Annotated in this window: 108 protein-coding genes, 1 tRNA gene and 2 pseudogenes; 70 read left to right on the top strand and 41 right to left on the bottom strand. The window is 61.2% G+C overall.

Annotated elements, in window-relative coordinates; all coding sequences use genetic code 11:
* Positions 1–287: pseudogene (locus JMY24_RS38475) on the top strand (hypothetical protein); the annotation flags it as partial.
* 47 nt (positions 288–334) lie between these two features.
* Here the strand turns inward: JMY24_RS38475 and JMY24_RS24485 are convergent.
* Complete coding sequence (locus tag JMY24_RS24485; protein ID WP_128596807.1) at positions 335–709, bottom strand: winged helix-turn-helix transcriptional regulator; 375 nt, start codon at positions 707–709, stop codon at positions 335–337.
* 85 nt (positions 710–794) lie between these two features.
* On the opposite strand from JMY24_RS24485, the gene JMY24_RS24480 reads away from it, so the two are divergent.
* Complete coding sequence (locus JMY24_RS24480) at positions 795–1,529, top strand: SDR family NAD(P)-dependent oxidoreductase (RefSeq protein ID WP_128596806.1); 735 nt, start codon at positions 795–797, stop codon at positions 1,527–1,529.
* Between the two features lie 80 nt (positions 1,530–1,609).
* Here the strand turns inward: JMY24_RS24480 and JMY24_RS24475 are convergent, their stop codons facing one another.
* Positions 1,610–2,992, bottom strand: coding sequence for an FAD-dependent oxidoreductase (locus JMY24_RS24475; RefSeq protein ID WP_128596805.1), 1,383 nt, complete (start codon positions 2,990–2,992; stop codon positions 1,610–1,612).
* A gap of 118 nt (positions 2,993–3,110) precedes the next feature.
* On the opposite strand from JMY24_RS24475, the gene JMY24_RS24470 reads away from it, so the two are divergent.
* Positions 3,111–4,661 (top strand): bifunctional AfsR/SARP family transcriptional regulator/alpha/beta hydrolase, encoded by a 1,551-nt coding sequence (locus JMY24_RS24470; protein WP_201703074.1) that lies wholly within the window; start codon positions 3,111–3,113, stop codon positions 4,659–4,661.
* A gap of 351 nt (positions 4,662–5,012) precedes the next feature.
* On the top strand, positions 5,013–5,804 hold the full coding sequence (locus tag JMY24_RS24465; RefSeq protein ID WP_201703062.1) for a hypothetical protein: 792 nt from the start codon (positions 5,013–5,015) through the stop codon (positions 5,802–5,804).
* 306 nt (positions 5,805–6,110) lie between these two features.
* Here the strand turns inward: JMY24_RS24465 and JMY24_RS24460 are convergent, their stop codons facing one another.
* The 3 genes from JMY24_RS24460 to JMY24_RS24450 all read right to left on the bottom strand — a co-directional run bounded on the left by JMY24_RS24460 (position 6,111) and on the right by JMY24_RS24450 (position 10,011).
* Positions 6,111–7,430, bottom strand: a complete 1,320-nt coding sequence (locus tag JMY24_RS24460) for an MFS transporter (protein WP_128585652.1) — start codon at positions 7,428–7,430, stop codon at positions 6,111–6,113.
* 331 nt (positions 7,431–7,761) lie between these two features.
* Positions 7,762–8,520 carry an SDR family oxidoreductase gene (locus JMY24_RS24455; RefSeq protein ID WP_128594537.1) on the bottom strand — a complete coding sequence of 253 codons (759 nt, stop codon included), beginning with the start codon at positions 8,518–8,520 and terminating at the stop codon, positions 7,762–7,764.
* A 51-nt stretch (positions 8,521–8,571) separates the two neighbouring features.
* The gene (locus JMY24_RS24450) at positions 8,572–10,011 is read right to left on the bottom strand and encodes an aldehyde dehydrogenase family protein (RefSeq protein ID WP_201703060.1); all 1,440 of its coding nucleotides are present in this window, start codon (positions 10,009–10,011) and stop codon (positions 8,572–8,574) included.
* 312 nt (positions 10,012–10,323) lie between these two features.
* Here JMY24_RS24450 and ppa point away from each other — a divergent pair, with 312 nt between their 5' ends.
* Both ppa and JMY24_RS24440 read left to right on the top strand, forming a co-directional pair.
* Positions 10,324–10,851 (top strand): inorganic diphosphatase, encoded by a 528-nt coding sequence (ppa, locus tag JMY24_RS24445; protein WP_128590658.1) that lies wholly within the window; start codon positions 10,324–10,326, stop codon positions 10,849–10,851.
* Positions 10,852–11,152: 301 nt separating this feature from the next.
* Positions 11,153–13,261 carry an FUSC family protein gene (locus JMY24_RS24440; protein ID WP_201703059.1) on the top strand — a complete coding sequence of 703 codons (2,109 nt, stop codon included), beginning with the start codon at positions 11,153–11,155 and terminating at the stop codon, positions 13,259–13,261.
* Positions 13,262–13,273: 12 nt separating this feature from the next.
* Here JMY24_RS24440 and JMY24_RS24435 read toward each other — a convergent pair whose 3' ends face one another.
* Both JMY24_RS24435 and JMY24_RS24430 read right to left on the bottom strand, forming a co-directional pair.
* The gene (locus JMY24_RS24435) at positions 13,274–13,600 is read right to left on the bottom strand and encodes a GIY-YIG nuclease family protein (protein WP_128594540.1); all 327 of its coding nucleotides are present in this window, start codon (positions 13,598–13,600) and stop codon (positions 13,274–13,276) included.
* A 9-nt stretch (positions 13,601–13,609) separates the two neighbouring features.
* Positions 13,610–14,779, bottom strand: coding sequence for a GNAT family N-acetyltransferase (locus JMY24_RS24430; protein WP_128590663.1), 1,170 nt, complete (start codon positions 14,777–14,779; stop codon positions 13,610–13,612).
* Between the two features lie 155 nt (positions 14,780–14,934).
* Here JMY24_RS24430 and JMY24_RS24425 point away from each other — a divergent pair, with 155 nt between their 5' ends.
* Positions 14,935–16,656, top strand: a complete 1,722-nt coding sequence (locus JMY24_RS24425; RefSeq protein WP_128594542.1) for an NAD+ synthase — start codon at positions 14,935–14,937, stop codon at positions 16,654–16,656.
* 147 nt (positions 16,657–16,803) lie between these two features.
* Positions 16,804–17,142: a P-II family nitrogen regulator gene (gene glnK / locus JMY24_RS24420; protein WP_006048444.1), complete on the top strand. Its 339-nt coding sequence runs from the start codon at positions 16,804–16,806 to the stop codon at positions 17,140–17,142.
* A gap of 221 nt (positions 17,143–17,363) precedes the next feature.
* On the opposite strand, the gene JMY24_RS24415 is transcribed toward glnK, so the two are convergent.
* From JMY24_RS24415 to JMY24_RS24395, 5 genes are all read right to left on the bottom strand, one after another.
* Positions 17,364–18,485 (bottom strand): porin, encoded by a 1,122-nt coding sequence (locus tag JMY24_RS24415; RefSeq protein WP_027775623.1) that lies wholly within the window; start codon positions 18,483–18,485, stop codon positions 17,364–17,366.
* Positions 18,486–19,101: 616 nt separating this feature from the next.
* Positions 19,102–19,881: an ABC transporter ATP-binding protein gene (locus tag JMY24_RS24410; protein ID WP_201703057.1), complete on the bottom strand. Its 780-nt coding sequence runs from the start codon at positions 19,879–19,881 to the stop codon at positions 19,102–19,104.
* A gap of 42 nt (positions 19,882–19,923) precedes the next feature.
* The gene (locus tag JMY24_RS24405; RefSeq protein ID WP_128594544.1) at positions 19,924–20,637 is read right to left on the bottom strand and encodes an ABC transporter permease; all 714 of its coding nucleotides are present in this window, start codon (positions 20,635–20,637) and stop codon (positions 19,924–19,926) included.
* Positions 20,634–21,323, bottom strand: coding sequence for an ABC transporter permease (locus JMY24_RS24400; RefSeq protein ID WP_128594546.1), 690 nt, complete (start codon positions 21,321–21,323; stop codon positions 20,634–20,636). The genes JMY24_RS24405 and JMY24_RS24400 overlap by 4 nt, the downstream gene beginning before the upstream one ends.
* Positions 21,324–21,640: 317 nt before the next feature.
* Positions 21,641–22,417 (bottom strand): ABC transporter substrate-binding protein, encoded by a 777-nt coding sequence (locus JMY24_RS24395; protein ID WP_128594548.1) that lies wholly within the window; start codon positions 22,415–22,417, stop codon positions 21,641–21,643.
* A 426-nt stretch (positions 22,418–22,843) separates the two neighbouring features.
* On the opposite strand from JMY24_RS24395, the gene JMY24_RS24390 reads away from it, so the two are divergent.
* Positions 22,844–23,554, top strand: coding sequence for a pirin family protein (locus tag JMY24_RS24390; RefSeq protein WP_128594550.1), 711 nt, complete (start codon positions 22,844–22,846; stop codon positions 23,552–23,554).
* Between the two features lie 216 nt (positions 23,555–23,770).
* On the opposite strand, the gene JMY24_RS24385 is transcribed toward JMY24_RS24390, so the two are convergent.
* Entirely contained in the window at positions 23,771–24,307 is a 537-nt protein-coding gene (locus JMY24_RS24385; protein ID WP_128594551.1) for a periplasmic heavy metal sensor, read from the bottom strand.
* Positions 24,308–24,526: 219 nt separating this feature from the next.
* On the opposite strand from JMY24_RS24385, the gene JMY24_RS24380 reads away from it, so the two are divergent.
* Positions 24,527–25,252 (top strand): response regulator, encoded by a 726-nt coding sequence (locus JMY24_RS24380; RefSeq protein WP_013338547.1) that lies wholly within the window; start codon positions 24,527–24,529, stop codon positions 25,250–25,252.
* Positions 25,236–26,552, top strand: coding sequence for an ATP-binding protein (locus JMY24_RS24375; protein WP_201703055.1), 1,317 nt, complete (start codon positions 25,236–25,238; stop codon positions 26,550–26,552). Before JMY24_RS24380 ends, JMY24_RS24375 begins: the two co-directional genes overlap by 17 nt.
* A 153-nt stretch (positions 26,553–26,705) precedes the next feature.
* Here the strand turns inward: JMY24_RS24375 and JMY24_RS24370 are convergent, their stop codons facing one another.
* Both JMY24_RS24370 and JMY24_RS24365 read right to left on the bottom strand, forming a co-directional pair.
* Positions 26,706–26,972 (bottom strand): hypothetical protein, encoded by a 267-nt coding sequence (locus JMY24_RS24370; protein WP_128588674.1) that lies wholly within the window; start codon positions 26,970–26,972, stop codon positions 26,706–26,708.
* Positions 26,973–27,086: 114 nt separating this feature from the next.
* Positions 27,087–28,778: a sensor domain-containing diguanylate cyclase gene (locus JMY24_RS24365; protein WP_128594554.1), complete on the bottom strand. Its 1,692-nt coding sequence runs from the start codon at positions 28,776–28,778 to the stop codon at positions 27,087–27,089.
* 751 nt (positions 28,779–29,529) lie between these two features.
* Between JMY24_RS24365 and JMY24_RS24360 the strand changes: the two genes are divergently transcribed.
* On the top strand, positions 29,530–31,281 hold the full coding sequence (locus JMY24_RS24360) for an ABC transporter permease (protein ID WP_128588676.1): 1,752 nt from the start codon (positions 29,530–29,532) through the stop codon (positions 31,279–31,281).
* Between the two features lie 95 nt (positions 31,282–31,376).
* Positions 31,377–32,723, top strand: a complete 1,347-nt coding sequence (locus JMY24_RS24355; protein WP_013338552.1) for an ABC transporter ATP-binding protein — start codon at positions 31,377–31,379, stop codon at positions 32,721–32,723.
* A 112-nt stretch (positions 32,724–32,835) separates the two neighbouring features.
* On the opposite strand, the gene JMY24_RS24350 is transcribed toward JMY24_RS24355, so the two are convergent.
* The 3 genes from JMY24_RS24350 to JMY24_RS24340 form a co-directional block, all read right to left on the bottom strand.
* On the bottom strand, positions 32,836–33,378 hold the full coding sequence (locus tag JMY24_RS24350; RefSeq protein WP_128588678.1) for a hypothetical protein: 543 nt from the start codon (positions 33,376–33,378) through the stop codon (positions 32,836–32,838).
* The gene (locus JMY24_RS24345; RefSeq protein ID WP_193425003.1) at positions 33,375–34,013 is read right to left on the bottom strand and encodes a hypothetical protein; all 639 of its coding nucleotides are present in this window, start codon (positions 34,011–34,013) and stop codon (positions 33,375–33,377) included. The genes JMY24_RS24350 and JMY24_RS24345 overlap by 4 nt, the downstream gene beginning before the upstream one ends.
* Before the next feature lie 247 nt (positions 34,014–34,260).
* Complete coding sequence (locus tag JMY24_RS24340; RefSeq protein WP_128588680.1) at positions 34,261–35,319, bottom strand: sigma-54 interaction domain-containing protein; 1,059 nt, start codon at positions 35,317–35,319, stop codon at positions 34,261–34,263.
* 307 nt (positions 35,320–35,626) lie between these two features.
* Between JMY24_RS24340 and JMY24_RS24335 the strand changes: the two genes are divergently transcribed.
* From JMY24_RS24335 to otsA, 6 genes are all read left to right on the top strand, one after another.
* The gene (locus tag JMY24_RS24335; RefSeq protein ID WP_020065268.1) at positions 35,627–35,944 is read left to right on the top strand and encodes an ElaB/YgaM/YqjD family protein; all 318 of its coding nucleotides are present in this window, start codon (positions 35,627–35,629) and stop codon (positions 35,942–35,944) included.
* A gap of 222 nt (positions 35,945–36,166) precedes the next feature.
* Positions 36,167–36,430: a hypothetical protein gene (locus JMY24_RS24330; RefSeq protein WP_201703053.1), complete on the top strand. Its 264-nt coding sequence runs from the start codon at positions 36,167–36,169 to the stop codon at positions 36,428–36,430.
* A 297-nt stretch (positions 36,431–36,727) separates the two neighbouring features.
* On the top strand, positions 36,728–38,128 hold the full coding sequence (locus JMY24_RS24325) for a sigma-54-dependent transcriptional regulator (protein ID WP_128591778.1): 1,401 nt from the start codon (positions 36,728–36,730) through the stop codon (positions 38,126–38,128).
* 90 nt (positions 38,129–38,218) lie between these two features.
* Complete coding sequence (locus tag JMY24_RS38470; protein WP_128591775.1) at positions 38,219–38,434, top strand: hypothetical protein; 216 nt, start codon at positions 38,219–38,221, stop codon at positions 38,432–38,434.
* A gap of 153 nt (positions 38,435–38,587) precedes the next feature.
* Positions 38,588–38,863 (top strand): hypothetical protein, encoded by a 276-nt coding sequence (locus JMY24_RS24320; RefSeq protein ID WP_201703051.1) that lies wholly within the window; start codon positions 38,588–38,590, stop codon positions 38,861–38,863.
* A 224-nt stretch (positions 38,864–39,087) separates the two neighbouring features.
* Positions 39,088–40,515: an alpha,alpha-trehalose-phosphate synthase (UDP-forming) gene (gene otsA / locus JMY24_RS24315; RefSeq protein ID WP_128594555.1), complete on the top strand. Its 1,428-nt coding sequence runs from the start codon at positions 39,088–39,090 to the stop codon at positions 40,513–40,515.
* A gap of 137 nt (positions 40,516–40,652) precedes the next feature.
* On the opposite strand, the gene JMY24_RS24310 is transcribed toward otsA, so the two are convergent.
* From JMY24_RS24310 to JMY24_RS24290, 5 genes are all read right to left on the bottom strand, one after another.
* Positions 40,653–42,101: an MFS transporter gene (locus tag JMY24_RS24310; RefSeq protein ID WP_201703050.1), complete on the bottom strand. Its 1,449-nt coding sequence runs from the start codon at positions 42,099–42,101 to the stop codon at positions 40,653–40,655.
* A 189-nt stretch (positions 42,102–42,290) separates the two neighbouring features.
* Positions 42,291–42,794, bottom strand: coding sequence for a YbhB/YbcL family Raf kinase inhibitor-like protein (locus JMY24_RS24305; RefSeq protein WP_128585128.1), 504 nt, complete (start codon positions 42,792–42,794; stop codon positions 42,291–42,293).
* Positions 42,795–42,957: 163 nt separating this feature from the next.
* Positions 42,958–43,404 (bottom strand): very short patch repair endonuclease, encoded by a 447-nt coding sequence (locus tag JMY24_RS24300; protein WP_128594558.1) that lies wholly within the window; start codon positions 43,402–43,404, stop codon positions 42,958–42,960.
* Between the two features lie 195 nt (positions 43,405–43,599).
* Positions 43,600–44,874, bottom strand: coding sequence for a DNA (cytosine-5-)-methyltransferase (gene dcm, locus JMY24_RS24295; RefSeq protein ID WP_128594560.1), 1,275 nt, complete (start codon positions 44,872–44,874; stop codon positions 43,600–43,602).
* A 302-nt stretch (positions 44,875–45,176) separates the two neighbouring features.
* Positions 45,177–45,503 (bottom strand): hypothetical protein, encoded by a 327-nt coding sequence (locus tag JMY24_RS24290; RefSeq protein WP_201703049.1) that lies wholly within the window; start codon positions 45,501–45,503, stop codon positions 45,177–45,179.
* A gap of 201 nt (positions 45,504–45,704) precedes the next feature.
* Here JMY24_RS24290 and JMY24_RS24285 point away from each other — a divergent pair, with 201 nt between their 5' ends.
* From JMY24_RS24285 to JMY24_RS24255, 8 genes and pseudogenes are all read left to right on the top strand, one after another.
* Entirely contained in the window at positions 45,705–45,896 is a 192-nt protein-coding gene (locus JMY24_RS24285) for a CsbD family protein (protein WP_128585125.1), read from the top strand.
* 226 nt (positions 45,897–46,122) lie between these two features.
* Positions 46,123–46,344: a hypothetical protein gene (locus JMY24_RS24280; protein WP_128594563.1), complete on the top strand. Its 222-nt coding sequence runs from the start codon at positions 46,123–46,125 to the stop codon at positions 46,342–46,344.
* 160 nt (positions 46,345–46,504) lie between these two features.
* Positions 46,505–47,209, top strand: a complete 705-nt coding sequence (locus tag JMY24_RS24275) for a glutathione binding-like protein (RefSeq protein ID WP_128585123.1) — start codon at positions 46,505–46,507, stop codon at positions 47,207–47,209.
* 637 nt (positions 47,210–47,846) lie between these two features.
* Positions 47,847–47,921 (top strand): annotated as a pseudogene (locus JMY24_RS39615) (zinc-ribbon domain-containing protein); the annotation flags it as partial.
* A 45-nt stretch (positions 47,922–47,966) separates the two neighbouring features.
* Positions 47,967–48,389, top strand: coding sequence for a zinc ribbon domain-containing protein (locus tag JMY24_RS24270; protein WP_236597489.1), 423 nt, complete (start codon positions 47,967–47,969; stop codon positions 48,387–48,389).
* 161 nt (positions 48,390–48,550) lie between these two features.
* On the top strand, positions 48,551–48,808 hold the full coding sequence (locus JMY24_RS24265) for a type II toxin-antitoxin system HicB family antitoxin (RefSeq protein WP_128594564.1): 258 nt from the start codon (positions 48,551–48,553) through the stop codon (positions 48,806–48,808).
* A complete protein-coding gene (locus JMY24_RS39610; protein ID WP_128594566.1) occupies positions 48,805–49,062 on the top strand; it encodes a type II toxin-antitoxin system HicA family toxin in 258 nt (85 codons plus the stop codon). Before JMY24_RS24265 ends, JMY24_RS39610 begins: the two co-directional genes overlap by 4 nt.
* A gap of 378 nt (positions 49,063–49,440) precedes the next feature.
* Entirely contained in the window at positions 49,441–49,695 is a 255-nt protein-coding gene (locus JMY24_RS24255; protein WP_128594567.1) for a hypothetical protein, read from the top strand.
* 44 nt (positions 49,696–49,739) lie between these two features.
* Here JMY24_RS24255 and JMY24_RS24250 read toward each other — a convergent pair whose 3' ends face one another.
* The 3 genes from JMY24_RS24250 to JMY24_RS24240 all read right to left on the bottom strand — a co-directional run bounded on the left by JMY24_RS24250 (position 49,740) and on the right by JMY24_RS24240 (position 50,566).
* Positions 49,740–50,018 carry a hypothetical protein gene (locus JMY24_RS24250; RefSeq protein ID WP_128594569.1) on the bottom strand — a complete coding sequence of 93 codons (279 nt, stop codon included), beginning with the start codon at positions 50,016–50,018 and terminating at the stop codon, positions 49,740–49,742.
* Between the two features lie 139 nt (positions 50,019–50,157).
* Positions 50,158–50,376 (bottom strand): excisionase, encoded by a 219-nt coding sequence (locus JMY24_RS24245; protein ID WP_128594571.1) that lies wholly within the window; start codon positions 50,374–50,376, stop codon positions 50,158–50,160.
* Entirely contained in the window at positions 50,366–50,566 is a 201-nt protein-coding gene (locus JMY24_RS24240) for a helix-turn-helix transcriptional regulator (RefSeq protein WP_128594573.1), read from the bottom strand. The genes JMY24_RS24245 and JMY24_RS24240 overlap by 11 nt, the downstream gene beginning before the upstream one ends.
* 73 nt (positions 50,567–50,639) lie before the next feature.
* Between JMY24_RS24240 and JMY24_RS24235 the strand changes: the two genes are divergently transcribed.
* Both JMY24_RS24235 and JMY24_RS24230 read left to right on the top strand, forming a co-directional pair.
* Positions 50,640–50,837 carry an excisionase gene (locus JMY24_RS24235; protein WP_128594575.1) on the top strand — a complete coding sequence of 66 codons (198 nt, stop codon included), beginning with the start codon at positions 50,640–50,642 and terminating at the stop codon, positions 50,835–50,837.
* Between the two features lie 776 nt (positions 50,838–51,613).
* Positions 51,614–52,093, top strand: coding sequence for a hypothetical protein (locus JMY24_RS24230; protein ID WP_201703048.1), 480 nt, complete (start codon positions 51,614–51,616; stop codon positions 52,091–52,093).
* Positions 52,094–52,187: 94 nt separating this feature from the next.
* Here JMY24_RS24230 and JMY24_RS24225 read toward each other — a convergent pair whose 3' ends face one another.
* On the bottom strand, positions 52,188–52,409 hold the full coding sequence (locus tag JMY24_RS24225; protein WP_128594578.1) for a DUF4224 domain-containing protein: 222 nt from the start codon (positions 52,407–52,409) through the stop codon (positions 52,188–52,190).
* A gap of 310 nt (positions 52,410–52,719) precedes the next feature.
* On the opposite strand from JMY24_RS24225, the gene JMY24_RS24220 reads away from it, so the two are divergent.
* The 9 genes from JMY24_RS24220 (at position 52,720) to JMY24_RS24180 (ending at position 58,074) form a co-directional block, all read left to right on the top strand.
* Entirely contained in the window at positions 52,720–52,938 is a 219-nt protein-coding gene (locus JMY24_RS24220; RefSeq protein ID WP_128594579.1) for a hypothetical protein, read from the top strand.
* A gap of 22 nt (positions 52,939–52,960) precedes the next feature.
* Positions 52,961–53,638, top strand: a complete 678-nt coding sequence (locus JMY24_RS24215; RefSeq protein ID WP_201703047.1) for a hypothetical protein — start codon at positions 52,961–52,963, stop codon at positions 53,636–53,638.
* Between the two features lie 410 nt (positions 53,639–54,048).
* Positions 54,049–54,618, top strand: a complete 570-nt coding sequence (locus JMY24_RS24210) for a hypothetical protein (protein WP_128594585.1) — start codon at positions 54,049–54,051, stop codon at positions 54,616–54,618.
* Complete coding sequence (locus JMY24_RS24205; RefSeq protein WP_128594587.1) at positions 54,611–54,928, top strand: hypothetical protein; 318 nt, start codon at positions 54,611–54,613, stop codon at positions 54,926–54,928. The genes JMY24_RS24210 and JMY24_RS24205 overlap by 8 nt, the downstream gene beginning before the upstream one ends.
* 5 nt (positions 54,929–54,933) lie before the next feature.
* Complete coding sequence (locus JMY24_RS24200) at positions 54,934–55,248, top strand: hypothetical protein (protein WP_128594588.1); 315 nt, start codon at positions 54,934–54,936, stop codon at positions 55,246–55,248.
* Complete coding sequence (locus JMY24_RS24195) at positions 55,245–55,454, top strand: hypothetical protein (protein WP_128594590.1); 210 nt, start codon at positions 55,245–55,247, stop codon at positions 55,452–55,454. The genes JMY24_RS24200 and JMY24_RS24195 overlap by 4 nt, the downstream gene beginning before the upstream one ends.
* 1,112 nt (positions 55,455–56,566) lie before the next feature.
* Complete coding sequence (locus JMY24_RS24190; protein ID WP_128594592.1) at positions 56,567–57,334, top strand: BRO-N domain-containing protein; 768 nt, start codon at positions 56,567–56,569, stop codon at positions 57,332–57,334.
* Positions 57,335–57,430: 96 nt separating this feature from the next.
* Positions 57,431–57,655, top strand: coding sequence for an Acb2/Tad1 domain-containing protein (locus tag JMY24_RS24185; protein ID WP_128594594.1), 225 nt, complete (start codon positions 57,431–57,433; stop codon positions 57,653–57,655).
* A 41-nt stretch (positions 57,656–57,696) separates the two neighbouring features.
* Entirely contained in the window at positions 57,697–58,074 is a 378-nt protein-coding gene (locus JMY24_RS24180) for a beta-sandwich lipoprotein (RefSeq protein ID WP_128594596.1), read from the top strand.
* Positions 58,075–58,345: 271 nt separating this feature from the next.
* Here JMY24_RS24180 and JMY24_RS24175 read toward each other — a convergent pair whose 3' ends face one another.
* A complete protein-coding gene (locus JMY24_RS24175) occupies positions 58,346–58,540 on the bottom strand; it encodes a hypothetical protein (protein WP_236597487.1) in 195 nt (64 codons plus the stop codon).
* Positions 58,541–58,597: 57 nt separating this feature from the next.
* Here JMY24_RS24175 and JMY24_RS24170 point away from each other — a divergent pair, with 57 nt between their 5' ends.
* From JMY24_RS24170 to JMY24_RS24070, 21 genes are all read left to right on the top strand, one after another.
* Entirely contained in the window at positions 58,598–59,023 is a 426-nt protein-coding gene (locus JMY24_RS24170) for a hypothetical protein (protein ID WP_128594600.1), read from the top strand.
* Positions 59,024–59,372: 349 nt separating this feature from the next.
* Positions 59,373–59,525 (top strand): hypothetical protein, encoded by a 153-nt coding sequence (locus JMY24_RS24165; RefSeq protein WP_164853423.1) that lies wholly within the window; start codon positions 59,373–59,375, stop codon positions 59,523–59,525.
* 171 nt (positions 59,526–59,696) lie between these two features.
* The gene (locus JMY24_RS24160; RefSeq protein ID WP_128594603.1) at positions 59,697–60,047 is read left to right on the top strand and encodes a hypothetical protein; all 351 of its coding nucleotides are present in this window, start codon (positions 59,697–59,699) and stop codon (positions 60,045–60,047) included.
* Between the two features lie 185 nt (positions 60,048–60,232).
* Positions 60,233–60,640: a hypothetical protein gene (locus JMY24_RS24155; protein ID WP_128594605.1), complete on the top strand. Its 408-nt coding sequence runs from the start codon at positions 60,233–60,235 to the stop codon at positions 60,638–60,640.
* Positions 60,641–60,931: 291 nt separating this feature from the next.
* Entirely contained in the window at positions 60,932–61,252 is a 321-nt protein-coding gene (locus tag JMY24_RS24150; protein ID WP_201703046.1) for a hypothetical protein, read from the top strand.
* Positions 61,233–62,561 (top strand): phage terminase large subunit, encoded by a 1,329-nt coding sequence (locus tag JMY24_RS24145; protein WP_128594609.1) that lies wholly within the window; start codon positions 61,233–61,235, stop codon positions 62,559–62,561. The genes JMY24_RS24150 and JMY24_RS24145 overlap by 20 nt, the downstream gene beginning before the upstream one ends.
* A 209-nt stretch (positions 62,562–62,770) precedes the next feature.
* Positions 62,771–64,957 (top strand): portal protein, encoded by a 2,187-nt coding sequence (locus tag JMY24_RS24140; RefSeq protein WP_128594611.1) that lies wholly within the window; start codon positions 62,771–62,773, stop codon positions 64,955–64,957.
* Complete coding sequence (locus tag JMY24_RS24135) at positions 64,958–65,266, top strand: hypothetical protein (RefSeq protein ID WP_128594612.1); 309 nt, start codon at positions 64,958–64,960, stop codon at positions 65,264–65,266.
* Positions 65,267–65,558: 292 nt separating this feature from the next.
* A complete protein-coding gene (locus JMY24_RS24130) occupies positions 65,559–66,299 on the top strand; it encodes a hypothetical protein (RefSeq protein ID WP_128594615.1) in 741 nt (246 codons plus the stop codon).
* Positions 66,300–66,308: 9 nt separating this feature from the next.
* On the top strand, positions 66,309–67,511 hold the full coding sequence (locus tag JMY24_RS24125; RefSeq protein ID WP_128594617.1) for a P22 phage major capsid protein family protein: 1,203 nt from the start codon (positions 66,309–66,311) through the stop codon (positions 67,509–67,511).
* Positions 67,512–67,563: 52 nt separating this feature from the next.
* On the top strand, positions 67,564–68,166 hold the full coding sequence (locus JMY24_RS24120) for an HNH endonuclease (RefSeq protein WP_236597495.1): 603 nt from the start codon (positions 67,564–67,566) through the stop codon (positions 68,164–68,166).
* Between the two features lie 103 nt (positions 68,167–68,269).
* Positions 68,270–68,617, top strand: a complete 348-nt coding sequence (locus JMY24_RS24115; RefSeq protein ID WP_128594621.1) for a hypothetical protein — start codon at positions 68,270–68,272, stop codon at positions 68,615–68,617.
* Entirely contained in the window at positions 68,614–69,333 is a 720-nt protein-coding gene (locus tag JMY24_RS24110) for a hypothetical protein (RefSeq protein ID WP_128594622.1), read from the top strand. The genes JMY24_RS24115 and JMY24_RS24110 overlap by 4 nt, the downstream gene beginning before the upstream one ends.
* Positions 69,333–70,757, top strand: a complete 1,425-nt coding sequence (locus tag JMY24_RS24105) for a packaged DNA stabilization protein (RefSeq protein WP_128594624.1) — start codon at positions 69,333–69,335, stop codon at positions 70,755–70,757. The genes JMY24_RS24110 and JMY24_RS24105 overlap by 1 nt, the downstream gene beginning before the upstream one ends.
* Positions 70,754–71,257, top strand: coding sequence for a hypothetical protein (locus JMY24_RS24100; RefSeq protein ID WP_128594626.1), 504 nt, complete (start codon positions 70,754–70,756; stop codon positions 71,255–71,257). Before JMY24_RS24105 ends, JMY24_RS24100 begins: the two co-directional genes overlap by 4 nt.
* A 3-nt stretch (positions 71,258–71,260) precedes the next feature.
* Positions 71,261–71,593, top strand: a complete 333-nt coding sequence (locus tag JMY24_RS24095; protein ID WP_128594627.1) for a hypothetical protein — start codon at positions 71,261–71,263, stop codon at positions 71,591–71,593.
* Complete coding sequence (locus tag JMY24_RS24090; protein WP_128594629.1) at positions 71,593–72,162, top strand: aspartyl/asparaginyl beta-hydroxylase domain-containing protein; 570 nt, start codon at positions 71,593–71,595, stop codon at positions 72,160–72,162. Before JMY24_RS24095 ends, JMY24_RS24090 begins: the two co-directional genes overlap by 1 nt.
* On the top strand, positions 72,159–72,464 hold the full coding sequence (locus JMY24_RS24085; RefSeq protein ID WP_128594631.1) for a hypothetical protein: 306 nt from the start codon (positions 72,159–72,161) through the stop codon (positions 72,462–72,464). The genes JMY24_RS24090 and JMY24_RS24085 overlap by 4 nt, the downstream gene beginning before the upstream one ends.
* 4 nt (positions 72,465–72,468) lie before the next feature.
* On the top strand, positions 72,469–73,236 hold the full coding sequence (locus tag JMY24_RS24080) for a DNA transfer protein p32 (protein ID WP_128594632.1): 768 nt from the start codon (positions 72,469–72,471) through the stop codon (positions 73,234–73,236).
* Positions 73,237–73,238: 2 nt separating this feature from the next.
* A complete protein-coding gene (locus tag JMY24_RS24075) occupies positions 73,239–74,759 on the top strand; it encodes a hypothetical protein (RefSeq protein WP_128594634.1) in 1,521 nt (506 codons plus the stop codon).
* Positions 74,760–75,628: 869 nt separating this feature from the next.
* A complete protein-coding gene (locus JMY24_RS24070; RefSeq protein WP_201703043.1) occupies positions 75,629–77,050 on the top strand; it encodes a hypothetical protein in 1,422 nt (473 codons plus the stop codon).
* On the opposite strand, the gene JMY24_RS24065 is transcribed toward JMY24_RS24070, so the two are convergent.
* Positions 77,019–77,234, bottom strand: coding sequence for a hypothetical protein (locus JMY24_RS24065; RefSeq protein ID WP_201703041.1), 216 nt, complete (start codon positions 77,232–77,234; stop codon positions 77,019–77,021). The genes JMY24_RS24070 and JMY24_RS24065 overlap by 32 nt on opposite strands.
* Before the next feature lie 45 nt (positions 77,235–77,279).
* Here JMY24_RS24065 and JMY24_RS24060 point away from each other — a divergent pair, with 45 nt between their 5' ends.
* The 5 genes from JMY24_RS24060 (at position 77,280) to JMY24_RS24040 (ending at position 81,721) form a co-directional block, all read left to right on the top strand.
* Entirely contained in the window at positions 77,280–79,448 is a 2,169-nt protein-coding gene (locus JMY24_RS24060) for a pectate lyase family protein (protein WP_128594639.1), read from the top strand.
* Positions 79,449–79,472: 24 nt separating this feature from the next.
* On the top strand, positions 79,473–79,652 hold the full coding sequence (locus JMY24_RS24055) for a hypothetical protein (RefSeq protein WP_128594641.1): 180 nt from the start codon (positions 79,473–79,475) through the stop codon (positions 79,650–79,652).
* Entirely contained in the window at positions 79,649–80,131 is a 483-nt protein-coding gene (locus tag JMY24_RS24050) for a glycoside hydrolase family 108 protein (RefSeq protein WP_128594643.1), read from the top strand. The genes JMY24_RS24055 and JMY24_RS24050 overlap by 4 nt, the downstream gene beginning before the upstream one ends.
* Complete coding sequence (locus JMY24_RS24045; protein WP_128594645.1) at positions 80,128–80,694, top strand: hypothetical protein; 567 nt, start codon at positions 80,128–80,130, stop codon at positions 80,692–80,694. Before JMY24_RS24050 ends, JMY24_RS24045 begins: the two co-directional genes overlap by 4 nt.
* A 76-nt stretch (positions 80,695–80,770) precedes the next feature.
* The gene (locus tag JMY24_RS24040; protein WP_201703039.1) at positions 80,771–81,721 is read left to right on the top strand and encodes a hypothetical protein; all 951 of its coding nucleotides are present in this window, start codon (positions 80,771–80,773) and stop codon (positions 81,719–81,721) included.
* Here JMY24_RS24040 and JMY24_RS24035 read toward each other — a convergent pair whose 3' ends face one another.
* Together JMY24_RS24035 and JMY24_RS24030 are read right to left on the bottom strand one after the other, a co-directional pair.
* The gene (locus tag JMY24_RS24035) at positions 81,722–82,870 is read right to left on the bottom strand and encodes an acyltransferase family protein (RefSeq protein WP_164853425.1); all 1,149 of its coding nucleotides are present in this window, start codon (positions 82,868–82,870) and stop codon (positions 81,722–81,724) included.
* A gap of 13 nt (positions 82,871–82,883) precedes the next feature.
* A complete protein-coding gene (locus JMY24_RS24030; RefSeq protein WP_164853426.1) occupies positions 82,884–83,099 on the bottom strand; it encodes a hypothetical protein in 216 nt (71 codons plus the stop codon).
* An 82-nt stretch (positions 83,100–83,181) separates the two neighbouring features.
* Here JMY24_RS24030 and JMY24_RS24025 point away from each other — a divergent pair, with 82 nt between their 5' ends.
* Positions 83,182–83,406, top strand: coding sequence for a hypothetical protein (locus JMY24_RS24025; RefSeq protein ID WP_128594648.1), 225 nt, complete (start codon positions 83,182–83,184; stop codon positions 83,404–83,406).
* A 21-nt stretch (positions 83,407–83,427) separates the two neighbouring features.
* On the opposite strand, the gene JMY24_RS24020 is transcribed toward JMY24_RS24025, so the two are convergent.
* From JMY24_RS24020 to JMY24_RS24010, 3 genes are all read right to left on the bottom strand, one after another.
* Positions 83,428–84,630, bottom strand: a complete 1,203-nt coding sequence (locus tag JMY24_RS24020; RefSeq protein WP_128594649.1) for a tyrosine-type recombinase/integrase — start codon at positions 84,628–84,630, stop codon at positions 83,428–83,430.
* A gap of 172 nt (positions 84,631–84,802) precedes the next feature.
* Positions 84,803–84,877: transfer RNA gene (locus JMY24_RS24015), tRNA-Arg, on the bottom strand.
* A gap of 366 nt (positions 84,878–85,243) precedes the next feature.
* Positions 85,244–85,435: a rubredoxin gene (locus JMY24_RS24010; RefSeq protein ID WP_128585509.1), complete on the bottom strand. Its 192-nt coding sequence runs from the start codon at positions 85,433–85,435 to the stop codon at positions 85,244–85,246.
* A 220-nt stretch (positions 85,436–85,655) separates the two neighbouring features.
* On the opposite strand from JMY24_RS24010, the gene JMY24_RS24005 reads away from it, so the two are divergent.
* Both JMY24_RS24005 and JMY24_RS24000 read left to right on the top strand, forming a co-directional pair.
* A complete protein-coding gene (locus tag JMY24_RS24005; RefSeq protein WP_128585508.1) occupies positions 85,656–86,057 on the top strand; it encodes a DUF4399 domain-containing protein in 402 nt (133 codons plus the stop codon).
* Positions 86,058–86,222: 165 nt separating this feature from the next.
* Positions 86,223–88,184 (top strand): ATP-binding cassette domain-containing protein, encoded by a 1,962-nt coding sequence (locus JMY24_RS24000; protein ID WP_128594650.1) that lies wholly within the window; start codon positions 86,223–86,225, stop codon positions 88,182–88,184.
* A 79-nt stretch (positions 88,185–88,263) separates the two neighbouring features.
* Here the strand turns inward: JMY24_RS24000 and JMY24_RS23995 are convergent, their stop codons facing one another.
* Positions 88,264–88,536: a hypothetical protein gene (locus JMY24_RS23995; protein ID WP_201703037.1), complete on the bottom strand. Its 273-nt coding sequence runs from the start codon at positions 88,534–88,536 to the stop codon at positions 88,264–88,266.
* 54 nt (positions 88,537–88,590) lie between these two features.
* On the opposite strand from JMY24_RS23995, the gene JMY24_RS23990 reads away from it, so the two are divergent.
* From JMY24_RS23990 to JMY24_RS23980, 3 genes are all read left to right on the top strand, one after another.
* Positions 88,591–90,576 carry a DNA topoisomerase IV subunit B gene (locus JMY24_RS23990; RefSeq protein ID WP_128594651.1) on the top strand — a complete coding sequence of 662 codons (1,986 nt, stop codon included), beginning with the start codon at positions 88,591–88,593 and terminating at the stop codon, positions 90,574–90,576.
* A gap of 68 nt (positions 90,577–90,644) precedes the next feature.
* Positions 90,645–92,969 (top strand): DNA topoisomerase IV subunit A, encoded by a 2,325-nt coding sequence (gene parC, locus JMY24_RS23985; protein WP_128594652.1) that lies wholly within the window; start codon positions 90,645–90,647, stop codon positions 92,967–92,969.
* A 319-nt stretch (positions 92,970–93,288) separates the two neighbouring features.
* Positions 93,289–93,747, top strand: a complete 459-nt coding sequence (locus JMY24_RS23980) for a CopD family protein (RefSeq protein ID WP_128585506.1) — start codon at positions 93,289–93,291, stop codon at positions 93,745–93,747.
* 60 nt (positions 93,748–93,807) lie between these two features.
* Here the strand turns inward: JMY24_RS23980 and JMY24_RS23975 are convergent, their stop codons facing one another.
* From JMY24_RS23975 to JMY24_RS23950, 6 genes are all read right to left on the bottom strand, one after another.
* Entirely contained in the window at positions 93,808–95,016 is a 1,209-nt protein-coding gene (locus tag JMY24_RS23975) for a chromate transporter (RefSeq protein WP_201703035.1), read from the bottom strand.
* Between the two features lie 200 nt (positions 95,017–95,216).
* Positions 95,217–97,568, bottom strand: a complete 2,352-nt coding sequence (locus tag JMY24_RS23970; RefSeq protein ID WP_128585504.1) for a bifunctional diguanylate cyclase/phosphodiesterase — start codon at positions 97,566–97,568, stop codon at positions 95,217–95,219.
* A 591-nt stretch (positions 97,569–98,159) separates the two neighbouring features.
* A complete protein-coding gene (locus JMY24_RS23965; protein ID WP_201703033.1) occupies positions 98,160–99,062 on the bottom strand; it encodes a PhzF family phenazine biosynthesis protein in 903 nt (300 codons plus the stop codon).
* Between the two features lie 168 nt (positions 99,063–99,230).
* On the bottom strand, positions 99,231–99,695 hold the full coding sequence (locus JMY24_RS23960) for a RidA family protein (RefSeq protein WP_128594655.1): 465 nt from the start codon (positions 99,693–99,695) through the stop codon (positions 99,231–99,233).
* Positions 99,696–99,749: 54 nt separating this feature from the next.
* Positions 99,750–100,946: an aminotransferase-like domain-containing protein gene (locus JMY24_RS23955; protein WP_201703031.1), complete on the bottom strand. Its 1,197-nt coding sequence runs from the start codon at positions 100,944–100,946 to the stop codon at positions 99,750–99,752.
* Between the two features lie 75 nt (positions 100,947–101,021).
* Positions 101,022–101,729: a VOC family protein gene (locus tag JMY24_RS23950; protein ID WP_201703029.1), complete on the bottom strand. Its 708-nt coding sequence runs from the start codon at positions 101,727–101,729 to the stop codon at positions 101,022–101,024.
* Between the last annotated feature and the right edge of the window lie 103 nt (positions 101,730–101,832).

Below are 101,832 nucleotides of genomic sequence, written 5' to 3'. Positions count from 1 at the left end.
CAAACGACAAAAAGAGGAGGAAATCGACGCACCAGAATGATGTTTCTGAGCATCAGGGGTGGGTCAATTCTAGATGCAAAAAGTGGGTCAGTTCGCGGTGCAAATCAACAGACTGGACGCGCAGGCGATGGTCAACGCCGCTCAACGCAACTGTCTCGAAGCTCATCAAGGTCGGGGGGCAGCCGATCAATATTGGCGGTGGCATCCGCTATTGGGCCGCTAGCCCCAATTCGGGTCCACACGATTGGGGCGCCCGTCTCATCGTGACCTTCCTCTTCCCGAAATAAATTGGCGAGCGCACCAAACCAACCCAACGCGCACGGTCAATATGCAATTACGGCGATGGTTGTCCCGAGGCGTCGCGCTTCGCGAAGATGCTTGCCATTTCCGCCGCATTTTCGGTTCCCCATGTGCACAGCGGGACGATCGCGTTGGCCAGGCTGCGGCCGAGCGGGGTCAGCGAGTAATCGACACGCGGGGGCACCTCCTTGTAGTCGGTTCGCGCTAGCACCTGATCGGCCTCCAGATCCTTCAACTGCTGGATCAGCACCTTGTCGCTGACGCCTTGTGTCAAGCGCTTGAGCTCGCCGTAGCGCTTCGGGCCGTCGCGCAGAAAAAACAGGATCAGCGGTTTCCACTTGCCGGAGATGACGCGCAGCGTAGCGTTGAGCCCACAGCCGGTGTCGCAGATTTGAGAGGGAGTCGTCATGTCTTGGTACTTACCAAAAAGTGCATACTTGTCCTAAGGTAATCAGGTCTGGATACTTGTGCAACGCCAACAAAGGATCCATGACATGACCAGACTGAATGGAAAGACCGCCGTGATCACCGGCGGCGCTACCGGCATCGGCCGCGCCGCGGCACAGCGTTTCATCGAAGAGGGCGCCTTCGTCTTCATCTTCGGCCGCCGACAGGAAGCGCTCGACGCCGCTGTCGCCGACCTCGGGCCCAATGCCCGCGCGGTGAAGGGCTCGGTCTCCGACGAGGCCGACCTCGACCGGCTCTACGCGGCTGTGAAGGCCGAGCGCGGAACCCTCGATATCGTTTTCGCCAATGCCGGGGCCGGAAGCCCGCTTCCGCTCGGCGAGATTACCGCCGAGCACATTGACGATATCTTCAATACCAACGTGAAAGGCTCGATCTTCACTATCCAGAAGGCGTTGCCGCTGATGGGCCGAGGCGGTTCGATCATCCTGACCGGATCGAGCGCCGGCACCACGGGCGCCCCGGCATTCAGTGCCTATAGCGCGAGCAAGGCCGCAGTGCGCAACCTCGCGCGGACCTGGGCGGAGGACCTGAAGGGCACTGGCATCCGGGTGAACGTACTGTCACCTGGGCCGACGGCGACCGAACTGGCGAAAGAAGCGCTGGGCGAGGAGGGCATGAAGGTCTTCGCCTCGATGAACCCGCTCCAGCGCATGGCCGATCCGGCGGAGATCGGGGCGGTGGCTGCGTTTCTCGCGTCACAGGACAGCAGCTTCATGACCGCCAGCGAGGTCGCCGTCGACGGCGGCCTGGCGCAAATCTGAGATCGCCTTTCACGTGTCGGCCCGCGGCCGGTGGCGAGCGCAGGGTAGACGCCCGCGCCGGCCAACACCGTGATGCCCGGTCATGACGATGCGCGATTCCGCCTCGCTGCCTCGATTGCAGGCGAGGCAACCAGTAGCACAGGCCTGCGGTTGCCCTGCCAGACCCGCCAGGCGACCGCGGGGCTCAGCAGCGACGACGGCGGCATCATGAGGTTGACGACCTCCAGAAACGCTGTCGCCAGCGTGCTGTCGCGTGTCGCGGCGAGGTGAAGCTTGCCGATGTACCAGTTGATGAAACGCTGCATCAGCGGGCGGGCGCCCTTGACTCGTGGATGGCGGAGGTCGTTGCCGACCGCAATGTCCCACGGAATATCGACGATCTTCGCGGCTGCCCCGAAGAATCGACGCGCGAGATCGTTCGACCCCGCCCGCAGGCACCGCTGTAACGCGAGCGCTTCCTCTGCCGCGACCGTCATGCCCTGCCCATAGACAGGATTGAAGCTGCAGATGGCATCACCGAAAACCAGGAAATTTTCGGGGAAACGTGCGAGCTTCTCGTACCGCCGACACAGGTTGGAGACGTAGCGGTAGCGCCTGTAATCGGTTAGAGGCTCCGCCCTTGCGACAACGTCGTGAATCTCCATGGTCGGCAACGTCGCAAGATACGCGAGAAAGCCTTCGTCGTTGTCGGGCGCATCGTCGCCAAGAAAACCGCCGGCACTGACGATCCAGCTGTCGCTTTCCTGCGCGAGCATCACGCCGTTGCGCCAGTTCGGCGCGCTACCGGCGACGACGATACCGTGCTTGCCATCGAGATCAGTAGATCGGCGTCGATAAGTACGAGTCATGTAGCTTATGCCGATCTCGACCTTCTCCTCGGCGGGAGGTTGGTAGCCCAACTCTTCCAGCCACGCCGCACTGGAAGAGCCGCGGCCAGTCGCATCGACGACAAGGTCCGCGTTGATGGTCTCTTCCGCCTTGCCCTCGGCATACGTGCGCACACCGGTCACGCTCCTGCGAGCGGGATCGGTAGCAAGACCCCGCACCGCGCAATTTTCGATGGCGCGCACGTTCGGCAAACTCATGAGCCGTCGGCGTAGATGGCCTTCGAGCACGGGACGGCTTGCAAGCAGACCGATCAGGTCGCTCGCGCTGTTAGCGAGCCTCACGTTGTGGCCTATCCAGATCACATCGTTGGCTACATCACCAATCAAGCCGCCGCTTTGCGCCACAACCTCGCTGTTATATCCGGGGAAGAATTTCTCGAGTATCGCGCTCCCGCGCGCAAGGAGCCCATGGGTATGACGGCCTTGTGGGACACCCTTGCGCGGCGCGTCTGCGTCCGGAAACGCGTCGCGTTCGAGCACGGTGACGATGGTATAGAAATCCGACAGTACGCGGGCAGCGAGCAGCCCGCTCATGCTGGCGCCGATCACGATCGCATGTTCACCAAGTTTCTTCATGGCAATCCTCCAGTTCGATCCGTCGCAGTGAGTCCCGCGACCCTCATTTGCAGCGAATGGTAGGATTGGTTCGTCCCCTGAGCGTCCCTTGGACGCCGTCATTGAGGGTCGCCTCGCCATGGCTCTGTTCAGCGCGCGGACGCTTGGATTTCCGGAGATCCGTCGGGATCACCTGCTGTGCCGGCTGCCCTTGCGCAAGGGCCTGGCTCTGTTGGTCTACCTGGCCGAAGCGGAGGGCTCTGTCGGGCGCGACGTCCTTGCCACCATGTTGTGGCCGGAAGGCTATGAAGAGGTTGTACGGGCGCGGCTACGGCGTCTGTTGCATCGCCTCCAGCACGCACTCGGCGACGACGCTCTTACTATAGATCGCTCTACGGTCAGATGGTCGGCAGCGATCACTCTGCAGGTGGATTCCCAACTGTTTGAGCGAGCCTGCGACCGCGGCGAGTTCGAGCGGGCGTGCCGCGATTATCCCGGCGACTTTCTCGAGGGTTTTTCGCCGGGCGACTGCCCGCAGTTTGACGAGTGGGCTTTTTTTCGCCGGGAGGCCTTGCGCGGCCGGGTGATTCAAGCGCTCGAGCGAGTGGTGCACGACAAGAATGCGGCCGGCGACTACGCGGCCGCGGCCTTGCACGCCGGCCGTCTTATCGAGCTCGATCCGTTCAGCGAAGTGTACGGCCGGCACCTCATCCGTAACCTCCTGCTCGCGGGAGACCGGGCCACGGCCCAGCGGCACCTTGAGGCTTTGACGCAGCGTCTTCGCGACGAGCTGAATGCGGCCCCCGAATCCGAGACCCGCGCGCTGCTTGATGCCGGTGCAACGTTGCCCATCGAGGACCCGCCGTCGACGCGCTACGCCAGCAGTGGCGGCGTCCATCTCGCATTTCAGACTTACGGCGCCGGCAGCGTTGATGTTCTGGTGCTGCCCGGTTTCGTGTCTCACGTCGAACGGGTGTGGGAGGAGCCCCGGTGCCGGGCGTTCCTGTCTTCTCTCGCCGGGATGGGCCGTCTCATCCTGCTCGATCGTCGCGGCGTCGGGCTTTCCGACCGGGTGGGGTTCAATCCTAACGTCGACGCGACCGCGCAGGACATCGGCACCGTGCTGGACGCCGCGGGCAGCGAAAGGGTCGTGTTGTTCGGCGCGTCGGAGGGTGGGCCAGCATGCATCAAGTTTGCCGTGGATCACCCCAACCGCGTTGCCGGTCTCATTCTGTTCGCCTCGTTGGCGAAGGGAACAGCAACGCACGGCTATCCTCACGCACTTCAAGCGAGCCAGTATGACGTGTGGCTGCAGCAGCTCGTCGTGGGCTGGGGCGGCCCTGCAGGCATTGAGACATTCGCGCCGAGCCTGTCCGGCGATCCTCAGGCGAGAGCCTGGTGGGCGGGCCTGCTTCGCGCCGCGTCGAGCCCGGGAGCCATCAAGGGAGTGCTCGAGGCGTTGCGCGACATGGATGTGCGGCATCTGTTGGGCCGGATTTCAGTGCCGACCTTGGTGCTGCATCGTCACGACGACCGCGCCGTTCGCATCGGCGCCGCCCGGCATCTCGCGAGCCACATCGCGCAGGCGCGATTCGTCGAGCTCGACGGCGCCGATCACTGGCCCTTCGCGGGCGATCAGCAATCCGTTCTGGAGGAGATCGAGCAATTTGTCGGCAGTCTGGCGGGGTGACTGTGACTGAGAGGTGCTGCGCGACTCGGCTTGGGCAGAGTGGGATTGTGAGGGAATCCGCCGCATCGGCGCGGGGGTATGGGGTAATGGTCCGATATTCTTGGCGGAGCGGCCACTCAGGTGCCAATCGCAATTCGCATGGTCGATGAGAGCTGTTGGCCGATCAGTGTCTGATGAGGTCGCATACGGAGTCGCCGCCCGCGAGCGAAGGTAGTTGGCCGCGCGGGACCCTGAGGCGTGACACGCCAAACTCCGAAGCCGTCATCCGCCGCTCAGCAGCGCCGCGATCTGCGAGCAAGTGCGTGACGGGAACCCCGACACCTGCTTTGCCACAAAATAGATGAACCCTACTTGCCAATTCTGATTAAAAATACCCGATTCGAAAAAACGGGGATTGAAAAGATGGCAACCAAAACATGTTTTGTGGTCATGGCGATAGGCGACCAAGAGTTCAACGGCAAAAAAATCAGCTATTCGGATCTGCGCAAGAAATATGACGGGCTGATTAAGGAGGCGATCTTACGAGCCCGACCGGACCTGGAAATTTCCCGCGCAGACGACATTGCAGCCACCGGAACAATGACCACAGATATCATTACGCGAATTATGCATTCGGACTACGTGATAGCTGACGTTACATATCCGAATCCCAACGTCTTCTATGAATTGGGTCTACGTCATGCTTGCAGGCCTGGCACCGTGATTCTAAAGGAACGAACTGGTCCTAACGTTCCTTTCGACATCGCCCATCTGCGATACATCGACTATGAAGACACCGGTGCAGGGCTGAAGAGCTTGGCGACCACTTTGTCGCAGACGTTTGATCTCCTTGATCGTGATCCGCTGCGGCCCGACAGCCATCTGCTGGAACTAGCGAAATTGACGGGCTACGAGTTTCCTGTCTACAAGAAGGAAGAGAAAAGCGCCCCAGAAGTTCGTGCAATGATGGGACTTCTCAGCAACCCGGAGGTCATGAAAATGTTTATGGCGTCTACGCGGGGGGAGGAAGCCGACCCGGGGGAATTGCTCCAAGCGCTGGCCAAGACCCCCGACGCAATGCAAAGTGTATTTGAGGCATTGGTTAAAACCGGCAATCTGAATTTTGGCTCGTCCAATTCCGCGAAGCTGATCGAAGAAGCGTGACCGTTGCCACGAGAGCTACACTGCAATCTCATAGCGCTCCATTGGTGAAAACCAGCCACTGGAGCGCGAGAGTGAGTATTTTACGAACAGACTCAACCTGATTGTCAACGACTTGGGTGAAAGTATCGAACGTCGCTTTATGGCCGACTACCGCCGCCCCCCACCGACATACCTCGCCTTCTCCACCCCTGACGCCACCCCACCCAACCGACCAATCTCTCTCTCCAGCCCGCGACTCCCGCCAAAAACACAAAGCCCCGGCAGCAAATCACCGCCAGGGCTTCACCATCAGCATCCCACTTCAACTCATCTATTAACCATCTTCGCCGGCACACTAATCGCCAGCAACCCGCCAAGCACCATAAACGCCGCGAGCATATACATCCCTGAATCATTAGCAGCAGTCGCCTGCTTCAACCACCCGACAGCATACGGACTCAAAAAGCCCGCAAGATTCCCAATCGAATTGATCATCGCGATCCCGGCCGCCGCGCCCGTCCCCGCGAGAATCGCCGTAGGCAAACTCCAGAACAAAGGCAACGTAGTGAGAATGCCCATAGTCGCAAGCGTAAGAGAAGCCATCGCAAGCAGCGTGTTCTGCGCCCAAACAACCGACAGCACCAAACCAATCGCCCCAGCAAAAGCAGGCAACGCAATATGCCAGCGCCGTTCACGCGTACGGTCCGCACTTCGCGCAACGAACACCATCGCGACCACCGCCGCCGCGAACGGAATTGCGGACAACAAACCAATCGCGAATGCGTCGGTCACACCGGTCGCCTTGATGATAGTCGGCAGCCAGAAGCTCACGCCATACAGACCCATCACGAACGAGAAGTAAGTGAAGCTCAACATCAGCACGCGGCCACTCGTCAGCACCTGACGGATCGGCATGTCGTGCTTGGTGGCTTCCTCTGCGGAAACGTGGCGCTCGAGGAGTTCCTTTTCCTCTTTCGTGAGCCACTTCGCTTTCGCAATGCGGTCGTCGAGCGCGACGAACACCAGAATGCCGACGAGCACCGACGGTATCCCTTCCAGCAAGAAAAGCCACTGCCAGCCGTGCCAGCCGTTCATGCCGTTGAACGTCTTGAGGATATAGCCCGACACCGGCCCGCCGATCACGCCCGACAGCGCGATAGCCGTCATGAACCACGTCGTCATCCGCCCGCGCCGGTGCGACGGATACCAGTAGGTGAGATACAGAATGATGCCGGGAAAGAAGCCCGCTTCCGCGACGCCGAGCAGAAAGCGCATCACGTAGAACATGGTCGGCGTGGTGACGAACATGGTCAGCATCGAGATCACGCCCCACGACACCATGATCCGCGCGATCCACACTCGTGCGCCCACCTTGTGCAGGATCACATTGCTTGGGATCTCGAAGAAAAAATAGCCGACGAAGAAAATGCCCGCCCCAAAGCCATAAACCGCATCGCTCAAGCCGAGGTCGCTCGTCATTTGCAGCTTCGCAAAGCCGACGTTCACGCGGTCCAGATACGCGACCACATAGCAGAGCATCAGGAGCGGCGCGAGCCGCCAGTTGACCTTGCGATAGGTCGCCTCTTCGAAAGTGGAAGGCGGCGCACCCGCGCCGGGATGGTGGAGCGGATTTGCGGGACTAGCCATGGTGTCTCCTCTCTTCTTGTGGAATTGAAGTGCCGCGTCGATCGATTCTAGCCGTGCGGCGCGGCTCGCACGGCAAATAGATACCGGGGGAAAACACTGAGCCCGTCAAGCGCCGCGCGTGAACGGCGCTTGCTCAAGGGGCGTCTGCGAACGCCGTCAGCGGCGCTGCTACGACAAAAGCCGAAGCCGAATGCAGCGCCAACGCTAACGCCGGCGCGAATGCCAACGCCAACGCCAACGCGAACGCCAACGCGAACGCCAACGCCAACGCCAACGCCAACGCCAACGCCAACGCCAACGCCAACGCCAACGCCAACGCCAAACACAAGCTCTACACGCAGCGCCCACCATCCACTTCAAGACACACGCCGGTGATGAACTCCGCTTCGTCCGAAGCCAGATAGAGCGCGGCATTGGCAATGTCTTGCGGCGTCGAGAAGCGCCCGAGCGGAATACCGGCGAGAAAGCGCTGACGGTTCTCCGGTGTGTCTTCAACGCCCATGAACTCAGACAGCAGCGCTGTTTCGCCGATCACCGGATTCACGCAGTTCACGCGAATTCTGTCCGGGCCCAACTCCACGGCAAGCGACTTGCTCGCGATAATCACCGCGCCCTTGCTGCCGTTGTACCAGACGAGTCCAGGGCGCGGCCGCACGCCCGCCGTCGACGCAATGTTGATGAAGCTGCCGCCGCCTTGCTCGCGGAAATACGGCACGAACTCCTGCACGCTCCAGTAGATGCTTTTGACGTTCACCACGTACACGCGGTCGAACTCTGCTTCGGTGACTTCGAGCACAGGCTTGTTGCGATGCGTGGTGCCCGCATTGTTGACGACGATCTGCACGCTGCCGAAGTCTTCGAGCGCCGCTTCACGCAGCTTCTGCCAGTCCTCGCGTTGCGCGACGTTGCCCGCGACGGCGATTGCCTTGCCGCCGGCCAGTGCAATTTCGCTCGCGACGCGCTCGGCGGCGGGGCCGTTCAGATCGTTGACCACGACGTTCGCGCCTTCGCGCGCGTAGGTCTTCGCGATGCCTTCGCCGAAACCCGAGCCGCCACCCGTGACGATGGCCGTTTTACCTGTCAACCGCATAATGTCTCCGCTGTTTGTTGTGAGTGGTGATGGATAAGCCCAGTCTGCGAGCTAGCCGTGCCGGATCGCAATAGTCTTTAGCGCCGTGAAGCCATACAGCGCCTCGAAACCCTTTTCACGCCCGTGGCCCGAATGCTTGACGCCGCCGAACGGCAGTTCAACGCCGCCGCCCGCGCCGTAGTTGTTGATGAACACCTGGCCCGAGCGCAGACGCCGCGCGAGGCGCATTTGCCGCGCGCCGTCGCGCGTCCAGATGCCGGCGACCAGGCCGTATTGCGTGCCGTTCGCGAGCGCGAGTGCTTCGTCTTCGTCGCTGAAGGGCATTGCGGCGAGCACGGGTCCGAACACTTCGTCGCGTGCGAGACGGTGGCTCGCGGGCACATCGCGCAACAGCGTGGGTGCCTGATAGAAGCCGCTTTCCGGCGCTTCGGGAATCACTTCGCCCTGCGCGGCCATCGCGATGCCGTCGTGTTGCGCGTCGGAGAGAAAGTCCCACACGCGCCGCTGCTGCTTTGCGTTGATAAGCGGCCCGCAGTCGAGATCCGCATGCGAGGGGCCCACTCGCAGCGAGTTGAACGCGCCGCTCAACCGATCGAGCAACGGCTCGTAAATCGCGCGGTCGATCAGCACACGGCTGCCCGCCGAACACGTCTGCCCGGCGTTCTGCACGATTGCCGACACGAGTACCGGCAGCGCGGCGTCGAGGTCCGCATCGGCAAAGACGAGTTGCGGGGACTTACCGCCGAGTTCGAGCGTGACCGGCACGTGGTTTTCGGCGGCCATTTGCGTGACCAGCTTGCCGGTTTCGGGCGAGCCGGTGAACGAAATGTGATCGATGCCCGGATGACGTGCGAGCGCCGCTCCCGCTTCGTGTCCATAACCGGTGACGATATTCAGCGCGCCTGCGGGCAGGCCCGCTTCGGCCGCGAGTTCGGCAACGCGCAGTACCGAGAGACACGCGTCTTCAGCCGGCTTGACGACGCATGCGTTGCCCACGGCAAGCGCCGCACCCACGCTGCGGCCGAAAATCTGCATTGGGTAATTCCACGGCACGATGTGGCCGGTCACGCCGTGCGGCTCGCGGATGGTCATCACCGTATAGCCGGCCTGGTAGGGCAGTGTTTCGCCATGCAGCTTGTCGGCCGCCCCGGCGTAAAACTCGAAGTAGCGCACGAGCGCGGCGGAATCGGCGCGTGCCTGTTTGAGCGGCTTGCCGGTGTCGCGGGCTTCGAGTTGCGCCAGTTCTTCCTGGCGCGCGGCGACGAGCATCGAGAGCCGGTAGAGCACGCGTCCGCGTTCCGCCGCGCTTGCCGCGCCCCATGCGCCTTCGAACGCGCGGCGGGCGGCGTGGACGGCGGCGTCGATATCCGCCGCGGTGCCGCGTGCAAGCTGCGTGAACGGCTGGCCGTCCGAGGGATCGAGCACGGCGATCGTCTCGCCGCCTGAAGCAGCGGACCATTCGCCGCCAATGAAGTGTCGGGCTTCTTCCATGCAGACTCCTTGAGATGTCGCGCAGCAGGCGTACGCTAGCCAGACGCTTAGCCAGACGCTTAGCCAGACGCTTAGCCAGACGCTGAACCGGACGCCGTTACGCGGTGTTCACAAACCAGAGGCACAATCGAGAGACGCGAGACGATTATCGCGCCGATCCGGCGGCGGATGCCATCGGCCGATTGGCTATAATGGCGCATTCCGCACTGTCCGGCCGCAGCGCTCCTGCTCGAGGCAAGTTTTACGATGCATGCCCTTGAGCCCACGCGCCGCATGCCGTGCTCCGAATTCCATCCTGACCAGAGAGCGCTCATGAGCTTCAATCACGTCCCCGCAGGCAAAGATCTTCCGCAAGATTTCAACGTCATCATCGAAATCCCGGCGCAAAGCGATCCGGTGAAGTACGAAGCCGACAAGGATCTGGGCCTTCTCGTCGTCGACCGCTTCATCGGCACCGGCATGCGCTATCCGGCCAATTACGGCTTCATTCCGCAAACGCTGTCGGGCGACGGCGACCCGGTCGACGTGCTGGTGATCACGCCGTTCCCGCTGCTGGCTGGCTCGGTGGTTCGCGCACGCGCGCTCGGCATGCTGCAAATGACCGACGAATCGGGCGTGGACGCAAAGCTGATCGCCGTCCCGCACGACAAGATCTGCCCGATGACCGCCGACCTGAAGTCGATCGACGACGTCCCGGCGTACCTGAAAGACCAGATCAAGCACTTCTTCGAGCAGTACAAGGCGCTCGAGAAGGGCAAGTGGGTGAAGGTCGAAGGCTGGGCGGGTATCGAAGCCGCGCACAAGGAAATCAGCGAAGGCGTGGCGAACCACAAGAAGTAAGCGGCTTGACGCGCTGATCGAACGAAATCATCGTTTCGCCGATCCAGTCGCCTCATGCAAAAAACCGCGCGAGCCCAAAGGGGCCGCGCGGTTTTTTTATTTGGCCTTGAGACTGCGACCTGGGGCCTCGAAATGCCGGTATAGCCGCAGTGCATCCCGAAGATGAACCGAAGCCATTTTCATATCTCCGTGTAAACCCTTATGATTTGTGGCCCGCGGTGGATTGCGCTCACTGCCGGGACGACTGCAAAAACGCAGCAACAGCCCAGCAACAAGCCCGCTTTGGGAGCACACCGTTCGGATGATGAACCGCAAGTCCAACCTGCCATCTTCTTCGCCCCGCTGGTCGAATCGGCTGTATGCGATCGTGACGGCGATCTATCGCAAGCGGCCGGTTTGGATGGTGTCGTTTTCCGCCAGCGAGGCGAGTCTCTCCGAAGGCTTGCGCGCCGCATGCGCGTCCACGGCGATGCTCGCGCTCGGCAACCTGCTGCACGATCCAGTCTTCGCGTGGGCCGCTATCGGCGCGTTCTGGACCTGTCTCGCCGATGCCGCCGGTTCGAACCGCACCCGCTTCGCTTCGATGATGGGCTTCGCGCTTCTCTCCACACTATGCGGCGGACTCACCGCTTTTGCGTCGGCCGAGGGAACGGCGTTCGCCGCGCTCGCGTTGCTCGTTTTCACAAGCCTCGGCGCATTCGGACGCATCTGGGGCGCTGCAACGTCGCAAGTGACGATTCTCGCCGCGACCGCTTGCGTCGTGATGGTCGACCGGCCCATGCGCGATGTGCGCGAAGGGCTTGCATTTCTCGGCGTCTATCTGATCGGCTGTCTGTTCGCGGTCGCGTTGAGCCTGACCGTATGGCGCATTCATCCATTCGGCGCGAGCCGTGCTTCGCTGCGCATGGTGTATCTGCGGCTCGCGGACATTGCGTTCGACAGCGCGCGTCTGCTTCAGCAGCGCAGCACCCCGCGCGAGTGGGCGACGCACGCCGCAAAATTCCGCGCGGATGCGCGCGTGGCGCTCGAACGTTCGCGCAAGGCACTGGCAAGCGTTCCGGCGACGCGAACCGGCGCGCGCGAGGCCTATGACACGCTGCTCGCGTTGCTGACCGAAGGCGAGGCGTTGTTTGCGTATCTGATCGCCGTCTCCGGGGCATGCGAAAAAATGCCCGGCGATGAATGGCGCGCGACGCGCGCGGCTCGTCTGCTGACGGGCATGGGCGAGACGCTGCGCAGCATCGGCGCACAGGCGAACGAAGGGCGCTGGGAGCATCTGGCGGATTTGCAACTACGCGTGCGGCGGCTCGCGCGGCGGCTGGAAAACGCGCTGATGGAGCCGGTGAAGCTCACATCGGACTTCGAACTCGTCGATTTCACGCCGGTACAAGCGCCGCCGCCGCGCTTCGCGGACAGCGTCGCTGCAACGCTTGCGCGCGTCTGGGCGACGCTGAAGGCGAATCTGTCGCTCGAGTCCGTCGGTTTGCGTCACGCGGCGCGCGTGGGCGTGACGACGACCGCGGGCTTTCTCGTGATTCGCGCGCTCGGCTTGCCGTTCGGCTATTGGGCGACCATGGCGACGCTGCTGATCCTGCAGCCTTCGATCGCGGCGACGTGGCCGCGCAGTATCGAGCGTGCGGCGGGCAGCATCGTCGGCGGCGTGCTGGCAGCGGGTATCGGCTATGCCATTCATTCGCCGCTCGGCATTTCGCTCGCGGTTTTTCCGCTCGTCATGGCGACGATGGCATTGCGCCCCGTCAGCTACAGCCTGTTCGTGCTGTTCCTCACGCCGACGTTCGTGCTCGTGGCCGACTTCGCGACACCGGGCGCGAGTGAATTCGCATACGCGCTCACGCGTCTCGGCAACAATGTGCTCGGCTGCGTGCTGGCGCTTTTAGCCACGTTTTATCTGTGGCCGACGCGCGAAAAGAGCGACTACCGTACGTATCTGAGGGACGCGGTCCGCGCGAATCTCGCGTATCTGATCGCGGCGCTGGAATCGCCTCGTCAAAGCGAAAAAGACATGGAGCGTTTGCGCCGCGCGGCCGGCCTCGGCAGCAACAACGCCGAGGAAGCCATCGCACGGATTCGCCTCGAAAAACTGGAGGACTCTCTAGTCGACACGGTGACGCTGACGGTGTTGAGTCTGCTGCGCAAGATGGCGGGCACGGCTACGCAGCTTCGGCTGAGTGCGAACCGGCGCGAGATGCAGGATAGGCACGACGAGCTTCGCGTGTGGCTCGCGGCTGTGAACGCCGATATCGAGGCCGCGCTAAATCGAACGATTTTGCCGCTGCGGCACGACCTTCCGGCGCGCGAGCGTTTGACGTCGCTCGAAGCCGATGCCGTGGGTGAGCTTGCGCTGATGCAGCGCTTACTCACCGAACGTATGCGCGAGGCACGAGGCTAAACGAGCGCGCCGTCAGGAAGCGCCGTTTTGCTCGGTGGTCTCCTCGGCGCTAGTCAAAGCCGGTTCCACGAGCGGCACCACCGACTCGAGCGTCCGTCCGCCCGCCGCGAGCGTGCGCTTTTCCGAAGGCGCAAGACGCTTCACCCAATACTCGGCGCGCGAAGCACTGGAGCGGTCCGCGAGTTCGAACGACGCCAGCACGCGCACCGGCTTGCGCGAACGGGTGTAACGCGCGCCTGCGCCGCTCACGTGTTTGTCGAAGCGTGCTTGCACGTCGGTGGCGATGCCGGTATAGACGCTGCCGTCCGAGCATTCGAGCAGATAAAGAAACCACGCCATGGATGCGCGTCAGCCTTTGAACGGATTGTGTTCGCGCAGCTCGTCCACATACGCGTGGATGCTGTTCTTTTCGTTATCGAGGAAGTGGCCGACGGCATCGGCGAAAGCGGGATGCGCGAGCCAGTGCGCCGAGCGCGTGACCGTGGGCAGAAAGCCTCGGGCCATCTTGTGTTCGCCCTGGGCGCCGCCTTCAAACGCGCCGAGCTTTTCTTCGATGCAAAATTCGAGCGGTTGATAGTACGCGGTCTCGAAGTGCAGGCACGGCACGTGTTCGAGCGCGCCCCAGTAACGGCCGTACAGGGTGCCGCCGGTTTTCGCGTCGCGCTGATAAACGACGAGCGAGCTCGCGATCGGCTTGCCTTCGTATTCGGCGATCACGAGCAGCAGATTCTCCGGCATCGACGCGCCGATCATGCGGAAAAAGTCGAGGTTCAGATACGGCGTCGAAAAGTGCTCGCGGTAAGTTTGCCGATAGCACTTGCTGAAGAAGCGCCAGTCGGCGTCCTGAATGTCTTCGCCGCGAATTCTGCGCATCGTGACGCCTGCCTCGTGGACTTTGCGGCGTTCCGCGCGGATGTTCTTGCGCTTCTTCTGTTCGAGCGTCGAGAGGAAATCGTCGAAGTCGCGGTAGCCGTCGTTCAGCCAGTGAAACTGCACGCCTTCGCGTTGCATCATGCCCATTTCGGTGAGCGCATTCGCTTCCGCTTCGGTGGGAAACAGCACATGCAGCGACGACACATCGGCCTGCTCGGCGAACGCCATCAATGTGGCCGCGAGATGGCGCAGCGCGTGCGCGTCGGCGGACAGCAGCCGATTGCCTTGCACGGGCGTAAACGGCACGGCGCACAGGAGCTTCGGGTAATAGGGCAAGCCGTTGCGCTTGTATGCGTCGGCCCAGGCCCAGTCAAAGACGTACTCGCCATACGAGTGACCCTTCAGATAAACCGGCGCGGCCGCCGCAAGCTTGCCGGTCAGCGGGTCAGTGAGCGTGACGAATTGCGGCGCCCAGCCCGTGTCCGCAACCGCGCAGCGGGTGGCGTGGAGGGCGCTCAGAAACTCATGCCGCAGAAAAGGCGTGGGCTGCGGCTGCTGAGCGAGAAGGGCGTTCCATTCGGCCGCGTCCACCTCGGAGGGCGACGCCAGAATGCCCGTGCGATAATCAAAGCGTTCCTGATTCAACTTATGTGATTGTCCCAATGAGCGACGCGGCGCGCGTTATACACCGTCAAGCACTGCGTCGTTCGTTTATCCGAGTTGCCCGTCCGCCGAGCCCATAACAAGCCGCTTTCTTTGCAAGCCCTTCGCAAGCCCTTCGCTTGCCCGTCGATCCTGCCATGAAGACACGAATCGCTCTCGCTCAATTCAATGTCACCGTCGGCGATTTCGCCGGCAACGTCGCGAAAATCGTCGCTGCCGCGCGTGACGCGCACAACGCCGGCGCGAAGCTGCTGGTCGCGCCGGAACTCGCGTTATCCGGCTATCCGCCCGAAGATCTGCTGCTGCGCCCCGCGTTCTATACCGCGAGCGCTGCCGCGTTGGCGGATCTCGCCGCTCAACTGAAGCAGTTTGCCGGCCTCCATGTGATCGTCGGCCATCCGTTACGCGAGGCGGGCAACAGCTCGGCCCAGGGTCATGGTAATGCAAACGCGCCAATCCAGCGCGGCGTGCCGCCAGTCGATACGTTCAACGCGGCTTCGCTGCTTGTCGACGGCAAGGTGGCGGGCACCTATCGCAAGCAGGATCTGCCCAACACCGAGGTGTTCGACGAGAAGCGCTATTTCGCGTCAGACGCGCAGCCGTTCGTGTTCGAGCTCGACGGCGTGAAGTACGGCGTGGTGATCTGTGAAGACGCGTGGCATGCGTCGGCCGCGCAAATGGCGAAGGCGGCGGGCGCGCAAGTGCTGCTGATTCCGAACGGATCGCCGTTCCACCTGAACAAGGAAGCGGTGCGTTTCGACATTCTGCGGGCGCGCATTCGCGAGACCGGGCTGCCCATGGTCTACGTCAACATGGTCGGCGCGCAGGACGAACTCGTGTTCGACGGCGGCTCGTTCGTGCTCGACGCGCAGGGCGAGCTAGTCGCGAAGATGCCGCAGTTCGAGGAGGCGACCGCGATCGTCGAATTCGAAGCGGGTGTCCCTGTGCGCGGCGAAACAAATGGCGGGAACAGCGGCATCGCGCCGGAGCTTTCGCTCGAAGCGCAGGTTTATGCGGCGCTCGTGATGGGCGTGCGCGACTACGTGAACAAGAACGGCTTTCCGGGCGCGCTCATTGGTCTGTCGGGCGGCGTGGATTCGGCATTGGTGCTGGCGGTGGCGTGCGACGCACTGGGCGCAGAGCGCGTGCGCGCAGTGATGATGCCGTCGCGCTACACGGCTGACATTTCGACCACGGACGCCGCGGAAATGGCGCGCCGCGTCGGCGTGCGCTACGACGAAATTGCGATCGCGCCGATGTTCGACGCGTTCCGCGGCTCGCTCGCGCAAGAATTCGAGGGCCAGCCGGAAGATGCCACCGAGGAAAACATACAGGCCCGTATTCGCGGCACCTTGTTGATGGCGCTGTCGAACAAGTTCGGCTCGATAGTGCTGACGACCGGCAACAAGAGCGAAATGGCGGTGGGTTACTGCACGCTTTACGGCGACATGGCAGGGGGCTTCGCGGTGATCAAGGACATCGCCAAGACGCTCGTCTATCGCCTGTGCCATTACCGCAACGAGGCCACGGCTTTCGGCAAGCAGAACGTGATACCCGAGCGGATTCTGACGCGCGCGCCATCCGCGGAATTGCGCGAGAACCAGACCGACCAGGACAGCTTGCCGCCCTATGAGGTGCTCGACGCGATCATGCGCATGTATATGGAAGAGGACCGCTCGCTCGCGGAAATCATCGCCGCGGGTTACGCGGCCGAAGACGTGAAGCGCGTCACGCGGCTCATCAAGATCAACGAATACAAACGCCGTCAGGCGCCGATCGGCATTCGCGTCACGCATCGCGCGTTCGGTCGCGACTGGCGTTATCCGATCACGTCGCGCTACACCGAACCGGTGGAGTGAAGAGGCGCGGCGCTCGCGCCGGATCGCCGCAAGGGGCGCCGGGTCGCAGCGGCGCGCGTCGCTGGACTGCCGCAACGCACCCGGCGCGGCGTAGAATAAAAATCATCCATTTCCTTTCACTCTTCCAGTCACGAGACGAGGTTCGCCATGAAGCGCATCACCGCAGTCATCAAACCGTTCAAACTCGACGAAGTGCGCGAGGCGCTCGCTGAAGTCGGCCTCACGGGCCTGACCGTCACCGAAGTCAAAGGGTTCGGCCGGCAGAAAGGCCATACCGAGCTCTATCGTGGTGCAGAGTATGTGGTCGACTTCCTGCCGAAAGTGAAGATCGAGGTGGTCGTGGCGGACAACCAGTGCGATCAGGTGATCGACGCGATCATCGGCGCGGCCCGCACCGGCAAGATTGGAGACGGCAAGATTTTCGTCGCGGACGTCGAGCGCGTGATTCGCATCCGTACCGGCGAAGAAAACGAAGCGGCAGTCTGAAGCCGCTCGCGCACCGAAGCGGTGCGCCGGCGCCGAAACAAGGTCCGCGCAAGCACTGAGCAAGCTTCGCGCAACATCGCAAAACGCCGCGCGCCAATAAAAAACGGTGCGATACCCTTTCGGACATCGCACCGATACGCGCCTCTCGCAGCAGCGTGAAAAAGATTCTCTTGAAGAACTTCTAAGCCCCGAAGGCAGTGCCTTCGGGGAACACCGTTCGATTAGAACGAGTGTTGAATACCTGCGTACACACCGGTCTGGCTGTGGCCAGGCAGCGGGTTCTCGTTGTACGTAGTCGTACCGCCCGAAGTGATGTTGCCGCCAGGGCCTGCAGCGTTCGCGTCGAGACCGAAGTTAGCGGTCTTGCTGTTACGCGCGGTCGCAACCTGGATGTCCAGCAGCGTGCGCTTGGACAGGTTGTACGAACCGCCGATCGTGTAGATCGTTGCGTTGCCGCCGTTCTTATTGGCGTTGACGTGATACACCGCCGCGATCAGTGCTGCGGCCGGCGTGGCTTGCCACGTCACACCACCCCATTCGTGATCGAGCGACGTCGGCGAAGTGCCTGCAGCGCTAGCTGCAGCGGACGTACGGACTGCCTGGTATGCGCCCTGGATCTTGAACTGACCGAGGAACACGTTAAAGGCTGCCGTATATTCGCGCGATGCGGTGAACGGGTCGGTGAAGTTACCGTTCGCGGCATTGCGGATTTCGTCATAGATACCGCGAACCTGGAACAGCGACGACGTGTACGTCAGCTGGAGACCTGCTTCACGGCCTTGCGGCGTCGTGCCGTTACCGTTCCAGTTCGTTGCGTTCGACAGTGCGTACTGACCGTACATGTCAAAGCCGTAGAACTTCGGCGACTGGTAAGCAAGGTTGTTGCTCGATTGCGGCCAGTTGCGGCCACGCACCAGCGATGCCGACGACCAGTTCGATTGACCGAACGGGTCGAAGTCCCACACGCCGTTCGAGATGAAGAGCATGCGACCCATCGTGAACGTACCGTAGGTATTGTTCGACAGGCCGACCGTTGCCCAACGATTGAAGAGACCGCCGCCGCCAGGACCCGCGCCCGTCATCGTGTTGAACGAGCCTTCCAACTGGAACAGGACCTTGTTGCCGCCGCCGATGTCTTCGACGCCCTTCATGCCCCACAGGCTCGTGCCCCAGTCACCGCTTTCCGCGCGCCAGCGCGAGGTTGAGCCGGTGTAGTTGGCGTTCGGCAGACCGCTTATGTATTCGATACCCGCGTCCAGGCGACCATACAGTGTCACGCTGCTTTGGGCATGCGCAACAACGCCGGCCGACATCAGCGCAGCGGCGAGCAAAGCTTTCTTCATCTTCTCCTCCATACCCTGTCAAAAAGTGAAACCCAGTACTGCGAATGGTGTTCGGACGCAAGCGAGCCGAACAGAAATCGGTACCAGGGAGATTAGCGGGCGGATAGGTCTCCTGTCCTGACGTGCAGCCTTGGGACTGTCTCGTCGTCACGCCGATCCCTCGCCGACCGGTTCTCCTCTGTGCTTTGAAGTAAAACTACTTTTAATGAACTTTGTTTTGCTACTTTGGTTACTAATTTATCAAAAATACACTTGTGTGGGAGAAGAAATTAGTACCGGCGTTGACCTGTGTCTCCAAATTGCAATACGGATGTGTGCAAAGGCGCTTTCGAGGACGTTGAAAAATAGCGCAATCCCTTACGTGACAAGGGAATCACGGATCGGCGGGAGCAAGATTAAGGATTGCCACTATTGACGCTTCCAATACGGCAAGGTAATGCGGAAACGAGGGGCTGGAAGGGCGGTGCGGCGGGGTTTTCGCGGTCGAAATACGTGGATTACGCAGGTGACCGAAACAAAAAAGGCGCTCGTAAGCGCCCTGTAACACTACTTTCACTACAAGCGGTATTTGAGACAAGTGACTATGTCTCAAATACCAGGTTCTCCGATATACCCGCTATTTGAGAGTGCCGGAAAGAAACTGCTTCAGCCGCTCGCTACGAGTATTTTTGAACACTTCGTCCGGATGGCCTTCTTCTTCGACGCGGCCCTGGTGCAGGAACATCACGTGGTTCGACACGTTGCGCGCAAACGCCATCTCATGCGTGACGACGATCATCGTGCGGCCTTCTTCGGCGAGCGTCTGCATGACCTTGAGGACTTCGCCGACCAGTTCGGGATCGAGTGCGGAGGTCGGTTCGTCGAACAGCATCACGTCGGGATGCATTGCCAAAGCGCGCGCGATCGCGACGCGCTGCTGCTGGCCGCCGGACAGATGCGACGGATACTGCTTCTCCAGGCGCGGCGCGAGACCGACCTTTTCCAGATACTCGCGAGCGCGATCTTCGGCTTCGTTGCGCTTGAGGCCCAGCACGTTGACGGGCGCTTCGACGATGTTCTCGAGCACGTTCATGTGCGACCATAAATTGAAGTGCTGGAACACCATGGACAGCTTGGTGCGCACGCGTTGCAACTGCTTCGGGTCGGACACACGCAACGCACCGTTTTTGGCGATCTGCGTGCGGACTTCTTCGCCGTCCACGAAAATGCGCCCGGCGTTCGGCTGTTCGAGAAAGTTGATGCAGCGGAGCATCGTGCTCTTGCCCGAACCGGAAGAGCCGATCACGCTGATCACGTCGCCGGCGTTGGCCTTCAGCGTGACGCCCTTGAGAACTTCGTTATCGCCGTACTGTTTGTGAAGCTCGTCGACGAAAAGCTTTTGCTTCGTTGTGTTCATCGGAATCCTTGGGCGTGCTTACGTGCTGGCGCAATGCGCCGGTTACTTGCCTTGCGGCCGCAGGTAAGCGAGCCAGCGGCGCTCGGCGCGGCGGAACAGCCACACCAGCGCGAAAGAAATGCACAAATAGAGCAGGGCGGCGATGCCGAACGCATTGAACGACTGATACGTCGCGGAGTTCACGTCACGCGCAATCTTGAGAATGTCCGGCACGGTCGCGGTGAATGCAACGGTCGTGGCGTGCAGCATCAGAATGACTTCGTTGCTGTAGTACGGCAGCGCGCGGCGCAGCGCCGACGGCAGGATCACGCGCCGGTACAGCGTGAACGACGACATGCCGTAAGCGCGTGCCGCTTCGATTTCGCCATAAGGCGTGGCCTTGATGGCGCCGGCGAAAATCTCGGTGGTGTAGGCGCAGGTGTTCAGCGTGAACGCGAGCAGCGTGCAGTTCATGCCTTCGCGGAAAAATGCGTTGGTCAGCTCGTGATTGCGGATGATCTCGAGGCTATACAAACCCGTGTAGCAAAGCAGCAGCTGCACGTAGAGCGGCGTGCCGCGAAAGATGTACGTGTAAAGCCACACGAGACTGGAGAGCCATTTCTTCTTCGACACCCGTGCCACGGCGAGCGGAATCGACAGACAGAAACCGAGGCCGATCGACACCACGAGCAGCCACAGCGTGATCGCGAGGCCGGTGAAGCGGTAGCCGTCGGTATAAAGATAGTTGCGCCAGTATTCCTGAATGATCTCGATCATAGATCCGCCTTTCGCACGCCGGTCGAGTAACGCTTTTCGAGGTACATCAGCACGAAGTTGGACACTGTGGTGATGACGAGATAGATCGCCCCCGCAAGCAGGGTGAAGAAGAAAAACCGCAAGGTGCCTTTGCCCGCGTCTTGCGAAGCCTTGACCACATCCGCCAGGCCGATGATCGACACGAGCGCGGTGGCTTTGACCATCACCTGCCAGTTGTTGCCGATGCCGGGCAGCGCGAAGCGCATCATCTGCGGGAACATGATGCGCGAGAACACCTGCCAGCTCGTCATGCCGTAGGCCGCGCCCGCTTCGAGCTGGCCGCGCGGCACGGCGAGAAACGCGCCGCGGAACGTCTCGGTGAAGTACGCGCCGTAAATGAAGCCGAGAACCGCGACGCCGGCCACGAACGGGTCGATGTCGATCTGATCCCAGCCGAGCAGGTCGGTCAGATTGTTTAGCCAGATCTGGATGCTGTAGAAGAGCAGCAGCATCAGCACGAGGTCGGGCACGCCGCGCACGAGCGTGGTGTAGACCGTGCCGGCGCCGTGCGAAAAGCGGTTCTTCGACAGTTTCGCCGCCGCGCCGACGAGGCCCAGCAGGAAAGCAAGCGCCAGGGACAACACCGCCAGTTTGACGGTTTGCCAGGTGCCGTTGAGAAGCAGCGGGCCGTAGCCTTGAAGGAACATATCGGGTCCTTGACGATGCGTTTGCGACACACCGCGAAAGACGCGGCCGGCTCTGCACCGCATGTATCGCGAGCTTCGCTCGCTGTGATACGCGGTGCACAGCGCACCGCTGTGCAAATCATGACTGCATGACCGTTGGCGGTCTTGCAGCGCGCTTTTCGACTCTCTTTGAAACTAGACCGACTGTATTACGAAGCCCGGGGGAAGCCCATGCGGGCGAGCCCCGAGTTCCATGGTGCCGCGCTTGACGCGAGCGGGCGGGGTGCCTGAAGCGGCGGCCCGCTTTGGACCGTGCTCAGTGCCCGCTCAGTGCGCGCTCAGCGCCCAGGATAAATCTCGAAGTCGAAGTACTGCCTTTCGAGCTTCGTGAACGTGCCGTCCTGATGAACCTGTGCGAGCGCCCGATTGAACATTGTCCGCAGTTCGGCGTCTTCCTTGCGCAGACCGATGGCCGTGCCTTCGCCGATGGTCTTCGGATCCTTGACTTCCGGACCGGCCCACGCGAAGCCTTTACCGCGCGGCGTCTTCAGGAAACCGGCGTCGGCCTGGATCTCGTCCTGCAGCGCGGCGTCGAGCCGGCCGGAGGTGAGATCGGCGTAGACCTGGTCCTGGTTCTGATACGGCACGACGGTCACGCCTTTCGGCTCCCAATAAGCCTTTGCATAGGCTTCCTGGGTCGTGCCCTGCTCGACGCCGATGCGCTTGCCCTTCAGCGATTCAGCGGTGGGCAGGAGCGGCGAGCCAGCTTTGGCGATCATGCGCGCGGGCGCGTCGAACAGCTTGTCGGAGAAATCGATCTGCTCGCGACGCTTGTCCGTGACGGTCAGCGACGACACGATTGCGTCGAACTTCTTGCCCTTCAGTGCCGGGATGATGCCGTCGAAATCCTGTTCGACCCACACGCACTTCACGTTCATTCTTGCGCACAGCGCTTTGGTCAGATCGACGTCGAACCCGACAACCTGGCCGCTGGCCGCCTTCGATTCGAACGGCGGATAGCTGGCGTCAACCCCGATGCGTACGGTTTTCCATTCTTTTGCCATGGCGCCGGTGGCCATGACGGCGAACGCTACGCACAGTGCGAGCTTCTTCATGTTTCTCCTGGGTCAAACTGATCGTCGTGGTGTCCGATCTCGACGAACGCTGGCTTGTGGCCGGCCGTCGCTATTCTAGGCGGTCAAAATTGTCGCGCCGCTGCGGGTCTCCTGCGCGCTGTCCGCTGAGGGACGCCCCGCTGTCCCGCCGTGCGGGCGCCCTTTCGGCCACCATGTACGTTGAAAAGCGCGGTATTTTACCCGAACAGGGGCCCGGCGCCAGTGCGCAATGGCGCTCGGACGTGCGCGGCGGCGGGCGCGTTGCGTATGCGCGACGCGTAGGCGAGTTCAGCCGGAGGTTCGATCAGCTGCGGCCTCGTGCGATTACGCGGATTTGCGAAACGATCCGGTGCATTCGCGCCGATTGTGCGCAGAGCGGGCAGCCCATACATTCTGGCCATCGCCAGATTTCACAGGGAGTACCTCATGATCGAAATTCGCCGCTCCGACGAACGCGGCCACGCCAACCACGGCTGGCTCGACTCGTACCACAGCTTCTCGTTTGCCGACTATCGCGACCCGGAGCATGTCCATTTCGGCCCGCTGCGCGTGATCAACGAAGACCGCATAGCGGGCGGCCAGGGCTTCGGCACGCACGGGCACCGCGATATGGAGATCGTTACCTATGTGCTCGAGGGGGCGCTTGCGCATCGCGACAGCATGGGCAACGGCTCGACGATCCGTCCGGGGGACGTGCAGCGCATGAGCGCCGGCACTGGCGTGATGCACAGCGAGTTCAACGCGTCGCAGGACGAAGAGGCGCATCTGCTGCAGATCTGGGTGATTCCGCGACGGGCGGGCGATCAGCCGGGTTACGAAGAGAAGCGCTTCGAGGCCGCCGATAAGCGTGGCCGGCTGCGGGTTGTCGCGTCGCCCGACGGCCGCGACGGCTCGGTGACGATCCACGCGGACGCGTCGATTTACGCCGCGCTGATCGACGGCACCGAGCAGGCCACCTTGACGCTGCCCGAAGGACGGCTCGCCTATGTGCACGTGGCGCGCGGCTCGCTGACGGTGAACGGCGAGGCGCTTCAAGCCGGCGACGCGGCCAAGCTCAGCGAAACAGATACGGTGACGCTGGAAAAAGGCGATAACGCCGAAGTGCTGCTGTTCGATCTCGGCCGGCTCGAAGGCTGAAGCGGGCTGGCTGCGGGCCGTCCAGACGCAGTTGGTTGAGCGCGCAACGACCTCGCAAGCGCGAGCGCTCACCGGGACCGCGCTATATATATAGAAGCTGGAAAGACCGCGAAGAAACGCCACGGAAAATATCCGTGGCGTTTCTGTTTTGCGAAGACGGCTACTCGAGCGGCCTTCGTGTATCGAGCCGCGCACGGTTGCGCGGCTCTCCGTGGCTTACTGATTTGCAGCAGGCGCAGATGCCGCGCCCTGCTGGTGATGCTGCCAGCGTTCGCGCATCTTCTCGTGACGCGATTCCATCTTCGCAAAGCGCTGCTTCAGCGCGGTGCTGACCGTGGTCTTCTGCTGGTCGTTCAGGCCGTTATAGAACTTGAGCCAGGCGTCGGTGGTTTGCTGGCGCAACTGTGCGTCTTTCTGCTCGATCTGCTGATGAGCGGTGGCCATTGCGTTCAGATCGAGAATCGGCTGCTGCTGCGCGGACTTGAACTGGTCCTTCATCTGCTCGTGATTCGCGCGCATCGCCTCGTGGTTCTGCTTCATGGTGTCGAGCGCGGCTTGCCACTGCTTTTCCTGATCCGCGTTCAGCTTCAACTGGTCGTGAAGTTGCGTGAGCTCCTTCATGAAGTGCCCGTGCCATCCGCCGGGGCCGCCGTGGGCCTCATGAGCGGGTTGAGCCGCATAGGCTGCGCCCGCGCCGATGGCGAGAGCGGTGGCGGCAACGGCGAGGGCGCGCGAGATTTTTCTGGTGGACATGTAATGCTCCTTGTAATGGAATAGCCGACGATGCATCCGATCACGTTGACGGCCTGCATTCGGTAAGACACAGCGTAGAGAACTGCGTCGGCCTCTGTGTTACGCGCCCTGGTGCCGCTGTTACGGGCCATTACGTGGAGCTTTCACGGTAACACCCGGTAACCCTTGAGGCCTGCTTGAAATCGAAAACCGTTCCTGCCGCGCGTTAAACTTCATTCCATGGCTACTCAAATACTTGTTGTCGACGACGACGTCGAATTGCGCGATCTACTGCGCGACTATCTGGCCCGCCAGGGTATCGAAGTCTCGGTGCTGCACGACGCGGGCTCGCTCGAACGCAGGCTCGAGCGCGAGCGTCCCGATCTGATCGTGCTCGACCTGATGATGCCGGGTGTCGACGGGCTCACTGCCTTGCGCAAGCTGCGCGCATCGGGCGACGACATTCCCGTCATCATGCTGACCGCGCGCGCGGACGACGTCGACCGGATCGTCGGGTTGGAACTCGGCGCGGACGACTATCTCGGCAAGCCGTTCAATCCCCGTGAGCTGCTTGCGCGCGTGCAGGCGGTGTTGCGCCGGCGCCGCACGCTGCCGTCGGCGGCTGCGCCCGAGCAGCGCGAGCCGTTCAGCTTCGGCCGTTTCACGCTCGACTTCCAGTCGCGCACGCTGCATCTGGAAGACAAGCCGCTCACGCTGTCCGGCAGCGAGTTCGCGCTGCTGAAAATCTTCGTGAACCACCCCATGCGCACGCTGACGCGCGAGCGTCTGCTGGAGTTGCTGCACGGTCCCGAATACGACGGCACCGACCGCGGCATCGACGTGCAGGTGTGGCGTCTGCGGCGCATCCTCGAAACGGATCCGTCCACGCCGCGCTTCATCCAGACAGTGCGCGGACGGGGCTACGTGTTCGTGCCCGACGGCGAACAGCATGCGCCGGCCCATTGATTCGCTGTTCGGACGGCTGGCATTGCTGGTCGTCGCGGTGTTGCTGCTGTCGCATTTCGCGTGGTACGCGCTCATGCGCCTCGAGCGCAACCAGCTGCAAGCGCGTTACGCCGTCGAAGAAGCCACTTTCCTCGTCGACGCGGTGCGTCAGCACGTGGTCCGCAACCCGGACCAGCCGTTGCCCTCGCGCGTGAAACTCGTCGATCCGGCGAGCCCCGAGGTGCCACCGGAATCGCCGAACATGCCGCCGCCGCTGGAACGCTTTCTCGAAGACGTGCGCGACCGCATGCCGTCCGGCACGCAGGTTCGCGCCGGCTTCCCGGGCGGCCCGCCCACGCTGTGGGTGCGCGGAACTGCCGACCGCAGCTGGATCGTCGTGCCGGTCCAGCCTCTGCGACCGCCGCGTTCGCTCGACCGCACCGTGTTGTGGCTCGTCATGATCTTTTCGTTCGCGGTCATGGCGGCGCTCTTCGCCGCGTGGGCGCTGCAGCAGCCTCTGCGCTCGCTCGCCCAGGCGGTTGCGCGGTTCGGCCGCGGCTTGCCGGTGCCTCCGGTGCCCGAGCGCGGACCGCGCGAACTGAGGCAATTGACGCACGGCTTTAACCAGATGGTTCAGGAAGTCGCGCGTACCGAGAACGACCGCGCGGTGATGCTCGCGGGCGTCGCGCACGATCTGAAAACGCCGCTCGCGCGCTTGCGGCTGCGCGCCGAAATGATGGACGAAGCCAAGATGCGCGACGGCGTCGTGCGCGACGTCGATTCCATGACGCACATCGTCGAGCAGTTCCTCGTGTTCGCGCACGACGGCGCGGACCGCAGCGAACCGGTCGAAGTCGACGCGCAATGCGAGCGGGTCGTGCGCAGTTATCGCGCAGTGGCCTCCGGCGCGCCGACCGTGGAAACCGACTTGCGGGCGGGTCCCGGGTTCTGCCTTCCCGCCGCCACGCTCGACCGGATTCTGTCGAACCTGCTCGACAATGCGCACGCCTATGGCGCGCCGCCGATCGTCGTTGCCACCGCGCGCACGGCGGAAGGCTTCACGCTGTCCGTGAGCGACAATGGCAAGGGCATTGCCGCCCAGGATCTCGTCAACGCAAGCCGGCCTTTCGTGCGGCTCGATCCGGCGCGCGGCGGTAATGGTCACAGCGGTTTGGGGCTCGCCATCGTCGAGCGGCTGGTTCGGCGCGCAGGCGGAGAGTGGGAGATAGGTAACCACGGTGGCCGTGGCTTGCGGGTCTTGATGAGCTTTCCGTTTTCCGCCGTACCTCAGGTGAAGGCGGCCTCGGAAAGCGTCTGGTGATCGTGGTCACAGGCGCGGCCGCGTTGCGCCGCGTCTGTCGCTGCTGTTGCGCGCCCTTGGCATGATGCCCGCTGCTCGCGCCTCCTTCAAAGCCGTCGCCAGGCACGTAGGTGCCTAGCCAGATCGTCGCAGCGAGTTGGGCAGAGCGCCGGCCTAGTCGGAGAACAGCGTGTTCAGCGCATTCGCCGCTTCGCTATCCACCGTATTCCACGTCACGGTTTCCGCCTCGAATATATAGTGCGTCGTGTACTTGCCGAGGCGCGCGAGTATCTCGTCCTGAATGACCTCTGGCGCAACATCCAGCTTCAGATACCAGGCGGTGGACGACAGGCGCGTTTGAAACGCGCCGTATTCGGCCAGCAGATGGTCGAACGCGTCAGCATCCTGATCGCGGCAAACGATGACCAGATTTCCCTTCATGCGAATCTCCCGTTAAAGCGGTAGCGACAACCCAAGGTCAGTGTCGATCATACCTGCTTGCTTGCGGGAGGCCCGGCGCTTCGGCTTGCGTTGCGTCAGATAGCGGCAACTCGGTTACCAGATGCTGGCTACCGTGCGCGCGGACGGCGCGGTATCGTCAGGCGGCAGTGCTTCGGTGCGGTCGCGGCCGCCGGTCTTTGCGGCATAGAGCGCCATGTCGGCGCGGCTCATGATCCGTTCGGGGAGGTCGTCCACCGAAAGTTCGGTGATGCCGATGCTCACGCTGAGCGTGACCGAGGCGGGCAGCTTCGCCGACGGCACGGCCTTCAGGCGCAGGCGCAAGCGTTCGACCACTTCGCGGCCGCCGGCAAGATCGGTGGCCGGCAACAGCACCCCGAACTCCTCGCCGCCGAGCCGGCCGATGGCATCGGCGCCGCGCAGCTCCGCGCGGCAGGTGTCGACGAAATGTTCAAGTGCGCGGTCGCCGGCAGCATGGCCGAAGCGGTCGTTGATCTGCTTGAAGTGATCGAGGTCCGCGATCGCCATGCACAGTGGCTCGTTGCCCAGATGCGCGCGGTCGATTTCGTGGCGCAGCAAGTCGAGGAAATAGCGGCGCGACAGCGCACCGGTCAATGCGTCGTGACGCGCCTCCGCCGAAAGCAGCGTATTGGCCGATTGCAGCTGTTCGGCAAGATCGCGCGTGGCACGATGGTGACGCCGCTCGCGCACGTATGAGACGGTGATCACCCATGCGAGCGCCACGGTGCCGGCCAGCGTCAGGAACACCAGCAAATGATCGCGCTTATGGTTGCGCAGCAGTTCGGGCCAAGCGGGAAGCGGCTCGACGAGATGCGCTGACAGTCCCGAGTTCAGACCGCCGCGAGTCTGATACAGCGACGGACCCAGCTGTCCGGCCGAAGCGAACAAATGTTCCGCGACAGCGGCGGACACCCATGGCGCCGCCTCGCGCACCTGGGTGTCGACGTGTATCTGGATATCCGGGAACGCATCGCGGCGGTAGGTCAGCTTGCGGTCCGCTGCGCTCATCTTCGTCACTCGGGAGTCCGGCAGCGCGTGGCCTTCGAGCCTGCTGTCGTGCGCCATGATGATGACGCCGTTACTGTCGGCGACGAATGTTCCGGCATGGGCGACCCAGTGGCGCAGCCGCGCGATCCCCACCTTGGCGACGACTGCCCCTGTGAGTTCTCCGTCCGCATAGACCGGCACGGCGATAAAGATGCCGGGCTCGCCGCTCGTGCGGCCCACGCCATACGCTTCAGAGAACGCGCCCAGCAGGGCGCTGGTGAGATAAGCCCGCACGCGCATGTCGACGCCGACAAAGGAGGTGCGTGGCGCCTGCGTGTCGGAGAGGACATCGCTCGCGGCCACGCAGATGCCATTGGCATTCACGAGCCACACCTGATCGAGCCCGGAGAAGCCCTGCGCGCGGTGCAGGAAGGTGCTCACAGTGGTCATTCGCGGGTCTTTTAGCAACGCGGCGCGCAGGGCGGGTTCCGTCGTCTGGCCGTTCGCGGCATAATTCCGGGATTGCACCAATGCGTTCTGGACCACGTCCATTTCGGCCATGGTTGCGGGGATGGCCCGCGACATCGCAAGGTCGCTTGCGATCACCTCCGCCATGTTGTCGACGATCGAGGCCGACATCTGGCGCTGCGCGTGCAAGGTCGCGGCGAGTTCTTGCTGTACCATCCGGTCCGCGACCATGCCGGCCACGAACCAGCAAGCCAGTAAGATCAGCACGAAGCCGATCGGGCCGGTTGCCTGGCGCAAGGTTGTCCTGTTCATCGACCCTCTGATCCGTCTGGCTTAGACATGCAACTCGCTATTCGTGGCAGCGCCGCGGCGCTGTTTCGCCCCGCGTTTCGCGGTTGTGGGAACGGCCGGTCATGCGCCGCAACTGTGGCCCGGGATAAACCACCAACACAGTGCATCTTTATGGATTCTAACCGTCATGGGGCCAGACGCCACCCTTATTGAGGCATGAGTTCTTATGGGCTACACCCATCAGGCTCTTAACGGCAGCCTCGCCGGTTTCTTGATGCCTCGCAACAGCGCGAAGTGCAATCACACGAATGCGGCATCAGTGAGCATCACCGGCCTTGTCGATCAATGGCAATGAGAGTGCTCATAAAATAGGCACGCGGCACGGCTGCTTGCCCTTGGCGGAAGGTCACTGTCAGGTCATTGCCGGGCTGTTGTCAGGCGGTCGTTGCAAGTTGCCGCGATTTGTCTTCAAAGGTTGTGCCTGAAACATAGGATGGTGTAGTGTCGTGCCGTCCAAAACAAAGGAAAGCTCGCCAGCCTACGGGCGGCGCCTGCGACGACAGGATTTTGGCTTGACGGTTGGGGTTGCGGGGCGGCTTACCCGTGGGCACTTCCGTCGCTGGTCCACGTGTCACCAACGCTAACGATTTACCGCGCACACGCGTTTTGCCATGCCTGATTTCCGCTTTCCGGACCGATCGTCAGACCGCCGCGCCGAAGTCGCGGCCTCGTTCCCGCGTTTGTTCGCCTGTATGAATGAGGAGTGGGTCTGATGGATTTCAGCTTCAACCTGAAGCGCACCGCCAACGCGTCGGCTTGGCGGGTGCTGCCCAACCGCTGGGACTTCGTGGCCTTTCCGCTGATCATCTGCATCATCGCAATGGCGGCGATCGGCTTTCACGAGACGCTCGCGCCGATGTCCACGCTGAAGACCCAGGCGATCTCGCTCGATCCCGCGAACCTGCCCGAGTATGCGATGCGCACGACATTGCGCATGCTCGCGGCGATGGTCGCGTCGCTGATCTTCACGCTGATCTACGGCACGCTCGCTGCGAAAAGCCGCCGGGCGGGTCTGGTGCTGGTGCCGATTCTCGACATCCTGCAGTCGGTGCCGGTGCTCGGCTATATATCGTTCACGGTTACGTTCTTTCTAGCGCTGTTTCCGGGCCGCGTGCTGGGCGCCGAACTCGCGGCGATCTTCGCGATCTTCACGAGCCAGGCGTGGAACATGACGTTCAGCTTCTATCAGTCGCTGCGCACGGTGCCGCGCGATCTCGACGAAGTCTCGCGCGGCTTTCACCTCACTTCATGGCAGCGCTTCTGGAAGCTCGAAGTGCCGTTCTCGATGCCGGGCCTCATCTGGAACATGATGATGTCGATGTCCGGCGGCTGGTTCTTCGTGGTCGCCTCCGAGGCCATCACCGTCGGCAACAACACGATCACGCTACCAGGCATCGGCGCCTATCTGGCGCAGGCGATCGTCGTCAAGAACCTGCACGCGATCGGCTGGGTGATTCTCGCGATGACCGTCGTGATTCTCGCGTATGACCAGTTGCTGTTCCGTCCGCTCGTCGCATGGGCGGATAAATTCCGTATGGAAACCACGAGTTCGGGCGACGCTCCGGAATCGTGGCTGCTCGATCTGATCCGCCGCACGCGCCTGATTCACCGCTTGCTGGTGCCGCTCGGCTGGATGTTCGCCAAGGCCGCGCGCGTGCCGTTCCGGCTGCCCGCTTTGCACAGGCCGCGTTTCCAGATCCCGCAGATGCAGAAGAGCTCGCGCCTTGGCGACATCGTGTGGGGCGCGCTGGTCCTGATCGGCACCGTCTATGTCGTGTATCGCGTGTTTATCTACGTGCGCACCGGCGTTTCGCTCGACGAAGTCGGCCACGTTCTCATGCTCGGCCTGATCACACTTTTGCGGGTGGTGGTGCTGATCGCGATTGCGTCGGTGATCTGGGTGCCGGTCGGCGTGCTGATCGGCTTGCGGCCGGCGCTCGCCGAGAAGATTCAGCCGCTCGCGCAGTTTCTTGCCGCGTTTCCGGCCAATCTGCTGTTTCCGGTATTCGTGATCGCGATCGTTCGCTTCAAGCTGAACCCGGACATCTGGCTGTCGCCGCTGATCGTGCTCGGCACCCAGTGGTATATCCTGTTCAACGTGATTGCCGGCGCGACCTCGTATCCGAACGACTATCGCGAAGCGGCCAAGAATTTCCACATTCGTGGCTGGCAATGGTGGCGTCAGGCCATGTTGCCGGGCATTTTCCCGTACTACGTGACGGGCGCGATCACCGCGTCGGGCGGCGCGTGGAACGCGAGCATCGTCGCGGAATTCGTGCAGTGGGGCGACACGAAGGTTGCGGCGCATGGGCTCGGCGCCTATATCGCGCAGTCCACAGCCGCGGGCGACTATCCGAAGATCATTGTGGGCATTGCGGTGATGTCCCTGTTCGTGACGCTCTTCAACCGCCTGCTGTGGCGTCCGATGTACGCGTACGCCGAAGCCAAGCTTCGGCTGGACTAAGCGCCCCCGACCTTGCCGCTCGCGCGAGGCCCCCAACGGGGGGCATGAAAAGCTCGGGCGGCCCGGCGTTTCTTGAGAATTGAAGGCATAACGCGATGCAAAATCCTAAAGCTGCTATGACCGCCGCGCCGATCCAGACGCCGCCGAAGCCGCCGCGCCTCGGCGAAGAGATCCTGCGCGTCAAGGACGTGTGCCGCGGTTTCAACAAGTCGCAGGGCGAACTGCTCGTTCTCGACGACGCGAATCTGTCGTTGCGTGAAGGCGAGATCGTCGGTCTTCTCGGGCGTTCGGGCTCGGGCAAGTCGACGTTGCTGCGCATCATTGCCGGTCTGATCGAGCCGACCGACGGCGAAGTCACTTATATGGGCAAGCCGCTCGACGGTCCCGCGAAGGGCGTCGCCATGGTGTTCCAGACCTTCGCGCTGTTCCCGTGGCTGACCGTGCTGCAAAACGTGGAAGCCGGACTCGAGGCGCAAGGCGTGGCCGCGCGCGAGCGGCGCGAACGCGCGCTCGCCGCGATCGACCTGATCGGTCTCGACGGTTTCGAGAACGCGTATCCGCGCGAGTTGTCGGGCGGCATGCGCCAGCGCGTCGGCTTCGCGCGGGCGCTGGTGGTCGATCCCACGCTGCTGCTGATGGACGAACCGTTCTCCGCGCTCGACGTGCTGACCGCCGAAACGCTGCGTACCGATCTGCTCGACTTGTGGACGCAGGGCCGCATGCCCATCAAGGCGGTGCTGATCGTTACGCACAACATCGAGGAAGCCGTGTTCATGTGCGACCGGATTCTGGTGTTGTCGTCGAATCCGGGCCGCGTGATTGCCGAGATCAAGGTGCCGTTCAAGCATCCGCGCAATCGTCTGGACCCTGCGTTCCGCCGTCTGGTCGACGAGATCTACGCGAAGATGACCGCGCGTCAAACGGACGAGAAAACCCGGAAGGGTCTCGAACTGCACAGCTGGTTGCCGCACGTGTCTACCAACCTGATGGCCGGTCTGATCGAGACGTTGGCTGCCGCGCCGTATCACGGCCGCGCGGACATGCCGGAAATCGCACGTTCGCTGCATCTGGAGGTGGACGATCTGTTCCCGGTGGCTGAAGTGCTTCAGCACCTCGGTTTCGCCGACGTGCGCGAAGGCGATATTTTCCTGACCCCGCCCGCGCGCGTGTTCGCGGAGTTCGGCACCCAGGAACGCAAGATGATGTTCGCCGAGCACCTGTTGCGGCACGTGCCGCTCGCCGCGCGAATCAAGAAGGTGCTGAACGAGCGGCCGGGACACCGCGCGCCACGGGTGCGCTTCGAGCAGGAGCTCGAGGATTTTCTGTCCGACAGCGCCGCCGAGGAAACGCTCGACGCGGTCATCAACTGGGGCCGTTACGGCGAGATTTTCTCGTACAACGATCAGACCGAAATCTTCAGTCTGGAAGACGTGGAGTCGTGAGCGCGACGGCGCGTCTGCGCGTCGCTCATGAAAAACGGCAGGGGAGACCCCGCCGTTTTTTCATTCTGCCGTGTTAGTAGCGCAGTGATTGCCGCCGCGTTCGCTCTATGCTCTATTGCAAGTTGCCCCAACGTTCGACAGCCGGTTCCGCCGAAGCCCATTTCCAGCCTTTGTCCTGCTGACACGCGCTTGCGGTGTACCAGTCTTCGTGTGCGCCCGGACCGTCACCGTCCCGCACCGAGAATACGAATTCCTTGCAGAGCGCGAGCGCTGACCCGAACGCGCGCGTGACGCGCACCTCACCGTGGCCGTTTTCGATGGGCAGCGTGTGTTTGACCGACCAGGGCCGCGTTTCACCGACGGGCATTGCCCCCGCCAGCGCCGCGATCAGATTCTGCTGGTCGGTGTGCATGTTGCGCATGTAGCGGCCCACGGCCGCGTCCGTTGCAGCCTGCACGGCAATACCCACTCCAAACCCGACCGCCGGGTTCGATGTGACGAGACCCGACGCGACACCCGCGGCCGCGCCGCTTGCCGCGCCGATCGACGAGCAACCGCTCGTCAGCAAAGTCGCGCTGACACACAGCGCGCCGGCAAGGGCCGTCAGGCTCAGGCGACGCAGCGGCTTTCCAGTCGCAAGCGCATGCGCCGTCATTGCAGTGCACCCCAGCGTTCGGTAGCGGGCTCGGCCGAAGCCCATTTCCAGTTGTCGCCGTCGCGGCAGATGGACGCGACGTAAAACGCGCTGCTAGCAGGCACATTTTTAGTGGCGATGTGGTCGACCGAAAAGACGATTTCCTTGCAGTCCAAGGTACCCGCGCTGATCGTGCGGCTGACCGTCACGCGGCCGTGCTCGTCGTCTTCGATCGGGAAGGAGTGCGTGACGCTCCACGGTGCCACGGCGCCGACTTCTAGCGGTCCGGCGATCCTGGCAATGCCGTCCTGCGTGTTTCTGTGGACCACGCGCTCCGAGTACTGCACGCCGGCTTTCGCTGCTGCCACTGCGCCAAGACCGATGCCGGTGGCAACGGCGGCATTATTGGTAACTTGCGCCGCAATCGCGGCGCCGGCGATACCCGCGCCGGCCGTGGCGCCTTCGGTATAGAGCGAGCTGCAGCCGCTCAGCGCGGACGAGACCGCGACAGCCAATACAGCAAGGACAGCGGCATCAGGACGTCCGCGCCCGGCCGATCGTTTCAAGCGGGTTTTCAAGCACGGCTTCAAGCGCGGCTGCAAGCGCGGTTTCAAGCGCGGTTTCAACCACTCGGCCCACACCATTTTCTTTTGCATTCCCTGTCTCTACTCTTCTTGCAAGTGCTTTCGTTCGCGTGCAAAGGCAGCCGCCGAACGTGCAGCGCCTCGTCCCATCGTCGAAAAATGGGCTGCTGCATTTTGCAGGATGCGTTTTGTAAATGGCAGCGGAAAAGTGCAAGAAATTGCAAAAGATGGTGCACGTCAAACCGGATTCTGTTCGACGAGAGGCCGGTTTGATTGGTGGTGCGAACTGATTGCGGGAGGAAGTTCTGCGCCGACGCGCCTAGTGCTCGGTATCCTCTTCCGCGCCTTCGTCCCCGTACGCGCTCAAGCGGTTGTACAGCGTCTTCAGGCTCACGCCGAGTGCTTTCGCCGCGCGCCGTTTGTCGCCGCCGCAGTACTTCAGCGTGCCGAGAATGATCTGCTTCTGGGCGTCGGCGAGCGGCGTGCCGATCCATACGCTCATCGCGTCGCCTTGCGTGATTGGCCGCTTCACCTTCGACGCAAGATGCGGATGCGGCAACTCGACCGTTTTCTCAGCGAGGATGAACGCGCGGTACACCGCGTTCTTCAGCTCGCGCACGTTGCCCGGCCACGACCATGTGCGCAGCGTTTCGATTGACCGTTTGCTGAAGCTCTTGCTGGTGCCTTCCTGCTGGTTGAGCTGCGCGAGAAAGTGCTGGGCGAGCAGTTCGCGATCGTTTTCGCGTTCGCGCAGCGGCGGCGCGCGCAATGGGAAAACCGCGAGCCGGTACATCAGGTCTTCGCGCAAGCCGTTTTCCTTGACCGCCACCGCCGGGTCGCGATTGGTGGCGGCGATCACGCGTACGTTGCCGCTGATCAGCTCGTTGCCGCCCACGCGATAGAACGTGCCGGTCTCGAGCGCGCGCAAAAGTTTCACCTGACGCACGGGCGCCATTTCGGTGACTTCGTCGAGGAACAGCGTGCCGCCGTTCGCATGTTCGAAGTAGCCGATGCGCCCTTGAACGGCGCCGGTGAAACTCCCTTTTTCATGGCCGAACAGCTCGGCCTCGATCAGTTCGTCGGGAATCGCACCGCAATTGACGGCGACGAAGGGCGCCTCCTTGCGGCTGCTTTGATCGTGAATCGTGCGGGCGATCAGCTCCTTGCCGGTGCCCGATTCGCCGATGATCAGCGCGGTTGCATCGGTGCTCGCGACGCGCTCGATCTGCTCGTACAAGTCGAGCATCACCGGCGACGAGCCGTACAGCAGGCCGTACGATTTCAGTCCCGCGATGCCGTCCGTGACGCGCTGCTTCGCCTGAGCGGAAGCGCTGCCGCCGGCGGACACAGTGGGCGAGTCCACATCGATTGACGCCATAAACGGGGAAGTCCTGTGCAAATGAGGTTCGTTGTTGCGGCGCGCAGGCCTGGAACGAGACAGCTCTTGAAGTCGTATCTCACAAAAGCCGATTTAACCACTTCGACGGCGCTTCCTGCAATCGATGTGTCAGCTATCGACGAACTGTGATCGCGAGTCGGTCGAAAGTGCTCGTGGCGGATGTTGGGTGGCGTGGCGTACGTTAAAGTTACCGGGCACATGGTTTGCGCCTTCCTCCCGACACGCGTGCGCTTTGCCACTACCGCTTCGGCGCACGAATGCTGACCCTAGACGAGGAGTGAAAACGATGACTGACACGACGCAACAGCTTGCACTCGGCGGCCAGAAGATCGTCGAGGATCTGCGGGTGCTGCTCAAGGACTCAGAGGAAATGCTGCGACTCGCCGCCAATGTGCCGGGCGAGGGCGTAGGCGCATTGCGCCAGAAACTGGGCACCCATGTGGAAACGCTGCAATCCGCACTCGGCGATGCGCAGGATAACGCCCAGCGGCGCTATCGCTCGGCGACCGTCAACACGGAACGCTATGTGCGACAAAACCCCTGGAGCTCGGTCGCCATTGCTGCGGGCGTGGGCTTTGTGCTGGGCGTGCTGACGGCGCGCTAACCACTGGCTCATTGCGCGAGGCATCGCCCGGGTACCGGCTGATTATCGGCTTGGCACTGCTGGTCCTGGCTGGGTCCCGGCCGAGCCTCCGCTGACGCCGGGGCAGAAGACAACTGCCGCGCTTTCGGTTTCCGGCAAACGCCTGCCGACTTATCGACGGTGACCGGCGGCACGATGCGCCACTTCCACCTTTCTCCGTTCAACGACCACAAGGAGTTCACGATGGCTCGACCCAAAATTGGTATCTTCAGTGCGCTGATGGCGCTCGGCGGCTTTCTCGCGGTGCGCTATGTCCAGCGCAACCGTGCCGCGCAGGGAGCGACAGGGCGTGAGTTGCACCGCTGGGAAGGCGAGGGCGGCGCGGTCACCGCACCTGCGGCATCCACGGCGTCCGGCGCGGCTTTGGCGGCGACCACGGGCCCTGGCGCCCATGGAGCAAATGGCTCGGCACATCCCGACGCCTGGCCGTTCCCGCACAGCAGTTAAGCTCGCTTTTCGCCAGGGCGCCGCATGCAATCCCTGGGATGCGGCGCCTTGGCGGGACTGTTAATTTGTCTCAGTAAAGCCTTATAATAGGTAAATACAGAACAATAGTGCCGATCACGTCCTGCTTTCTGTGTGTATTGTTGCAATATTGAATGGAATCGGCGATCCCGCGCTTGACGCAGGTTGGGTGCGCTCACATCGAGATGCATTTTCCGACCGCGCGCGCGAGGTCGTCGCCCTTTTTAGCATGCACCGCCGCATGCTGTTCCTCCCACGCTTGCAGGCTTACGAGACGCGATGCCACATGTACTGATTGTCGATGACGACGCAGGTACCCGCGAGGCGCTTTCCGCCATCATCGGGGAAGACGGATTGACCACCGCCACCGCGGGCGATTTGCGCGAAGCGCGCATTCAACTCGTCCGGCAAATGCCGGACGTTGTCTTTACTGACCTGAAGCTGCCGGACGGCAGCGGGGTCGAACTGTTCGAAGATCTCGATCCGCGCTCCGGCGTGGAAGTGATCGTGATCACGGGCCACGCCACGGTGGAGTCGGCGGTGAACGCGCTGAAGATGGGCGCCACCGACTACCTGGTCAAGCCGATCAACATGCAGCGCGTGAAGGCGATCCTTTCGCGCCTGCCGCGCGCCGGCGACCTGAAGGCGGAAATCGGCACGTTGCGCGGCGAATTGCGCCGCATGGGCCGCTTCGGTTTGATGCTCGGCAATTCGCCGGCCATGCAGGAGGTCTACGACCAGATCGGCCGCGTTGCACCCACGGCGGCCTCGGTCATGCTGGTCGGCGAATCGGGCACCGGCAAGGAAGTTGCCGCGCAGACGCTGCACGAGCTGAGTTTGCGTCGCAAGCATGCGTTTCTCGCCGTGAACTGCGGCGCGATCTCGCCGAACCTCATCGAATCGGAAATGTTCGGTCACGAGCGCGGGTCGTTCACCGGCGCGGACCGTCAGCACAAGGGTTATTTCGAGCGCGCGAACGGCGGCACGCTGTTCCTCGACGAAATCACGGAGATGCCGATCGAGCTGCAGGTCAAGCTCTTGCGCGTGCTCGAAACGGGCATGTTCATGCGCGTGGGCACGACGAAGGAAATCGAAACGGACGTGCGCCTGATCGCCGCGACCAACCGCGATCCGGAGCAGGCGGTGCTGGAAGGCAAGCTGCGGCTCGACCTTTACCATCGGCTGAACGTATTCCCGATCAGCTTGCCGCCGCTGCGCGACCGGGGCAAGGACGTGGAGCTGCTGGCCCAGGCGTTTCTCGACGAACTCAACGAGCGTCACGGCACGCGCAAGCATTTCCCGCCCGCAGTGAAGGAAATGCTGTTGTCGTACCCGTGGCCGGGCAACGTGCGCGAACTGAAGAACTACGTGCAGCGCGCGCACATCATGTCGGGCTCGGATTCGGACAGCACGGCCACCGTGCCGCTGCAGATCACGCTGTCGAAGCCAGCGGCCGGTACGGCGATCACCATCCCGTTCGGCACGTCGCTCGCAGAAGCGGACCGTCAACTGATTCTGGCCACGCTCGAGCAGTGCGGCGGCGTTAAGACGCGCGCCGCCGAGATTCTCGGCATCAGCCTGAAGACGCTGTACAACCGCCTAGTGGAATACGGCAACGACGCGCGTGAAGAGAACGATTCCGCCGACGAATCGCGCGCGTTGGGCGGCGCGGACGCGTAGCGTCCACCGCCTGCGCTTTGGCTGGGAGCGCTTCTGTAACGGCACGACCCTTGCTGCGTTTGGATAGAACGCATAACGAGGATCACTGACATGCCGGAACACGTTGCCGCTCCCACGTCGCCGCTTCAAAAGCATGCACATCGTCCGGAGCCGATCGAGCCGCCTTCGCCGGGCGAGCCCGACACCGTGCCCGACCCAAGTCCTCAGCCGATCGAACCGGTAGAGCCGCCGATCGGCGACCCGCCGCCGCAGCCCACGCAAACTCCGCAGGCCAGTTGGCGCCCGCCAATCTCTCTGCGACTCTGACATCGCCTGCCGGGTGCGCCCTAGCCACGCGCCGCAAACTTGTGTACATGTTACAAATGCGGCGCATGTTTTACCGGCAGTTACGGCGCCGCCCCCCGATTTGTTGATGCCGCCGTTGCCTGGGCGGCGCGGCTTTGCCCGGAGGCATCGATCATGAGACATCCAGCACTGCGGCGGTCGGCGCGCCACGCGAAGCGCGACGGCCGTCCCGCTCCGACCAAAAACGCTCCGCCGCCTTCTTCCGAGTCGTCCCCCGCGCCGGCGCCCGATTCATCGGCCGCACCGACCCCTCAGGCGACCCACCACGATCCGTCCGCGCAGAATCGCGTCGCTCCCGACGCTCCGCCTGACGGGGAATACAACCAGGGCGGCGTGCGCCACGAAGGCCTCGACTATCAGCGCGATTTAGGCTCCGAGCAGGACGCGTGAGGCTCGCTTCGCAAAAAAGAATCACGCGAGAAAGGCGTTTGCCGTTTGGTCGTAGGAAACGGAAGGAAGTTCTTCGCGGCGTTTCCGCGCTGCGGGTTTCTGCTCGCCCGTCACATTTGCATACATTTTTTATCCTCAGCTTTCGATAAAACGGCACGCGACTTGCATGCACCTTTTTGGCACATGTCCGTATGCAACGAAACAACTGACTAGGTGGAGCGCCAATGAGCAGACTGATCGTGGTATCGAATCGTGTTGCGCCGACCCAGGAAGGGCGGCCCGCAGCGGGCGGCCTGGCGATCGGCGTGCTGGATGCGTTGAAGGAAACCGGCGGAGTCTGGTTCGGCTGGAGCGGCGAGACGGTGAGCGAACCGTCGGCGCCGGTGATCGAGAAGCAAGGCAACGTGACCTACGCGACCGTTGGCCTGACCAAGCGCGACTACGACCAGTACTACCGCGGCTTTTCGAATGCGACGCTGTGGCCTACGTTTCACTATCGCAATGACCTGTCGCGTTACGATCGGCAGGAATATGCGGGCTATCAGCGCGTCAATGCGACGCTCGCCAAGCAGCTCAAGGAGCTACTGAGGCCCGACGACATTATCTGGGTTCACGACTACCACTTGCTGCCGTTCGCGCGCTGCCTGCGCGATCTCGGCGTAAAGAATCCGATTGGCTTCTTCCTGCACATTCCGTTTCCGGTCCCCGAGGTGTTGCGCACGATCCCGCCGCACGAGGAACTCGTGAAGGCAATGTGCAGCTACGACGTGATCGGCTTCCAGACGGAGGCGGATCGCCAGTCGTTCGTCGATTTCATCGAGCGCGGCCATCACGGCACGTCGAGTGAAGACGGCATGGTTCAGGCCTACAACCGTTTTCTCAAGGTGGGTGCGTATCCGATCGGCATCTATCCCGACGCGATCGCCAAGGCCGCCGAGCAGTTCACCGACCGCAAGCCGGTGCGCAGCCTGCGTGACGGCATGCGGGGCCGCAAGCTGATCATGAGCGTCGATCGCCTCGATTATTCGAAGGGTCTCGTCGAACGCTTCCAGGCGTTCGAGCGCCTGCTGCTGAACGCGCCGGGATGGCACGGGCGTGTGTCGCTCGTGCAGATCGCACCGCCGACGCGCGCGGACGTTCAGACCTATCAGCGGATTCGTCAGACGCTGGAAGGCGAGGCGGGGCGTATCAATGGCCGCTTCGCGCAGCTCGACTGGACCCCGATCCAGTACCTGAACCGCAAGTACGAGCGCAATCTGCTGATGGCGCTTTTCCGTCAATCGCAGGTCGGCTACGTGACGCCGTTGCGCGACGGCATGAATCTGGTCGCGAAGGAATATGTCGCGTCGCAAGATCCGGCCGATCCGGGCGTGTTGGTGCTCTCGCAATTCGCCGGCGCGGCCGAGCAGTTGCCGGGCGCGCTGGTCGTCAATCCGTTCGATCTCTCGCAGATGGCCGAGGCGCTCGAACGTGCGCTTTCGATGCCGCTCGCCGAGCGCCAGGCCCGGCATGCCGACATGATGGCGCCGATGCGCGAGAACAACTTGTCCGTGTGGCGCGATACCTTCCTCGGCGATTTGCGCAACGTCGCTACGGCGTCTTCCGTGACGGCCAAAGCGGTAAAGCTCGCTGACGTGACGGCGTCGTCATAGGAGTTTTGCGGCAGCGCGGCTCTCGCGGAGCCGCGTGCGCTCGTCACGTCTGAGCGAGGTTGTCGAAGAAAAGAGAAGGGCGCGGATCGTTCGAAGCGATCCGCGCCCTTTTGCCGTTGGCCTTGCAGAAATGGAGATCAGGCCGGGCGCGGGTTGGCCCGTTGCGTCACGCGCATGGTGCTGACCACCGCTGCCACCGCGGAAAAACCTGCGGCCACATACAGCGAGACAACTGGCCCGTTGTGCGGCGCCACTCCGAAAATCAATGCGACCAGCGCCGCGCCGAGCGTCTGCCCGGTCAGGCGAGCGGTGCCCAGCATGCCGCTCGCGCCGCCGCTGCGCTCGCGCGGTGCGGACGACAGCATGGTGCGGTTGTTCGGCGACTGGAAGATGCCGAAACCGGCGCCGCACAACGCCATGCGCCATGCGATCTGCACGGGATCGGGATGCGCGCCGAGCGTGGCGAGCAGCAGCAGTCCAACTGTCATGGCGGCCAGTCCGACGCCGCCCAGCCAGCCTGACGACACCTTGTCCGACAGCACGCCGGCGATCGGCGCAGCGATGATGATGACCGCGGGCCATGGCGTCATCAGGAGGCCGGTGTCGACCTGCGAGAAACCGAGCGTGTCCTGCAACATGAAAGGCAGCGACACGAAAGCGAGCATCTGCGCGCAAAACGAACAGACCGAGGTGCCGATCGACAGCGCGAAGATTGGAATCCTCAGCAAGTCGATCGGCAGCAGCGGCGCCGGCCGGCTCAATTGACGACGCACGAAGAAGTAGCCGATCACCACCGCGCCGATCAATTCGACGGCGACGTAGCCGAGCCGTTCGCCGTGCCCGAGACCGTCGACTGCGAAAATCAGCAGGCCGAATACGAACGCGTTCATTACCGCGCTCAACAGGTCGTATGGCGAATCGTGGCCGCGGTTCATGGGCAGAGCCTTGAAGCCGCCCACAATCGCCGCGATGCCGATCGGCACATTGATCGCGAAGAGCCACGGCCACGAGGCCACGGCGAGCACGCCCGAGGCCACCGTGGGTCCCACCGCCGAGGACACCGCGACCACCATCGCATTGATTGCGACGCCGCGCCCGAGTTGCGTCGGCGGATAAATCATGCGGACAAGCGCCGTGTTCACGCTCATGACACCCGCCGCGCCGAAGCCCTGCACGACGCGAGCGATCGCGAGCGTTGCCAGCGACGAGGAGAGCGCGCAGCCGAAAGACGCCACCGTGAACAGGATCAGGCCGCCGAGATAGATGCGCCGATAGCCGATGCGGTCGCCAAGCGACGCAAGCGGCAGCAGTGAAATGGTGATGGCGAGCTGATACGCGTTGATGACCCAGATGGAGCCGGCCGCGCTCGCCTGGAGGTTTCGTGCGATGGTGGGCAGCGCGACATTGGCAATGGCGCTGTCGAGTACCGCCAGTGTGAGGGCGAGCGCAATGACCAGCATCGCCCAATAGCGTTGCGGCGTCGGCAGGCCGTGTTCGGGGCTGGACGCAGCGGCGCTGTCGGGAGCGACTGTCTGCTCTGCGTCGGGCGGTACGGCGCCGCCATTGCGCGATGGTTGTGCGTGCATCGGTTGTTGGTTGTGCCTTGGACAAACCGCCGGTCGGACGGCGAGCCGTGGGTATTGCGTGCTGTTGCCAAACGGTTCGCGCGAGCCGCGGCGATGCCGGCTCGCAACGGGTGAGCGCGCCCGGCATCGCCCATGTCATGTGTGCGCCGCGCTTGGGCGGCGCGGCATCGCAAGCTCGCCGTTACGCCGTTACTTGAGTTCGTAGAGGCCGGTGTGCGTCGTCGAGTCGATCTCGTTCATATGCGTCATGAAACGGGCGACCGCATTGGTAGTCTCGGCATTGATCGGCAGATGCGGCACGCTCAGCGCATGCAGGCGGAAGATGTAGCGATGCGTCTTGTCGCCGCGCGGGGGCGCCGCACCGCCGAAGCCGACCGTGCCGTAATCGTTGCGCACCTGCAGCGCGCCTTGCGGCAGCAGCGAGCCGTCGGCCTTGCCGGCGTTGCGCGGCAGCGAACGCACGTCGGCGGGGATGTTCACCACGACCCAGTGCCAGAATCCGCTGCCAGTCGGGGCGTCGGGATCGTGCACGGTGAGCGCGAAGCTCTGCGCGTCAGCCGGCGCGCCTTCCCACTGCAGCGCGGGCGAGATGTTTTCTCCATCGACGCCGAAGGCTTTGTCGTTGTGTTCGTGCGCCTTCGGCATGAAGCCGTTGTTGGGGAAATCGTCGGACCAGAGACGGAAATCAGCCATTGTGTGCCTCCCTTCTTGTGGGTCTTCGATGGCCGAAGCGAGCGGTTGCAGCGCGGCGCAAGCATGGCGCTCGACGCGCTAACGACGCGCTTCGGGGTAGCCAATCGAGTGTATCACCGCGGGCTTTCGGTTCGCTCGCAGAGCGCGTGGCTTGGGGCGGGATTTATGCGCGCTCTTCGAAGCTCGGCGCGTCGCTTCTTAACCATTCGACGAGCCGCGTCAGGACTCCCTCGATATCGCGATTCGCGCCTCGCAACGCGCATTCCCATACGACACCGACGCGCCAGCCGTCGGCAAGCAAAGCGGCGCGGACCTTGTCGTCGTTGCTGCGATTACGGCCGATCTTCTCGCGCCAGAATTCGGGGCGCGTCTGCGGCCATTTGAAAAGATGACAGTCGTGGCCATGCCAGAAGCAGCCGTGCACGAGCACGACGGCGCGGTAGCGGGGCAGCACGATATCCGGGCGTCCCGGCAGATCGCGCGCATCCAGACGAAAACGAAAGCCCTGCCGATGCAGCAGGCTGCGAATCAGCATTTCGGGCTTGGTGTTGCGGCCGCGAATGCCGGACATCATCCGGCTGCGCGTTGCGCTGTCGACGATATCGACCATTGCTAGCGTCTCATGGCGCGTCGCAGGCCTGGCTGTCGGGAACTCGCATGGGCTAACGCCATTGGCTCTGCGGGACGGGACTCGTGTCGACTCATGCGGTGGCTCCTCGATAAGCAGCGATTGATTCGAGTAACTGATCGTTGTGGGCGCTCCAATCCACAGCCTCTGCGCGACGAAACCTCGCTGCCCGAATGACTACGCGCGCAGGAGCATTTCCGTTGACGCCGGTTCGCGATCTTCCTCAAGCAGCGCTTTGACATGAGGCGTCATGATGCGCGCCACTTCGTGCATGACTGGAACGACCACGCTGTTGCCGAACTGACGGTACGCTTGCGTATCGCTCACGGGGATCACGAAGTCGTCGGGAAAACCCATCAGACGCGCGCATTCACGCGGCGTCAAGCGGCGGGGGCGCTCGCCTTCGCCTTGCGCGAGAAGTATCTCCGAGCCGTCCTTGTGATAGCGCGCTGAGAGTGTGCGCGTAACACTGGCCGGCGTGACCAGTCCGAAGCCGAAGCCGTTTCCGGCGGCGCGGTGTTTGTCGGCGTATGCCTGCAGGTACGCCCACAGTTTCGGCGTGAGCGTGTACTTCGGCTGAACCTTGCGGCGGACGGAGTCGAAGAAACGCTCGCCGTCGTGCGGGAGCACAGGCTCGCTGCCGTCTGTCCTGTGCAAAATCGACGCAAGGCGTGGCCCGTTAGCCGGTAAGCGCAGATCGTCGAACGAAAACTCGGTCTCCTCGCGGAAACCGACGATGACGATTCGTTCCCGGTGCTGCGGCGTGAAGTGCTGCCCGTCGATCACCTTGTAGTGAACGTCGTAGTTCAGCTCGTCGCGCAGCACTTCGAGAATCGTTCTGAAGGTGTTGCCTTTATCGTGCGACAGCAGGTTCTTCACGTTTTCGAGCAGGAACGCGACCGGGCGCTTTGCATCGATGATGCGCGCAACGTCGTAAAAGAGCGTGCCTTGCGTCGTGCACTCGAAGCCATGCGGACGGCCGAGCGAATTTTTCTTGCTCACACCCGCGATGCTGAAGGGCTGACACGGGAAGCCCGCGAGTAGCACGTCGTGCGGCGGAACCGCGTCTTCCGCAAAGGAGACGATGTCGCCGATGAATTCGTGCACGTGGTCGGCGTCCGGATGATTTTGCCGGTACGTCTTCTTCGAGAACTCGTTCCATTCGCTCGTGAACACGCATTGACCGCCGTGCGCTTCGAAGCCGCGGCGAATCCCGCCGATGCCTGCAAAAAGGTCGATGAACTGGAAATCCGCCCGGCTTTCTGCGAGCGCCTTGCGCGCACTCGTATGCAGCATCTCACGCAAAGCCGCTTCGGCAATGCGGGGACAACTTTGGTCCGTTTTCCAGCGGCGAATGGTTCTGACGTCTTTTCCGCAGCGCGCCGCGATTTCTCCCTGACTGTAGACCTGCAACGCTTGTAAGAGCAGGTCGTGCCGTGTGGCCATTGTCATGTCGCTTGTTCTCGCTGGGAATTTTGGCGGACATTTTGACCGTTCGATAACCGCCTGTCCAGGAATTTTGGGGCGCGATATGCCGCGCCGGAGCGGCGAGCGGCGAAATGCGCTTGTCACAGTTGGATGTGTACGCTTGCAGCGTGACGCGAAGTCCCTGCGTTGCGACGTGTTAAGGCCGCGGCATGGTTCGCGGCCGTTTTTTTATAGCGTGAACAACGATGACGCGCCGGCTCGCCGCTTTTCTTCCGGCTCGCGGAGCCGGAAGTCCGGGAAAGCCGCGAAAGCTGGTGAGCGCTGCGCTAGGCGGGATGTCCGGCGCCGGCTTCGTGCGTCGGTGGAAACATTGCAGCTGTGGCGGGCGTGAGTTCGTCCCATGGAAGAGGCGGCTGCGCCTCGAACTGGTCGAGCTGCAACAGAAGACTGTCCACCGAGCACAGCTGGGGGTGAGTCAGGCTGCCCGTGTCGAGCAGTTTGTAAAGACGCTCGCGCCAGTAGGTGGGGGGCAGAATAGGGCCAGCCAGGTCGCCTTGCAACGACAGCCGCATCGCGCGAGCAATATGGGTAATGTCGCCGTCGATCAAACCGGCTTTCGATGATGCCGACAGGGTGATGGGTTTGCGATCCATGGCTCCTCCATGGCACCTATTACGGCAGCCTGGAGGGAAACTTTAGCCCTTTGATGAAAAAAATTCCGGGGCTTCATGGGGGGCATGCCGCGCGGCGCCGGTTTTTGCCGTAGCGTTCAGCGCCGCCTCCTGGGCATGGGCGTTGCTCGACAAGGTTACTGGCGCAATTTCGCGTCGGCATTCAAGTAAGTGGAGCCGAACATGAACAAGGACCAGGTAAAAGGTGTGGGCGAACAGGTTAAGGGAAAGATCAACGAAGCCGTGGGTAAGGTGACGGATAATCCCGCCAAGGAACTGAAGGGCGATCTCCAGCAGGGCGCGGGCAAGGTGCAGAAGAGCTACGGCGACGCAAAGGAAGACGCGAAGGACGAAGCCAAGCGCAACACCCCGTAAATCTGGCTCGATGCGGGCGTAAGGAAAAGGCGCTTCGGCGCCTTTTCTCATTTGCGGCGTCATGTGAAGTCTCTGGCACCGGACGCGCCCGGTCTCCGGTCGGCGTGCCCGGTTCCTGGCTGCGATCTTTGGCCGGCCTGGGAGTAACCCGGGTTCGGCGCGTCCAACGTGCCGTGCGCGGCGCGGGGCCTTTAGACTGACTGCATCCAACAAGGAGGCCGCGCCAATGACACCGGAAAAAGTGCTTTCGATGTTTGAACGGCAGTATCTGGAGGGCAAAGCGCCCGTCGATCTCGACGAGACTTGCGCCAGCTTTGCAGGCTGGCTCGCGTCGACTTGGGAGCAACTCGACGTCGAACACAGGGCGCTGCTGTTGACGGTGGGAGCCGCGCTGTGGCGTGAAGGCTATGACGTGCGCGCGGGCGGCGCGACAAAGGACTTGTGGTGAGCGCTGACTAAAGCGCGGACATGCCGGCGTCCCGCACGCGTTGGGCCGACTCGGTTTATATTTGGCGCTCCGCATTGGCACAGCCGAGGCTGGTCGCCCGGTCAATCTCTGTCGCCCAATGCGATTTTTTCCGCCATTCCGCACAGGGCTACACCATCACATGACAGATCTGTCCGCTTTCCCGATCACGAAGAAATGGCCCGCTGAGCATCCTGACCGGCTTCAGCTTTATTCGCTGCCCACGCCGAATGGCGTCAAAGTGTCGATCATGCTCGAAGAAACCGGCTTGCCTTACGAGCCGCATCTGGTGCGCTTCGACACGAACGATCAGATGACGCCGGAATTTCTGTCGCTCAATCCAAACAACAAGATTCCCGCGATCATCGACCCGAACGGACCTGACGGCAAACCGCTGCAGCTCTTCGAGTCCGGCGCGATCCTGATTTATCTCGCGGACAAGACTGGCCAGTTGATTCCACAGAACGCCGCCGGCCGTTACGAGGCGATCCAGTGGGTCATGTTTCAGATGGGCGGCATCGGCCCGATGTTCGGCCAGCTTGGCTTCTTCCATAGATTCGCGGGCAAGGAATACGAAGACAAGCGTCCGCGCGATCGCTATGTCGCCGAATCTAAACGGCTGCTCGGTGTGCTGGAGCAACGTCTCGAAGGGCGCGAGTGGATTCTCGGCGATCAGTATTCGATCGCGGACATCGCGACGTTCCCGTGGGTGCGCAATCTGATCGGTTTCTACGAAGCGGGCGAGCTCGTCGGCATACAGGATTTTCCGAACGTTAGGCGCGTGCTGGCAGCGTTCGTCGCGCGTCCGGCTGTTGTTCGGGGACTGGACAGTCCGAAGCGGGTGTAGGCGGTCGTCGGTATGACGGCGGTCCGGGCCGGAGTGCGGGTCGTTTTGGTCTGGCTGGTGGTGAGGACTCTGCTGCGGCGGAGTCGATCCTGCTCGCACGCCATTGCGGACCCGTCTCGTAGCGTGTCCCGACCGGCAACATCGTATGCCTGGCGATATGGTCTGTGGGGTCGTGGTGCTGGCGTCGTACCAATGGCTCGAAGGGCCAGTGAACAGAATTGGCAAGCGCCTCATTGTGAGGACGCGTGGGACGGCAGAGCCTGTGCGCAACTGAGGCGTTGCTTGTGAGGCGCTGCGAAATACCGTGAGAGGCATTGAAGCGGGTTGGTCCCCTGGCAGAATCCATACCGCAAGTGTGGACGGGACTTCAGGCCATTTTAACCAATTTTGTACCCCCAACCGTACCCCATAAAACCGTCTCCTGAGGATGTACGGGTTGTGATTCTGCTGTTGCGGGCACGCGTCACCGCTAGGGCACGCTGGCTAAAGTGCTCGGATGTCAGTCCGGCACAAGATGATGCAATAGTAGCGTGATGATTTGAAAAACCAAAAGGATCATAATCCAGCGCTGCGATGCTTGGATCCGGCCAGGCTCACGGCAACTGGAAACCGGAAAAACCACAAAAACGGGGTAGTGATGGCTCTTATAAAGTGTCGAGAATGCGGCACAGAGGTCAGTGACAAGGCGGCCGCTTGCGTCAAATGTGGCGCGCCCATCAAGTCAACCAAACCAAAATCAAAGACTGGATGCCTCCCGGTGATCGCGGGCGTGGCTATCGTATTTGCAGCGATCTGGGCGATTGGCGGAAGTGGCTCGGGGTCGTCTCCGGGCGGTAGCGCTGAGAAGCCAACCCCGAAGCCTGCCGAGGAGCAGTGCAAGCAAGACGATCTGTCGTGCCTCGGGAACAAGGGAATCGTCGGAGCATCTGTATATTGCCCGCGGCAAATCGAGCAGATGGCAAAGCACAGCGTCAAGTGGACAGACGGCACCTTTGAGATGAAATTCAGCCGCTTCCGGTGGGCCAATCAAAAAAACGGCGAGATAACCTACATTGGCGACAAGGCGGAGTTCCAGAATGGCTTTGGAGCTTTTACTCCGGTCATCTACCAATGCGACATGGCTGCCGACAACAAGACCGTGTTAGACGTCCGGGTGGTAGAAGGGCGACTGCCGAACTAGCGGTCGCCGACTGCGCCTGCGGGCGGATGGCCAATCGTAAATGGGGATGGAATGCTGGTTGCTTTGTGGTAAACCGATCACGCCCAAGAACGATATTAACGTTCCACGCGGATTTGCCGTAAACTGGGCTATTCGCGGGAGCCGTTCACTGGAGAGCCATCATGAGATTCAAGGTCAAGGTCCGGATCGAGGTTGAGCAGGACGGCGACGCTTTCTATGCATACTGCCCCGATTTGAAAGGGGTGCATGTTGATGGAGAAACCGCGGACGAGGCGCGCAAGAATGCCATGCTTGCGGTGAGCGCGTACGTTCAATCGCTTGTGCGCCATGACGAACCGATCCCGGTAGGAATCATGGGCACCCGAGTCGTCCAGCCTGAAGCAGCAGAGTCCATCGAAGAAGTACTCGTTGAAGCGTGAGTTTCCCTAGTCATGTGTGGGATCAGCTGCGCAGCATAACGGCTGACGAACTCATTGAGGCGCTCGAGAAGGACGGATTCAGGGTGGAGCCTGGTCCTGGTTCCATTCGCATTTATAGGCATCCTGTCTCGAAGACTCGAGTTTCCGTCCACTATCATCCCAAGAAAACCTATGGCCCCAAGATGCTCAAGGGCTTGCTGGACGATGCGGGATGGTCGATCGACGACCTTAGGCGTCTGAGACTGATCAAATGAGCCCGCCGCGAGCGGGCTTTTTCATGTCTAACCATCCTTAACAGTTCGCCATTTTGGTCCACCGTATTCTTGCCGGCTGAGAAACCGGGGGATCGCATGAAATATCCGTACGACTTAGTCGCAGGCATCTTGTGTCTCACCATGTCGTTTGTATGCCTGGGTGCGCTACTGCTTGGCTGCGGCTAAGCGTCGAACGTTTTAGCCGTCCGCAAAAATCCTCCGTCAGAGCCAGCGTCGGCCGACGTGAAGCGCACTATGTCCTCGAGAGGTCGATCACGTCCGCGGGGATGACTGAATTTTCGGGCCCACGAGCGGAGCCCTCAAGTTTGGCACGCTGAAGCCGTTAACCCAGTCGATGTCCCTAACTCGGAGCGTGACATGTGGAAGGCGATTGGCGGTGCGGTTGCTGCAACTTATATGGTGTATCAGATGGCCACGCTCTTTTACGCCGGGACCATGTTCGGCGTGATACTGCCAGCAGAACAACGGTGCGAAAGCGAGACCATGAAGGCCGCGCTAGATATGCAGCAAAACCCATATTCTGATGGCTCCAGCTTTGACCGAGTAATGAAGACCTGTCAGGGAGCTGCAGCGATCGCTAGCGCTTTCGTGCCCGGGGGAACCAAGCCTTGACATTAAAAGCCTCTGCTGCAAGGCGGTTTGGCGGCAGCCTGACCTCAGGAATTAACGCAGGAAAATACTAATTCCGCTTCCTGCGGCGTCCACCCGCGAACGCCATGCGTCTGCATGTCTACCTGATGCATCTGCTTGCCCTGTTGCCGGCAGTAGTCGTCAGCGCGCTTCAAGCTCGACGCTTTCACTTCGCCCCATGCGGTCATTCCCCCGCGGACTTGAGCGGTGACGGTGTAGCGGCCGTCGCCAGCCGGCGTGACGTCGGATATGGTGGTGCATGCGGCGAGCATGGTCAGTGCTGCCAAAACTGTTTTCGTTTTCATTATGGTCCCCTTTGCCTGCCGGATTGTGCAGCGATGGGTCGTCTATCGCAAGCACAGCAAGCGTAACCGATTCAGTTCCCTTGGGGAGTTTGCTCTTCTGCCCACACGCTCAACGGTACGAGCTTTGGTCGTTTTGTTGTCATCGATCTTGACCTAATCTGCGGGCCATCTCGCCGTACTGATCGGCATACACAGCAGTGGGCTCGACGAAATAGCGCCTGCCAATCTTGATGGGCGCTGGCACGATCCAGCCGCCCTGGCGCCAGTTATACAGGGTGTTACGGTGCGGCGCATGTTCACCGAAAACCAGTTTCGCCCATGCATCCAGTGGAATGAGTTTCGGTTGGTCAGTTGCCATTGCTCGCCTGTCCAGTATGAGGAGCTAGTAACGCGTCAACGCTTTCCGCAGTGATCCTGCTAGTGCGGTATCCGAGGCTGATCTTCGTCAGCCTGCCGGCGTCGACCAGCCTATACACCGTCGCTCGAGACACGTTCAGCAGCGTCATAACGTCGGTTATGCGATATAGCCGAGGTGTAGCATTGCTCATAGATCCCCCTTCGGTTGGCTCAGGTGATCCATGCTACAACGGACGGAGCGAACACCAAAGACGGAGGCAAGTCGTGAAGTTGCGACTCGATGAGTGGCTGAAGCGCGAGTTCTATCCACCGCCGGCGATCCGCACGGCCCGTGCTTGGATCAAGCAGGGCAAGATATACCCGCCACCAGTTAAGGTCGGCCGCGCCTACTACGTCGAAGAAAACGCCGTCTTCGCCGACGGGAGGACTCGACCTCGCTTGGTGGATCGCATTCCGAAATAGCCACCAACAACGCCCAATGTTTACAAATTTGATCTTGACGAGTGCGTGACGGCCAATTAGCCTAGAAGCGTGTCCTAGACAACAGACACCGGGTTTGGCGACCTGTAGAAAGTGGGCGGACAACCGCCGCCATGAGCGGTTTTTTTACGTCCGTCGTATCATTGCGCATCCTTTCAATGGGTGGGCCTTGATGGGGATACCTTCGGGTATGCCGGTTCCTACTTTCCGGTTCGCCAACCTCGTCTTGTGCCCGCCCACCCCGTTTGGCGACGGGATGCGGGCTTCTATTGAAAGTAGGAGTCCACGCCATGACCTCATCCACCCCGCCTGCCTCCATCTCTTCACTGATCGAAGCTTTCAAACTGTCGACTTAAACCGTCGTTCTGATGGCATCTTTGGCTTCTGATCGCGCATTTGATGATCGAGCTGAAGAAGAAAAATAGTTAAATCTAGCTAGCTGTGCCATGAGATCGCTCGATGGCACGGAGCACTGAGGATTGGGGGGTTTATATGAATGATGTTGTACGTACTGCTAACGGATCGTCGCTGTTTTGGGTGTTAGCTCCCTGCGGACTCTGCTATGGGCCGCCGATGACATACGAGCAAGCATTACAGTGCATCAAGGGACACAGTCTTTATCCCGACGAGCCGAATTGGACGATTGCAAGGGAGGCCGATTTGCAGGCCGCCATCCAGGCGATTGACGCCCGGATGGAAGCGGAGAGTCGAGCACGACTCGCCCAGTTTGAGAGCGAATTCTGTGGGAGGGATCTGTGATGGCTAAACGCAAACATTCGTTCCCAGCCGGCTATGACCGCCACGAGGGGAAATACCTGCTCGTGGTGGGTAAGGACATCATTGCTGGTCCCTTCACATCCTTCGATGAAGCGCATCACGCAAAAACCGAACGTTTCCCCTCTGGCAGGCAACCCGAAAGCGGTCAGCGTGTCGAAGTCAGCTATTCACCGACCACCCGAGATACTCGGCGCTGGGATCGGTTGGACCGCACTCTGCGCGCGCTCGACGTCCAGTATTGGTGTGTTGTCGAGGATCGAAAGACTGAACGAGGCCGGTGTATTGGCTATCCGCTCTCACGGAAGTACTCGACTCGCCAGGAATGTCGCGCAGCGCTGGCGCGAATTAAGGGAAGCAATCCGCGGGCGTACATCGGTGGTGGGACTTGCTTTTTTCACTGGGCCCGGCCGGAAGATATGCAGACGCGTAGGGTATTGCTGGCCGAAATACGCTGTCCATAAACGCGGTCAAGTTAGAGCGTACAGGGTTTCGCGGGGCGGATTCGAGACGATCGGCCTTCAGTTAGCGAGCATCGGCGAGGGCATGAGCCGGCCGTTACTTGCGCTTGCTCCAGTCGGGTTCCCACGTCGGCTCTTCGGGCTTGGATGGCTTCTCGCCGAAAAGACGTTCGACGTGGGCTCGTAGAACGACGATCGAACCGTCTGGCCGGATCTTGTGCTGTACGCCCATGCTGTTCAGCGCATGGATTCGCAGGGAGTTCCGACGCTTGCTGGTCAATTCGGTGAGGTCGTCGTCGGTCAGGAACATGGATGGCATAAGCGTTTGTTGGGTAGTCAGCGGGTTCTGGCGTGGCTCGCCTGATTGCAAAGTACGTCCTGATCGTAACTTGGAAACGTCTTGACAGATATTCTTTAAGATACGCTGTCGATATTCTCAAAGAGGGCACGAAGTGTTACCACCTGAGACATTGTTCGTTATACCGCGTGGATCTTCGAATGCGGCGGATCGCGACGCGGAGTTCAAGGAGTCGGTCTTCAGTCGACGTCTGTTTGTATATGTCGATGAATGGCACAACAAGCGGACGTTGGAGGCGCGAGCATATGGGGTGGCGCCTGGAGATCGACGCGTGCTCATAGGATTCCAGATTGATGCAGACCGCGGCATTGCACCGGAGCAGCTATGGAAGATGATCGACGACCTGGATCGGGTGGTGATCATGAGGGACATGTACGAACCTAGCGAACGCACCGTACCGTCTCAGTATGCAGGTCAGGTCACCCGTTTTGATGCGGTCTCGCCTGACACTGCGCTGGATCTGACGAAGCACGCTGCGGAAGGATATTGAGAAATCAAAATAGAGGTAGACCATGAAAAAAGACGCTGATGCCACTCACCCGATGCGTGAGAGTTTTGGAAAAATGATGGAGATACTTGAATCGGTTATCTCGACCGACGTGGAAGCCGTCGAGTCTACGGTTTCCCAGTGGAACGCTGAGATGGAATCTGCCAAGGCAGATTTGAAGAAGAAGTTTCCGACATATCCGGAGCTTTTGGAGGCGGCCGCCAGGGTTAAAGTTATGAGTTTGCAAGCGTTAGCTCCGTTGCAAATGGCCGTGGGACAGCATTTCGAGAACCTCATAAAGGCTTCCGAAATGCTTCCTTATGTCAACACGCAAAACAATGTAACTACAGCGGAAATCGAAGAATATATGGAGATATTGCGTGGTTCCGTAGAGACAATGTCGACCGTTCATTTAAACAAGGTAAGGCGAGAGCATAAACTTACCAATAGCTCTAACGGGTCGAAAGGTCAGGCAAAGCGGGACGAGAAGTACGATCCGCTACGGCAGAAGGCCATCGAGATGGCTCGAGCCGGCAGCTATGACAGTAGAAATCATGCCGCTTATCAAATCTCGCTGAAGATCATCGACCTGCCCGAATTCAAGAACGCCGGCATGTCTGCCCAGAGTGCAAAGGATACGGTGGCGAGGTGGTTGAAGAAAGAGAATATTGGATTTGGCAAGCATCCGAAGATGAAAAATTAGTATTTGTGTTTGGCGGCCAAACACAAACCACCAGCGGCCAAAAGCACATTATCAGCGCCTATACGCAATACTTTGGTAGCTAGACGTAATATTCAAAAAGTACGCGTTTTCATACAGTCGCCATACCAACCTTCACCAAGGAAAAGAGTATGGCACCGAAGACTACCGAAGTTACCCGCCCGCAGGCGCTTCCGCTCAACGGGTGCTCGCGCTGGGCGGATCTTGAGCCCTTCATCCCCGTGGGCCGTGAGACGTGGCGAAAGCTATGCCTCAGCGGACGCGCCCCCAAGCCCGTAAAGCTGAGCCTCCGCTGCACCGTCTGGAATAACGCGGAGGTCCACATTTGGCTTTCCGCGCCAGCTGCCTATTCGGCCGAGTCCGCAGACAAGCAAGCGGTCTGAGGCGGCTCCATGAAAGACCGCAAGCACAAGAAATCCAGTGAGCGATTCATCCGTATCCCGTTCTGGGTGATGGATATGCCAGCCTGGTTGAAGTTGTCGTTCTCGTCTCGCGCACTCATTCAAGACGTTCTCATGCAATACAACGGCAAGAACAATGGAAAGCTAGTTCTCTGCGAGAAGGCCCTGAAGCCGCGCGGCTGGACAAGCACGACGACCGTTACCAAGTGCAAGAAGGAATTGATCGAACATGGGTTCATGGTCGAAACGCGCAAGGGGGCGAAGCCGAATAAGGCTTCTTGGTATGCCTTGACGTGGCTAGGTCTCGACATTCGGGAGGGGATCGATATAAACCCATCGAAGTACAGAACTTTAGCTCAGCGGCAATTCGAAGTCAGACCGTCAGAAACTGCCATAGAGAGGCGAATGACAGTGCCATTTTCTGACGTAGGGCCCCCTCTTGCTACACCAGAAACTGCCACTATGCGACCAGAAAACGGGGGTTCTCCTATGCCATTTTCTGGGGACTATATAGAGGTTGCCATACCTACTGCTTTTGAAGGGGAGTGCGCGCATGTCTGAAGCGAGCGAACTGACTCAACGCATCCGGGAACTGGAGGCACGACGAGACATTCTCTGGTCTGTGATGGGCGGCTCGAAATCCGGCGCGAACGTGTATGCAGCGTTTCTTGAAGGGCGCCGTAAGCCATCTGCTGCGACGGTGACATTGGCAAGAGCAGAAGGGCGGGATCTGATGGGGGAATATCGGGAACTGCTGGCCGGCAAACTCGCGGCACACGCAATTGCGAAAGCTCAAGCCACGGCGATCGGAGATGAACTGCGGGCGCTTCGTGCGATGGATCAATCGGCCATGTGCCGCACCGGGGAGTAACTGCTATGTGGCTGAAGAAAGGCGAAATCCCGATTCAGGTGGCACAGAAATTCGACCTGTGCTGGGACAAACGGCGCAAGCAATGGTTTGCTGAAGACTCGAACCTTGCGATTCGCGACTGGCTGGCTGGTCAGCAATACCGAGAGAAGGCGCCCAGAGCCGCGCTGCCGGCTTGGAACGGTGCGTCCGACGTGATTCCACTGACCGTGCCGAAGAAGGACCAGGCGGCCGCTAGAGCGCTCGGCGCCGAGAAGGTAGGTGGACGGTGGGTGGTTCGCAAGGGACTCGGCATCGGCCGTTTTGAGAGGTGGCTCCCATGATCGATATACAGCCTGCGAAGTTGCGGCCCGGCGTCATGAAGGTGCGCCCTGCGATGCCCGACAAGGAGCGTTGGAATAGACTCACGCAGCGTGATTATCTGCTGTGGGCGATCGGCGCCATTGAGCGAGTGACCTACAAGGCGACGCGCATTGAAGACGCTCGAGGCGCTCTGTACGAGCTGAATGGGATGGCGGGAGCATGGTGACCGTTCAAATCCGATCCCACGCCGACGCATCTGTAATCGGATTACACGCGGTGCGCGCCGAGTACCGGGTTGCCAAGAGAGCAACTGGGGTTGCTGAAACGGCAATTGCTGAAACAGCAACCCCAGTTGTCAGAACGACAACCGTTGTCGATTCAACAACAGTTGTCATTTCAACAACCCCGTGGGTGGGCCTTGGAAGCCCCGTCTAAGGGTGTGCGCCGTTGGCGCGCCCCCCCTTTCGACCTTGGTAGCAAGTCAGGTCGACAAAAGTGCAACGTTGCCCCTTTAGGCGAGACGCGGGTATAGATGCGGCACCGTCTACACGGGCGTCTCAGTACAGACCTGCACAGGGGGTTACCGAATTCGTAACCGTTACTGAATCAGTAACTGGTTCTGTGACAGAGCGCAGGCGTGCATAAAGCGTCGGATGTCACAGAGACGGGGAAGACGTGTCCGCCGGACAGGAGCGTGACGTCCGAGGGACATCCGAGCGTGTCCCGCGGGACAACCTTGGGACAGACGCGGGACGGACGCGTGACAGATGTCACGGTGGCAGCGTGACAGATGCCCGGAGCAATGCTCCAAGCATTTCCTGCAGCACGCTGCGGTCGTCACCTTCGACCGCACCGAAGGTAGGCTTTGGTAAAGGGTTAGGGGAAGGCTTAAGGATAACCTTCGGCCAACCTTTGGGGAAACCTTCTGGGAAGCCTTTGATGTCGGCTTGATATCAGGCTGATATCGCGGCGGTAACGATTCGGTAACGGTTATGGCTTCAGTAGTCCTAAATCGGGACTAGTCCCACGATGGGACAGGTGTCCCGAATTGGGACTGGCAGGCGTTAGCAGATGCTAAGCACTTGCTAGGCGGGTGCTAGCACTGTGCTAGCAGGGCGATTGCAGACGAGTGCAACGCGATGCAACGCGATGCAACGCGCGGTGACGCGCGGTGACGCAGTGAAACGCTGTGTGACGTACGAGGGTTCGCGAACGTTCGCGAGGATTCGAGAACCCGCGGGTAACCCATGGGATAACTCAGCGGAAACCCATGGGTTTTGATTGGATAACCCACTGAGTCTTCATTTAACTGTTCAACATATCTTGACAGGAGTCTTAATGAATAGCATCATCACACGTAGCTTCGAAAACAAAGAAATTCGCATCATCGCGGATAAGCAAGGGGATACATGGTTCAACGCCGCGGATGTGTGCGAGGCGCTGGAACTGGGTAACCCGTCACAAGCGATCAAATCGCACGTCGACGAAGATGACCTCCAGAAAATGGAGAGCATCGACAACCTCGGTCGCGTTCAACGGATCAACCATATCAACGAATCAGGCCTCTACGCGCTGATTCTCGGCAGCACCAAGGAAGAGGCCAAGCGGTTCAAGCGGTGGGTTACGCACGATGTGCTGCCGACCATCCGCAAAACTGGCTCTTTCGGATCATCGAAAACGTCTGCAGTAAGCCAGACCATCGACGCCACGAAACTCTTCCAGCCGTGCTTCCGAATTGCGCGCCTAATTGGGTGCGACAAGCAAGCCGCGGCGATCAGCGCCAACCAGGCGGTGCAATCCCTTACCGGAACGAATGTGCTGGGATTGCTCGGGCAAACCCATCTCGTAGCCGAGAATCAGGAATCGCTCTATTTCACGCCTACCGAGCTTGGAAAGCGAGTTGGCACATCTGCCCGCAGCATGAATCTGCGTCTGGCGGCGGCAGGCTTCCAGGTGAAGGGCGGTGCGTGCTGGGAATTAACTGAAACTGGCCGGCGCTTTGCGCGAATCTTCGACGCGGGAAAGAAGCAGGGCAGCGGCGTCCCGATCCAGCAAATCAAATGGTCGGCTGAAGTTACCTCAATGATTGGGCGCGACGCAGCTTAAACACGGTGGCGCGGACTACATGTCTCAAAATATATTAATTAGTACAACGTACAGCAAACTTTAACCAAGTTTCCCAAGCGCGGAAAAGGAGAGCAGATGGAAAACCAGCATCAACACATCAAGGGCTACCGGGATCTCACGCCGGAAGAGATCTCGTCGATGAACACGATCAAGGACATGGCAGAAGACATCCGCGTCGAACTGGAAGCGCTCGAGTCGCTTCCAGAGGTCGACAAGCGCTGGCTGGCAATCGGCAAGACGAACCTGCAGCAGGGCTTCATGGCGGTGATCCGGTCGATCGCCAAACCGACGACGTTTTAACTGCGGAGAATCCCGCATTTTCGCTACGGACAAAAATCGCGATGAAAAAGGTCATTTTGGCGCTCGCGGGTTTAACTGTGCTAGCCGCATGCAGCAACGATGCCGACGTAGCGTCGCATAACCTGTCCCAGGCGGCGGACAACTTTCAGATCGAGCGCCGGATCATATTCATCAATGGGATCACGGATCGCTATCTGATGCAGATCGAAGGGCTGTGCTCGCTCGGCAATGCGGACAAGAGCCGGGAGCTTTCGGTCACATGCAAGACGGGCCCCAACAGCTACAAGAAGCACTTCCTTGGCCTGTCAGACAACGTGACGTACTTTGTCGAGCAGATTGAACCGGCCAGCGTCAGCGTGTACCACTACGCAGTAACGTTCAAGCCTGAAGCGATCGTTCCTGATGTATCGATCAAATGATGGCGGATACACCGTGCCCATACAGCGAGAGCTTCACCGCGAGAACTCGACATAGCGTTTGATCTGCGAAGTCCTGTCGAGACCCATGACGCAGCCGGAGATATCGAGCCGGGTCGACGTCACCATTGGTTGCGCGTGCAAATACTGAAGCCGCTGCCCGAGGTGGGGCCGCGTCTGACTGTCGCAGGCGCCGAGCGAAGGAACTGTGCGAAATCATGAATCAGATCATTCGCAGGAAGTTGTTATTTGCGTAAGCCCTATCGCCTGTATGTCACCCGACGATGCTTAGAAGTTCCGGGAGTGTCATGTCGCCGAAATGTTCTTCCAGCACGACGAACAGCGCTGCGTCATACGCGGTGCAGTGCCTCGGTTTGAAGATGTCGAACTCTCCGAACTGCGCGACCACGCTCGCTTCAGCGGCAGCGCTCGCGGATTCGAAGATTGCTTTGGCTTGGGGGATGGTCATGTTCAGGTTCATGAAAGGTCTAACGGCAGCGTCAACAAAATCTTGAGAGAAACTTGGATGACAGAACAGCAAATCGATGCATACTGCGACCGTTGGCTGTGGTGGAGTCAGACACGCCGTCTGTACGTGCCGGCAGGTAAGCTGAATATTCTGGCAAGGCTGCAGCCTCGACGATCGGCGGTGCGCGAAACGGATGCGCGGCTCGATGCTGAGATGCCATTCTTCAACTCGGCGTTGCATGGCCTGTTCGACGAAGAGGGACGATCGGAAGAGGCCGCATGCTTCCTTGGCGTTTACTGGTACGACGCGAAGATCAAGCAGGTCGCCGCTGAACTGAAGTGCGCCCGCGGCACCGTCTATAACCGGGCTCGAAGATTTGCCCAGGACGCAATCAGGATGAGCAAAGCGCTAAAGAAAGCACAAGAGACTATGAGTGCGCAGTGTTCAAGAAATGTTGAGCAAAATAGTTCGTGCGTTGATTGAACAGTCTGCATTAAAATCTGTAGCTTATAGGCAGTCTCGAAAACTGTCTCTGAAGCCCGCCGAGCGAAAGCAAAGCGGGCTTTGTGCTTTTACCCGCGCCGTCTCATCATCTCGTCGGCATATAGATATGCGACGCGCACGTTACTTGCGTCGAAGTTTCCACCCTGATCGCCAGACAGAATGCCCTGCAAAGCGGCTGCTGCGAAGTAGTCGCGGATAGTTATGCCCGCAGCCTGTACGGGTCTTGACGGTCCATTGGCTGAGATTTCTGGGACTGGGAAAGCGGGTCCACCGTTCGACATCTCGATTCTCCTTTTGTGTGCCGGCCTATCCGGCTCTGGAATATTACATGGATAGCCCGCCGGACGGTCAGCGGATTGTCGATTCGCTGGAACGGGACATCACGCACGTGCGCGCTATGGACGCCGCGCTTAAGGCATCGCTGATAAATCGACTCGATGAGTTGCGAGAGATTTTGGGTCAGCCGAAGTCCGCAGCATAAATGGCGGTTTCACGATGGGCTATCTCGATCGGGAGGAGTAGGTCGGCATCCTTATGAGGCCGTTACGGCCGCTCTTCACGATGGCAATCCAACCATTGAGAGCGGTTTCTGTGATAATTCCGGCGCTGGATTCGATCTGGCGTTGATAACAGAAACCTTTCGAGGAGCCTCATGGATATTGCAACAGCAGAAGCACATATTAAAGATTCGTTTACGCGAAATAACGCAGTGATTGCCCAGTACGCATCTGACGCAATCGCCCGCATTGAACGACAGTCTGCGGTTCTTACGGACATCGTTTCGTTGAAGTCGGACCTTACCCTTGATCAGGTATCTGTCGCAAAAAACGCGGCTCTCGACATGCTCGCAGTCTGGGATGAGTTCACGCGTCTCGCTACGGAATTGGCGAATGATCCGGACGGCGGCATTGGCCTGCAGAATCGTCAATCGACAGTGGCTGGGAAGTATCAGGCGGGTATGACTGCGTATCAAAAGATTAAGGGTTGGGCGTCGGCGATCTGATTCGGAGACGACGTTCTCACTAACACAAAACCGCCTTAGGGCGGTTTTTTCGTTTAAACGCCGTCTTCGCAAGCCGTGAGTGCGCTAACCGCGGCAGCTACGAATGTTCTGGAAGCCCGACCTCCGCCGGCTTGCCGGAACTCGTAGGGCGCATGTCGTAGCACCTTCAACCCTTGGAGCAGATCATGAGCGATCCGATTGCAGAAGCAGCAAGCCTGAACGATGCAGCGCCGAGCAGCACCGAGCCGCAGCAGATCGCACCCGATGTGCCTGCGGAGCCTGCTGTTTCGCAGACACCGGCTGTTCTACAGGTCGCGGTTGAAGCGGGAAACGCCGATGCGGGCACGTCGCCCGCTGGTGCTGCTAAGCCTGCCGTTACGGGCAACGTGCTGTTGAACGCGTCGCCGGTCATTGATGCGCCGGTGCTGGCCGAGCCCGTCGCCGAGGCTGAGTCCGAACCGCTGCCGCGCGAATCGCACCTGATGCTGCTCGCGCACAAGCTCGCAGCGATGCACTCCAAGCTCAAGAACGGCGAGCGGATCGTGATCGATGAGTTCGAGCAGATCCTCGGGCATATCCAGGCTGTTCTCTAAACGGCCACTTGAAAGATGGGTCGCAAGTCTTCGCTCACGCCAGAACAATGGGTAGAGATCGAACGGCGCCATCTCGTCGATGGTGAATCCGTCCGATCTCTTGCCAAGGAGTTCAGCGTTGACGAGGCTGCGATTCGCCGCAAGATAAATCCGCAAAAGTCCGCAGACGAAAAGTCCGCGAAAAGCTTACGGGAACTGGCGGATGCGAAACTCAACGCTGATAAGGCCGTGCGTGAAATATCCGCGGAAATATCCGCGCTGCCGATTTCGCGACAGCAGATCGTGAGCGACTTGGCGCAGAAGCTGATGAACATTAGTGGCCATCTGGCGTCTGCTGCGGAATACGGTGCTGCGACTGCTCACCGGCTGTCGGGCATCGCGCACATGAAGGTCTCTGAGATCGATGACGCTAAGCCCCTCGACCAAGCCGGCATTGAAACGCTGAAGGGTATTGCGGTGCTCACGAAGATGGCGAACGAGTCGAGCGAGATTGCAGTCAATCTGCTGAACGCGAATAAAGAAACCGTGAAGGAACTGAACAAGCCGCGCGATCCGTCGACGGACGTCAGGCGCGTGGAACTGGTGCCAATGGATGACAACGGCGCAAATTGATCTTCCGCGCAAGCTGATTCCGGTATTTGCTGGAGAAGCGGACGTACGCGGGGCATACGGCGGTCGTGGTTCGGCCAAGACGCGCAGCTTCGCAAAGATGGCTGCGGTGCGTGGGTACATCTACGGTACCGCAGGAATCACAGGAATTTTGCTTTGCGCCCGGCAGTTCATGAACTCGCTTGAAGACTCCTCGCTCGAGGAAGTGAAGCGGGCGATTGAAGAGGAGCCGTTTCTGGCCGCGTATTACGAGATTGGTGAAAAGTACATCAAGAGTCGTGACGGACGGATTTCGTTCGCGTTCTCTGGTCTTGATCGGAACATCGCGTCGGTCAAGTCGAAAGGTCGGATCTTGCTGTGTTGGGTCGATGAGGCCGAGCCGGTAACCGATGAAGCGTTCACCACGCTGATACCGACGCTCCGGGAAGAGGGCGACGACTGGAACGCTGAGCTGTGGGTGACGTGGAACCCGAAGCGGAAGACGGCGGCGGTCGAAAAGCGCTTCAGGTACACCGAGAGCCCTCGCGTGAAGGTGGTCGAGCTTAATTGGCGCGACAACCCAAAGTTTCCGCGAAAGCTGCAGCGCGACCGTCAGACTGATCTCGACGAGCGGCCGGAACAGTGCGATCACATATGGGAAGGCGGGTATGTGACCGCGCTCGAAGGAGCGTACTTCACGAAGCACCTGGCCGCGGCGAAAGAGCAGGGCCGAATCGGCTTTTTCCCGGCCGACCCACTGATGACGATTCGCCTTATCTGCGACATCGGCGGGACAGGCGCACGTGCTGATGCGTTCGTGATCTGGGCGATGCAGTTCATCGGGCGCGAGATCCGGATCGTGAATTACTACGAGGTAGTCGGTCAGCCAGTCGATGCGCACGTAGCGTGGTGTCGGGCCGAGGGTTACACGCCTGATCGCGCGCAGTTCTGGTTGCCGCATGATGGATCGACGCAGGACAAGGTTTATGACGTCTCGTATCAGTCCGCGTTGAAGGCCGCTGGATACAAGGTGACGGTGGTACCCAATCAGGGCAAAGGCGCAGCGATGCAGCGTATCGAGCGTGCGCGCGTGCTTTTCCCGCAGATCCGCTTTAACGCAGAGACGACTGAAAAAGGCCGTGACGCGCTCGGCTGGTATCACGAAAAGCGCGATCAGGCGCGCGGCATTGGGCTTGGTCCAGAGCACGATTGGGCCAGCCATGGCGCCGATGGATTTGGCCTCGGTTGCGTCATATGGGAAGAGCCGACCCCTCCGAAACCTAAACCCGTTGTCCGTAGCCCATCAGGTGGCGCTGGCGGATGGATGAGCTAATCATGAGTCAATACGCACAAGGCGAGACGTTATATGTCGTCCGATCGGGAATGCCTGACCTCATCAATCGACAGGTGTTGGTAGTCGGAAACGGTCGTGATGACCGGATGACGGAGGTTGAGTGCATTGGCGACTGGTCGTTTCCTCACGGCGAAAAGCGCGCACAGGTTGCAGAGGCGAATTTGTCGCGCATCCGGAAGGCAGGCTAAATGGCACGTAAACGCAAATCCGACGACGCTGAGGCGAGCGGGCTGGACCCGATCGTCAAGGAAGCTAAGGATAGGTTCGACCGTTGCCAGGACGCCGAGGAAAACTTCCGCAAGCTGTTCGTCGAGGACATGAAGTTTGCGAACGGCGACCCGGATAACAACTGGCAATGGCCAGACCGGATTCGCCAGTCTCGCGACGGCGACGCGCGCCCGTGCCTCACGATCAACAAGGTGCGACAGCACAACCTCCAGATCATCAACGACGCGAAGCAGAACAAGCCGAGCATCAAGACGCTGCCGATCGACGGACAGGCGGATATCCAGATCGCGAAGATTCTGGACGGCATCATGCGTCACGTCGAATACAACTCGCACGCCGAGATTGCCTATGACACGGCGACCGAGTTTGCCGTTCAGGGCGGCCTCGGGTACTGGCGTGTGATCACTGACTATGCGCACGATGGCTCGTTCGAGCAGGAAATCTTCATCCGTCGTGTCAAGGATCCGCTGAGCGTCTATCTGGACCCGGATATTCAGTCGGCTGACGGCGCTGACGCCAAGTTCGGCTTCGTGTTCGAGGACGTGCCGAAGGACGAATACGAGGCGATGTATCCGGAGGCAGACCCGGCAAGCGTCTCGTTCCCGATGGAAGCGACCGGCGATCCGTGGCTTGAGAAAGATCACGTGCGCGTGTGCGAATACTTCCGCCGCGCCGAGGAGACCGACACGCTGATCAACCATCCGACGCGCGGGCCGATGAAGCTGTCAGACGTCGAGGACGAGAAAGAGCGCAAAGCGTTGCAGGATGACGATAGCGTGAAGAAGCGCGGCGTCACTGAGCCGCATTTCGAGTGGTTCAAGATCGCCGGCGACAAGATCATCGACCGTAAGGAATGGCCGGGCCGCTATCTGCCAATCGTGCGCGTGGTGGGCGAAGAGATCGTCATCAACGGCAAGGTTGAGCGCAAAGGCCACACGCGCAACATGAAAGACGGCCAGCGCATGTACAACTACATGACGTCGGCCAACGTCGAATACATCGCGTTGCAGACCAAGACGCCTTATGTCGCGCCCGCTGAGGCGATCGAGGGTTATGAGGACGAGTGGGCGAACGCGAACAAGGATAACAAGGCGTATCTGCCTTTCAACAGCCTCGACGAGAACGGCAACCCGATTCCCCGTCCGCAGCGCGAGCAGCCTCCTGTAGGCGCTTCTGCGTACCTGCAAGCCATGCAAACGGCGCAGCAGGAACTGATGATGACCTCGGGCCAGTATCAGGAGCAGTTCGGCGCGCCGTCGAACGCTGATGCGGGTGTTGCGATCGCCGCACGCCAGCGGCAGGGCGACAAGGCCACGTATCACTTCATCGACAACGTTGCTCGAGCGATCCGCTACACCGGCCGCATCATGGTCGACCTGATCCCGAAGATTTACGACACGCAGCGCGTGGTTCGGATCGTCGGCGAGGACGGCAGCGAGGACTTCGCACAGATCAATCCTGAGCAGCCGCATGCCGTGGGCGACGCGCAGGGCAACGCGCAGCAGGCACCTGCCGATAACTCGAAGCTGAGCGCCGCGCAGGCTGCGCAACTTATCTACAACCCCGGTATCGGCCGCTACGATGTGACGGTTGAGGTTGGACCAAGCTACGAAACGCGCCGTCAGGAAGCGTTCCACGCGCTCACGCAGATCATGTCGCAGGATCAGGACCTGATGAAGGTCGCAGGCGATCTGCTGTTCAAGGCCGCGGACTTCCCGATGGCCGAAGAAGTAGCCGAGCGTCTGCATCGCACGATTCCCGCGGCGATCCTCGGTGAAGGCCCGACGCCGACAGAGCAGGATATGGAGCAGAAGATCCAGCATATGGGCCAGATGATCGAGTACATGTCAGCGATGCTCCAGAGCAAGCAGCAGACGGAAGCGCGCGAGGATGCGCACGTCAACATCGACATTTACAAGGCGGAAACCGATCGCCTGAAGGCTATCGCGCCTGACATGGCGCCGGAACTCATTGCTGCGATCGCTGCGCATCTGGTTACCGAGACGCTGCGTACCGGAGACCCGAGCCAGATCCAGCCGATGCCGAGCGGTACGCCGCCCGATCCATCGCAGCAGCAACCGCAGTCCCAACCGAACCCGCCGAGCGCGGGTTTTTCTTTGCCCGCTCAACCTCAACAGGGGGCCTAAATGGCCGGTTACACAGGAATTCTCCAGGACCTCGGCAGCACGACGCCGATTCAGGGCCTCTACAACATCAAGCAGGTTCTGGCGCCTGCATCCGTCGCGGCTAACACGAGCGCCGAGCAGACGTTCACCGTTCCCGGCCTCGCCGTGGGCGATTCCATCGACGTGAATAAGGCATCGCATCAAGTGGGCCTGTCGATCGGCAATGTGCGCGTCTCCGCGGCGAACACCCTGGCGATCCAGTACGTGAACACGACCGGCGGCGCAATCGTACCGGCGACCGAGCAATACATCATTGGGGGCCAACGCTGATGTTTGGAGCGATCGCGAACATTCCCGCAAGCCACCTTCGCGAAATGCGCGTTGAAGAGCTTGCGAAGAAGCTGATCGTTTCGTTCGCAGCGAATCCGACGGCTATGGAATTGCGAGGGGACGACATCGTCTTGATGGCTTTCAAATTAGCCGAAGCGTTCGACGATCACGCACAAGGCCGCCGCAAATAACTGATCACAGCTTTCCAGAAGGCCCGTTTCCAGCAATGGAGCGGGCCTTTTTGCTTTCCGTACCGGCGCGGCATCACCGGGCTCAATCCTTGGATACGTCCATGCAAACCGATGAGAACGCTTCAACCGAAGTAGAGAACGTCACGCCTACGGCCTCCACGGAACAGGCGCAACAGCCCGCCGAAGTAAGCACGGACCCGGGCGCCGGGCAAACCGCAGAGCAGATCGAGCAGCAGTCGCAGCAGGAAAAGCCCAAGAACGATTGGGTTCAACGACGCATCGACCAGCTCACGCGGGAGAAACACGAGGAAAAGCGGCAGCGCGAAGCACTGGAAGCTCAGTTGCGGCAGTACCAGCAGCCGGCAGAGACGACGCAGCAGCAGCCCCAACAGCGGCAGATGAGCGCCGATGACGTGCGGGCCGAAGCGCGGCGCCTCATCCAGCAGGAGAAGTTCGACGAAGCCTGCAACAAGGTGTTCGACGCAGGTAAGACCGAATTTGCATCCGACTGGGATTCATCGTTGCGGACGTTCCAGATGCTCGGCGGCGCATCGCCCGAGTTTCTCGAAGCCGTCACGGCGATGGACGCCGGCCACAAGGTATTGCATCACCTCGGCCAGAACCCGGAAGTCGCTGAACGCCTGCTGTCCCTTCCTCCGTTGCGCATGGCGCTTGAACTGGCCCGTCTCGAATCGACGGTCGGTCAGGCAAAACCCAAACCCGTTTCCAACGCCCCCGCACCGATCAACCCGATCGGCGGACGGTCTGCGCCTGTCGAGCCCGAAGAGTTCGCGACGGCAGCCGAGCAGATCGCGTGGTGGAAGAAACACGGCTCCAAATGAGGCTGAAAAATGGCTAATACCCTTCTCAATACCAGCAAGATCCTCGACAAGTCGTTGATGATCCTCGAAAACAACCTGGCGTTCTCGTCGCGCGTGAACAAGGAATACAGCGACGAATTCGCCGTCAAGGGCGCTAAGGTCGGCTCGACCGTCAACGTGCGCAAGCCGGTGCGCTTCGTCGGTACGACCGGCCCCGCGCTGAACCTCGAAAACGTGGTGGAAACCGTCGTGCCGGTCACGCTCGACACGCAGTTCCACGTCGACTTCACGTTCTCGTCGCAGGAACTGACGTTGAACATTGACGACTTCGCTGAGCGCTATCTGGCGCCAGCGATGGCGACGATCGCCAACAAGATCGACCTCGACGGCCTGGGTCTGTACACCACGGTTGCGAATCAGGTTGGCACGGCTGGCACCACGCCGAGCGACATCGCAACGCTGCTGGCCGCCGGCACGCGCCTCGATCAGGAAGCCACGCCGCGCGACGGTCAGCGCACGGTCGTATGGGACCCGGCTGCGAACGGCTCAATGGTGAAGTCTGCCGCCGGCCTGTTCAATGCGCCGCAGAAGATCAGCGACCAGTACGCAAGCGGCATCTTCGTGCCGGCGTTGGGCTTCGACATCGGCATGGACCAGAACGTGCGTCAGGCGACCGCAGGCACGCGCACCAACGGCACGGTTTCGGGTGCAGGTCAAACGGGTAGCACGCTGCTCGTGACCGGTCTGGGCGCTGCTGCGACGGTCGCGGCTGGCGATACCTTCACCATCGCCGGCGTGTTCGCAGTGAACCCGCAATCGCGCCAGTCGACGCGCGTGCTGCGCCAGTTCACGGTGCTTACTGCGGCGACCGCTGACGGCTCGGGCAATGCCACGCTGTCGATCTTCCCGTCGATCAACACCGCTGCGTCGAACCAGCAGTATCAGACGGTCAGCGCTGGCCCGGCGAACGCTGCTGTGGTCACGTGGGACGTCGCTGCGGGCACGCAGTACACCGTGAACATGGCGTACCACAAGAACGCCTTCACGCTTGCGACTGCTGACCTGCAAATGCCGGAAGGCGTGGACTTCTCTGGCCGCCGCAATCACAAGGGCATCTCCATGCGGATCGTGCGTCAGTACGCGATCGGCACGGACACTTTTCCATGCCGTATTGATGTTTTGTACGGGTGGCGCCCTATTTACAATGAGCTGGCCTGTAGAATTGCTGGCTAGTTGATTGCATTCCGTATCTACCTTATCATGTTTGTACAAGTGAGGGGTGGATATGGAAACTTGCTGTGTTGCTGGTTGTGGGAAAAAAGCCAAGTCGCGCGGTCTGTGTGGCACTCACTATGAGCGCATGCGACTTGGCAAAACGATAGATAAGCAGCTTCAGACTCAGCATCACGGTCTGTCGAAGCGCGAACGGTTCGAGAAACGGGTTGAGAAGATGGAGTCCGGTTGCTGGCATTGGACCGGAAGTCTGAACAAGACCGGGTACGGGCAATTCAATCTGAATGGCGACCGGCCAATCCTGACACACCGGGCATCTTGGCTGATCTATAAAGGCGAGATACCTGTCAATTCGGAAAGCGCCTATCAGACGCTGTATGTGCTTCACAGTTGCGACAACCCGAAATGCGTCAATCCAGAGCATCTGTTCCTTGGATCTCAACAGGGAAACATGGACGACAAGATGGCGAAGGGTCGCCATGCATACGGGAACGCGCTTGGCGAGAAGCATGGCAATGCAAAGCTGACTCCTGATCTTGTGAGAGAGATACGAGCCAGTGCCGAAACAGAATCACAGCTTTCAAAGCGACTCGGAATTGCTAGATCAAGTATCTATGCAGTCCGACGCGGACAGACGTGGAAGCACGTCACCTGACATGCAAGACAAACAAGCGGGCCCACTTCGGTGGGCCTTTTTCATTTCTGGGGCTGAAATGTTCGGAATTGCTTTCGGTCCATACCTACCGCTGGAGTGGCTAATGCCTTACACCTATGTTGAGTTCCCGAAGTGGACGCGCAACGGCAAGCAGGAGCGCATTGTGCATTCGCGCGAGGAACTGGAAGCGCTCGGCGAGGGATGGTCGGACGAGAAACACAATCCGCCGAAGGTCTATATCGATTCCGAGACGTTCCAGCATTACCCCAAGTGGGTCGGCGACAAGCTTGTTCATAGCGCCGAGGAAGAGGCTGCGCTCGCGCCGGCTGAGCCCGAGCCCGAACTGACCGACGAGCGCGCGATGCTGATCCAGATCGCCGATGAAAAAGGCGTGAAGATCGACAAGCGCTGGTCGGCTGAGAAGATTCGTGCGGCTCTGGAGGTAGCGTGACGACCGCCGCCGATCTGATCACGCTCGCGCTGAAGGATATTGGCGCGCTCGGCGTCGGTCAGGCTGTCTCTGCCGAAGATACGGCCGATGCGCTCGCGACGCTGAACATGATGCTCGGCCAGTGGGCGGCGGAACGTCTGAGCGTCTATCACCTGGTGGATACGGCCAAGCAATCGACTGGTGCGCAGTCATACACGGTCGGCATCGGCGGCGATTTCAATGTCGCGCGTCCGATCAAGATCAACGCGGCCTATGCGCGCCTGACGAGCAGCGGCGCAGGAAGCGCGGTCGACTACCGCATCAACATGATCGACGCGCGCGAGGACTATGCGCGGATCAGTCTCAAAACGCTGTCGTCGTTCCCGGAATGGGCGTTCTACGACTCCGCGTTCCCGCTTGGCAACCTGTTCCTGTATCCGGTGCCGAACAGCAGCTACGAGCTGCACATCGTCACGATGGACACGTTGCCGCAGTTTTCCGCCGCCGGAACTGTGGTAAGTCTGCCGGCGCCGTATATGGCGGCGATCCGCTACAACCTCGGCATCTATCTGTGCCCGTCGTATCAGCTTGAGCCGACGCCTTCGCTCGTGCGGCTCGCGATGAACGCGAAGCGCGTCATCAAGCGCATGAACAATCAGATTCCGCAGTTGACGATGCCGCGCGGGCTCATGTCGAAGTCGCGCTATAACATCTACAGCGACACGGAGTCGAACTGATGCGCGTCCCGCTCACGACCGGCGCGTATCAGTCGCGCAGTGTGATCGCTGAGGCGCAACGCTCGGTGAACCTGTACGCAGAAGCGAACCCGCAGGACGCGCCGTGTCCGTTCACCTATTACCCGACGCCGGGCCTGACACTCGTCTCGACACCGCCGGTAAGTGGGGAGAGCCGCGGCATCTACACCGCGAGCAACGGCAACCGGTACGAGGTCGTCGGGGCCAACTTCTATGCCGTCAGCCAGTCGAATGTGTACACGCAGATCGGCTTGCTCGGGTCGTCGTCAGGCCCGGTTTCGATGGTCGACAACGGGACAGACCTGTTTGTGGTCGACGGGACGGTTTCCGGGTACACCGTGAAGATCGCGACGAATGTCATGTCGCCGGTGACCGATCCGGCGTTCTATGGCGCGGACAGGGTTGATCTGGTCGACGGCTACTTTCTGTTCAATCGGCCCGGCACGCCGCAGTTCTATATTTCGCTGTTCGACGGTGTGACGTTCGATCCGCTCGACATTGCGTCGAAATCGACCTATTCGGACAACCTGGTCACGCTCGCCGTGATGCACCGGGAAATCTGGCTCTTTGGCGAACTGACTACAGAGGTCTGGTACAACACGGGCGCCACCGATTTTACGTTCGGTCGCATGCCGGGCGTGTTCATCGAGCACGGGTGCGCAGCCAAACACTCGGTTGCAAAGATCGACCTCGCGCTGTTCTGGCTCGGACGGGATCTGCAAGGGCAGAACATCGTTTTCGCTGGCCGTAACTATCAGGCAGAGCGCATTTCGACGCACGCAATCGAGCAGGCGCTGTCCGATTACTCGCGCGTGGACGACGCAATCGGGTTCTCATACCAGCAGGGCGGCCACGCCTTCTATGTGCTGACGTTCCCGACCGCCAATGCGACGTGGTGCTTTGACGTGGTGACGGCGCAATGGCATCAGCGCGGCTATCTCGAGGCAGATGGCACATTCAGCCGCCACCGGATGAACTGCCACTCGTTCAACAACGGGCGCAATCTCGTCGGCGACTGGCAAACGGGCAACGTGTACATGCTCGACCCGAACGCCTACACAGACAACGGCGTGACGATCGAATATGTGCGCGCGTTCCCGCACATTCTCGGCGCCGACGGTAATCGCGTGCTGTTCCGCCAGTTCATCGCAGACATGGAAGTCGGCAACGGCTTGCCGGATGACTCGGCCGATCCTGAAATCCGGCTGCGCTGGAGCGACGACCGGGGCCGTAGCTGGGGTAATTGGGTCGTGGGCAGCCTCGGCAAGGTCGGCGAATACCTGACCTCCATCCAGTTCCAGCGGCTCGGCTATGCGCGTGATCGCGTGTTCGAACTGTCATGGTCCGCGCCCGTCAGGACTGCGCTTAATGGTGCGTTCGTCGATGTGTCGAGGGCACGCACGTGAGCGACGCCACGAACAGCAATATCCCGAATCCGGGTGTGCCGTTCTTGGATCAGTCGGGGCGCATCACTCAGGTATGGTGGGCGTTCCTGCTGGCGATGTTCCAGCGCACCGGGGGCACCGGCACGCCGACGCCGCCTGCGCAGATTGATTACACGCCGCTCATTGACGCACAGGTGCCGTATTCGCTATTCCAGCCCGAACAGGATGCGCCTGCGCCTGTTGCATATCCGCATGTAGCAGCCGATGCGCCGCCGGAGCCTGTCAGCGCGCCGTATGTGCCTGCTGATCCGGTCGAGGACATTTTCACGGCGGGCCCGAGCTTTACACCGGGCACCACGACAACCCTGACGCTCTCGAAGGTCTACACATCGAAGGCTGCGGTGCTTGTCCACTTCGATGGAACATTCCAGGCGACGGACCAATACAGCGTTTCAGGCAACACGATCATCTTCACGTCAGCCATTCCGGTCGGCGTGTCCAAAGTCTATGCGCGAGGCTAAAGCATGACGACCAAATATCGCGAAATGGTGGCGGCCCAGACGCTTACGGGCAGCGCTGTTTCCTATTACACGACGCCGGCCGGTACATACGGCGCACTCCACGCCGGCAGCATCTGCAATCCGACTGGCGCCGTTGTGACGGTGAACGTCTACAAGGTTCCGAATGCTGGTTCCGCTGGCGCGCCGACAAAGATCGCGAGCAAGGTGGTCGGCCCCGGCGCGACGATTGCCGTCCCCGAAATCGTGAATCACAAAATGGAGCCCGGCACGCAGCTTTACGCCGATGGCCTCGCCTGCACGCTGAATATCAGCGGAATCGAATACGTGCCGAGCTGATGCGACATTTCCTGCAAATCGCCTCGGGCGTGGACGTCGCTCCGCTCATGTCGGCCATCGACGCGCAGCCTGATCTATGGGACGCGCACCGGGAGCGCAAGGAATCGGATGGCACGCCGCACGCGCGCATGTCGGATATCTGGGTCAGGTACAACGATAAATCGCGATATCAGGATCGCGAGTCGTTCAACGCTGAGCACGTGCCAGTCTGGTATCCGGCATGGCATGCGCTGCCTCAGATGCGCCCGATCATCTTCGACCTGATGGCGAAGGTTCAGGGCGAAATGCTTGGCGGCGTTCTCATCACGCGCATCCCGCCCGGAGGCGGTATCGCTGCGCATGTGGACCGAGGCTGGCACGTCGAGTACTACGACAAGTTCTATGTGTCGTTGCGCAGCGCTCCCGGCGCTGAATTCTTCTGTGACCACGACGGTACGACTGAGGCGCTGAACCCCAAAGAGGGGGAAATCTGGCGCTTCGATAACCGCAAGAATCATTGGGTCGAGAACAACAGCAAGATTGATCGCGTGACGCTGATCGTCTGCATCAGGACGGACAAATACAAATGATCGACCTTCAGATTCAGCACTTCTTCTCCGGCCGCGAGTACGCGAAGCAGATGACGCTGCCGGCGGGCCACTACGCGGAGACGCATGAACACCAGTACGACCACATTTCGATTCTGGCTGCTGGCGAGGTCATCGTCTGCATTGACGGCGTGCAGGAAAAGCACATCGGCCCGACCGCACTCGTCATTCCAGCCGGCAAGGTGCATCGGATCGACGCCATCACCGATTCGGTGTGGTTCTGCATCCATGCAACGGATGAAATCGATCCTGAAAGGGTCGATCAGGTTTTGATCAAGGGGTAAAGCTATGCCATGGGGATTTGCAGCAGCAGCGGTGGGCTCGATTGCAGGCGCCGTGATCAGTGGCGATGCGTCCAAGAGCGCCGCGAACACACAGGCGCAAGCGGCCGAAGACGCGGCGCACCTTCAGAACGATCAGTACAACAACACCCAGGCCAATCTCAAGCCCTATATGGATCTGGGGGCGAGCTACATTGATCCGCTGAAGAATGCGCTCGCGAACCCGATGCTCACGCAGCAGTTCAGCGCTCCGAGCGCGGCGGATGCCGCTTCTACGCCGGGTTATCAGTTCACGCTGAATCAGGGGCTGAAGTCGGTTCAGAACAGCGCAGCCGCGCGCGGGCTTGGCGTGTCAGGTGCAGCACTGAAGGGTGCCGCCAACTACACAACAGGGCTTGCTGATTCGACCTATAACGATGTGTTCAATCGCGCGCTTCAGACGTTCAACACGAACTACAGCAGCGCGGCCAATAACGTGAATCGCCTTTCGAACATTGTCGGCAGCGGCCAGAACGCCGCGGCCACGAATGGTTCTCTCGGCGCGCAGGCGGTCGGCAATATCGGGAACACGCTGACGAGCGGCGCGAATGCTTCTGCGGCGGGGACCATTGGGAGCGCAAATGCGCTCACGGCCGGTTTGAACGGACTCGGCAGCAGCGCATTGACGTATGGGCTCATGACGAACAACGCCGCCGGCGCAGGATCTAGCGGTGCCGGCGTTCCTGGGTGGACACCATCCACTTCTGCCGGCAATGGCATGTCATTCGGAGTGTAACGATGCCAATCGATCCAAGCATTGCATTGAACGCCAATCGGCCGGCGCCGGTTAACCCGCTGCAACAGGCTCTGTCGGTTGCGCAATTTCGCTACATGAACAGTAACGGTCAGGCGCTCCAGCAACAACTCGACTCCAACCGCGCGACGTCAGAAGCGTATCAGCAGGCGACGGACCCGACGACGGGCGCGGTCGATAACAACAAGCTTGTCGGCATCCTTAGCCAGGACCCGCGCGCGGCCTATAACCTGCCACAGGTGATGCAGGGAATCCAGAATCTGAAACAGGCGAATCAGACCTATCAGACGGGGCAAGTGAAGCTGAGTAGCGATCAAATCGACAACGCGGCGAAGATGAACACTATGATCTATCAGCGCCTTTCCACACTTGACCCGAACGACCCGAAGTTCTCGGCTAAGGTCATGCAGAACGGCGTTGATCTGATCAACCAGTTCCACGCCGATCCGGCGATGGTGATGAGCCATCTTCAGGGTATACCGCAAGATCCGGCGGGACGTCAGGCATGGCTTCAGCGCGGCCTCGCATCGGTTTCGGGAACATTGGAAAACCTGAAGGCCATGACGCCGAACCCGACTCAAGTCGACACGGGCGGCTCCCTGACATACGTCGACACGAATCCGCTGACGAACCCGAGCATCGTCGGATCGACCATCAACAAGACGCTCGATCCGGTAACGGCTTCGTCTCCGGTTTCGGTCAACGGCCCGAACAATCAGCCGGGCATTGTGCCGCGCGGCGAATTGTGGAACGTGCCGCCCCTGCCGAATGGACCGAACCCGGCCGGCGCTGGCGCTACGGCTCCAATGCCTGGCGGCCCGCAACCTGGCGGCGCCGCGCCGACGCAAGCCGGTCGTGGTCACTTCGTGGCGACGGCACCGGCAATGGGTGTGCAGGGTTCGAATGACGGAAATGTGCAGACCGTCAATACGCACTGGACCGCGCTTTCGAATGACGCGAGCAACGCGCAGACGAATATCGGCCTCGCGCAGAACATCAAGGCGTATGCGGACAAGGCGCTCACGGGCAAGCAAGGTGACAAGCTCGCCGCGGTGAACGGCCTTTTGTCCATCTTCGGGCAGGGGGCGCAGTCCGATCTCAACACGGCGACCGACCTCCTGCAGAAGAATATGGCGCGCCTGTCGCTCACGTCGCGTCAGAGCGCTGGCGGAACGGATGCGGCCGGCGCTCTGGCTACTGCTGCGAACCCGCACGGCACCATGACGGCTGACGCAATCAAGGACGCAGCGGATCAGGTCATCGGCGCGCAGCAGATGGCGCTGTCAGAGCAGAAGGTGTTGCAGCCGTACAAGCTCAACAACAACGTCGCGGGCTATCAGCAGGCGCAAACGCAATTTAATCAGGCGGCAGACCCGCGTATCTGGCAATTCGCCAACATGAACGCGCAGCAACGCGCGAACTTCAAGGCGAACATGAGCCCGGCTGATCAGAAGGCGTTCGCCAGCAAGATCCGCATACTTGAAGGGATGGGGGCAATCCAATGAGTCTTGCCGACGATTTCGACTCGATAGGCGCGACGCCAACGAAGGGCGCGGCTCCGGCCGCACCCGCTGTGGCAAAGCCTGCCTCATCGCCGGCTGTTCCGACATCGTTGGCGGATCAGTTCGACGCGACGCCGACGACGGCCGCCAAGGCGCCGGCTCCGAAGCCGGATGCAGCGCAGCCACATGAGACCATGCCGCTTGATATTCTCGGAGGTGCCGTTGAGCCCCTGGCCACAATGGCAACAGGTGCGCTCGGCAGCGTGGCGGGCGGCATCGCGCGTCTTGGCTCTGCGGCACTTGGCAGCAGCTATGACGACGCCAAGGCAACCGGCAACAAGGTAGCGGATGCGCTGACCTATCACCCGCAGACGCAGGGCGGTCAGCAGGCTTTGGCAGGCCTCGGTGATCTGGCGACGAGCGCGAAAAACGCCGTGATGAATTCGGCTGTCGGGCCGGCCATAGCCGCGGCCGGAAACGCCTACAACGATACATTCGTGAAGGGTGCACCAAACGCATTGATGGCGACGATAAATGCACAGGTCCCGGCTGTCGTCGGGAATGTGGTCGCAGGGAAGGCCGGCTCCGCAGTCGTGGATGGTCTGACGGCTGCACCGAATGCGCTAAGGCAGGCTATTGCAAAGCCGGTAGCGGCTGGAGAGCGGGTCGAGCCGACGTTGCAGCCTTCAGGCGCTACACCTCCGGTTGCCTCTCCGAACCCGGCACCGGGTGCCGTCCCTCCCGCGGCTGCAGCATCGCCTCAAGGTTCGACTCTTCGTGGCGTTGGCGCGGCCCAGGCGAACCAGAATCCGTACGCCGGTCAGCTAACGGGAGAGGAAGCGGCGCGCGGCGGAAGTTCGGCATTCCCGCAAGTGAAGGTAGCGAAGAGCGCTGGCGATGTTCCTGGCGTGGAACAGGCGGTGCGTGCGCAGATCGCGAACGAAATACTCGGGCCCGAAAACGATGCGGTTCGTACAGGCGTTATTACGGGCAACGAAGACACGCTTCGAAGCGAACACACGTTGTCGCGCAGTTCGGACAACACTCCCGAACAAATCGCTCTACGAAACCAGATTGCACGCGAGCAACAGGCGCTTTCTAACTATGCGCAGGCCCGCGTCGACGCAACAGGCGCAAGCCCGAACCTGACCAACAACGAGCAGCGCGGCCAGGTGATTAACGACGCGGTGCACGGCGAAGGTGGGCTTAACGAATATTTCCAGCAAGCCAAGCAGCAGATTTACGATCGGGCGCGGGCTGAGTCCGGCGAAAATCCGATTCAGACGAGCCACGTTGATGCGCTGTTGAGCGACCCGCAATTCATGGCTGAAGCGGAGCGCGGCGGAAATGCTCGCGTCGTATCTGGTATTACGCGGTTGATGGACCTGGCTCGCAACACTGGCTTTCGCGATCCCATCACAGGCGAAGTGACGTCGCCCGGAAGCGTGGCGGCATGGGACGCAGTACGCAAGTCAAACAACGCTGACTGGAATGAGGCTAACGCTCGCACGATCGGCTCGATCAACCGCGCTATCGATCAAGACATTGCATCGGCGGCTGGGTCGGATGCGTACAAGTTGGGCGATGCAATCCACCAGGCTCAGCAGACGATCATGGGGGCGCGCGGATTCAAGCAGGTTTTCGGTGATGCAGACGCTAACGGCGTGAAGTCAGGCGCTGCTGTTGAGCAGATCCCGAGCCGTTTGAACAATATGCCGCTGGATCAATGGCGCCATATCTACAACACGTTCGACGATCTCTCGCGCGGCCGCATCGCTGGCGCACCGGATGGCGTGCCAGATATCCCGCAAGGGCTCCAGCAGGCAGCGCAGGCGGCTAAGAACGAAATGTCTGGTGCACTAGCTCGAGAAGTGTACGAGCAGGGCGCAGGCAAGGTCGGCGTTTGGAACCAGAACAGCGTCAACAAGACGTTGAACTCTGTTGTCGGGCAGAAGATTTTGCAGACCTTCCCGCCCGATGAAGTCGAGAAGTTCCATACGCTCAACTATGGCGGTCAGATCATGCCGGGCGTCCACTCATATGAGGGCGCCGGCCTTCAGACTCAGCGCTTGAACAAGGGGAGTCTTGTCGAAAAACATGCAGGCAAGATTGGCGCTTCGCTAGGTGGCGGCCTGGGTGGCGCGATCAGCGGCGGGGCGGCTGCTAGTGCTGGCGCCGGAGCTGGCGCATGGGCCGGTAATAAGCTTGCTGCTGGGCTCGCATCTAAACGGCTAGAGGGCGAGGCGAACCAGCTTATCGATGCTATGCGATCGAACTCAAAACGCGGTCGATAGGCCAGACAACATCGGCGAGCCAGTTCCAAACCCACTGGCTCTCTTTGTCGTCTGTAACCGCCGCATAGATCATCAAAGGAATCCATGCCTGAGTGCAGACCACGACGACAAGCGCTGTCACCTGAAATAGCCATTTAACCGTTTTCATTTGATCCCCAAGCCCTCCCTGTGAGGGCTTTTTCATTATAGGTCACCCAAAGAGGTGGCCTTTTTTGTTTTTGAGGCCCACATGCAGATCCTCCCGAACGCAAAGGTGCAGTTCATCGACCAGAACGGGCTTCCACTGGCCAGCGGCACCGTTGGCTTTTATTTCCCTGGCACGCTGAACCCGAAGCCCACCTATCAGGATGCGGCCGGGACCATTGCGAACACGAATCCGGTCGCGCTCGATAGCCGCGGTCAGGCGCTTATCTGGGGCTCGGGTGTCTATCGCCAGATCGTCAAGGATGCGTCAGGTGTAACGATCTGGGATCAGGTTACCGAGGACTCGAATGCCGGCCTCACAGGCAACCTCACCGATGCGAAGTTCGTCAGTGGGACCGACTTCACGCCCGGCACGACGACACAACTCACGCTTCCCGCTGCGCCCGGTTCCACCTCGAACATGTGGGCGCATTTCGACGCTTCGTTCCAGGCGTCCGACCAGTTCTCGGTGAACGGAACCGTTGTAACGTTCAATAGCCCGATCCCGGTAGGCGTTCAGGAAGTCAACATCAAGTTCGGCACGACCATCGCTATCGGCACGCCCGGCTCGGGTACGGTAACGGATGCCTCGGTGGCGTCCGGAACGAGGCTCTATAACCGCCTGAACGACTTCATCGATCTGCGCGACAAGGGCTGCAAGTGCGACGGCGTGACCGACGACACTGCGGCCCTGCAAATGGCGATCACGTCGATTGGATCGACTGGCGCGACGCTGATCATCCCTGGCCCAACGCTCGTCTCCGCCGCGGTGACGTTCAACCCGAACACGCAACTGTTCCCGATCAACGGCGGATATCTGATCGGGAAGGCAGGGACCGAAGTCGTGCAGATTCAGTCTGCACCTCTCGCCGGTCCTGTGAAGCTGTTCCTGAACATGGCTTCGCGCTGCACCAACGGTATGACCGTATATCCGGAGTGGTTCGGCGCTGCGGCAGATGGCGTGACGGACGATGCGGCGGCGATTCAAAGCGCAATCGCCTTCATCAAGAACACAGGCGGCGTCGTCCAGTTTGAGGCGCGCCCATATTTCCTCTCGACGTTCGTCAATATCGGAACCGCAACTGATGGGAGCAGCGCTGGGCAGAACACAGTCCTGCAAGGCAAGGGCCGGCATTCCACGATCCTGAAATGCAGCGACGCCAATCAGGGCATGTTCCAGATCCTCGGCAGCAGCACAGTGCTATTGCAGGGCATTGCGATCCGCGATCTGACGATCACGAAATCGGCGACCGCGACCGGCGGCATTGGCATCTTCAGCGAATACACGGCCGGTCTGCACCTCGAAAACATCCAGATTGACAACTTCCTTCAGGGCGTTGGCCTTCTGCGCGCGACCAACACGATGGCGGAGAAGGTCACCGTGTCTTTCAGCGGCGCCACCAATGGATGGGTCGGCTTCAATCTCGACGGTGGTGGTACCGGCTCGGGTGGCAACGCCTCGACAGTCCTGCGCGATTGCTATGTCGATGGATCGACGGCGACCGGCACGGGCAGCACGGGATTCAAGGCATTTGGTGCGTATGTGTCCGACCTGCTTTTCGAAGCATGCGAAACGCAGCGTTGTTCTGTTGGCTATGCATTCGACATGTCGGCATCTGTCAATACCGGTAATGAGGATGTGCAGCTCATCAATTGCCGCGCCGACAGCATTTCTGTTGCCGGCGTTTCGGTTAATGGTGCTGGCGGCTCTGGATCACCCGATTCGATGCTCACGATCATCGGCGGCTGGTTCAACTCCCTGTCGACCCTCAGCGAAGTTGACCTGATCCTCCTGCAAAACTCGCAGGGCGTGGTAATCCAGAACGCGCAGCTCTACGGGGCCGCGGGCGCTGCGAATCTCTATCAGGTGAAGATGGTGAACTGCAGCGGTTGCAGCGTCCTGGGCAACACCTTCCGCGAGTTCAAATACGGCGTCTTCTCTACTGGCGGTCGCGCGAATCGCGTGTCCGACAACAATTTCTATAGCGGCTCTGCCGGTTCGGCAATCCAGCATATAGCCGCAGTCAATGAGGCGTATTCGTCTTTCGACGACAACACGTTCCGCGGCTACGCCACCAACGCGATCGCGATCGACAGTTCCTGCACGAGCATTTCGAGCAGCGGAAACAACGCTGACCCGGCGACGATCGGCTCGCCGCGCTTCTCGAATGCAGCCGGCGGCACTTCCTACAACGTCAACAACATCGGCGCCTGAAGACCACGAAAACGGGGTTTCACAATGGAACACTACAAGGAAGCCGCCATTGCCGCGGCCAAAGCATCGCCGGCATGGCTCGGGGTCTATATCACGCATGCTGCTGACAATCTCACGATCTCTGGCGTCGCGGCATTCACTGCGACCGTCTACAGCATCGTGCAGACCTATATCTCGATTCAGAGATACCGGAGAGGAAAATGAGCGCCTTCGACGACGCCTTCGCGGCATTGATCGGGAACGAAGGCGGCTACTCGTTCAATCCTGCCGATCCGGGCGGTGAAACCATGTGGGGCGTGACAGAGCGCGTCGCGCGCGCGTGGGGCTATACCGGCGCGATGAAGGATCTGCAGCTCGATACCGCGAAGCAGATCGCGAAGAAGAATTATTGGGACCCATACCAGTGCGACCAGTTCGACCCGCGCATTGGCTTCCAGGTGTTCGACGCAGCCTATAACGGCGGCCGGCCGGCGCAGTGGCTCCAGCAGGCCGCAGGCGTCACCGCTGACGGTGTAATCGGGGCTATCACTATCGCCGCCGTGCGCGCCGCTGATCCGCTGAAGATCGTCATGCGCTTCTCGGCATACCGGCTCCAGTACCTCGGCAATCTCTCCACGTGGCCCACCTTCGGACATGGCTGGAGCAACCGCATCGCCAATAACCTGATTCGAGGTGCGTCATGAGCGCATGGGATTCCGCATTGAACGTCGTCAAGACGCTCGCCCCGACTATCGCAACAGCCTTGGGCGGACCGCTCGCCGGCGGCGCCGTGATCGCGCTCGAGAGTGTGTTCGGCATCACCGCCAAGCCCGATGCATCGACCGATGACCGGCAAACCGCGATTGCTGCGGCGATCAGCGGCGCGACGCCGGAGCAGTTGGCCGCGATGCGCAAGGCCGATCAGGATTACGCGCTCGCGATGGCGCAGGCCGGGTTCAAGAACACCGAGACGCTAGCCAGCCTCGCCGTGCAGGACCGGGCGAGCGCGCGCGCGATGCAGATCAGCACGAAGAGCGTGACAGCGCCGTTTCTGGCGATCTTCGTCACGCTTGGATTCTTCGGCTGCCTCGGTCTGATGATGTTCTATCCAATCCAGAAGGAAGCGCATGACGCTCTCATGCTGATGCTCGGTGCGCTCGGCGCATCGTGGTCGGCGGTCGTCTCCTACTACTTCGGCAGCAGCCAATCCAGCGATCGCAAAACCGAACTGCTTGCGCAGTCCACACCAACGGGGACCACGGAATGAACGTGATCAACCTCGGCCACTGCGATAACGCTTTGAAATTAACCATCGGCGACGACGCCATCATCAAGGACTGACCATGAAACGATTCCTTTGTGCGGCGTTCGCCGCATTCACTTCGCTCGCGTTCGGCGCGACGCTCACGCCGGTTCAGCTTCTCAATCCGGCTGGATCGTCTTCAGGACAAGTCATCGTCTCGACCGGTGCATCCACGGCTCCGGGATGGGCTAATGTGGCGGCTACTGCGCTTACTGGAATCACTCCGGTAGCGAACGGGGGAACGGGTCTCGCCACGCTTGCGCAGTACAACGTCCTGGCTGGCAATGCAACGGGCAACGTCGCCGCGATAGGTCCGGGCACGGCAGGATGGGTGCTGACCTCGAATGGTGGCAGCAGCTTTCCTTCGTTCCAGGCTATTCCGACCCAGACGGGCCGACTGCTCAATGTTCAGGTCTTCTCGTCTGGCGGGACCTACACGCCGACGGCGGGAACCAGCAAAGTCATTGTCGAGGTTCAGGCTTCGGGCGGTGGAGGCGGGGGCGTCTCGGCGACGGGTGCGGGTCAGGCCGCGCTCGCGCAGTCGGGCGGTGCCGGCGCATATGCCAAGGTTCTGATCACCTCAGGTTTCAGCGGCGCTACGATCACGATGCCGGCCGGCGGCGCAGCCGGTACGGCCGGTGCGAATGCTGGCGCAACAGCATCGGCAGCATCGTTTGGCTCGATCGTTTCATGCCCCGGCGGCATCGGTGGGAATGGCTCTGCCGCCCAAACGCCGCCGTTCTTGCAATCAGGTGCGGCAGCGACTTCCGGCTGTACCATTGCTGGGGCATCGACCATTCTTTCCGTCGTGGGACGTGCAGGGTTCGGTCAAGCTGTGGTTGCATCGACGTCAGCTATTCCAGCGGTAGGAGGCTTCGCAGCTACTGCGGCGGGCTCGGGGGGGAACGGCGCGGCCATCGCTGCCTCTGCTAGCGCTGCGGCTGGCAGCGCAGGCATCACCGGGTACGTCGTCGTCTACGAATACAACTGATCAGGCGACTTCGGCAGCGATGACTTGTCGTTGCCGCCACTTTGCAATGATGAAACGCTTGGCCGGCATCTCGACATATGCATGAGTGATAGTTGCAAGGATGATCAGGATCGAGATGAACATGATGCCCTTGAGAGCGTATCCGGCCGCAACATCGGGACCCGAAAAGAACGGGATCATCACGCCGTGTATCAGATAGAGCGAATAGCTGATCTCCCCAATCCAGATCGCCATATTTCCACATAGCACCTTGCCGTTCAAGCAGATTGCGAGCGTCGCGAGCGGTACTGCGATCGCATAACCGATATGCAGGTGATCGCCCTCAAACCAGTGCGGCGCGGTGAACGCAGTCAGATCGAGAAACGACGCGGCAATGTATGCGACGCCTGCGCAACCGAGTACAGTCATGATGCGGCGCACGGTGGCTGCTAGAGGTCCAGCCATCCACATTTCGGCGAGCCCAACTCCAGCGAGGAACTCGAAGAACCTGCCGTATGGTGAGAAATAGATCAGCCATTGGTCGGCTGGCATGATTGACGTCTGGCCGAACACGTTTGCCATGTTAGCGCCGATACTTCCCGCGAAGTGCACCAGCAGCACGCGTCCCAGCACGCCGATCAGGAGAAGTGCAAGGCCGCGCACCAGCGAGGCCGACCGGAACCGCACGAGCAGGGCGAGCGGGATGAACAGCAGGTAGAGCATCAGCTCGGTGCTAATCGACCATGCGTTGTTGCCGTACTCCTGCGAGAGCGTCACATTCACGCCGTCCTGAACGCGATAGAGCCACGACTGGATGCCCAGCAGGTTATAGGGAAGAAACTGCGTGTATGACGGCAACACATGATGCGTGTACGCGAAATTTCCGACCACGAAAACGAAATAGAGCGGATAGAGCCGGGCGAATCGCGCAACTATGAAGTCGACGATGTCCCGGCTTCCGGATGCCACCTTGTTGCCATAGTTGTACTGGATTACAAAACCGCTCAGGACGAAGAACACCGACATGCCGAGCAGGCCACATTTCTCCAGCGCGGGGCCGAGTACGGTGTCCCGCAGCGGCATAACCAAGAGCCCCAAATGGTGGACGACGATCAGCATTGCGGCGACGCCGCGCAGGCCAGTAAGCCCCGCAATATCGTTCCGTTTCATTGATTCCCCGCCTTCACCAGACATACGTTGAATCATCGGCCTTGTCGTATCCGATTTTCCACGACTTGTACTCGACTGTGCCCTTTGCATGGGGATTATCGGTAACCCGGTTGCTCTTCGCGTCGGCGAGCGCGGCGGCAGATCCCTGTTGGACGGTTGCCGGGTCCAGCGGCATACGGCGGAACAGCCTGTCAAGAATCCCGATTTTGTGTGTAGTGAGTTGTTCCATGGTCTTTCTCTAATTATTTTCAGGGCGGATTGTATTACAGACGGCGGCCCGCGAAAATTGGCGACCTTCTATAATTTTGCGCATGGAAGACGACGCCGAAAACGTCACTGAGTGCCTGCGCGAGCGCGCCGCGATCATGGAGATTGATGATGGCCTGAAGCGGCACGACGCCGAGTACTACGCGGTCGTGGCGACCTGGCGATTTTGCCAGCGAACGGGCGTTAAGGAGCCGACCGCACTGAACTACCGGTTTCACAGTCGCGAGTTCACGGACGACGAGGCGAGGGAGCCGGGAAGCGCGCTCTGATCGATAGGTCTTAGGCAGGTCTTAGACAGTGGTGGCGTCCAAATAATCGGCCCAATGCTGCATCATTTTCCTACGCTCCGGTAGATACTCCGCATGCACGTAGGCCGCCGTCACCTGATTGCGCTCGGCATGCGCCAGTTGTCGATCGACGACATCGCGGCTATAGCCGAGCTCGCGCAGAACCGTGGCGGCCAGTCCGCGGAAGCCGTGGCCGGTCATGCGTGACTTGTATCCCATGCGGTACAGGGCGAACAGCATGGTGTTGTTCGAGATCGGGCCGCGAGTGCGTCCCTGAATGCTGAAGAAAACGTGTTTCTCTGCGCCATTCAGCTTTTTGAGTTCGCCGAGGACTTCGAGCGCCTGCTTGGAAAGCGGCACGATGTGCGGGTCGCGCATCTTCATCCGCTCGGCAGGGATTCGCCACTCAGCCGCTTTTTCGTCGATCTCCGTCCACTCGGCATTGATCATTTCGGTCGTGCGCACGAATGTGAGAGCCATAAAGCGCAGAGCCAGCCGAGTCACCAGATCGCCCTGATAGGCGCAAATGTCCCGCATGAGTTGCGGAATCTCGACCGGTTTGACACGCGCCATGTGCCGCACGCCAGGGCCTTTCTTCAGAACCGTTTCGACGTCGATGTCGGCGGCCGGGTTGCGCGTGCAGCGTCCAGTCATGATTCCGTACTGGAAGACTGCGCGGGATCGTTGCAGGACCCGCTTGGCGGTCTCACGTACGCCGCGTGCCTCGATCGCGCGGATGATTTCCAGCATGTGGGGCGCCTCGATGTCTGCGATGGGCTTGGCCCCAATTCTAGGAAAGGCGTCCACCTCCAGAGACTTGATCAACTTGCCTGCGTAGACATCCGTCCAGCCTTCCTTCTGCGACGCAAACCACTCGCGCGCAACGATTTCGAAAGTTGATGCCGCCACGAGAGCACGCGCGCGCTTGACCTCGTGTTTGTGGGCGGACGGATCGACGCCAGCGCTTAACTGCTTGCGTGCCGCCAGACAGGCGTCACGAGCCTCTGCCAGAGTCACTTCGGGATAAACGCCGAACGAGGCGACCTTCTCCTTGCCGTCGAATCGGTACTTCATCCGCCAATAGCGCGCACCGTTCGGCATAACCTGGAGGTAGAGCCCTTTGCCATCGGCGAGCTTGTACGGACGGTCAGAACCCTTGGCTCGTCGAACTTGCAGCTCGGTCAGCGGTACGATCTGTTTAGGCATGGTCCGGAGTGGGGGTATCAAGTTTTAGGGGATATTTCAGATACCCCGTCGATACCCCCAAGAAATGTGGTTTGTCTTGGGGGCTTGTGGGCAATGATGGCAGCAAAAAGCCCCGCAGCGCAAGGCGTGTCGGGGCTTTTTGGTAGAACTTGGGAAATGCTGGGAAGGTGCTTGGTCCCCCTGGCAGGAATCGAACCTGCATCTAGCGCTTAGGAGGCACTTGTTCTATCCATTGAACTACAGGGAGCGGATAGCTTTACGGGGCGGACCGGGCCCCTGATCTTTTGCTCGCTGCGCCCGCATTTGGAGGCAGCTGCTCACATATCCAGCTACGCGAGCGAGGGCAAGAGTATAGCAAAAACGTTGGAAACGAACGCCGCGTTTGACGCCCGCGGACAAGGCCCGAGCCGCGCCGATGTGTCGCCATCGTCCACGTTTAGCCTGACGACCGCACAGGCGACGAAGAGGATCTGGCCCGGCCCGTCTCATGAGAGCCCGCCCCGGAAAAAAAGCGGCCCAGCAGGCATCACCTGCTGGGCCGCGCAAACCACCGACGCCCTATCTCAACGTCCGGCCGGCTCAGGCCAGCTCGACATCGCGAAGCCGCTCAGCCTCAAAACTCGACCACCGCGAATTCCGCTTTGCTGACGTCGCACAGCGGGCAGCGCCAGTCGTCCGGGATCGCGGCGAAGCGGGTGCCCGCGGCGATGCCTTCTTCGGGCAGGCCTTCTTCCTCGTTGTAGATCCAGCCGCAAATCAGACACACCCAGCTTTTGAATTCAGTCACTTCCATTACTTCGCTCACGACGCACTCATCTCTCTTCAATGCAATGATCCGCCCAGTCTGCCCCTTTTTTGGGAACGGCGGCGATCCGCAATATTACCGGAATTTGCCGGATGCCCCGGAGTTACCGACGTCGCCGCGCGGCCAGCGCGAGAGCGTGTCACGCACAGCGTGTATCCTCGGACTCGCAGCGGCGCGGCGTTTCCACGCGCGGTTTATGTTTCCAACCAGGAGAGAAACCATGTTCAGAAGCAGATGGTTGAGCGGCGCGGCACTGGCCGCGTTGCTGGCGGCGTCGGGTGCAGCGCAGGCCGCCAGCGTGTCGTTCGTGCAGCCGAGGGACGGCGCGAGTGTCAGCAATCCGGTCCATGTAGTGTTCCGCGTCGACGGCATGAAGATCGCGCCGGCCGGCACGCTGACCGACGGCACCGGCCATCACCATCTGCTGGTGGACGGCAAGCCGCTTCCGAAAGGCGAGGTGATTCCCGCCAACGACAAATCGCTGCACTTCGGCAAGGGCCAGACGGAAACCGATCTGACACTGCCGCCGGGCGATCACACGCTGACGCTGCAATTCGGCGACGGTGCGCACCGTTCGTATGGCCCCGAACTCAGCAAGACGATCACGGTGCATGTGAAGTGACGGGCGCGCCCCTGGGGGCAGTGACGGGCATGCGTGACCCGGTCATCCGTGACCCGGTCATTCGCGACCCGGTCATTCGTCCTATGTCTTCAGGCTTACAGGCACTAGCCCGCGCGCCCGGTACAATGAGCAGTTCCGACTCATCGCTGTCTTCTCCAATTCTCCATGTCGCTTTACACCATTACCGGAGCCCAACTGGCATTCGGTCACGTCGCGTTGCTCGATCACGCGGACTTCTCTCTCGAATCGGGCGAGCGCGTCGGTCTGATCGGCCGCAATGGCGCGGGCAAGTCGTCACTGCTGAAAATCGTCGCCGAACTCGCGAAGCCCGACGACGGCCTCATCACGCGCCAGCAGAATCTGACCACGGTGTACGTGCCTCAGGAGCCGGAGTTCGATACGGACGACACGGTTTTCGACGCAGTCGCCGCCGGCCTCACGCATGCTCGCGCGCTGCTCGACGAATACGACGCGGTCGCGAACCAGCTTGCAGATGAACCAGAAGGCGCACAGCACGACGCGCTCATGGCGCGCATGAACACGCTGCAATCGTCGCTCGATGCGGCGGACGCCTGGAACTGGAGCACGCGCGTCGCCACCACGCTGCAGCAGATCGGCCTGAATGGCGAGGCGCGCGTCGGTTCGCTGTCGGGCGGTATGCAAAAGCGCGTGGCGCTCGCCCGTGCGCTTGTCGTGCAGCCTGACGTACTGCTGCTCGACGAGCCGACCAACCACCTGGATTTCGACGGCATCCGCTGGCTCGAGGATCTGCTCGTGTCGCAGCGGGCGGCGCTGCTCTTCATCACGCACGACCGGGCGTTTCTCGATCGTGTCGCCACGCGCATCGTCGAACTGGATCGCGGGCGTCTGCTGTCGTATCCGGGCAATTTCTCGGCTTATCAGACGCGCAAGGCGCAGCAACTGGAAATCGAACGCGTTGAAAACGATAAGGCCGACAAGCTGCTCGCGCAGGAAGAGGTGTGGATTCGCAAGGGTGTCGAGGCGCGCCGCACGCGCAGCGTCGGCCGGATCGCACGGCTCGTCGAAATGCGCAACCAGCGCGCCGAACGCCGCAACGTGCAAGGCAACGTCAAGCTCGACGTCGGCCAGGGCGAGAAGTCGGGCAAGATCGTCGCCGAGCTGACGGACGTCACGAAGCGCTACGGCTCGCGCACCGTGATCAACAGTTTCACGGCGACCGTCATGCGCGGCGACAAGATCGGCTTCGTCGGTCCGAACGGCGCGGGCAAGACCACGCTGCTGAAGATCATCCTCGGCGAATTGCAGCCGGACGAAGGCACGGTGCGCGTCGGCACCAATCTGCAAGTAGCCTATTTCGACCAGATGCGCGCGCAACTCGACCTGGACAAAAGTCTTGCCGATACGATCAGCCCCGGCAGCGAGTGGGTGGAAGTCAACGGCCAGAAAAAGCACGTCATGAGCTACCTGGGCGACTTCCTGTTCGCACCGGAGCGCGCGCGTTCGCCTGTCAAGTCGTTGTCCGGCGGCGAGCGCAACCGTCTGCTGCTCGCGCGTCTCTTCGCACGGCCGGCCAACGTGCTGGTGCTCGACGAACCCACTAACGACCTCGACATTCCCACGCTCGAACTGCTGGAAGAGCTGCTGACCGACTACGACGGCACGGTGCTGCTCGTTAGCCACGACCGCGCGTTTCTCGACAACGTCGCGACGTCGGTGATCGCGTCGGAAGGCGGAGGCAAGTGGCGCGAGTATGTGGGCGGCTTCACGGACTGGCAAACCCAGAGCCAGCGCTCGCAGCAGTTGGCGCAGGAAGCGCAGAAAGAGGCGAGCAGGGAGGCGGCCAGAGAGGGCGCTAAAGACAGCGCTAAAGACAGCGCAGCGTCCAAGGACAGTTCCGCTGGCCGCAACCCGCAACGCGCGGCCAAGCTGTCGTTCAAGGAACAGCGCGAGCTGGAGGCGTTGCCGGAGAAAATAGCTGCGCTCGAAGCGGAGCAGAAAACCATCGGTGCTCAGCTTGAAGACGGCTCGATATTCGCGAAAGACGCGCAGGAGGGCAAGCGTCTTTCCGAACGCTACGCCGCGATCGACGAAGAACTGCTGCTCGCGCTCGAGCGCTGGGACGAACTGGAAAAGCGCCGCAAATAAAGCGGCGAGCGCTGACGTGTCGCGTCGTCGGCGCTATGGCTTGTGCGTGGGCCGAGCCTTGTCCGGAAGGCCAATCGCGTCAGCCGTGAATTGCCGCCAGGTTTGAAATCAGTAAAATACCCCGCGAACAGGCTTCCCCGGCGTTCGCACCGGCGGCAACGATGCCCGGCAATAGTGCCGGCGGCGGGCCGTTATCCTGCGTGTCGATGAGAGCCCGCGCGCAAAACCGCGCGGCTCTCACGTGGAACGCGCGCGGAAGCCATGCGGCAAAACAGTTTGCCCGCGCTGCGGGCACCCCACCTAACCACGTTGTTTCGTTTCGCTTTTTTTGAAAACTCAACGCATTGTCCACGGACCTGTCCACAGGACCTGTGGACAACGATGAACCGACGCACCCGAGTCAACCATGTCCACGAAAAAGCCAAACGCCGCGTATAGCGAAGCGTCGATCAAGGTGTTGAAGGGTCTCGAGCCGGTCAAGCAACGGCCCGGCATGTACACCCGCACCGAGAATCCGCTGCACATCATTCAGGAAGTTATCGACAACGCGTCGGACGAGGCCCTCGGCGGCCACGGCCGGCAGATCACGGTCACGCTGCACGCGGACCATTCGGTGTCGGTCGAAGACGACGGCCGCGGTATTCCCTTCGGCCTGCATCCGGAAGAAGGCGTGCCGGTCGTCGAAATCGTGTTCACGCGCCTGCATGCGGGCGGCAAGTTCGATAAAGCCGCCGGCGGCGCCTACACGTTTTCGGGCGGCTTGCACGGCGTCGGCGTGTCGGTCACCAACGCGCTGTCCACGCGCCTCGACGTCACCGTGTGGCGCGACGGCAAGGTTGCCGCGCTGAGCTTTGCGCATGGCGACGTGGCGAAGCCGCTAGAAGTGCGCGCCGCAGCGAAGGGCGAAAAGAAATCGGGCACGCGCGTCACCGCGTGGGCGGACCCGAAGTACTTTGACTCGCCCAATCTGCCGCTCGGCGAATTGCAACGGCTGTTGCGCTCGAAAGCAGTGTTGCTGCCGGGCGTCGAAGTCACGCTCATCAACGAGAAAACCGGCGAACAGCAAAGCTGGAAATACGAAGACGGTTTGCGCGGCTATCTGCTCGAAGGCATGAACGGCAGTGACCTGCTCATTCCGCTTTTCGAAGGCGAGCGTTACGCCGAAAACTCCCGATCGAGCGAAGAGACGTTCGCCGAAGGCGAGGGCGCCGCGTGGGTCGTCGCGTGGAGCGAGGAAGGGTCGCTCACGCGCGAGTCGTACGTCAATCTGATTCCGACGCCCGCGGGCGGCACGCACGAATCGGGCTTGCGCGACGGCTTGTATCAGGCGGTGAAGAGCTTTGTCGAGTTGCACAACTTGCAGCCGAAGGGCGTGAAGCTTCTCGCCGAAGACGTGTTCGCGCGCGTGTCGTTCGTGCTGTCGGCAAAGGTGCTCGATCCGCAATTCCAAGGGCAGATCAAGGAGCGTTTGAATAGCCGCGACGCGGTGAAGCTCGTGTCGTCGTTCGCGCGCCCGGCGCTCGAATTGTGGCTCAACCAGCATGTGGAGCACGGCAAGAAGCTTGCGGATCTCGTCATCAAGCAGGCGCAGGCGCGCACTCGGGCCGGACAGAAGGTCGAGAAGCGCAAGAGTTCAGGCGTGGCCGTGCTGCCAGGCAAGCTGACCGACTGCGAGTCGACGGAAATTGGCCGCAATGAGTTGTTCCTCGTCGAGGGCGATTCGGCCGGCGGCTCCGCGAAAATGGGCCGCGACAAGGAATATCAGGCGATCCTGCCGCTGCGCGGCAAGGTGCTGAACACATGGGAAACCGAGCGAGACCGTCTCTTTGCCAATAACGAAGTGCACGACATTTCGGTGGCGATCGGCGTCGATCCGCATAGTCCGGACGACAAGGTCGATCTTTCGAATCTGCGCTACGGCAAGATCTGCATTCTGTCGGACGCGGACGTGGACGGTTCGCACATCCAGGTGTTGCTGCTCACGCTGTTCTTCAAACATTTCCCGCAGTTGATCGAGCGCGGTCATGTGTGCGTCGCGCGTCCGCCGCTCTTTCGAGTCGACGCGCCCGCACGCGGCAAAAAGCCGGCGCAAAAACTCTATGCGCTCGACGCAGGCGAACTCGAAGCGATTCTCGACAAGCTGCGCAAGGACGGCGTGCGCGACACGCAATGGTCGATCAGCCGCTTCAAAGGCCTCGGCGAAATGAGCGCCGAGCAACTGTGGGATACGACGATGAACCCGGACACGCGGCGACTCACGCCGGTCGCGCTCGGCGAGCTCGACTACGACGCCACGGTCGCGCGCATGACCATGCTGATGGGCAAGGGCGAAGCGGCATCGCGGCGCAGCTGGCTGGAAGAAAAGGGCAATGAAGTGGAAGCGGATATCTGAGCGGTTTTTAGCGCTCGCATTTCGCATGGAAGCACGAAACTTCACGCCAAACACGATACGGAATCTAGATGGACGACGATAACACTCTCGACCTTTTCACCGAGCCGCCGCCGCCGGAAGGCGATTTTTTGACGCTTGGCAACTACGCGGAACGTGCGTACCTCGACTACGCGGTAAGCGTGGTCAAGGGCCGCGCGCTGCCGGATGTGTGCGACGGCCAGAAGCCCGTGCAACGCCGCATTCTGTTCGCGATGAACGACATGGGTCTGTCCGACAACGCGAAGCCGGTCAAGTCGGCGCGCGTGGTTGGCGACGTGCTGGGTAAATATCATCCGCACGGCGATCAGTCGGCATACGACGCGCTGGTGCGTCTCGCGCAAGACTTTTCGATGCGCTATCCGCTGATCGACGGTCAGGGCAACTTTGGTTCGCGCGACGGTGACGGCGCGGCGGCCATGCGCTACACCGAAGCGCGTCTGACGCCGATCGCCAAGCTGCTGCTCGATGAAATCGATCAGGGCACGGTCGACTTCATGAAGAACTACGACGGCGAGTTCGACGAGCCGAGGCTCTTGCCCGCGCGTCTGCCGTTCGTGCTGCTCAACGGCGCCTCGGGCATTGCCGTGGGCCTCGCCACCGAAATCCCGTCGCACAACCTGCGCGAAGTCGCGGGCGCCGCGGTCGCGATGATCCGCAATCCGAAGATCGCGCACGCCGAATTGATGCAGCACATCCCGGGTCCTGATTTCCCGGGCGGCGGCCAGATCATTTCGAGCGAAGCCGAAATTTCGGCGGCCTACGAAACCGGCCGCGGCAGCCTGAAGGTGCGCGCGCGCTGGAAGATCGAAGACCTCGCACGCGGCCAGTGGCAACTGGTCATCACTGAATTGCCGCCGAACACGGCCGCGCAAAAGGTGCTCGAAGAAATCGAGGAACAGACCAATCCGAAAATCAAGCTCGGCAAGAAGGCGCTAACGCCCGAACAGTTGCAAGGCAAGCAGACCATGCTGGCCTTGCTCGACGCGGTGCGCGACGAGTCCGGTAAGGACGCGCCCGTGCGCCTCGTGTTCGAGCCGAAGTCGAGCCGCATCGATCAGACGGAGTTCGTCACCACGCTGCTCGCGCATACGAGTCTCGAATCGAATGCGTCGCTCAATCTGGTGATGGTCGGCGGCGACGGCCGGCCGCGTCAGAAGGGCTTGAGCGAAATCCTGCACGAGTGGATCGCGTTCCGCTTCGCGACGGTCACGCGCCGCACGCGTCATCGTTTGACGAAGGTTGACGACCGGATTCACATCCTCGAAGGCCGGATGATCGTCTTTTTGAATATCGACGAGGTCATCCGCATCATTCGCGAGTCCGACGAACCGAAGGTTGCGTTGATGGCCGCGTTCGGCCTGTCCGATCGCCAGGCCGAGGACATCCTCGAAATCCGGCTGCGTCAGCTGGCTCGTCTTGAGAAGATCAAGATCGAGAAGGAGCTTGCCGAACTGCGCGACGAGAAAGCCAAGCTCGAAGAACTGCTCGGCAGCGAATCGGCGATGAAGCGTCTGCTCATCAAGGAAATCGAAGGCGACGCGAAGCAGTACGGCGACGAGCGCCGCACGCTGATCCAGCAGGAAAAACGCGCGACGTACGAAGCGCGCGTGGTCGATGAACCGGTCACGGTCGTGGTCTCGCAAAAGGGCTGGGTGCGTGCGCTGAAGGGACACGGGCTGGACACGGCAGGCTTTACGTTCAAGGCCGGCGACGGTCTCTACGCCGCATTCCAGTGCCGCACGCCGGATACGCTCGTCGCGTGGGGTAGCAACGGCCGCGTCTATTCGGTCGCGGTGGCGTCGCTGCCGGGCGGTCGCGGCGACGGCGTGCCCGTGACCTCGCTGATCGAACTCGAATCGGGCAGCCACCTGATGCATTACTACGCGGCTTCGGCTGACCAGGCCTTGTTGCTCGCGTCGAGCAACGGCTTTGGTTTCATCGCGAAGGTCGGCGACATGGTGAGTCGCCTGAAGGCGGGCAAGTCGTTCATGACGATCGACGCCGGCGCCGTGCCGCTCGCGCCCATGCCGATGCTGCCGGACGCGACGCAGGTTGCGTGTCTGTCGTCGGGTGGGCGGCTGCTGGTATTCGGCCTCGACGAAATGAAGACGCTCTCGGGCGGCGGCCGCGGCGTCATCCTGATGGCGCTCGACGACAAGGAAACGCTGGTGCAGGCGCTCGCTATCAACGCGGCGGGGCTCATGCTGATCGGCGCGCGTCGCGGCGGACGTCTGGACGAAGAAAAGCTGAGCGGCGCGGCTTTGGCGTCGCATGTCGGCAAGCGGGCGCGTAAAGGGCGCGCACCTGAAAGCAAGCTGAAGCTCGAAGGCATGCGCCCCGTGCTGGCTGCTTGACGAAGATTGACGTTCTAATACGGCCGGCGTCTGCTAGCATGCGAGGCGCTGGCCGTGCGTAGTGACTGTGCCGCAGTGACTGTGCAATAGCCATGCAGTAACTTCGGGGCAGGTTGCAGAAAATTCGGGGGCGGCGTTGCGTTATCGAGGTGCGGTACTCCGTCGAGATACAGGCGCGCTGCAATAACAACAAGAAAAACGACGAGAAAGCCTTGGGCGTTCTGGAACTGCACGCATGGCGTGCGGTCGAACGCGCTCAATAGCCGCTGCTCATATCATTCGTCATAAGCGGTGTGGCGTCGTCGGAGAGGAATACAACATGAACAAGGCTATCGAACTCGCGCTGTTTCTACACCTGCTCGCCGTCGCGGTGTGGGTCGGCGGGATGGTCTTCGCGCATTTCTGCTTGCGCCCGGCAATTGCCGATCTTTCGCCGCAATTGCGCTTGCCGTTGTGGGAGTCGGTGTTTAGCCGCTTCTTCAATTGGGTTGCTGCTTCGGTGCTGGTCATTCTGCTGACGGGCGGCTTCCTGCTAATGCAATTTGGCGGCGGCCACGCCACGTGGCCGTTGCATGCAATGGCCGGCCTCGGCATCGTCATGATGCTGATCTTCGGGCATATCCGATTTGCGGTGTTTCCGCGCATTCGCCGTGCTGTGCAGGCGCAGAAGTGGCCTGACGGTGCGCAGGCAGTCGGCACGATCCGGCGTCTGGTGCTGATCAATATCGTGCTCGGCGTGGTGACCGTCGGGTTCGCCGTGCTTTCGCGCGGGTTCTGACAGACGCTTGCGGGCTCGTTGAATGGTCGCAGCACGGCGCCGGAGGATCTCCGGGCGCGGCTAAAGCAATGCGCCGTACGCGAGCCACAGTCCGCATATAACCGCCACCGTGCCGTACACCACGTACACGGGCACCTTCAGCTTCGCGAAACACATCGCCGAGAATAGCGCGGTAATCAGATAGACCGGTTGCAACGGCACGCGTCCGGCGATACGCAGCACGGCCACCGCAAGGAAGGCGGTGGTGACCGCGCGCAGAATCCGCATGCCGTGCTCGAATTGCGGATTCATCTTCAGTTGATGCAGATGCCGCTGCGCGAGTACCACGAGGCATCCGGACGGCACGAACAACGCGAGGGTGGCGATGAGCGCGCCGGCCCACCCGTCGACGAGATAGCCGAAGAACGGCACGACATTCAGAAGCGGCCCCGGCGATAACGGCGACAGCGAAAACGCCAGCGTGAAGTCGTTGTCCGATATGCCGATCGCCGGCGTGACAAACAGAGTCTTGAGCACCGGCAATGCGGAGAAGCCGCCGCCGAACAGCGTCATGCCCGCGCCCGCGAGCCGCGGCCACAGCAGCGCGAGATCGTAGCGATGCGGCAACGGCACCGCGAACAGCAGCACGAACACGCACAGCATCGTGAGTATCTGCCAGTCGCCGCGCACGAAGGACACGACAAGGCGCGTGTCGCGCACAGGGCTGATCACCCAGCCCGCGCCGAACGCCGCGCTTAGCATCAGCACATAAGCTGCCGGGCTGTGCGCATAGAAGAGCGCGATGCAGCCAACTACCGCCGCGGTCCATTCGAGCTTGCCGCGCACGAGCGCACGTGTCTGCTTGTACCAGGTGATGCCGATCAGCGTGGCGAGTACGACGCTGAAGTGATTGAGCAGGGTCTGCGACGCGGCGGCGCGCACGAGCGGCGTGCGATAGAAGATCGCGAAGAGCGTCATCAGCATGAAAAAAGGCAGCACGCTCGCAATGCCCGCGACCCATGCGCCGGCGCGTCCGCGCAGCGCGTGTCCAAGCTGCACGGCGACATTGCAGCCCACCGGCCCCGGCACCATCCACGCAAGCGCGATCAGATCGGAGAACGCGACCCGCGAGAGCCGTCCTTCACGTTCGACGTAGTGATTCTCGAGCTGAGCCATCAGCGCGAGGCCGCCCCATGACAATGCCGACAGGCCGAACACGACCCGAAACAGCGTCCATAGCGGTTCCCGTTCCCCTCGTCTTGCAGCATCGTGGCTTGTTATGGTCTGCATGGCGCCACGGCGCCCGCTGAGCGGGCGTCCGTCCTTTGGATCGTCTTGATGTTGCGCGCCGCCGACCGGTCCGGCGGCACTGCGCGAGATTGCAATACAGCGAGAATGTAGCCGGTTTCGTGCGGCAGCGGTATGGGCGGCCTTGCTCGACTGCAGCATTGAAGTCAAAGCCCTGCAACCGACGCCTAGGGCGCGACTGCCTAGCCGTTCGTGCTGGTGCTGGCGCTCGTGTTCGTTTCCTGAACGGGGCGCCGTCCCGCCATGCCGCAGACGCCGAACCGTTCGAGCAGCGCCGGAATCGCGTCGACAGGAACAGGGCGCGAGAACAGGAAACCCTGCGCCTCGATATGACCGAGCGCGGCGAGCCACGCAATCTGCTCTTCCGTCTCCGTTCCTTCGACCACCACCGTCAGCCCCAGCGAGCGCGCCAGATTGACGATTGCGGTGACCATCACGCAAACGCTGCGGTCGCCCGGAATGGCCTGGACGAACGAGCGGTCCACCTTCAGCGTATCCACGGAAAAACGGTTGAGATACGACAGCGACGAATAGCCCGTGCCGAAGTCGTCGAGTGCGATCCGCACGCCGAGGCGCTTGAGCGCAAAGATTTTCTCGGAGACGAGTTCCGGATATTCCATCATCGCCGTTTCAGTGATTTCGAGTTCCAGACGGCGTGCGGAAATACCGCTTTCCTCGATGGCGTGCGACACCGTTTCGTACAGATCGCCGCGCCAGAACTGTACGGCCGAAATATTCACGGCGAGTGACAGCGTGTCGTAGCCTTGCTGCTGCCACACGGCCAGTTGACGGCACGCGGTCTCGATCACGAAGTCGCCGATCGGCACGATGAGGCCAGTGGACTCCGCGACCGGAATGAATTCGTTGGCCGGAATGAGCCCATGCTGCGGATGATTCCAGCGCACCAGCGCCTCGAAGCCGGTGATGCAGCGGCGCGTGAGATCGATCTTCGGCTGGTAGGCGAGAAACAGTTGCCCTTCGGCGAGCGCGACGCGCAACTGCTGCTCCCACTTCATCAGATGGTCGGCGCGATGCGACAGCTGCGGCGAATAGAACTGGTAGCAGTTCTTGCCCGCATCTTTCGCGCTGTACATGGCGAGGTCCGCTTTTTTCAGCAGGTCGATCTCGCTCTCGTTGGCGACCGAATAAAGCGCGATGCCGATGCTCGCATGCAGCACGAACGAACTGCCGCGCACTTCGAACGGTTTCGCGAAGGCCTCTGCCGCCGCTTCGGCGAGCGCGACCGCGCGCTTTTCGACATCGTCGCCCTTGATCACGACGACGAACTCGTCGCCGCCGATGCGGCTCAACGTGCCGTCGTCCGCAACCGCGGTGGAGAGCCGCGAGGCCGTCATTTGCAGCACGATGTCGCCGGCGTTGTGACCGAGCGTGTCGTTGACCGTCTTGAAGTTGTCGAGGTCGATAAACAGAATCGCGAGGCGGCCAAGGTTTGCCGGCTGCGCCACCTCGTGGCGCAGCGTCCGCAAGGTTGCATAGCGATTGCGCAAGCCGGTGAGCAGATCGTATTCGACCAGATGCGTCATTTCGCGCTCGCGGCCCAGCAGCTTGCCGATCAGGCCGGTTGCCACGGCGAAGAAGCTCAGCATGGCGAGCGAGATGAAACCCGCCATCAGCAGATAGACGTTGCGCGTGTGGTTGTAGTCGGCGAATTCCTCGGCTTGCGACAGACCGACCAGCACGCCGAGCGGATAACCGTCGATATGCCGGTACGACACGATGCGCGTGACGTTGTCGATCGAATCGACATAGGTGCCCGACACGTGTTCCGAGGTCGGATAGGAGCCGCTCGCCGAGAACGAGCCGTTCGCATTCACAGCGCTGCCGGTGCGGCGCGCGAGCACCCTGCCGTTGTCGGAGATGACCGCGATCACGCCTTCACGACCGATCGCCGCGTTGTTGTAGAAGTCGCTCGTGAAATAGCTCGGGTCTTCGGACACCACCACGACACCCGCAAACGTACCGTCCGGATGATTAAGGCGCCGCGTCATCTGCAAGGTCCAGTGACCCGACACGCGGCCAAGCACCGGCTTGCTGATATACAACTGGTCGTCGTTTTCGTGTTCGTGGACTTTGAAATGCTCGCGGTCCGACAGATCGATGCGCTTGGGATTGAGTTCGGCCGTATTGGCGATCAGCTTTCCGCGTTCATCGATCAGCGACACCTGCACGAGCGTCTCGCTTTGCACGACGCCTTTTTCGACTGTGCTGGCAAGATCGAAACGTCCCGGTGTTTTCTCGAACTCGTATTTGACAAACCGCGTGATCTGATCGACCTGGTGAATTGCCTTGACCGTATGCTGTTCGAGCGCCGCCGAGAGAATTGCGGCAGACGCCATGGCCTCGCGATAAGTGGCTTCTTTCTCGACCGAAAGACGCGCGAAGATCACGGTCCAAAGAAGCACCAGCACCAGTACGCCGAGCGCGGGAATCGCGAACAGCGCGCGCCGTCTCGACGCAGCGGGATCGCGGCGAGTTCTGGCTTCGCGCTGATCGGAGAAGCGGGTTTTGCTCATCAGGCGGCCCGTACCCGACTGGCGGCCGGTTGCGAACGCGCGAGCGTCGACTGCGCTGTTTTCATGAGTGGCTGCATGGTGACCAAGTTGCCGGAACTACTGCGCAAGAAGGGGCGTGGCCTGGCGCCTGATCGTTCGCACTTTGCGGGGTACGTTTCGATATTACTTAATGCCACTGGATTAAGGAAGGGTCCGGGCATCGGGTATACGCTGGCGCAGTCGGTGGCTGTACCGAGGCTGTTTTGCGACCCGTTCGGGTTGCGGTTTTGCGCCTTGTCTGGTGGCGCGCTCCATAGTCCACCGGTCCGCAACTCAGGGCATGAGCGGGATCGAACGGCGGTGCTCGTGCTATTCGGATGCTGCATCGGGATTCGGCGTTCCGGCATGGCGGCTGTCACGTGCGTGGTCTTCTTCAGGCAGTTTCGTTATGCGAATTGCATGGGCTCAGCACAGCGAGCGGCTTTTTGTGGCTAAACGTGGTTCAGCGTGGCCGAATGAGGCAAGTTGAGTGCGCCTGCTTCCAAGCTGCCTTGCAGGAGCCTTGCTATTGCTCCGTCGGACGCAGCGAGATGTAAGCAAACGATAGGCCGGTCACGGCATCCGGAACGTACCGTCGACGACGGTCACCGACGAGCCGCCAATCCACGTCTTGCCGTTCGTGTCGTCATAGCGCACGAAGACCTGGCCGGCGCGTCCCAGCGCCGTGCCTTGGCGCGCGGTGTAGCTGGCGCCCGGCCGCAGGTGCTGCGCACTCAGCAAACCGGCGAGCGCCGCATTGGCACTGCCCGTAACAGGGTCTTCGCCGACGCCGAACGCGCCGCCCGCCATCAGGCAGCGCACTTCGAACGTGGCAGGGCCGCCAGCCTCGTGCGGACCATAAACGGCGAGACCGTGCGTGCCCACCGATTGCGCGATGCGCGCAAGCGCTGCGGCGTCGGGTTCGAGCGCGAGACAGTCGCGCGCCGAATTCACGCGCACGACGAGCCACGGCGCGCCATTGTCGACAGCGCTCGGCGCGGCGCTGAAGTCTATCGCGTCGCTACGCAAAGCCGTAGAAAGTGCGGCGTATTGTTGTTCCGGCAACGACGCGATCCGTGCCGGCGGTGCGGCGAAGGCCCATGCGGCATGCATGTCGCCGGAGTCTTCATGAATGGACTGCATTTCGACGAGGCCCACGCCGCATTGCTGAACGAGCTTGCCCGGCTGCTTCGGCTGATAGCCGCTTTCGAGCAGCGCATGCGCGGTGCCGAGCGTCGGATGACCGGCAAAGGGCAACTCGCCGTGAGTCGTGAAAATGCGCACGCGATAGTCGGCGGCCGGATCTGTCGGCTTCAACAGGAAGGTTGTTTCGGACAGATTGGTCCAGTGCGCGATCGCCTGCATCTGATCGGCGCTGAGCGTGTCGGCGTCGAATACGACAGCAAGCGGATTGCCTTTGAACGGCACCGACGTGAACACGTCGACCTGTTTGAAACGAACGGTGTTGGCGGGCATCGGGCGCGGTCCGGCGATTCCTGCAGTTGATAGGGTTCGCGGATTCTATCTGGTGCCGGGGGAACGAGCTACCTCGCCACAAATGCAAAACGCGCCGCGGGTGATTGACACCTCGCGACGCGTTGATTGCGACCGGCCGGACGAACCGGCCTTCTGGATCGCAATGCGTTACTCGACTTCCGCGATCATTTCGATTTCGACGCATGCGCCGAGCGGAATCTGCGCGACGCCGAATGCCGAGCGTGCGTGCTTGCCGCGCTCGCCGAACACGTCGGCGACGAGTTCCGACGCGCCGTTCGTCACCAGGTGCTGCTCGGTGAAGTCGAGCGTGGAATTGACGAGACTCATCAGCTTGACGATGCGCGTGACGCGGTTGAGGTCGCCCACATGCGCGTGCAGCGTGGCGAGCAGGTCGATGGCGATGGAGCGTGCCGCGGCCTTGCCGTCTTCCGTGCCGAGATCCGCGCCGAGCTTGCCCGCCCACACCTTGCCGTCTTTCTTCGCGATGTGGCCGGACAGGTACACCGTATTGCCGCTTTGCGCGCTCATCACATAGGCGGCCGCCGGCGCGCCGGCGTTCGGCAATTCGATGCCCAGTTCCTTCAGCTTGTCATAAACATTAGTTTGAGCCATGTTGTGTCCTCGGTCGGTAATGAGAGGTGGTAGCGGCGAACGGGCCGGCTGGTTTCAGAGCTTGGCGCGGATCAGCGCTGCGAGACGCGACACGCCTTCGTCGATCTTCGCCGGCGGCACCGTGACGAACGACAGGCGCAATGTGTTGTGCTGCGCTTCGTTCGCGAAGAACGGACCGCCCGGCACGAACGCGACGTTTTGCGCGACCGCTTCCTCAAGCAGCTTCATGCTGTCGATTTGCGCGGGCAGCTTCACCCAGATGAACATGCCGCCTTCCGGACGATTCCACTGCACGCCTTCGGGCATGTAGCGTTCGAGCGAGGCGAGCATTGCCGCGCACTGGTCGCGGTAAAGCTCGCGAATGGTCGGCACATGCGTGTCGAGAAAGCCGTCCTTGATCACTTCATGGACGATGCGCTGCGTAAAGCTCGGCGTATGCAGGTCGGTGGCCTGCTTGGCCTGCACGAGTTTGAAGATCAACTCTTCAGGCGCGATGATGTAGCCGACGCGCAGACCAGGCGCCAGCACCTTGGAGAAAGAACCCAGGTGGACGATGTGGTCGGGCGCCATCGACAGCATGGTCGGCAGCGGTTCGCCCGCGTAATCCAGCGCGCCGTAGGGATCGTCTTCGATTACCGGGAACGGCGCGGTTTTCGCGAATTCGGCGAGCGCGCGGCGGCGCTCGACCGGCAGCCGGCGGCCAGTCGGGTTCTGGAAATTCGGTTGTGCATACAACAGGCGCGCACCGGCAGTGAGTTCAGGCGTGAGTCCTTCTGGAATCAGCCCTTGCTCGTCAGTCGGCACCTGGACGTAGGCCGGTTCGTACATGGAGAACGATTGCAGCGCGCCGAGATAAGTCGGCGTTTCGACGAGCACGGGGCTTTGCGGACAGACCAGTACTTTGCCGAGCAGATCGAGCGCCTGCTGGGAGCCGGTTGTGATCAGCACCTGGCTTGGGCGAATCTGCGCGCCGTTCACCGAATAGCGCTTCGCGACCCACTCGCGCAGCGGCGCATAGCCTTCCGTTGCGCTGTACTGGAGCGCCGCGGCGGGCGAGTCGCGCAGAATGCGGTCGGACGCTTCGCGCATGCGTTCGGCCGGGAACGTGGCCGGCGAGGGCAGGCCGCCCGCGAACGAAATGACTTCGGGCCGTTCCGTGACCTTCAGAATCTCGCGGATCGCCGAGCTGGTGAGCTTGCGTGCGCGTTCGGACAATTGCCACGTGGGGGCTTTCAAGTCGCTTTGGTCCATGGTCTCCTCTGCTGGTATCTCTGGAACCTGTCAAAACTTCGATTATCGCGCGAGTCGGCGACCCGCGCGCGCTGGCTATTTAAGGGTCCGTAGACCGTTGGGTGTTTCGAATTCGGCAGTGAGCGCGGCCGGGGCCGCCGCGTCGTCTGTCGGGTGCAGCTCGATCAGATGCGCGGCGCCTAGCCACTGCAATTGCGCGGCCACCGTATCGGCTTGCGGATGCTGGCCTTTCAACGTTTTTAGCGCGATGCCGGTTTCTGGCAATAGCGTCGACGGATGCCGCGCCGTGTCCCACTGGATGAGCGTGGGCAGCACGCCATCGCCCGCGCCTTGCCAGGAGGGAAAGGCGCCGTCATCCGCAATGGACAGGCCCCAGCTGAACTCGCCGCGCGTGAGCGGCACGATCGGCGGGATGCGCTGCGGGTACTGGGCCTGCCACGTCGGCAGATGCTTCGGCCGGTCCACGCGGACGACCCAATGCGACAGGTACGGCCCGTTTTCGAGCCGCGCGTGCGTAGCGGGGTCGTCGAGCGCGAAGAGGCGCGCGCGCGGCGCGGCGCCGGTCGCCGATTCGTGCGCAGCGTCGGCATGCGGATCGACTGCGATCACTTCCAGATAGGCGCCGCCCCACAGGTTCAGCAGGCGGTTGTGGGTTCGCATCAACGGATGCGCGCCGCCGCCTGCCGGTGCAACGCCGAGAATGTCGGCGACGTACTGCGTGCCCTCGTCGAGCGTGCGGGCGGAAACGACGAGATGATCGAGACGAAGCGGATGTGCGGTCATTGCAGATTGGGAAAACTGGTTTTTACATCAGATCGGACCCACGCCGCGCGCAGGGTATGCGGGTGCCCGGGGACGTAAGCATAACCGTTCGCGGGGCGGCGGC

This window comes from Paraburkholderia kirstenboschensis (assembly GCF_904848585.1).
GTDB lineage: Bacteria > Pseudomonadota > Gammaproteobacteria > Burkholderiales > Burkholderiaceae > Paraburkholderia > Paraburkholderia kirstenboschensis.
This window is presented reverse-complemented; position numbering and strand designations above follow the sequence as displayed.

Excerpts from the sequence above, each read along its gene's own strand:
- JMY24_RS24485 (WP_128596807.1), bottom strand. The coding sequence starts at position 709 with ATGACGACTCCCTCTCAAATCTGCGACACCGGCTGTGGGCTCAACGCT.
- JMY24_RS24480 (WP_128596806.1), top strand. The coding sequence starts at position 795 with ATGACCAGACTGAATGGAAAGACCGCCGTGATCACCGGCGGCGCTACC.
- JMY24_RS24475 (WP_128596805.1), bottom strand. The coding sequence starts at position 2,992 with ATGAAGAAACTTGGTGAACATGCGATCGTGATCGGCGCCAGCATGAGC.
- JMY24_RS24470 (WP_201703074.1), top strand. The coding sequence starts at position 3,111 with ATGGCTCTGTTCAGCGCGCGGACGCTTGGATTTCCGGAGATCCGTCGG.
- JMY24_RS24460 (WP_128585652.1), bottom strand. The coding sequence starts at position 7,430 with ATGGCTAGTCCCGCAAATCCGCTCCACCATCCCGGCGCGGGTGCGCCG.
- JMY24_RS24455 (WP_128594537.1), bottom strand. The coding sequence starts at position 8,520 with ATGCGGTTGACAGGTAAAACGGCCATCGTCACGGGTGGCGGCTCGGGT.
- JMY24_RS24450 (WP_201703060.1), bottom strand. The coding sequence starts at position 10,011 with ATGGAAGAAGCCCGACACTTCATTGGCGGCGAATGGTCCGCTGCTTCA.
- ppa (WP_128590658.1), top strand. The coding sequence starts at position 10,324 with ATGAGCTTCAATCACGTCCCCGCAGGCAAAGATCTTCCGCAAGATTTC.
- JMY24_RS24440 (WP_201703059.1), top strand. The coding sequence starts at position 11,153 with ATGATGAACCGCAAGTCCAACCTGCCATCTTCTTCGCCCCGCTGGTCG.
- JMY24_RS24435 (WP_128594540.1), bottom strand. The coding sequence starts at position 13,600 with ATGGCGTGGTTTCTTTATCTGCTCGAATGCTCGGACGGCAGCGTCTAT.
- JMY24_RS24425 (WP_128594542.1), top strand. The coding sequence starts at position 14,935 with ATGAAGACACGAATCGCTCTCGCTCAATTCAATGTCACCGTCGGCGAT.
- glnK (WP_006048444.1), top strand. The coding sequence starts at position 16,804 with ATGAAGCGCATCACCGCAGTCATCAAACCGTTCAAACTCGACGAAGTG.
- JMY24_RS24415 (WP_027775623.1), bottom strand. The coding sequence starts at position 18,485 with ATGAAGAAAGCTTTGCTCGCCGCTGCGCTGATGTCGGCCGGCGTTGTT.
- JMY24_RS24410 (WP_201703057.1), bottom strand. The coding sequence starts at position 19,881 with ATGAACACAACGAAGCAAAAGCTTTTCGTCGACGAGCTTCACAAACAG.
- JMY24_RS24405 (WP_128594544.1), bottom strand. The coding sequence starts at position 20,637 with ATGATCGAGATCATTCAGGAATACTGGCGCAACTATCTTTATACCGAC.
- JMY24_RS24400 (WP_128594546.1), bottom strand. The coding sequence starts at position 21,323 with ATGTTCCTTCAAGGCTACGGCCCGCTGCTTCTCAACGGCACCTGGCAA.
- JMY24_RS24395 (WP_128594548.1), bottom strand. The coding sequence starts at position 22,417 with ATGAAGAAGCTCGCACTGTGCGTAGCGTTCGCCGTCATGGCCACCGGC.
- JMY24_RS24390 (WP_128594550.1), top strand. The coding sequence starts at position 22,844 with ATGATCGAAATTCGCCGCTCCGACGAACGCGGCCACGCCAACCACGGC.
- JMY24_RS24385 (WP_128594551.1), bottom strand. The coding sequence starts at position 24,307 with ATGTCCACCAGAAAAATCTCGCGCGCCCTCGCCGTTGCCGCCACCGCT.
- JMY24_RS24380 (WP_013338547.1), top strand. The coding sequence starts at position 24,527 with ATGGCTACTCAAATACTTGTTGTCGACGACGACGTCGAATTGCGCGAT.
- JMY24_RS24375 (WP_201703055.1), top strand. The coding sequence starts at position 25,236 with ATGCGCCGGCCCATTGATTCGCTGTTCGGACGGCTGGCATTGCTGGTC.
- JMY24_RS24370 (WP_128588674.1), bottom strand. The coding sequence starts at position 26,972 with ATGAAGGGAAATCTGGTCATCGTTTGCCGCGATCAGGATGCTGACGCG.
- JMY24_RS24365 (WP_128594554.1), bottom strand. The coding sequence starts at position 28,778 with ATGAACAGGACAACCTTGCGCCAGGCAACCGGCCCGATCGGCTTCGTG.
- JMY24_RS24360 (WP_128588676.1), top strand. The coding sequence starts at position 29,530 with ATGGATTTCAGCTTCAACCTGAAGCGCACCGCCAACGCGTCGGCTTGG.
- JMY24_RS24355 (WP_013338552.1), top strand. The coding sequence starts at position 31,377 with ATGCAAAATCCTAAAGCTGCTATGACCGCCGCGCCGATCCAGACGCCG.
- JMY24_RS24350 (WP_128588678.1), bottom strand. The coding sequence starts at position 33,378 with ATGACGGCGCATGCGCTTGCGACTGGAAAGCCGCTGCGTCGCCTGAGC.
- JMY24_RS24345 (WP_193425003.1), bottom strand. The coding sequence starts at position 34,013 with ATGCAAAAGAAAATGGTGTGGGCCGAGTGGTTGAAACCGCGCTTGAAA.
- JMY24_RS24340 (WP_128588680.1), bottom strand. The coding sequence starts at position 35,319 with ATGGCGTCAATCGATGTGGACTCGCCCACTGTGTCCGCCGGCGGCAGC.
- JMY24_RS24335 (WP_020065268.1), top strand. The coding sequence starts at position 35,627 with ATGACTGACACGACGCAACAGCTTGCACTCGGCGGCCAGAAGATCGTC.
- JMY24_RS24330 (WP_201703053.1), top strand. The coding sequence starts at position 36,167 with ATGGCTCGACCCAAAATTGGTATCTTCAGTGCGCTGATGGCGCTCGGC.
- JMY24_RS24325 (WP_128591778.1), top strand. The coding sequence starts at position 36,728 with ATGCCACATGTACTGATTGTCGATGACGACGCAGGTACCCGCGAGGCG.
- JMY24_RS38470 (WP_128591775.1), top strand. The coding sequence starts at position 38,219 with ATGCCGGAACACGTTGCCGCTCCCACGTCGCCGCTTCAAAAGCATGCA.
- JMY24_RS24320 (WP_201703051.1), top strand. The coding sequence starts at position 38,588 with ATGAGACATCCAGCACTGCGGCGGTCGGCGCGCCACGCGAAGCGCGAC.
- otsA (WP_128594555.1), top strand. The coding sequence starts at position 39,088 with ATGAGCAGACTGATCGTGGTATCGAATCGTGTTGCGCCGACCCAGGAA.
- JMY24_RS24310 (WP_201703050.1), bottom strand. The coding sequence starts at position 42,101 with ATGCACGCACAACCATCGCGCAATGGCGGCGCCGTACCGCCCGACGCA.
- JMY24_RS24305 (WP_128585128.1), bottom strand. The coding sequence starts at position 42,794 with ATGGCTGATTTCCGTCTCTGGTCCGACGATTTCCCCAACAACGGCTTC.
- JMY24_RS24300 (WP_128594558.1), bottom strand. The coding sequence starts at position 43,404 with ATGGTCGATATCGTCGACAGCGCAACGCGCAGCCGGATGATGTCCGGC.
- dcm (WP_128594560.1), bottom strand. The coding sequence starts at position 44,874 with ATGACAATGGCCACACGGCACGACCTGCTCTTACAAGCGTTGCAGGTC.
- JMY24_RS24290 (WP_201703049.1), bottom strand. The coding sequence starts at position 45,503 with ATGGATCGCAAACCCATCACCCTGTCGGCATCATCGAAAGCCGGTTTG.
- JMY24_RS24285 (WP_128585125.1), top strand. The coding sequence starts at position 45,705 with ATGAACAAGGACCAGGTAAAAGGTGTGGGCGAACAGGTTAAGGGAAAG.
- JMY24_RS24280 (WP_128594563.1), top strand. The coding sequence starts at position 46,123 with ATGACACCGGAAAAAGTGCTTTCGATGTTTGAACGGCAGTATCTGGAG.
- JMY24_RS24275 (WP_128585123.1), top strand. The coding sequence starts at position 46,505 with ATGACAGATCTGTCCGCTTTCCCGATCACGAAGAAATGGCCCGCTGAG.
- JMY24_RS24265 (WP_128594564.1), top strand. The coding sequence starts at position 48,551 with ATGAGATTCAAGGTCAAGGTCCGGATCGAGGTTGAGCAGGACGGCGAC.
- JMY24_RS24255 (WP_128594567.1), top strand. The coding sequence starts at position 49,441 with ATGTGGAAGGCGATTGGCGGTGCGGTTGCTGCAACTTATATGGTGTAT.
- JMY24_RS24250 (WP_128594569.1), bottom strand. The coding sequence starts at position 50,018 with ATGAAAACGAAAACAGTTTTGGCAGCACTGACCATGCTCGCCGCATGC.
- JMY24_RS24245 (WP_128594571.1), bottom strand. The coding sequence starts at position 50,376 with ATGGCAACTGACCAACCGAAACTCATTCCACTGGATGCATGGGCGAAA.
- JMY24_RS24240 (WP_128594573.1), bottom strand. The coding sequence starts at position 50,566 with ATGAGCAATGCTACACCTCGGCTATATCGCATAACCGACGTTATGACG.
- JMY24_RS24230 (WP_201703048.1), top strand. The coding sequence starts at position 51,614 with ATGGCTAAACGCAAACATTCGTTCCCAGCCGGCTATGACCGCCACGAG.
- JMY24_RS24225 (WP_128594578.1), bottom strand. The coding sequence starts at position 52,409 with ATGCCATCCATGTTCCTGACCGACGACGACCTCACCGAATTGACCAGC.
- JMY24_RS24215 (WP_201703047.1), top strand. The coding sequence starts at position 52,961 with ATGAAAAAAGACGCTGATGCCACTCACCCGATGCGTGAGAGTTTTGGA.
- JMY24_RS24210 (WP_128594585.1), top strand. The coding sequence starts at position 54,049 with ATGAAAGACCGCAAGCACAAGAAATCCAGTGAGCGATTCATCCGTATC.
- JMY24_RS24205 (WP_128594587.1), top strand. The coding sequence starts at position 54,611 with ATGTCTGAAGCGAGCGAACTGACTCAACGCATCCGGGAACTGGAGGCA.
- JMY24_RS24200 (WP_128594588.1), top strand. The coding sequence starts at position 54,934 with ATGTGGCTGAAGAAAGGCGAAATCCCGATTCAGGTGGCACAGAAATTC.
- JMY24_RS24195 (WP_128594590.1), top strand. The coding sequence starts at position 55,245 with ATGATCGATATACAGCCTGCGAAGTTGCGGCCCGGCGTCATGAAGGTG.
- JMY24_RS24190 (WP_128594592.1), top strand. The coding sequence starts at position 56,567 with ATGAATAGCATCATCACACGTAGCTTCGAAAACAAAGAAATTCGCATC.
- JMY24_RS24185 (WP_128594594.1), top strand. The coding sequence starts at position 57,431 with ATGGAAAACCAGCATCAACACATCAAGGGCTACCGGGATCTCACGCCG.
- JMY24_RS24180 (WP_128594596.1), top strand. The coding sequence starts at position 57,697 with ATGAAAAAGGTCATTTTGGCGCTCGCGGGTTTAACTGTGCTAGCCGCA.
- JMY24_RS24175 (WP_236597487.1), bottom strand. The coding sequence starts at position 58,540 with ATGACCATCCCCCAAGCCAAAGCAATCTTCGAATCCGCGAGCGCTGCC.
- JMY24_RS24170 (WP_128594600.1), top strand. The coding sequence starts at position 58,598 with ATGACAGAACAGCAAATCGATGCATACTGCGACCGTTGGCTGTGGTGG.
- JMY24_RS24165 (WP_164853423.1), top strand. The coding sequence starts at position 59,373 with ATGGATAGCCCGCCGGACGGTCAGCGGATTGTCGATTCGCTGGAACGG.
- JMY24_RS24160 (WP_128594603.1), top strand. The coding sequence starts at position 59,697 with ATGGATATTGCAACAGCAGAAGCACATATTAAAGATTCGTTTACGCGA.
- JMY24_RS24155 (WP_128594605.1), top strand. The coding sequence starts at position 60,233 with ATGAGCGATCCGATTGCAGAAGCAGCAAGCCTGAACGATGCAGCGCCG.
- JMY24_RS24145 (WP_128594609.1), top strand. The coding sequence starts at position 61,233 with ATGACAACGGCGCAAATTGATCTTCCGCGCAAGCTGATTCCGGTATTT.
- JMY24_RS24140 (WP_128594611.1), top strand. The coding sequence starts at position 62,771 with ATGGCACGTAAACGCAAATCCGACGACGCTGAGGCGAGCGGGCTGGAC.
- JMY24_RS24135 (WP_128594612.1), top strand. The coding sequence starts at position 64,958 with ATGGCCGGTTACACAGGAATTCTCCAGGACCTCGGCAGCACGACGCCG.
- JMY24_RS24130 (WP_128594615.1), top strand. The coding sequence starts at position 65,559 with ATGCAAACCGATGAGAACGCTTCAACCGAAGTAGAGAACGTCACGCCT.
- JMY24_RS24125 (WP_128594617.1), top strand. The coding sequence starts at position 66,309 with ATGGCTAATACCCTTCTCAATACCAGCAAGATCCTCGACAAGTCGTTG.
- JMY24_RS24120 (WP_236597495.1), top strand. The coding sequence starts at position 67,564 with ATGGAAACTTGCTGTGTTGCTGGTTGTGGGAAAAAAGCCAAGTCGCGC.
- JMY24_RS24115 (WP_128594621.1), top strand. The coding sequence starts at position 68,270 with ATGCCTTACACCTATGTTGAGTTCCCGAAGTGGACGCGCAACGGCAAG.
- JMY24_RS24105 (WP_128594624.1), top strand. The coding sequence starts at position 69,333 with ATGCGCGTCCCGCTCACGACCGGCGCGTATCAGTCGCGCAGTGTGATC.
- JMY24_RS24095 (WP_128594627.1), top strand. The coding sequence starts at position 71,261 with ATGACGACCAAATATCGCGAAATGGTGGCGGCCCAGACGCTTACGGGC.
- JMY24_RS24090 (WP_128594629.1), top strand. The coding sequence starts at position 71,593 with ATGCGACATTTCCTGCAAATCGCCTCGGGCGTGGACGTCGCTCCGCTC.
- JMY24_RS24085 (WP_128594631.1), top strand. The coding sequence starts at position 72,159 with ATGATCGACCTTCAGATTCAGCACTTCTTCTCCGGCCGCGAGTACGCG.
- JMY24_RS24080 (WP_128594632.1), top strand. The coding sequence starts at position 72,469 with ATGCCATGGGGATTTGCAGCAGCAGCGGTGGGCTCGATTGCAGGCGCC.
- JMY24_RS24075 (WP_128594634.1), top strand. The coding sequence starts at position 73,239 with ATGCCAATCGATCCAAGCATTGCATTGAACGCCAATCGGCCGGCGCCG.
- JMY24_RS24065 (WP_201703041.1), bottom strand. The coding sequence starts at position 77,234 with ATGAAAAAGCCCTCACAGGGAGGGCTTGGGGATCAAATGAAAACGGTT.
- JMY24_RS24060 (WP_128594639.1), top strand. The coding sequence starts at position 77,280 with ATGCAGATCCTCCCGAACGCAAAGGTGCAGTTCATCGACCAGAACGGG.
- JMY24_RS24055 (WP_128594641.1), top strand. The coding sequence starts at position 79,473 with ATGGAACACTACAAGGAAGCCGCCATTGCCGCGGCCAAAGCATCGCCG.
- JMY24_RS24050 (WP_128594643.1), top strand. The coding sequence starts at position 79,649 with ATGAGCGCCTTCGACGACGCCTTCGCGGCATTGATCGGGAACGAAGGC.
- JMY24_RS24045 (WP_128594645.1), top strand. The coding sequence starts at position 80,128 with ATGAGCGCATGGGATTCCGCATTGAACGTCGTCAAGACGCTCGCCCCG.
- JMY24_RS24040 (WP_201703039.1), top strand. The coding sequence starts at position 80,771 with ATGAAACGATTCCTTTGTGCGGCGTTCGCCGCATTCACTTCGCTCGCG.
- JMY24_RS24035 (WP_164853425.1), bottom strand. The coding sequence starts at position 82,870 with ATGAAACGGAACGATATTGCGGGGCTTACTGGCCTGCGCGGCGTCGCC.
- JMY24_RS24030 (WP_164853426.1), bottom strand. The coding sequence starts at position 83,099 with ATGGAACAACTCACTACACACAAAATCGGGATTCTTGACAGGCTGTTC.
- JMY24_RS24025 (WP_128594648.1), top strand. The coding sequence starts at position 83,182 with ATGGAAGACGACGCCGAAAACGTCACTGAGTGCCTGCGCGAGCGCGCC.
- JMY24_RS24020 (WP_128594649.1), bottom strand. The coding sequence starts at position 84,630 with ATGCCTAAACAGATCGTACCGCTGACCGAGCTGCAAGTTCGACGAGCC.
- JMY24_RS24005 (WP_128585508.1), top strand. The coding sequence starts at position 85,656 with ATGTTCAGAAGCAGATGGTTGAGCGGCGCGGCACTGGCCGCGTTGCTG.
- JMY24_RS24000 (WP_128594650.1), top strand. The coding sequence starts at position 86,223 with ATGTCGCTTTACACCATTACCGGAGCCCAACTGGCATTCGGTCACGTC.
- JMY24_RS23990 (WP_128594651.1), top strand. The coding sequence starts at position 88,591 with ATGTCCACGAAAAAGCCAAACGCCGCGTATAGCGAAGCGTCGATCAAG.
- parC (WP_128594652.1), top strand. The coding sequence starts at position 90,645 with ATGGACGACGATAACACTCTCGACCTTTTCACCGAGCCGCCGCCGCCG.
- JMY24_RS23980 (WP_128585506.1), top strand. The coding sequence starts at position 93,289 with ATGAACAAGGCTATCGAACTCGCGCTGTTTCTACACCTGCTCGCCGTC.
- JMY24_RS23975 (WP_201703035.1), bottom strand. The coding sequence starts at position 95,016 with ATGCAGACCATAACAAGCCACGATGCTGCAAGACGAGGGGAACGGGAA.
- JMY24_RS23970 (WP_128585504.1), bottom strand. The coding sequence starts at position 97,568 with ATGAGCAAAACCCGCTTCTCCGATCAGCGCGAAGCCAGAACTCGCCGC.
- JMY24_RS23965 (WP_201703033.1), bottom strand. The coding sequence starts at position 99,062 with ATGCCCGCCAACACCGTTCGTTTCAAACAGGTCGACGTGTTCACGTCG.
- JMY24_RS23960 (WP_128594655.1), bottom strand. The coding sequence starts at position 99,695 with ATGGCTCAAACTAATGTTTATGACAAGCTGAAGGAACTGGGCATCGAA.
- JMY24_RS23955 (WP_201703031.1), bottom strand. The coding sequence starts at position 100,946 with ATGGACCAAAGCGACTTGAAAGCCCCCACGTGGCAATTGTCCGAACGC.
- JMY24_RS23950 (WP_201703029.1), bottom strand. The coding sequence starts at position 101,729 with ATGACCGCACATCCGCTTCGTCTCGATCATCTCGTCGTTTCCGCCCGC.